The 113,126-nt window shown below is 70.7% G+C and carries 106 protein-coding genes, 1 tRNA gene and 1 pseudogene (1 of these 108 cut by a window edge); 71 read left to right on the forward strand and 37 right to left on the reverse strand.

What is annotated here, in order from left to right:
- On the forward strand, positions 1–841 hold an 841-nt coding region (locus ACFYPM_RS01000), incomplete at its 5' end, for an MFS transporter (RefSeq protein ID WP_387189842.1).
- A gap of 169 nt (positions 842–1,010) precedes the next feature.
- Entirely contained in the window at positions 1,011–1,862 is an 852-nt protein-coding gene (locus ACFYPM_RS01005; protein ID WP_357251468.1) for a menaquinone biosynthesis protein, read from the forward strand.
- A gap of 80 nt (positions 1,863–1,942) precedes the next feature.
- On the opposite strand, the gene ACFYPM_RS01010 is transcribed toward ACFYPM_RS01005, so the two are convergent.
- The gene (locus ACFYPM_RS01010) at positions 1,943–2,905 is read right to left on the reverse strand and encodes a hypothetical protein (protein WP_387189844.1); all 963 of its coding nucleotides are present in this window, start codon (positions 2,903–2,905) and stop codon (positions 1,943–1,945) included.
- Positions 2,905–3,897 carry a hypothetical protein gene (locus tag ACFYPM_RS01015; protein WP_387189847.1) on the reverse strand — a complete coding sequence of 331 codons (993 nt, stop codon included), beginning with the start codon at positions 3,895–3,897 and terminating at the stop codon, positions 2,905–2,907. Before ACFYPM_RS01015 ends, ACFYPM_RS01010 begins: the two co-directional genes overlap by 1 nt.
- 367 nt (positions 3,898–4,264) lie before the next feature.
- Between ACFYPM_RS01015 and paaA the strand changes: the two genes are divergently transcribed.
- The 26 genes from paaA (at position 4,265) to ACFYPM_RS01145 (ending at position 31,999) form a co-directional block, all read left to right on the forward strand.
- Positions 4,265–5,356, forward strand: coding sequence for a 1,2-phenylacetyl-CoA epoxidase subunit PaaA (paaA, locus tag ACFYPM_RS01020; RefSeq protein WP_387189849.1), 1,092 nt, complete (start codon positions 4,265–4,267; stop codon positions 5,354–5,356).
- Positions 5,353–5,640 (forward strand): 1,2-phenylacetyl-CoA epoxidase subunit PaaB, encoded by a 288-nt coding sequence (gene paaB / locus ACFYPM_RS01025; RefSeq protein WP_357805152.1) that lies wholly within the window; start codon positions 5,353–5,355, stop codon positions 5,638–5,640. Before paaA ends, paaB begins: the two co-directional genes overlap by 4 nt.
- A complete protein-coding gene (locus ACFYPM_RS01030) occupies positions 5,637–5,801 on the forward strand; it encodes a hypothetical protein (RefSeq protein ID WP_387189851.1) in 165 nt (54 codons plus the stop codon). Before paaB ends, ACFYPM_RS01030 begins: the two co-directional genes overlap by 4 nt.
- The gene (gene paaC, locus ACFYPM_RS01035; protein ID WP_387189854.1) at positions 5,798–6,523 is read left to right on the forward strand and encodes a 1,2-phenylacetyl-CoA epoxidase subunit PaaC; all 726 of its coding nucleotides are present in this window, start codon (positions 5,798–5,800) and stop codon (positions 6,521–6,523) included. Before ACFYPM_RS01030 ends, paaC begins: the two co-directional genes overlap by 4 nt.
- Positions 6,524–6,651: 128 nt before the next feature.
- Positions 6,652–7,095 (forward strand): 1,2-phenylacetyl-CoA epoxidase subunit PaaD, encoded by a 444-nt coding sequence (paaD, locus tag ACFYPM_RS01040; RefSeq protein WP_387191404.1) that lies wholly within the window; start codon positions 6,652–6,654, stop codon positions 7,093–7,095.
- Positions 7,092–8,201 (forward strand): 1,2-phenylacetyl-CoA epoxidase subunit PaaE, encoded by a 1,110-nt coding sequence (gene paaE, locus ACFYPM_RS01045; protein ID WP_387189856.1) that lies wholly within the window; start codon positions 7,092–7,094, stop codon positions 8,199–8,201. Before paaD ends, paaE begins: the two co-directional genes overlap by 4 nt.
- Before the next feature lie 224 nt (positions 8,202–8,425).
- Positions 8,426–9,616: a cyclic dehypoxanthinyl futalosine synthase gene (gene mqnC / locus ACFYPM_RS01050; RefSeq protein ID WP_357251484.1), complete on the forward strand. Its 1,191-nt coding sequence runs from the start codon at positions 8,426–8,428 to the stop codon at positions 9,614–9,616.
- 424 nt (positions 9,617–10,040) lie between these two features.
- Positions 10,041–11,387 carry an LPXTG cell wall anchor domain-containing protein gene (locus tag ACFYPM_RS01055; RefSeq protein ID WP_387189859.1) on the forward strand — a complete coding sequence of 449 codons (1,347 nt, stop codon included), beginning with the start codon at positions 10,041–10,043 and terminating at the stop codon, positions 11,385–11,387.
- Between the two features lie 136 nt (positions 11,388–11,523).
- Positions 11,524–12,234, forward strand: coding sequence for a demethylmenaquinone methyltransferase (locus ACFYPM_RS01060; RefSeq protein ID WP_387189861.1), 711 nt, complete (start codon positions 11,524–11,526; stop codon positions 12,232–12,234).
- A gap of 126 nt (positions 12,235–12,360) precedes the next feature.
- Entirely contained in the window at positions 12,361–12,585 is a 225-nt protein-coding gene (locus ACFYPM_RS01065) for a hypothetical protein (RefSeq protein WP_387189863.1), read from the forward strand.
- Between the two features lie 139 nt (positions 12,586–12,724).
- On the forward strand, positions 12,725–14,002 hold the full coding sequence (locus ACFYPM_RS01070) for a geranylgeranyl reductase family protein (protein ID WP_387189866.1): 1,278 nt from the start codon (positions 12,725–12,727) through the stop codon (positions 14,000–14,002).
- 135 nt (positions 14,003–14,137) lie between these two features.
- Positions 14,138–14,503: an NADH-quinone oxidoreductase subunit A gene (locus ACFYPM_RS01075; protein ID WP_007454588.1), complete on the forward strand. Its 366-nt coding sequence runs from the start codon at positions 14,138–14,140 to the stop codon at positions 14,501–14,503.
- Positions 14,504–14,517: 14 nt separating this feature from the next.
- On the forward strand, positions 14,518–15,195 hold the full coding sequence (locus ACFYPM_RS01080) for an NADH-quinone oxidoreductase subunit B family protein (protein ID WP_030486262.1): 678 nt from the start codon (positions 14,518–14,520) through the stop codon (positions 15,193–15,195).
- A complete protein-coding gene (locus ACFYPM_RS01085) occupies positions 15,192–15,929 on the forward strand; it encodes an NADH-quinone oxidoreductase subunit C (RefSeq protein WP_387189868.1) in 738 nt (245 codons plus the stop codon). Before ACFYPM_RS01080 ends, ACFYPM_RS01085 begins: the two co-directional genes overlap by 4 nt.
- Complete coding sequence (locus ACFYPM_RS01090) at positions 15,926–17,251, forward strand: NADH-quinone oxidoreductase subunit D (protein ID WP_357251500.1); 1,326 nt, start codon at positions 15,926–15,928, stop codon at positions 17,249–17,251. Before ACFYPM_RS01085 ends, ACFYPM_RS01090 begins: the two co-directional genes overlap by 4 nt.
- Before the next feature lie 109 nt (positions 17,252–17,360).
- Entirely contained in the window at positions 17,361–18,545 is a 1,185-nt protein-coding gene (gene nuoE / locus ACFYPM_RS01095) for an NADH-quinone oxidoreductase subunit NuoE (RefSeq protein ID WP_387189872.1), read from the forward strand.
- Complete coding sequence (nuoF, locus tag ACFYPM_RS01100; RefSeq protein ID WP_387189874.1) at positions 18,542–19,858, forward strand: NADH-quinone oxidoreductase subunit NuoF; 1,317 nt, start codon at positions 18,542–18,544, stop codon at positions 19,856–19,858. Before nuoE ends, nuoF begins: the two co-directional genes overlap by 4 nt.
- A complete protein-coding gene (locus ACFYPM_RS01105) occupies positions 19,858–22,365 on the forward strand; it encodes an NADH-quinone oxidoreductase subunit G (RefSeq protein WP_387189876.1) in 2,508 nt (835 codons plus the stop codon). The genes nuoF and ACFYPM_RS01105 overlap by 1 nt, the downstream gene beginning before the upstream one ends.
- Positions 22,366–22,483: 118 nt before the next feature.
- Positions 22,484–23,833 carry an NADH-quinone oxidoreductase subunit NuoH gene (gene nuoH / locus ACFYPM_RS01110; RefSeq protein WP_387189878.1) on the forward strand — a complete coding sequence of 450 codons (1,350 nt, stop codon included), beginning with the start codon at positions 22,484–22,486 and terminating at the stop codon, positions 23,831–23,833.
- Position 23,834: 1 nt separating this feature from the next.
- A complete protein-coding gene (gene nuoI, locus ACFYPM_RS01115; RefSeq protein ID WP_387189880.1) occupies positions 23,835–24,476 on the forward strand; it encodes an NADH-quinone oxidoreductase subunit NuoI in 642 nt (213 codons plus the stop codon).
- On the forward strand, positions 24,473–25,243 hold the full coding sequence (locus ACFYPM_RS01120) for an NADH-quinone oxidoreductase subunit J (RefSeq protein WP_357372897.1): 771 nt from the start codon (positions 24,473–24,475) through the stop codon (positions 25,241–25,243). Before nuoI ends, ACFYPM_RS01120 begins: the two co-directional genes overlap by 4 nt.
- A 118-nt stretch (positions 25,244–25,361) precedes the next feature.
- Positions 25,362–25,679 carry an NADH-quinone oxidoreductase subunit NuoK gene (nuoK, locus tag ACFYPM_RS01125; protein ID WP_357251518.1) on the forward strand — a complete coding sequence of 106 codons (318 nt, stop codon included), beginning with the start codon at positions 25,362–25,364 and terminating at the stop codon, positions 25,677–25,679.
- Positions 25,680–25,691: 12 nt separating this feature from the next.
- A complete protein-coding gene (gene nuoL / locus ACFYPM_RS01130; RefSeq protein ID WP_387189882.1) occupies positions 25,692–27,617 on the forward strand; it encodes an NADH-quinone oxidoreductase subunit L in 1,926 nt (641 codons plus the stop codon).
- A 64-nt stretch (positions 27,618–27,681) separates the two neighbouring features.
- Positions 27,682–29,214: an NADH-quinone oxidoreductase subunit M gene (locus ACFYPM_RS01135; RefSeq protein WP_387189885.1), complete on the forward strand. Its 1,533-nt coding sequence runs from the start codon at positions 27,682–27,684 to the stop codon at positions 29,212–29,214.
- Between the two features lie 55 nt (positions 29,215–29,269).
- A complete protein-coding gene (gene nuoN, locus ACFYPM_RS01140; RefSeq protein ID WP_387189887.1) occupies positions 29,270–30,823 on the forward strand; it encodes an NADH-quinone oxidoreductase subunit NuoN in 1,554 nt (517 codons plus the stop codon).
- A gap of 90 nt (positions 30,824–30,913) precedes the next feature.
- On the forward strand, positions 30,914–31,999 hold the full coding sequence (locus ACFYPM_RS01145; protein WP_387189890.1) for a polyprenyl synthetase family protein: 1,086 nt from the start codon (positions 30,914–30,916) through the stop codon (positions 31,997–31,999).
- 81 nt (positions 32,000–32,080) lie between these two features.
- Here ACFYPM_RS01145 and ACFYPM_RS01150 read toward each other — a convergent pair whose 3' ends face one another.
- Positions 32,081–33,295 carry an MFS transporter gene (locus ACFYPM_RS01150; RefSeq protein ID WP_387189893.1) on the reverse strand — a complete coding sequence of 405 codons (1,215 nt, stop codon included), beginning with the start codon at positions 33,293–33,295 and terminating at the stop codon, positions 32,081–32,083.
- Positions 33,296–33,449: 154 nt separating this feature from the next.
- On the opposite strand from ACFYPM_RS01150, the gene ACFYPM_RS01155 reads away from it, so the two are divergent.
- Positions 33,450–34,232 (forward strand): IclR family transcriptional regulator, encoded by a 783-nt coding sequence (locus ACFYPM_RS01155; RefSeq protein ID WP_387189895.1) that lies wholly within the window; start codon positions 33,450–33,452, stop codon positions 34,230–34,232.
- A 114-nt stretch (positions 34,233–34,346) separates the two neighbouring features.
- Here ACFYPM_RS01155 and ACFYPM_RS01160 read toward each other — a convergent pair whose 3' ends face one another.
- Positions 34,347–36,461, reverse strand: a complete 2,115-nt coding sequence (locus tag ACFYPM_RS01160) for a PhoX family protein (protein WP_387189897.1) — start codon at positions 36,459–36,461, stop codon at positions 34,347–34,349.
- A 248-nt stretch (positions 36,462–36,709) separates the two neighbouring features.
- Here ACFYPM_RS01160 and ACFYPM_RS01165 point away from each other — a divergent pair, with 248 nt between their 5' ends.
- The gene (locus tag ACFYPM_RS01165; RefSeq protein ID WP_387191406.1) at positions 36,710–37,204 is read left to right on the forward strand and encodes a sigma-70 family RNA polymerase sigma factor; all 495 of its coding nucleotides are present in this window, start codon (positions 36,710–36,712) and stop codon (positions 37,202–37,204) included.
- A complete protein-coding gene (locus ACFYPM_RS01170; protein ID WP_387189900.1) occupies positions 37,201–37,920 on the forward strand; it encodes an anti-sigma factor family protein in 720 nt (239 codons plus the stop codon). Before ACFYPM_RS01165 ends, ACFYPM_RS01170 begins: the two co-directional genes overlap by 4 nt.
- Before the next feature lie 25 nt (positions 37,921–37,945).
- Here ACFYPM_RS01170 and rarD read toward each other — a convergent pair whose 3' ends face one another.
- The 4 genes from rarD to eccE all read right to left on the reverse strand — a co-directional run bounded on the left by rarD (position 37,946) and on the right by eccE (position 41,844).
- The gene (gene rarD / locus ACFYPM_RS01175; protein ID WP_387189903.1) at positions 37,946–38,866 is read right to left on the reverse strand and encodes an EamA family transporter RarD; all 921 of its coding nucleotides are present in this window, start codon (positions 38,864–38,866) and stop codon (positions 37,946–37,948) included.
- Positions 38,863–39,360: a GNAT family N-acetyltransferase gene (locus ACFYPM_RS01180; protein WP_387189906.1), complete on the reverse strand. Its 498-nt coding sequence runs from the start codon at positions 39,358–39,360 to the stop codon at positions 38,863–38,865. The genes rarD and ACFYPM_RS01180 overlap by 4 nt, the downstream gene beginning before the upstream one ends.
- A 116-nt stretch (positions 39,361–39,476) precedes the next feature.
- Entirely contained in the window at positions 39,477–39,863 is a 387-nt protein-coding gene (locus ACFYPM_RS01185) for a phage holin family protein (protein ID WP_357251549.1), read from the reverse strand.
- 61 nt (positions 39,864–39,924) lie between these two features.
- Entirely contained in the window at positions 39,925–41,844 is a 1,920-nt protein-coding gene (gene eccE, locus ACFYPM_RS01190; RefSeq protein WP_387189909.1) for a type VII secretion protein EccE, read from the reverse strand.
- Between the two features lie 291 nt (positions 41,845–42,135).
- Between eccE and ACFYPM_RS01195 the strand changes: the two genes are divergently transcribed.
- Both ACFYPM_RS01195 and ACFYPM_RS01200 read left to right on the forward strand, forming a co-directional pair.
- Positions 42,136–42,456: a WXG100 family type VII secretion target gene (locus ACFYPM_RS01195; RefSeq protein ID WP_357251555.1), complete on the forward strand. Its 321-nt coding sequence runs from the start codon at positions 42,136–42,138 to the stop codon at positions 42,454–42,456.
- Between the two features lie 23 nt (positions 42,457–42,479).
- Complete coding sequence (locus tag ACFYPM_RS01200; RefSeq protein ID WP_387189912.1) at positions 42,480–42,773, forward strand: WXG100 family type VII secretion target; 294 nt, start codon at positions 42,480–42,482, stop codon at positions 42,771–42,773.
- 85 nt (positions 42,774–42,858) lie between these two features.
- Here ACFYPM_RS01200 and mycP read toward each other — a convergent pair whose 3' ends face one another.
- Complete coding sequence (gene mycP, locus ACFYPM_RS01205; RefSeq protein ID WP_387189914.1) at positions 42,859–44,082, reverse strand: type VII secretion-associated serine protease mycosin; 1,224 nt, start codon at positions 44,080–44,082, stop codon at positions 42,859–42,861.
- Positions 44,083–44,234: 152 nt separating this feature from the next.
- On the opposite strand from mycP, the gene ACFYPM_RS01210 reads away from it, so the two are divergent.
- Both ACFYPM_RS01210 and ACFYPM_RS01215 read left to right on the forward strand, forming a co-directional pair.
- Entirely contained in the window at positions 44,235–47,192 is a 2,958-nt protein-coding gene (locus tag ACFYPM_RS01210) for an SseB family protein (RefSeq protein ID WP_387189917.1), read from the forward strand.
- Positions 47,189–47,554 (forward strand): hypothetical protein, encoded by a 366-nt coding sequence (locus ACFYPM_RS01215; protein WP_387189919.1) that lies wholly within the window; start codon positions 47,189–47,191, stop codon positions 47,552–47,554. The genes ACFYPM_RS01210 and ACFYPM_RS01215 overlap by 4 nt, the downstream gene beginning before the upstream one ends.
- Positions 47,555–47,558: 4 nt before the next feature.
- Here ACFYPM_RS01215 and ACFYPM_RS01220 read toward each other — a convergent pair whose 3' ends face one another.
- The 4 genes from ACFYPM_RS01220 to acs all read right to left on the reverse strand — a co-directional run bounded on the left by ACFYPM_RS01220 (position 47,559) and on the right by acs (position 56,491).
- The gene (locus ACFYPM_RS01220) at positions 47,559–48,491 is read right to left on the reverse strand and encodes an alpha/beta fold hydrolase (protein ID WP_387189921.1); all 933 of its coding nucleotides are present in this window, start codon (positions 48,489–48,491) and stop codon (positions 47,559–47,561) included.
- Between the two features lie 180 nt (positions 48,492–48,671).
- Positions 48,672–51,119 carry an immune inhibitor A domain-containing protein gene (locus ACFYPM_RS01225; RefSeq protein ID WP_387191408.1) on the reverse strand — a complete coding sequence of 816 codons (2,448 nt, stop codon included), beginning with the start codon at positions 51,117–51,119 and terminating at the stop codon, positions 48,672–48,674.
- 343 nt (positions 51,120–51,462) lie between these two features.
- Positions 51,463–54,258 (reverse strand): immune inhibitor A domain-containing protein, encoded by a 2,796-nt coding sequence (locus ACFYPM_RS01230; protein WP_387189923.1) that lies wholly within the window; start codon positions 54,256–54,258, stop codon positions 51,463–51,465.
- 268 nt (positions 54,259–54,526) lie between these two features.
- The gene (acs, locus tag ACFYPM_RS01235) at positions 54,527–56,491 is read right to left on the reverse strand and encodes an acetate--CoA ligase (RefSeq protein WP_387189925.1); all 1,965 of its coding nucleotides are present in this window, start codon (positions 56,489–56,491) and stop codon (positions 54,527–54,529) included.
- Between the two features lie 327 nt (positions 56,492–56,818).
- Between acs and ACFYPM_RS01240 the strand changes: the two genes are divergently transcribed.
- On the forward strand, positions 56,819–57,565 hold the full coding sequence (locus ACFYPM_RS01240) for an oxidoreductase (RefSeq protein WP_387189927.1): 747 nt from the start codon (positions 56,819–56,821) through the stop codon (positions 57,563–57,565).
- A gap of 7 nt (positions 57,566–57,572) precedes the next feature.
- Here ACFYPM_RS01240 and ACFYPM_RS01245 read toward each other — a convergent pair whose 3' ends face one another.
- From ACFYPM_RS01245 to ACFYPM_RS01265, 5 genes are all read right to left on the reverse strand, one after another.
- Positions 57,573–58,205: a TetR/AcrR family transcriptional regulator gene (locus ACFYPM_RS01245; RefSeq protein WP_387189929.1), complete on the reverse strand. Its 633-nt coding sequence runs from the start codon at positions 58,203–58,205 to the stop codon at positions 57,573–57,575.
- A complete protein-coding gene (locus ACFYPM_RS01250) occupies positions 58,100–59,464 on the reverse strand; it encodes a methyltransferase (protein ID WP_387189931.1) in 1,365 nt (454 codons plus the stop codon). The genes ACFYPM_RS01245 and ACFYPM_RS01250 overlap by 106 nt, the downstream gene beginning before the upstream one ends.
- Complete coding sequence (locus ACFYPM_RS01255; RefSeq protein ID WP_387189933.1) at positions 59,461–60,360, reverse strand: hypothetical protein; 900 nt, start codon at positions 60,358–60,360, stop codon at positions 59,461–59,463. The genes ACFYPM_RS01250 and ACFYPM_RS01255 overlap by 4 nt, the downstream gene beginning before the upstream one ends.
- A 182-nt stretch (positions 60,361–60,542) precedes the next feature.
- A complete protein-coding gene (locus ACFYPM_RS01260; RefSeq protein WP_387189935.1) occupies positions 60,543–61,346 on the reverse strand; it encodes an HAD family hydrolase in 804 nt (267 codons plus the stop codon).
- Between the two features lie 397 nt (positions 61,347–61,743).
- The gene (locus ACFYPM_RS01265) at positions 61,744–62,208 is read right to left on the reverse strand and encodes a hypothetical protein (RefSeq protein WP_387189937.1); all 465 of its coding nucleotides are present in this window, start codon (positions 62,206–62,208) and stop codon (positions 61,744–61,746) included.
- A 360-nt stretch (positions 62,209–62,568) separates the two neighbouring features.
- Here ACFYPM_RS01265 and ACFYPM_RS01270 point away from each other — a divergent pair, with 360 nt between their 5' ends.
- The 4 genes from ACFYPM_RS01270 (at position 62,569) to ACFYPM_RS01285 (ending at position 66,222) form a co-directional block, all read left to right on the forward strand.
- Positions 62,569–63,879, forward strand: coding sequence for a hypothetical protein (locus ACFYPM_RS01270; protein WP_387189939.1), 1,311 nt, complete (start codon positions 62,569–62,571; stop codon positions 63,877–63,879).
- A gap of 14 nt (positions 63,880–63,893) precedes the next feature.
- Positions 63,894–64,439, forward strand: a complete 546-nt coding sequence (locus tag ACFYPM_RS01275; protein ID WP_387189941.1) for a GNAT family N-acetyltransferase — start codon at positions 63,894–63,896, stop codon at positions 64,437–64,439.
- A gap of 64 nt (positions 64,440–64,503) precedes the next feature.
- Positions 64,504–64,785, forward strand: a complete 282-nt coding sequence (locus tag ACFYPM_RS01280) for a hypothetical protein (protein WP_387189942.1) — start codon at positions 64,504–64,506, stop codon at positions 64,783–64,785.
- A gap of 519 nt (positions 64,786–65,304) precedes the next feature.
- The gene (locus ACFYPM_RS01285) at positions 65,305–66,222 is read left to right on the forward strand and encodes a hypothetical protein (RefSeq protein WP_387189944.1); all 918 of its coding nucleotides are present in this window, start codon (positions 65,305–65,307) and stop codon (positions 66,220–66,222) included.
- On the opposite strand, the gene ACFYPM_RS01290 is transcribed toward ACFYPM_RS01285, so the two are convergent.
- The 4 genes from ACFYPM_RS01290 to ACFYPM_RS01305 form a co-directional block, all read right to left on the reverse strand.
- Positions 66,223–67,284: a DNA methyltransferase gene (locus ACFYPM_RS01290; protein WP_387189947.1), complete on the reverse strand. Its 1,062-nt coding sequence runs from the start codon at positions 67,282–67,284 to the stop codon at positions 66,223–66,225.
- A gap of 168 nt (positions 67,285–67,452) precedes the next feature.
- Complete coding sequence (locus tag ACFYPM_RS01295) at positions 67,453–67,719, reverse strand: hypothetical protein (RefSeq protein ID WP_387189949.1); 267 nt, start codon at positions 67,717–67,719, stop codon at positions 67,453–67,455.
- Positions 67,720–68,265: 546 nt separating this feature from the next.
- Positions 68,266–68,508 (reverse strand): hypothetical protein, encoded by a 243-nt coding sequence (locus ACFYPM_RS01300; RefSeq protein WP_387189951.1) that lies wholly within the window; start codon positions 68,506–68,508, stop codon positions 68,266–68,268.
- Complete coding sequence (locus tag ACFYPM_RS01305; protein WP_387189954.1) at positions 68,501–68,758, reverse strand: hypothetical protein; 258 nt, start codon at positions 68,756–68,758, stop codon at positions 68,501–68,503. Before ACFYPM_RS01305 ends, ACFYPM_RS01300 begins: the two co-directional genes overlap by 8 nt.
- Before the next feature lie 516 nt (positions 68,759–69,274).
- Between ACFYPM_RS01305 and ssd the strand changes: the two genes are divergently transcribed.
- The 7 genes from ssd to ACFYPM_RS01340 all read left to right on the forward strand — a co-directional run bounded on the left by ssd (position 69,275) and on the right by ACFYPM_RS01340 (position 74,529).
- Positions 69,275–70,378, forward strand: coding sequence for a septum site-determining protein Ssd (ssd, locus tag ACFYPM_RS01310; protein ID WP_387189957.1), 1,104 nt, complete (start codon positions 69,275–69,277; stop codon positions 70,376–70,378).
- Complete coding sequence (locus ACFYPM_RS01315; protein ID WP_387189960.1) at positions 70,375–71,586, forward strand: TadA family conjugal transfer-associated ATPase; 1,212 nt, start codon at positions 70,375–70,377, stop codon at positions 71,584–71,586. Before ssd ends, ACFYPM_RS01315 begins: the two co-directional genes overlap by 4 nt.
- A complete protein-coding gene (locus tag ACFYPM_RS01320; protein ID WP_387189963.1) occupies positions 71,583–72,866 on the forward strand; it encodes a hypothetical protein in 1,284 nt (427 codons plus the stop codon). Before ACFYPM_RS01315 ends, ACFYPM_RS01320 begins: the two co-directional genes overlap by 4 nt.
- Positions 72,863–73,504, forward strand: coding sequence for a type II secretion system F family protein (locus ACFYPM_RS01325; RefSeq protein WP_387189966.1), 642 nt, complete (start codon positions 72,863–72,865; stop codon positions 73,502–73,504). Before ACFYPM_RS01320 ends, ACFYPM_RS01325 begins: the two co-directional genes overlap by 4 nt.
- Positions 73,505–73,526: 22 nt before the next feature.
- Positions 73,527–73,694: a DUF4244 domain-containing protein gene (locus ACFYPM_RS01330; RefSeq protein WP_081883916.1), complete on the forward strand. Its 168-nt coding sequence runs from the start codon at positions 73,527–73,529 to the stop codon at positions 73,692–73,694.
- 68 nt (positions 73,695–73,762) lie between these two features.
- Positions 73,763–74,131, forward strand: coding sequence for a TadE family type IV pilus minor pilin (locus tag ACFYPM_RS01335; RefSeq protein ID WP_387189969.1), 369 nt, complete (start codon positions 73,763–73,765; stop codon positions 74,129–74,131).
- Complete coding sequence (locus ACFYPM_RS01340) at positions 74,131–74,529, forward strand: Rv3654c family TadE-like protein (RefSeq protein WP_387189972.1); 399 nt, start codon at positions 74,131–74,133, stop codon at positions 74,527–74,529. Before ACFYPM_RS01335 ends, ACFYPM_RS01340 begins: the two co-directional genes overlap by 1 nt.
- Positions 74,530–74,609: 80 nt before the next feature.
- On the opposite strand, the gene ACFYPM_RS01345 is transcribed toward ACFYPM_RS01340, so the two are convergent.
- The 3 genes from ACFYPM_RS01345 to ACFYPM_RS01355 form a co-directional block, all read right to left on the reverse strand.
- Positions 74,610–75,188: a hypothetical protein gene (locus tag ACFYPM_RS01345; protein ID WP_357372828.1), complete on the reverse strand. Its 579-nt coding sequence runs from the start codon at positions 75,186–75,188 to the stop codon at positions 74,610–74,612.
- A 154-nt stretch (positions 75,189–75,342) separates the two neighbouring features.
- A complete protein-coding gene (locus tag ACFYPM_RS01350; RefSeq protein ID WP_387189975.1) occupies positions 75,343–75,552 on the reverse strand; it encodes a hypothetical protein in 210 nt (69 codons plus the stop codon).
- A 100-nt stretch (positions 75,553–75,652) separates the two neighbouring features.
- Complete coding sequence (locus ACFYPM_RS01355) at positions 75,653–78,025, reverse strand: DEAD/DEAH box helicase (RefSeq protein ID WP_387191410.1); 2,373 nt, start codon at positions 78,023–78,025, stop codon at positions 75,653–75,655.
- Positions 78,026–78,213: 188 nt separating this feature from the next.
- On the opposite strand from ACFYPM_RS01355, the gene ACFYPM_RS01360 reads away from it, so the two are divergent.
- The 9 genes from ACFYPM_RS01360 (at position 78,214) to ACFYPM_RS01400 (ending at position 88,530) form a co-directional block, all read left to right on the forward strand.
- Complete coding sequence (locus ACFYPM_RS01360; RefSeq protein WP_387189978.1) at positions 78,214–78,570, forward strand: STAS domain-containing protein; 357 nt, start codon at positions 78,214–78,216, stop codon at positions 78,568–78,570.
- A complete protein-coding gene (locus ACFYPM_RS01365) occupies positions 78,567–79,004 on the forward strand; it encodes an ATP-binding protein (RefSeq protein WP_387189981.1) in 438 nt (145 codons plus the stop codon). The genes ACFYPM_RS01360 and ACFYPM_RS01365 overlap by 4 nt, the downstream gene beginning before the upstream one ends.
- A gap of 316 nt (positions 79,005–79,320) precedes the next feature.
- Positions 79,321–81,681: a sodium-translocating pyrophosphatase gene (locus ACFYPM_RS01370; protein ID WP_387189984.1), complete on the forward strand. Its 2,361-nt coding sequence runs from the start codon at positions 79,321–79,323 to the stop codon at positions 81,679–81,681.
- 103 nt (positions 81,682–81,784) lie between these two features.
- Complete coding sequence (locus ACFYPM_RS01375) at positions 81,785–82,324, forward strand: hypothetical protein (RefSeq protein ID WP_387189987.1); 540 nt, start codon at positions 81,785–81,787, stop codon at positions 82,322–82,324.
- Positions 82,315–83,052 (forward strand): hypothetical protein, encoded by a 738-nt coding sequence (locus ACFYPM_RS01380; protein WP_387189989.1) that lies wholly within the window; start codon positions 82,315–82,317, stop codon positions 83,050–83,052. Before ACFYPM_RS01375 ends, ACFYPM_RS01380 begins: the two co-directional genes overlap by 10 nt.
- Before the next feature lie 428 nt (positions 83,053–83,480).
- Complete coding sequence (topA, locus tag ACFYPM_RS01385; RefSeq protein ID WP_387189992.1) at positions 83,481–86,342, forward strand: type I DNA topoisomerase; 2,862 nt, start codon at positions 83,481–83,483, stop codon at positions 86,340–86,342.
- Positions 86,343–86,516: 174 nt separating this feature from the next.
- Complete coding sequence (locus ACFYPM_RS01390; protein ID WP_387189993.1) at positions 86,517–87,137, forward strand: TetR/AcrR family transcriptional regulator; 621 nt, start codon at positions 86,517–86,519, stop codon at positions 87,135–87,137.
- On the forward strand, positions 87,134–87,433 hold the full coding sequence (locus tag ACFYPM_RS01395) for a hypothetical protein (RefSeq protein ID WP_387189995.1): 300 nt from the start codon (positions 87,134–87,136) through the stop codon (positions 87,431–87,433). Before ACFYPM_RS01390 ends, ACFYPM_RS01395 begins: the two co-directional genes overlap by 4 nt.
- Complete coding sequence (locus ACFYPM_RS01400) at positions 87,430–88,530, forward strand: GDSL-type esterase/lipase family protein (RefSeq protein WP_387189998.1); 1,101 nt, start codon at positions 87,430–87,432, stop codon at positions 88,528–88,530. The genes ACFYPM_RS01395 and ACFYPM_RS01400 overlap by 4 nt, the downstream gene beginning before the upstream one ends.
- 37 nt (positions 88,531–88,567) lie before the next feature.
- Here ACFYPM_RS01400 and ACFYPM_RS01405 read toward each other — a convergent pair whose 3' ends face one another.
- Positions 88,568–89,884, reverse strand: a complete 1,317-nt coding sequence (locus tag ACFYPM_RS01405; protein ID WP_387190000.1) for a D-arabinono-1,4-lactone oxidase — start codon at positions 89,882–89,884, stop codon at positions 88,568–88,570.
- A 226-nt stretch (positions 89,885–90,110) separates the two neighbouring features.
- Here ACFYPM_RS01405 and ACFYPM_RS01410 point away from each other — a divergent pair, with 226 nt between their 5' ends.
- The gene (locus ACFYPM_RS01410; protein WP_387191412.1) at positions 90,111–90,713 is read left to right on the forward strand and encodes a TetR family transcriptional regulator; all 603 of its coding nucleotides are present in this window, start codon (positions 90,111–90,113) and stop codon (positions 90,711–90,713) included.
- Between the two features lie 13 nt (positions 90,714–90,726).
- On the opposite strand, the gene ACFYPM_RS01415 is transcribed toward ACFYPM_RS01410, so the two are convergent.
- A complete protein-coding gene (locus ACFYPM_RS01415; protein ID WP_387190003.1) occupies positions 90,727–91,932 on the reverse strand; it encodes an amino acid deaminase/aldolase in 1,206 nt (401 codons plus the stop codon).
- A 344-nt stretch (positions 91,933–92,276) separates the two neighbouring features.
- Here ACFYPM_RS01415 and tmk point away from each other — a divergent pair, with 344 nt between their 5' ends.
- The 6 genes from tmk (at position 92,277) to ACFYPM_RS01445 (ending at position 98,173) form a co-directional block, all read left to right on the forward strand.
- Positions 92,277–94,340, forward strand: a complete 2,064-nt coding sequence (gene tmk, locus ACFYPM_RS01420) for a dTMP kinase (protein WP_387191414.1) — start codon at positions 92,277–92,279, stop codon at positions 94,338–94,340.
- A complete protein-coding gene (locus ACFYPM_RS01425) occupies positions 94,340–95,620 on the forward strand; it encodes a DNA polymerase III subunit delta' (protein ID WP_387190005.1) in 1,281 nt (426 codons plus the stop codon). The genes tmk and ACFYPM_RS01425 overlap by 1 nt, the downstream gene beginning before the upstream one ends.
- A 122-nt stretch (positions 95,621–95,742) precedes the next feature.
- Entirely contained in the window at positions 95,743–96,072 is a 330-nt protein-coding gene (locus ACFYPM_RS01430; RefSeq protein WP_355027350.1) for a YbaB/EbfC family nucleoid-associated protein, read from the forward strand.
- Position 96,073: 1 nt separating this feature from the next.
- Positions 96,074–96,379, forward strand: a complete 306-nt coding sequence (locus tag ACFYPM_RS01435) for a hypothetical protein (protein WP_387190008.1) — start codon at positions 96,074–96,076, stop codon at positions 96,377–96,379.
- Positions 96,379–97,059, forward strand: a complete 681-nt coding sequence (locus tag ACFYPM_RS01440) for a hypothetical protein (protein WP_387190011.1) — start codon at positions 96,379–96,381, stop codon at positions 97,057–97,059. The genes ACFYPM_RS01435 and ACFYPM_RS01440 overlap by 1 nt, the downstream gene beginning before the upstream one ends.
- A 274-nt stretch (positions 97,060–97,333) precedes the next feature.
- The gene (locus tag ACFYPM_RS01445) at positions 97,334–98,173 is read left to right on the forward strand and encodes a stage 0 sporulation family protein (protein ID WP_387190014.1); all 840 of its coding nucleotides are present in this window, start codon (positions 97,334–97,336) and stop codon (positions 98,171–98,173) included.
- A 13-nt stretch (positions 98,174–98,186) separates the two neighbouring features.
- Here ACFYPM_RS01445 and ACFYPM_RS01450 read toward each other — a convergent pair whose 3' ends face one another.
- Entirely contained in the window at positions 98,187–99,923 is a 1,737-nt protein-coding gene (locus ACFYPM_RS01450; RefSeq protein ID WP_387190017.1) for a metallophosphoesterase family protein, read from the reverse strand.
- 143 nt (positions 99,924–100,066) lie between these two features.
- Between ACFYPM_RS01450 and ACFYPM_RS01455 the strand changes: the two genes are divergently transcribed.
- Positions 100,067–100,140 (forward strand) — tRNA-Thr (locus ACFYPM_RS01455).
- 113 nt (positions 100,141–100,253) lie between these two features.
- Here ACFYPM_RS01455 and ACFYPM_RS01460 read toward each other — a convergent pair.
- From ACFYPM_RS01460 to ACFYPM_RS01470, 3 genes and pseudogenes are all read right to left on the reverse strand, one after another.
- A complete protein-coding gene (locus tag ACFYPM_RS01460; RefSeq protein ID WP_387190019.1) occupies positions 100,254–100,598 on the reverse strand; it encodes a hypothetical protein in 345 nt (114 codons plus the stop codon).
- Between the two features lie 75 nt (positions 100,599–100,673).
- Positions 100,674–100,925: pseudogene (locus tag ACFYPM_RS01465) on the reverse strand (XRE family transcriptional regulator); the annotation flags it as partial.
- 49 nt (positions 100,926–100,974) lie between these two features.
- Positions 100,975–101,520 carry a GNAT family N-acetyltransferase gene (locus tag ACFYPM_RS01470; protein WP_387190021.1) on the reverse strand — a complete coding sequence of 182 codons (546 nt, stop codon included), beginning with the start codon at positions 101,518–101,520 and terminating at the stop codon, positions 100,975–100,977.
- A gap of 146 nt (positions 101,521–101,666) precedes the next feature.
- Here ACFYPM_RS01470 and ACFYPM_RS01475 point away from each other — a divergent pair, with 146 nt between their 5' ends.
- The gene (locus ACFYPM_RS01475; protein WP_387190023.1) at positions 101,667–102,299 is read left to right on the forward strand and encodes a hypothetical protein; all 633 of its coding nucleotides are present in this window, start codon (positions 101,667–101,669) and stop codon (positions 102,297–102,299) included.
- A gap of 77 nt (positions 102,300–102,376) precedes the next feature.
- Here ACFYPM_RS01475 and ACFYPM_RS01480 read toward each other — a convergent pair whose 3' ends face one another.
- The 3 genes from ACFYPM_RS01480 to ACFYPM_RS01490 form a co-directional block, all read right to left on the reverse strand.
- A complete protein-coding gene (locus tag ACFYPM_RS01480; RefSeq protein ID WP_387190025.1) occupies positions 102,377–103,105 on the reverse strand; it encodes an ALF repeat-containing protein in 729 nt (242 codons plus the stop codon).
- A gap of 461 nt (positions 103,106–103,566) precedes the next feature.
- Positions 103,567–104,463 carry an aminopeptidase gene (locus ACFYPM_RS01485; RefSeq protein WP_387190028.1) on the reverse strand — a complete coding sequence of 299 codons (897 nt, stop codon included), beginning with the start codon at positions 104,461–104,463 and terminating at the stop codon, positions 103,567–103,569.
- Between the two features lie 66 nt (positions 104,464–104,529).
- Entirely contained in the window at positions 104,530–104,925 is a 396-nt protein-coding gene (locus ACFYPM_RS01490; protein WP_355027340.1) for a helix-turn-helix transcriptional regulator, read from the reverse strand.
- A 288-nt stretch (positions 104,926–105,213) separates the two neighbouring features.
- Here ACFYPM_RS01490 and ACFYPM_RS01495 point away from each other — a divergent pair, with 288 nt between their 5' ends.
- On the forward strand, positions 105,214–106,059 hold the full coding sequence (locus tag ACFYPM_RS01495) for an SGNH/GDSL hydrolase family protein (protein WP_387190031.1): 846 nt from the start codon (positions 105,214–105,216) through the stop codon (positions 106,057–106,059).
- Positions 106,060–106,722: 663 nt separating this feature from the next.
- On the forward strand, positions 106,723–107,052 hold the full coding sequence (locus ACFYPM_RS01500) for a hypothetical protein (RefSeq protein ID WP_387190034.1): 330 nt from the start codon (positions 106,723–106,725) through the stop codon (positions 107,050–107,052).
- Between the two features lie 122 nt (positions 107,053–107,174).
- Here ACFYPM_RS01500 and ACFYPM_RS01505 read toward each other — a convergent pair whose 3' ends face one another.
- Positions 107,175–107,792 carry a pyridoxamine 5'-phosphate oxidase family protein gene (locus tag ACFYPM_RS01505; protein WP_387190037.1) on the reverse strand — a complete coding sequence of 206 codons (618 nt, stop codon included), beginning with the start codon at positions 107,790–107,792 and terminating at the stop codon, positions 107,175–107,177.
- Between the two features lie 168 nt (positions 107,793–107,960).
- On the opposite strand from ACFYPM_RS01505, the gene ACFYPM_RS01510 reads away from it, so the two are divergent.
- From ACFYPM_RS01510 to ACFYPM_RS01520, 3 genes are read left to right on the forward strand one after another with little or no spacing between them, the layout of a single operon-like run.
- The gene (locus ACFYPM_RS01510; protein ID WP_357251767.1) at positions 107,961–108,464 is read left to right on the forward strand and encodes a DUF2231 domain-containing protein; all 504 of its coding nucleotides are present in this window, start codon (positions 107,961–107,963) and stop codon (positions 108,462–108,464) included.
- On the forward strand, positions 108,464–109,015 hold the full coding sequence (locus ACFYPM_RS01515) for an Hsp20/alpha crystallin family protein (RefSeq protein ID WP_387190040.1): 552 nt from the start codon (positions 108,464–108,466) through the stop codon (positions 109,013–109,015). The genes ACFYPM_RS01510 and ACFYPM_RS01515 overlap by 1 nt, the downstream gene beginning before the upstream one ends.
- Positions 109,016–109,022: 7 nt before the next feature.
- Positions 109,023–110,123, forward strand: coding sequence for a glycosyltransferase family 9 protein (locus tag ACFYPM_RS01520; protein ID WP_387190043.1), 1,101 nt, complete (start codon positions 109,023–109,025; stop codon positions 110,121–110,123).
- A 1-nt stretch (position 110,124) separates the two neighbouring features.
- On the opposite strand, the gene ACFYPM_RS01525 is transcribed toward ACFYPM_RS01520, so the two are convergent.
- The gene (locus ACFYPM_RS01525) at positions 110,125–111,003 is read right to left on the reverse strand and encodes a glycosyltransferase family 2 protein (RefSeq protein WP_387190046.1); all 879 of its coding nucleotides are present in this window, start codon (positions 111,001–111,003) and stop codon (positions 110,125–110,127) included.
- Positions 111,000–112,853, reverse strand: a complete 1,854-nt coding sequence (rfaE2, locus tag ACFYPM_RS01530) for a D-glycero-beta-D-manno-heptose 1-phosphate adenylyltransferase (RefSeq protein ID WP_387190049.1) — start codon at positions 112,851–112,853, stop codon at positions 111,000–111,002. The genes ACFYPM_RS01525 and rfaE2 overlap by 4 nt, the downstream gene beginning before the upstream one ends.
- Positions 112,854–113,008: 155 nt before the next feature.
- Here rfaE2 and ACFYPM_RS01535 point away from each other — a divergent pair, with 155 nt between their 5' ends.
- Positions 113,009–113,126, forward strand: partial view of a type 1 glutamine amidotransferase domain-containing protein gene (locus ACFYPM_RS01535; RefSeq protein WP_387190052.1) — the 5' portion only. The gene runs 419 nt beyond the window's last position; the window shows 118 of its 537 coding nt (coding positions 1–118); its start codon is at positions 113,009–113,011; the stop codon falls past the right edge of the window.

The raw sequence follows: 113,126 nt of genomic DNA on the forward strand, positions 1-113,126 counted from the left end.
CGCCGCCGCGCCGCCGAGCGCCGCCGCGCCGCCGAGCGCCGCCGCGCCGCCGAGCGCCGCCGCGCCGCCGAGCGCCGCCGCGCCGCCGAGCGCCGCCGCGCCGCCGAGCGCCGCCGGGCCGGCAGCGCCGACCGCCGGCCCGCAGACCGAGGCCGCACCGACCGAGGCCGCACCGACCGAGGCCGCACCGACTGCGGCCGGGCCGAGCGTGGTTGAGCTGCGCACTGCCGGCGGTACGGCCGAGGGCTGGCGACTGGGGCGGGATCCGCTGATGCTCGTCATGGTGACGAGCACCGCCGTGGTGATCGCGGCGATCGGCGGCATCAACGTGATCGAGGTCTTCTTCATCCGGGAGACGCTCGGCGGTTCCGCCACCACGTACGGCCTCGTTGGTGCCGCCTGGATGGCCGGTATGTTGCCCGGCGGCTGGCTGGCGGCGCGGCTCGCCCGCCGGCTCGACGACGACGGCGCGCTGGTCTGCGGAGTGCTGGTCGCGCTCGGCGGGTGCAGCCTGATGGTGCTGCTGGCCGCGTGGGTGCCAACGGCCGGCGTGCTGGTGCCGCTCTGGCTGGTGGCGGGAGCGGCGAACGGCGCGGCGAACGTCTTCGCCAGCCTGCTCATTGCTCTCCGGGTGCCGGAGGCGATGCGCGCCCGTGCGTACGCCAGTTTTGGCGCGGCGGTGCAGGGCGGCTCGATGGCCGGTTATCTGCTCGGCGGCGCGCTGCTCACGCGAGCGTCGCCCCGGCCGCTGATCGCGGTGGCCGGCGCGGCCGGGATCCTGGTGGTGCTGGTGTTCGTGCCGGTCGTCGCCCGGGCGCTACGCGGGCCGGAGCGCGGGTAACCGGCCGGACCGGGGGGCGACAAGGCGGGCGGACCGGTGTGCGAGCAGCCGGTCCGGCGTTGACGCCCAGGGGTGGCAGGTGCCAGCGGGTCAGCAGGGCGAATGCGGGCTTGGCCACTCCGGGCCGACCCGCCGAGCCGGACCCGAGGGCCGGGGATACGGTCGGGTCATGGCTGAGCGCATCGCACGCCCGCGGGTCGGGCACATCCAGTTCCTGAACTGCCTGCCGATCTACTGGGGTCTGATGCGCTCCGGTGCCCTGCTCGACGTCGACCTGCAGAAGGATTCGCCGGATCGGTTGAGCGCGGCGCTTGTCGCCGGTGACCTCGACATCGGCCCGATCACCCTGTTGGAGTACCTGAAGCACGCCGACGAGCTGCTCCTCCTGCCGGACCTGGCGGTGGGCAGTGACGGACCGGTGCTCTCGGTCAACATGGTCTCCACCCGACCTCTCGACGAGCTGGACGGCGCCCGGGTGGCGCTCGGCTCGACCTCGCGGACCGGGGTGATGCTGGCCCAGTTGCTGCTTGCCGAGCGGTACCACGTGCGGCCCGAATACTTCCGCTGCCCGCCGGACCTGACGCAGATGCTGCTCGAGGCCGACGCCGGGGTGCTGATCGGGGACGTGGCGCTGCGGGCGTACTACGAGGCGCCGAAGCGCGGGCTCATCGTCACCGACCTCGGGCAGGCGTGGCGGGAGTGGAGCGGGCTGCCGATGGTCTTCGCCGTCTGGGCGGTCCGCCGCGACTTCGCCGCCGCCCACCCGGGTCTGGTCAAGGAGGTGCACGAGGCGTTCCTGCGCTCGCGGGACCTCTGCCTGGCCGAGCTGGACCAGGTCGCCGAGGCCGCAGCCCGCTGGGAGACGTTCGACGCGGAGACGCTCGCCACGTACTTCCGTACCCTGGATTTCTCGCTCGGTGACCGGCAGGTCGCCGGGTTACGCGAGTGGGCCCGGCGAGCCGCCGCGATCGGTGCGGCCCCGGAGTTGCCGGAGGGTGGCCCGGAGTTCTTCGCCGGCTGACCGGCGGGTCGGCCCCGCGGCGCGCGAGGCCACAGGGCACCAACGGCGGACCGGCCCCGCGCGGCGCGCGAGGCCGCGGCTCAGGTGCCGGGGCGCAGGAGCGCCTCGGTGATCTTCTCGCAGTTCTTCATGCCGTAGTCGTAGCCCATGTTGATCGGGTACCTGACCATCACGCCCATCGTCCAGGTGCCGCCGATGGCCAGGCAGTTGATGTGCATCTCCTGCTCCTTGGTCCGGTCGATCCACCCGTTCTTGATGGCGATCTGCTTCTGCTCGTCGGCCGGGAAGGCCTTACGGATTCCGAAGTCACCAGCGCCGCGGACCAACTTCATCTCGTTGAGCAGCCACTTGGTCCACTTCGGCCCGGCGGCGGTGCCGGTGGCGATGCAGTTGCCCAGGCGGGCGGTGTCCCGGGGGGAGAGCGCCGTCCGACTCCAACCGCCGTCGGGGGCCACCTTGCTGTCGGTCAGCTTGCACATGGAGATCAACCGCTTGATCGAGGCGTCCCGGTCGACCTGGTTGTAGAACTGTTCGGCCCGGGTGTTGTCGCTGTCCCGGATGATCCGCGTCGCGTCGGCGAGCTTCGCGGCGCTGGGCGTCTGGCCGGCGTCGGCCGCGCGACGCAGGTAGTCGGCCACGATCCAGGACTTGATCATCGAGGCGGTCGTGCTTGTCTCGTTCATGTTCTTGGAGCCGATGATCTGCCCGGTGCGCCGGTCCAGCACGCTCCAGGAGTACCAGCCCTCGATGTCCAGCTTGAGATCCTTGGCCACGAACGGCAGCGGCTCCAGCGACGGGCTGGGGCTCGGCGACGGCGCGGTCGGCTGGCGGGCACTCCGGTTGGTGCCTGCGCCGGTGGGGCGGTCGCTCGTGCCGGAGCCGGCGTCGCCCCACTTGGCGGCGGCCGCCGACTCGAACGGTGACCCCGGCAACAGCCGCAGCGACACCAGTACCAACCCGATCAGGATGACGGCGATGGCGACCAGCCGCAGCGGGGACGCTTCGCCGCCGCCACGCCGGTCGGCCCGCCGATTTCCGGCCATCAGAGCTTCCCGACCGGTTGCTGGGGCACCTTGAGCGCGGCGCCGGGCTGCGGGGTGACCAACTGGGTGGCCACACTGGCGCAGACCTTCGCGCCGTAGTCGAGACTGTTCTTGGCCGGGTAGCGCAGCATCACCGCGAGACTCCACTTGTCGGTGACGGCGAGGCAGTTGACGTGCCAGTTGGCGTCGTAGTAGATCCGCGTCCATCCATTCTTTATGCTGACCGGGCCCTGCGCGGTGATCGACTTTGGCAGGCCGTCGATGATCCCCCAGCGGCCACCGCCAGTCCTGGCCTTCTGGTCCTTCGCCGCGGTGGTGCCCCGGACCTTGCTCATCTGATCCAGCACCCACGGGGTCCACTTCCGGCCAGCGGCCTTACCGTCGGCGATGCAGTCGCCGAGCCGGACCGCGTCGCGCGGGGACATCTGGGTGAAGCTCCAGTAGCCGGAGAACGGCTTGATATTGCCGCGTTTGGTGTCGGTCAGTCCGCAGATCTTGATCGCCCGCTGGATCACCGCGTCGGGCGTGCTGCTCGTGGATGGCCTGTACGAGCCGCCCGCGGCAGCGTGGACCTGGTTGGCCGCGGTGTCGTTGCTGTCGATGATGGCGAGGCTGGCGGCCTTCTTCAGTGCCGGCGGCGGTTCCTTGTCGCCGAGCTGCCGCAGGTAGTCCGAGACGATCCACGCCTTGATCATCGACTCGGTGGAGCTGGTCTCGGCCATGTTCGGCGACCCGGAGATCGCGCCGGTCTGCCGATCCAGCAGAGCCCAGGAGAAGAAGTCGCCCTGGAAGTCCACCGACACCGGACCGGCCGCCAGCGTGGGCGGCGGCGGTGGCGCGGGTGCGGGCGCGGCGACCTGCGAGGCAGCGCCGCCTCCACCGCCTCCGCCGCTGTCGCCCCTGGAGAGTCGGGCGTACGCGGCGGGGACCAGGAGGACGCCGCCGAGCAGGATCGCCACGATGGCGAGCACCAGGGTCACGCGGGGACGCATGAGTGGGTGAACTCCAGGTGTCAGGGCCGGGGGACCGGCTTGTTGTCCGGACGAATCGGCCGATCGCCAAGGCCGGGGGAGGTGGCCTCTGTCTGGCGGCAATCATCTGAAGCCGATCGGTGTGCCGGCCGAAAGTCTACGTCCGGCTGGGCGACTTGCCAGGACCCGACACTAGGCGACCTGGGATAAAGGTGAGATATGCGACCGGTATGCGGCTCTTGCGGGGATTCACCTTTGTTTCGTGGCCCAAGTCACGCCGCCATCCGGACGGCCTGGTCACGCAAAGCGCTCATTCCGCTACGGATCGGTTGTCGGAATCCTGTTACACCCTATGGCTTCTTGGATTGCCAGCTGTAACACTTGTCCCATGTATGGCAACGACTTCCCGACCCCGACCGACACGTCGGACGCCGCTGCGGGCGACGCGCCCGCTGCCGGCCTGCTGGGCGAGGTCGAGGCCGCCGAGGCGGAGCTCCGCGTGGCGGCGGCGCGCGGCCGGCGCGGCGGACCCGCGCCAGACGAGGACCTCGCGGCGTACTTCGCCGAGGTGGTCGACGCCGAGCAGAAGATCGAGCCACGCGACTGGATGCCCGACGCGTACCGCCGGACGCTGATCCGGCAGATCGCCCAGCACGCCCACTCCGAGATCATCGGCATGCAGCCGGAGGGCAACTGGATCAGCCGGGCGCCCTCGCTCAAGCGCAAGGCGATCCTGCTGGCCAAGGTGCAGGACGAGGCGGGTCACGGCCTCTACCTCTATGCCGCCGCCGAGACCCTCGGCATCAGCCGCGACGAGCTGGTCCAACTGCTGCTCGACGGTCGCCAGAAGTACAGCTCGATCTTCAACTACCCCACCCTGAGCTGGGCCGACATGGGCGCGATCGGTTGGCTGGTGGACGGCGCGGCGATCGTCAACCAGGTGCCGTTGTGCCGCTGCTCGTACGGCCCGTACGCCCGCGCGATGATCCGGGTCTGCAAGGAGGAGTCGTTCCACCAGCGGCAGGGCTACGAGATCCTGCACACCCTCGCGCACGGCACCCCGGCGCAGCAGGCGATGGCCCAGGACGCGGTGGACCGGTGGTGGTACCCGTCACTGGCGATGTTCGGCCCGCCGGACGGCGACTCCACGCACTCCGCCCAGTCGATGGCCTGGAAGATCAAGCGCTTCTCCAACGACGATCTGCGCCAGCGTTTCGTCGACATGTGCGTCCAGCAGGCCGAGATCCTCGGCGTGCGCATCCCCGACCCGGACCTGCGCTGGAACGAGGAGCGGCAGGCTTACGACTACACCCAGCCGGACTACGACGAGCTGCTGCGGGTCATCTCCGGCGACGGTCCGTGCAACCGGGAGCGGATCGCCCACCGCCGGGCGGCACACGCCGAGGGTGCCTGGGTCCGCGAGGCCGCCACGGCGTACGCCGCGAAGCGGGCGCAACAGAAGGAGAAGGTGGCCGCGTGACTACCGAACACTCGCCGCTCTGGGAGGTCTTCGTGCGGGCGCGACGCGGGTTGTCGCACACCCACGTCGGCAGCCTGCACGCCCCCGACGCGGAGCTGGCCCTGCGCAACGCCCGGGACCTGTACACCCGCCGTCAGGAGGGTGTGTCGATCTGGGTGGTGCCGGCCGGCGCGATCACCGCGTCCAGCCCGGACGAGAAGGACTCCTTTTTCGACCCGGCCGCCGACAAGGTCTACCGCCACCCCACCTTCTACGAGGTGCCGGACGGGGTGGCCCACCTGTGAGCGAGCGGAGCGAGCGAACCAGCCGGCTCAGCAGCGGGGCGCTTCGCGCCGCCGCCGAGCGTAGCGAGGTGGTGGCGGGAAGCGAGCGGAGCGAGCGCACCAGCCGGCTCAGCAGCGGGGCGCTTCGCGCCGCCGCCGAGCGCAGCGAGGTGCTGGCGTGAACGGGCCGTACGACTTCACCCTCGCCCTCGCCGACGACGCGTTGGTCGCGGCGCAACGACTGGCCGAGTGGACGACCCGCGCGCCGGAGATGGAAGAGGACATCGCGCTTGCCAACATCGCCCTCGACCAGCTCGGGGCGGCGCGGCTGCTGCTGTCGTACGCGGGCGAGTTGGAGGGCGCGGGCCGGGACGAGGACGCGTTGGCGTTCCTGCGCGACGACCGCGAGTTCCGCAACGCGCTCCTGGTCGAGCTGCCCAACGGCGACTTCGCGGTGACCATGGCGAAGCTGTTCTTCCTGGCGGCCTACCAGCTGCCGCTGTACACGGCGCTGGCCGGTTGCGCCGACGAGCGGCTGGCCGCGATCGGCGCGAAGGCGCGCAAGGAGTCGGCGTACCACCTGGACCATGGCGCGTTGTGGGTGAAGCGGCTCGGTGACGGCACCGAGGAGTCGCACCGTCGGATGCAGGCGGCCGTCGACCAGGTGTGGCCGTACACCCACGAGTTGTTCGCCGCGGACCCGGCGGCGCCGGTCGACCCGGCCACCCTGCGGCCGGCGTTCGACGAGGCCGTCGGCGCGGTGCTGGCCGAGGCGACGCTCACCCGGCCGGAGAGCGGCTGGGCCCCGGCCGGCGGGCGGGACGGCGTGCACACCGAGCACCTGGCCTACCTGCTCGCCGAGATGCAGGTGCTGCACCGCGCCCATCCCGGGGCGCGCTGGTGAGCGCGAGGAGCGCGGCGCAGCGGAGCCCCGCTGTCGCGAGCGGCGGCGGTACGGTGAGCGCGCGGAGCGGGAACCCGCCAGCCACGACCGGCGGCACGCTTAGTGCGCGGGAGGCCGCCGCCGGTGTCGTGGACCCGGAGATCCGGGTGATCACCATTGACGAGCTGGGCATCCTGCGGGCGGTCGAGGAGGACCGGGCCAGCGGCCGGATCACCGTCACCATCACCCCGACCTACACCGGTTGCCCGGCGATGGACGTGATCCGCACCGACATCCGCCGCGCGCTGGCGGTCGCCGGCCACCCCGACGCCGAGGTCCGCACCGTCTACAACCCAGCGTGGAGCACCGACTGGATCTCCGAGGGTGGGCGGGCCAAGCTCGCCGCCGCCGGGATCGCCCCGCCGGCCCCGGTGCCCACCTCCGGCGTCGTCCCGCTGACGCTCACGGTCCGCTGCCCGCAGTGCGGGTCACCGGAGACCGAGCAGGTCAGCCGGTTCGGCTCCACCGCGTGCAAGGCGCTGTGGCGCTGCCGTTCGTGCTCCGAACCCTTCGACCACCTGAAGGCGCTGTGACTGTCACCATCACCCGTCCGGTCCGCCGCCGACCGGTCTTCCACCCGTTGTCGGTCGCTGCCGTCGACCGGCTCACCGACGATGCGGTCGCGGTGACCTTCGCCGTACCCGAGGATCTGCGGGAGACCTTCGCCTTCCGCGCGGGTCAGCACCTCACCGTGCGGCGAGCCGCGGAGGACGGCACGGATGTGCGCCGGTCGTACTCGATCTGCTCCACCCCCGACGACCTGGCCCGGCACGGCCGGTTGCGGATCGGGGTGCGGGAGATCCCCGGCGGCGCCTTCTCGGCGTTCGCGTGCGGGGCGCTGCGCGGTGGCGACACCGTCGAGGTGCTGCCGCCGTTGGGCACCTTCACCACGGCGTTCGCGCCGGACCGGGTGCGGCACTACGGCGCGGTCGTCGCCGGCTCCGGCATCACCCCGGTGCTCGCGCTCGTCGCGACCGCGCTGGCCGTCGAGCCGGCCAGCACCTTCACCCTGGTGTACGGCAACCGCACGGCGAACACGGTGATGTTCGCCGAGGAGCTGGCCGATCTGAAGGACCGTTATCCCACCCGGCTGCACCTGGTGCACGTGCTCTCCCGGGAGCAGGGCGAGTCGGCGCTGCTCTCCGGGCGGATCGACGTCGAGCGGCTGGGCCGGTTGCTGGGCACCATCGTGCCGGGCGACGTGATCGAGGAGTGGTTTCTCTGCGGCCCGTACGCCATGGTGGTCGACGTCCGGGACGTGCTGACCGCACGCGGGCTGCCCGAGTCGGCGGTGCACACCGAGCTGTTCCACGTCGACGCGCCACCGGAGCCGGTGCGCCGTCCGGTGGACCAGGCGGGTGCCGGGGCGGAGGTGACCATCGTGCTGGACGGCAGGTCGTCGAGCTTCACGATGGGTCGCGAGGAGCGGGTGCTGGACGCCGCGTTGAAGGTGCGCGGCGAGTTGCCGTACGCCTGCAAGGGCGGCGTCTGCTCGACCTGTAAGGCGAAGGTGGTCGACGGGTCGGTCACGATGGCCCGCAACTACTCCCTGGAGCCGGACGAGTTGGCCGCCGGCTACGTCCTCACCTGCCAGTCCAGCCCGACCACCGACCGGCTCACGGTCGACTACGACGCCTGACCTTCGCAGCGCGCCGACCCGACCCGGTCGGCCCGGTGCTGGCCTTCGCGCAACCGCCTCACCCGCGTCGATCTTGCACTTCCTGTCGCCTGTTTGCGTGGAATGCCCCTAATGCCGCGACAGAAAGTGCAAGATCGCGGAGACGGTGCTGCGCGAGATCCTGACATCACAGCCCTGAACCACCCCTCAGGGCCAACGCGCGTGACCGGCGTAGGCTCGGGGGCGTGACGGTGAGCCGGGAGATCGACGACATCCTGCAGCGTGGCGCGGACGGCGGGCGGATCACGCCCGAGGAGGCGTTGCTGCTCTACACCGAGGCGCCCTTCCACGCGTTGGGTGAGGCGGCGGACGCGGTGCGTCGGCGGCGCTACCCGGACAACGTCGTCACGTACCTGATCGATCGCAACATCAACTACACGAACGTCTGCGTGACGGCGTGCAAGTTCTGCGCGTTCTACCGCGCGCCGAAGCACACGGAGGGGTGGACCCACCCGACCGAGGAGATCCTGCGCCGGTGCGGCGAGGCGGTCGAGCTGGGCGCGACCCAGGTGATGCTCCAGGGCGGGCACCACCCGGACTACGGCGTGGAGTACTACGAGGAGTTGTTCTCCTCGGTCAAGCAGGCGTACCCGCAGCTGGTCATCCACTCGATCGGCCCCAGCGAGATCCTGCACATGGCGAAGGTCTCCGGGGTGAGCCTGGACGAGGCCATCGCCCGGATCAAGACCGCCGGTCTGGACTCGATCGCGGGCGCCGGCGCGGAGATGCTGCCGGAGCGTCCGCGCAAGGCCATCGCGCCGCTCAAGGAGTCGGGTGAGCGCTGGCTGGAGGTCATGGAGCTGGCGCACCGGCAGGGCATCGAGTCGACCGCCACCATGATGATGGGCACCGGCGAGACGCACGCCGAGCGGATCGAGCACCTGCGCATGATCCGGGACGTGCAGGACCGCACCCGCGGCTTCCGGTCCTTCATCCCGTGGACGTACCAGCCGGAGAACAACCACCTCAAGGGCCGCACCCAGGCCACCACCCTGGAATACCTGCGCCTCGTCGCGGTGGCCCGGCTCTTCTTCGAGACCGTGCCGCACCTCCAGGCGTCCTGGTTGACCACCGGCAAGGACGTCGGGCAGCTCTCGCTGCACATGGGCGTGGACGACCTCGGCTCGATCATGCTGGAGGAGAACGTGATCTCCTCCGCCGGTGCGCGGCACCGCTCCAACCTGCACGAGCTGATCGGCATGATCCGCTCGGCGGACCGGATCCCCGCGCAGCGCGACACCCTCTACCACCGGCTCGCGGTGCACCACACGCCTGCCGACGACCCGACCGACGAGCGGGTGGTGTCGCACTTCTCCTCGATCGCGCTTCCCGGCGGCGGCGCGGGCCGGTCCCTGCCGCTCGTCGAGGTCAACTGACGCGGCGCGTCGCCCGGCCGTTCGGCTGACCGAGGCTCATGCTCCCGCCGGATCGCTTCGGCGGTACGGGTGGTCCGGGCCGCCGCAGCGTCAGGCTGTCCGCCGCAGGGGTGGTGAAGGTGATCGTCGGCGGCTAGCGTCCCGGCTCATATCCGTCATCGTCGGCGACCGGTGGTTCAGCGCGATCGTGCTGGTGGCGGGTGTTCTGATGGTCGTTCGTGGGCTGTCCTCCATCGGCCCGTTGCGGGCCGTTCATATAACGCACGGCGGTACGGGCGGGATGGGTGACCATCCCGCCCGTACCGTCTGCGGACCCGGGGCCGGACGGACGAAAAGGGCCCCGCACGCTGGCGTGCGTGATCGACCTCCGATAACGTCCGCTCGTTCCGCAATCAATCTTTCTTCCCTACCCCCCGGGGGACCGATGACAGCGTTCCACCGCACGGCCCTGGCCCGCGCTGGCGTGGTGGCCCTGCTCGCGGCCGGTGGCCTGGCTACCGTGGCCGCCCCGGCGCAGGCCGCCGACCAGGCCGATCTGGCACTGGTGCCGCTCAGCACCGAGTTGGCCAAGGGTGTCAAGGCCGCCAAGGCGAAGCCGTTCAAGTTCCTGGTGGACAACACCCGGAGCGCGGTCGCCGCCAAGGGCGTCAGCTACACCGTGGACACCAGCAACCTGCTGAAGAGCGCGGTCGGGGTCGTCGTGCCCGACGGCTGCCAGGTGAAGGGCAAGACGTTCACCTGCCCGCTCGGCGACGTGCCGGCCGGCACCAGCGAGGACTTCGGCATCCCGCTCTTCTCCACGGGGGCGCGCGGCGAGGCCGGCACGCTTGTGGTCACCATCAAGTCGGCCACCGCCGACCCCAAGCTCAAGGACAACCGGGTCGAGCACGACATCACCGTCGGCAAGCCCGGCTACGACCTGACCAGTTGGGTGCAGGACGTCCACGCGAACGTCGTGGTGAACGGCGTCCAGGGCGATGATCCCGACCTCCGGCCGGTCAAGCGCGGCGAGACGGTGCCGCTGGACTGGGCGGTCTACAACGACGGCAGCCGCAAGGCCACCGGCCTGTCCTACGTGCTCACGCTCCCGGCCGGCGTCACCTTCGCCACCCTCCCGGACGCCTGCTCGTCGCAGACCTTGGGCGGTGTCGCCCAGGCGCTCTGCCAGGACGACGGCGCGGTGATCAAGCCTGGTGAGTACTACACGGCGGACGTCAAGGTGACGGTCGGCGCGAACGTCACCGAGCCGGTGCTGCGGGTCGGCGAGCTGGTCGCGCAGGGTCTCGACGCCGCGACGGGTCAGGCCGAGGAGCAGCCCGAGCCGGCGACCAGCGCCCAGCGCAAGGCCTTCACCGAGGTCGACGAGGGCGACAACCAGGCGGTCTTCGACGTCTTCGTCGACCTGACCGCGCAGCCGACCCCGACTCCCACGGCCACCCCGACGTCCACGGCCACCCCGACGCCCACCGCCACCCCGACGTCCACGGCCACCCCGACGCCGGGTGGGACCGCCACCCCGACGCCGGGCGGCACGACCAGCCCGGGTGGTACGACCAGCCCGGGTGGTACGCCGACGCCGGGCGCGAGCACGTCGCCGGCTGCCGGTGGTGGCGGCTCCGGTGGTGGTGGCCTGCCGGTGACGGGTGTGCAGGTCGGTCTGATCGGTGGCATCGGCGGCCTCATCCTGCTGGTGGGCGGTGCCCTGCTGGTGCTCTCCCGCCGGCGCAAGGTCGTCCTGGTCGCCCCGAGCGACGAGAAGCCCACCGACTGACAGCGGCACTGGCAGGCGGCGTCTGGACACCGGAACGACGCGAGGGCGGGGTGGGCGACCACCCCGCCCCTTCGCGTAACGGGGTGCCGCACCACCCCAGGGGCACCGCCTGGCGGGCGGCTGGCAGAGTGGAGGGGTGAGCCGTTCCCCACAGGGCCAGCGCGCCAGTCTGGACAAGCAGCCGCACGAGGTCGCCGCGATGTTCGACGGCGTGGCGGAGCGCTACGACCTGACCAACACGGTGATTTCCTTCGGCCAGGACCGGTTGTGGCGTCGGGCCACCCGGGCGGCGCTCGGGCTGCGGCCGGGCGAGCGGGTGCTGGACGTGGGCGCGGGCACCGGCGTCTCGACCCGGGAGTTGGCGCAGTCCGGGGCGTACGCGGTGGGGGCTGACCTGTCGTTGGGCATGCTGTACGCCGGTAAGCGGGTCCGTCCCGAGGTGCCGCTGCTGGCCGGCGACGCGCTGCGGCTGCCGTTCGCCGACGCCAGTTTCGACGCGGTGACCATCTCCTTCGCGTTGCGCAACGTCAACGACACCGACGCGGCCCTGCGCGAGTTGGCCCGGGTCACCCGGCCGGGTGGGCGGTTGGCGATCTGTGAGTTCAGTACCCCGGTCAACCCGGTCTTCCGAACGGTCTACCTGTCGTACCTGATGCGGTCGCTGCCGGTGGTCGCCCGAACGGTGTCGAGCAACCCCGACGCGTACGTCTATCTCGCCGAGTCGGTGCGGGCCTGGCCGGCGCAGGAGGCGCTTGCCAGCCGGGTCGCCGCGGCCGGGTGGGGCCGGGTGGCCTGGCGCAACCTGACCGGTGGTGTGGTGGCCCTGCACCGGGGGATCCGCGAGTAGTCGCCGCGACCGACGCGGGCCGCACGACGATCACCGAGCCGGCGGGCCGGACGCCATTCACGCGGACATTGCTCAGGTTTCGCGAATATCGGTCTTTAGTCCACTTTGCCCCGTACGCTCGTCCGCATGACCGGAGCAGACCCGGCGGACCCGGTGGCCGCCACCGACGACGACGCTGCCGAACTTGTCGCGCAACTGCGCGCGTTGGCCGGAGCCGATCCGGTGGAGGTCCGACAGGTGGTCGCCGAGGTGTTGGCGGCGCTGGACCGGGCGGCGGGCGGTGCGCTCCGGGAGCACCTGCCGGAGGCCATCCGGGTCGATGCGGGCCTGGAAGCCCCCAGCCCGGCCTGACACTCGACCGCTGTGGATGGTCGAGGGCTGTCACATCGGCGAGTTAGGCACCCCTGATCCTGCGCAGGTATGACGCCGGTCATACACTCGTCCCGTCTGGCTTGTGAAGCATTTCACGAGCGTGCGGGAGGAGGCGCGAATGACCGAGGTGGAACATGACGCCGACGTCATTGTCGTGGGCGCCGGTCCCGGTGGGTCAGCTACTGCGTACCACCTGGCTCGGCACGGCGTACGGGTGCTGGTGTTGGAGAAGACCGAGTTCCCGCGGGAGAAGGTCTGCGGCGACGGGTTGACCCCGCGCGCGGTGCGCCAGCTCGTCCGGATGGGTGTGGACACCTCGCCCGAGGCCGGCTGGCTGCACAACCGCGGCCTGCGGGTCATCGGCGGCGGGGTGCGCCTCGAGCTGGACTGGCCCGAGCTGGCCAGCTTCCCCAACTACGGTCTGGTGCGTACGCGTCTCGACTTCGACGACCTCCTCGCCCAGCGGGCGGTGGCCGCCGGCGCGAAGCTGCGCACCAGCGTCAACGTGCTGGGCCCGGTGCTCGACGGCGATGGCCGCGTCACCGGCGTCGAGGCGGAGGTCGGGCCGGGCAAGGAGCCGACCACGTTCCACGCCCCGCTCGTCGTCGCGGCGGACGGCGTCTCCGGCCGGTTCCCGCTCGCGCTCGGGCTGGCCAAGCGGGAGGACCGGCCGATCGGTGTGGCCGTCCGCCGCTACTACAACTCGCCGGCCAAGCACGAGGACAACTACCTGGAGTCCTGGCTGGAGCTGCGCAGCAAGGACAGCGGCGACAACCTGCTGCCCGGGTACGGCTGGATCTTCGGCCTGGGCGACGGTCGGGTCAACGTCGGTCTCGGCGTGCTCAACTCGTCCTCCGCGTTCGGCAAGACCAACTACCGCCGGCTGCTCACCGACTGGCTCGCCAACACCCCGGTTGACTGGGGGATGACCGACGAGACGAACGCCGACGGCCCGATCCTCGGCGCCGCGCTGCCGATGGGCTTCAACCGGGTGCCCCACTACACCCGAGGGGTGCTGCTGGTCGGCGACTCGGGCGGCATGGTCAACCCGTTCAACGGCGAGGGCATCGCGTACGCGATGGAGTCCGGCGAACTGGCCGCGGAGGTCATGGTCCAGGCCCTCGCCCGGCCGGCCGGCCCGGAGCGGGAGCGGGCGCTGCTGGCGTACCCGAACGAGCTGAAGGCCCGCCTCGGCGGCTACTACCGGCTGGGCGGCATCTTCGTGAAACTGATCGGCCGCCCGGAGATCATGCGGATCGCCACCAAACACGGCATGCCGCACCCGACGCTGATGCGTTTCGTGCTCAAGCTGTTGGCCAACCTGACCGACCCGCGTGGCGGGGACGCGATGGACCGGGTCATCAACGCGATGACGAAGGCCGCGCCAGCTGTCTGAGTAGGACAGCATCGGTGCTGGTCACGGCCCCGACGCTGACAAAGATCGACCCCCGCCGACTGCCACTGCGAGGGACGTGAATAGTGTGATTTTCGTCAAGCACCGAGGGCAGGGAAGGACGAGCAGGAGAAAACGATGTCGCTCTCGCCTTACGCACCGATCATCGGGCTGTTCGCCCTCGCCGCGGCGTTCTCGCTGTTTTCCGTTGGCGCCGCCCGCTTCGCCGGTCCCCGTCGCTACAACAAGGCCAAACTCGAGGCTTACGAGTGCGGCATCGAGCCCAGCCCGCAGCCGGTCGGCGGCGGCCGGTTCCCGATCAAGTTCTACCTGACGGCGATGCTCTTCATCGTCTTCGACATCGAGATCATCTTCCTCTACCCCTGGGCGGTCTCGTTCGACGCCCTGCCGATCTTCGGCTTCGTGGAGATGGTCCTGTTCATCGTCGCGGTCTTCGTTGCGTACGCCTACGTGTGGCGGCGCGGCGGCCTGGACTGGGACTGAGGAAGGAACGTCAGATGGGCATCGAGGAGAAGCTTCCCGCCGGCGTCCTGCTCACCTCGGTGGAGAAGCTGGTCAACTGGTCCCGGAAGTCGTCCGTGTGGGGCGCCACCTTCGGCCTGGCCTGCTGCGCCATCGAGATGATGGCAGCCGGTGGTCCGCACTACGACATGGGCCGCTGGGGCATGGAGGTCTTCCGGGCGTCCCCCCGGCAGGCCGACCTGATGATCGTGGCCGGCCGGGTGAGTCAGAAGATGGCTCCGGTGCTGCGCCAGATCTACGACCAGATGGCCGAGCCCCGTTGGGTGCTTTCCATGGGCGTCTGCGCCAGCAGCGGGGGCATGTTCAACAACTACGCGATCGTGCAGGGCGTCGACCACGTGGTGCCGGTCGACATGTACCTCCCCGGCTGCCCGCCCCGGCCGGAGATGCTCATCGACGCGATCCTCAAGCTCCGCGAGAAGATCATGTATGAGCCGCTGGGTCCGAACGGTCGCAAGATGCTGGCCGCCCGCCAGGAGCGCGGCGACGTACCGGTCGTGCCCTACGGCTCCATGCCCTCCTCGTACCGCAGCGACAAGGCCCGCCGTGCCGAGTGGACCCGGGCGGTCCGCGAGGGCCGCGAGGAGCAGTTGCGGATCGAGAACTGGATGAACGCTCAGAACCACCTCCACCCGCAGGCAGGCCCCAAATGACGTCACCCACGGACAAGCCCAACGACGGCCCGGTGCCGGTGCCGGTCACGCCGGCCGGCGCCACCAGCGGTGCCCCCGCCGAGCTTCCGCCGGCCAGCCCGGCCGGTCGCGGGATGTTCGGCAACCAGGGCACCGGCGACGTGTCCGGCTACGGCGGCCTGGTCCGCCAGCGCCAGCCCATCGAGGAGGCGTCCCGGCCGTACGGGGGCTACTTCGACGAGGTGCGCGACGCGTTGGAGGAGGCGTACCCGGCCTTCGCCGACGCGATCGAGAAGGTCGTGGTCGACCGGGGCGAGCTGACCCTGCACGTCCGCCCGGAGCGGATCGCCGAGGTCTGCCAGGTGCTGCGCGACGACCTGGCGCTGCGGTTCGAGCTGTGCTCCTCGGTGTCCGGCGTGGACTACCTGGGCGCCGACGAGCGCCGGCTGCACGTGGTCTACCTGCTCACCTCGATGACGTACCGGCGTCGGGTCCGGTTGGAGGCCGCGGTCTCCGTGGCGGCCCCGCACCTGCCCAGCGTGACAGCCATCTACCCGACGGCGGACTGGCAGGAGCGGGAGGCGTACGACATGTTCGGCATCGTCTTCGACGGCCACCCCAACCTGACCCGGATCCTCATGCCGGACGACTGGGAGGGCCACCCGCAGCGCAAGGACTACCCGCTCGGCGGCGTGCCCGTCGAGTACAAGGGCGCGGAGATCCAGCCGCCGAACGAGCGGAGGTCGTACCAGTGACGACGTCGAACTACGCCAGCGAGCGTGAGACCGACGAGGGTCGGGTCTTCACCGTCACCGGTGGGGACTGGGACACCATCGTCTCGGGCACCGACCCGATCAACGACGAGCGGATCGTCGTCAACATGGGTCCGCAGCACCCGTCCACGCACGGGGTGCTGCGGCTGATCCTGGAGCTGGAGGGCGAGACGGTCCGTGAGGCCCGATCCGTCATCGGCTACCTGCACACCGGCATCGAGAAGAACCTCGAATACCGCAACTGGGTTCAGGGCTCGACGTTCGTGACCCGGATGGACTACCTCGCCCCGATCTTCAACGAGACGGCGTACGCGCTCGCGGTCGAGAAGCTGCTCGGCATCACCGACGACATCACCGAGCGGGCCACCACCATCCGCGTGCTGATGATGGAGCTCAACCGGATCTCGTCGCACCTGGTCTGGCTGGCCACCACCGGCATGGAGCTGGGCGCGATCTCGATCATGCTGTACGGCTTCCGCGAGCGGGAGTACATCCTCGACATCTTCGAGACCATCACCGGCCTGCGGATGAACCACGCGTACGTCCGGCCGGGCGGCGTGGCGCAGGACGTGCCCGACGACGCGATCGTCAAGATCCGCGAGTTCCTCAAGATGATGCCGAAGAAGCTCAAGGAGTACGAGGACCTGCTCTCCGGCCAGCCGATCTGGACCGAGCGGACGAAGAACGTCGCGGTGCTGGACGTGACCGGCTGTGTCGCGCTCGGCATCACCGGTCCGGTGCTGCGCTCTGCCGGCCTCGCCTGGGACCTGCGCAAGACCATGCCGTACTGCGGTTACGAGAACTACGAGTTCGACGTGCCGACCCACCCCGACGGTGACGTGTGGGGCCGCTACCAGGTCCGGCTCGCCGAGATCCGGGAGTCGATGAAGCTTGTCGAGCAGGCCCTGGACCGGCTCCGTCCGGGACCGGTGATGGTCGCCGACCGCAAGATCGCCTGGCCGGCGCAGCTCGCCATCGGTGTGGACGGCATGGGCAACTCGCTGGAGCACGTCGCCAAGATCATGGGTCAGTCGATGGAGTCGCTGATCCACCACTTCAAGCTGGTGACCGAGGGTTTCCGGGTTCCGCCCGGCCAGGTGTACGTCGCCATCGAGGCGCCCCGCGGCGAGCTGGGCGTGCACGCGGTCTCCGACGGTGGCACCCGGCCGTACCGGGTGCACTACCGGGAGCCGAGCTTCGTCAACCTCCAGGCTCTCCCGGCGATGGCCGAGGGTGGCCTGATCGCCGACGTGATCGCCGGCGGCGCCTCGTTGGACCCGGTCATGGGGGGTTGTGACAGGTGAGTGCGAGGAGTGAGCTTGCGAGCCCCAGCCGCTCGCGCGAGGAGAGAGCGGAGCGAGCCCCGCAGTCGCGGGCAGACGCCAGCCCAGTCGCGAACGGAAGGCGGCTCTGATGACGACGACTTTCACTGACGAGACCCGGGAGCGGGCGCGCGAGATCATCGCCCGTTACCCGGCGGACCGGTCCCGCTCGGCGTTGCTGCCGCTGCTGCACCTGGTGCAGGCCGAGGAAGGGTACGTCTCCCCGGCCGGGGTCACGTTCTGCGCCGAGGTGCTGGGGTTGAACAAGGCCCAGGTCGGCGCGGTGGCCACCTTCTACACGATGTACAAGCGCAAGCCGACGGGTGACTTCCTGGTCAGCGTCTGCACCAACACGATGTGCAACGTGCTCGGTGGTCAGGAGGTCTACGACACCCTGTCCGAGCACCTGGGCGTCGGCCACGACGAGACCACCGGCGACGGCACGATCACGCTGGAGCACGCCGAGTGCCTGGCGGCGTGTGACTACGGCCCGGTGATGACCGTCAACTACGACTTCTTCGACGGCGTGGACCCGTCCACCGCGGTCGGCGTCGTCGACGAGCTGCGGGCGGGTGGGCGGCCGATGCCGACCCGGGGCGCCCGGCTGTGCACCCTCAAGGAGATGGCGGTGCAGCTCGCCGGTTTCGCCGACGAGCGGGACGGCGCGGTCGCCGACGGCGGGCCGGGCGAGCCGACCCTGCGCGGGCTGCGGCTGGCGCAGGAGCACGGCGTCTCGGTGCCGGGCTTCGACCCGAACACCCCGATCCGGAGCAAGGCGGAGGCGGACAAGGCCGCCGCCGAGGCGAAGGCGAAGGCGGAGGCCGCCAAGCCGGCGCCTGTCGAGGCCAGCGCGGCGCCGGTCAAGGGTGGCGACGGGGCTTCCGCCCCGACCGGGGCGGCCGGTGTCGCCGAGCCGGCGAAGCCGGCAGATGCCGTCGAGCCGGCGGATGCCACCGGCGGCACCACGCGGGACGTGAAGGCACCGGACGACAAGTCGCCGCAGGTGCGTACCGCCGAGACCCGGCAGCCGGACGCGGGCACTGCGGTGCCGGACGCCCCGGGCACCAAGGTCCCGACGGACAGCACCGCGTCCGAGCCGCGCGACGCGCGGGCGGCCGAGGCCGCCGGTGTGGCGGCCAACCCGCCGGCCGGCGACGGCAAGCCCGCCGGCGACGAGGCCGGGGCGCAGGAGCGCAACCTCACCGAAGCGAAGGCTGGTACGGACGCCGACGGCGCCGGATCTGCGGACGCGAACGAAACGGGGGCACAGAAGTGACCACTCCCCGCCCGGAGACCGTGGCCAAGCTGACGCCGGTGCTGACCAAGCGCTGGCTGTCGCCGGACGCCTGGCGCATCGGCACGTACGAGCAGCTCGACGGCTACGCCGCCCTGCGCAAGGCGCTCAAGGCCCACCCGGACGACCTGATCCAGCTGATCAAGGACTCCGGGCTGCGCGGGCGTGGCGGCGCCGGCTTCCCGACCGGCCTCAAGTGGGGCTTCATTCCCCAGGGCGACGGCAAGCCGCACTACCTGGTGGTCAACGCCGACGAGGGCGAGCCGGGCACCTGCAAGGACCTGCCGCTGATGACCCACGACCCGCACGCGCTGGTCGAGGGCGTGATCATCGCGTCGTACGCGATCCGGGCCAGCCGCGCCTACATCTACATCCGGGGCGAGGCGGTGCACGCCGCGCGCCGGCTGCGCAACGCCGTCCAGGAGGCGTACGACAAGGGCTACCTGGGCCGCAACATCCTGCGCAGCGGCTACGACCTGGAGCTGGTGGTGCACTCCGGTGCCGGGGCGTACATCTGCGGCGAGGAGACGGCGCTGCTGGACTCGCTTGAGGGTTTCCGGGGTCAGCCCCGGCTGCGTCCGCCGTTCCCGGCCACCCACGGCCTCTACGCGAGCCCGACGGTGGTGAACAACGTCGGCACCATCGCCAGCGTGCCGCCGATCGTGCTCGGTGGGGCCGAATGGTGGAAGTCCATGGGCACCGAGAAGTCCGCCGGGCCGATGATCTACTCGCTGTCCGGCCGGATCGTCAACCCGGGTCAGTACGAGTGCTCGATGGGCGTCACGCTGCGCGAACTGCTGGAACTGGCCGGTGGCATGCAGCCTGGCCACAACCTGCGGTTCTGGACCCCGGGCGGCTCGTCCACCCCGCTGCTCGCCGCCGAGCACCTGGACGTGCCACTCGACTTCGAGGGCGTGGCGGCGGCCGGCTCGATCCTCGGCACCACGGCCACCCAGATCTTCTCCGACCAGGACTGCCCGGTCTACGCGACGTACCGGTGGCTGGAGTTCTACCACCACGAGTCGTGCGGCAAGTGCACCCCGTGCCGGGAGGGCAACTACTGGATGGTCCGGGTCTACCGGCGGATCCTCGCCGGTCAGGGCACCCACGAGGACCTGGACACCCTGCTGGACACCTGCGACAACATCCTCGGCCGCTCGTTCTGCGGCCTGGGTGACGGCGCCACCAGCTCGGTGACCTCCTCACTGAAGTACTTCAAGCAGGACTACCTCGACTACATCGAGGGACGGACCGCACCGAAGCTGTCAGAGAAGACCCTGGTAGGGGCGCACTGATGACTGATGTAGCAAAGAAGACCGAGACCGTCACCCTCACCATCGACGGCGTCGAGGTCACCGCCCCCAAGGGGACGCTGCTGATCCGGGCCGCCGAGCAGATGGGCACCGAGATCCCCCGGTTCTGCGACCACCCGCTGCTGGCCCCGGCCGGCGCGTGCCGGCAGTGCCTGGTCGAGGTGGAGGGCCAGCGCAAGCCGGTGGCTTCCTGCACCCAGACCGTCGCCGACGGCATGGTCGTCCGGACCCAGCTCACCTCGCCGGTCGCCAAGAAGGCGCAGGAGGGGGTGATGGAGCTGCTGCTGCTCAACCACCCGCTGGACTGCCCGATGTGTGACAAGGGCGGCGAGTGCCCGCTCCAGAACCAGGCGATGTCCACCGGCCGCACCGACTCGCGCTTTCACGAGCACAAGCGGGAGTACGAGAAGCCGATGGCGATCAGCAGCCAGGTGCTGCTGGACCGCGAGCGTTGTGTCCTCTGTCAGCGGTGCACCCGGTTCTCCGAGGAGATCGCCGGCGACAAGTTCATCGACCTGATGGGCCGGTCGTCCGCCGAGGAAATCAACATCTACCGGGACGACGCGTACGGCGAAGAGGGCAACGAGGGGGACGTTCCGTTCAACTCCTACTTCTCCGGTAACACCGTGCAGATCTGCCCGGTGGGGGCGCTGACCGGTGCCCAGTACCGATTCCGGGCCCGCCCGTTCGACCTGGTCTCCAGCCCGAGCGTCTGCGAACACTGCTCGGCCGGCTGCGGGCAGCGCACCGACTGGCGACGCGGCAAGGTGCTGCGCCGGCTGGCCGGCGACGAGCCGCAGGTCAACGAGGAGTGGAACTGCGACAAGGGCCGGTGGGGCTTCCAGTACACCCGCGCCACCGATCGGCTGACGACCCCACTGGTTCGCGACGAGCGCACCGGTGAGCTGCGCGAGGCGTCCTGGAGCGAGGCGCTCACCGTGGCCGCCGAAGGGCTGCACTCCGCTCGGGAGGGCGGCCAGGGCACGGCGGTTCTCACCGGCGGCCGGCTGACCGTCGAGGACGCGTACGCGTACGCGAAGTTCGCCCGGGTCGCCCTGAACACCAACGACATCGACTTCCGGGCCCGGCCGGTCTCCCGCGAGGAGGCCGACTTCCTGGCCAGCTCGGTCGCCGGGGTCACCGACGTCACCTACACCGACGTGGAGAACGCGCCAGCGGTGGTGCTCGTCGGCCTGGAGCCGGAGGAGGAGTGCCCGATCCTCTTCCTGCGGCTGCGCAAGGCGTACCTGAAGAAGACCCTGACGGTGTACGCGCTGGCACCGTTCGCCACCCGCGGCCTGGAGAAGCTCGGCGCGAAGCTGGCCCGGGTCGTGCCGGGCGAGGAGGCCAGCGTGCTCGCCGAGCACGCCACGGTCGACGAGGCGCTGAGCGCACCGGGCGCGATCCTGATCGTCGGCGAGCGGCTGGCAAGTGTGCCGGGCGGGCTCTCCGCCGCGGCGGACGTGGCCCGGCGTACCGGTGCGAAGCTGGCCTGGGTGCCGCGGCGCGCGGGTGACCGCGGCGCCGTCGACGCGGGCTGCCTGCCCAACCTGCTCCCCGGTGGACGGCTCGTCAACGAACCGGCCGCCCGCGCCGAGCTGGGTGAGGCGTGGGACATCCCAGCCGGGGTGATCCCGAGCCAGCCCGGTCGGGACACCGACGGCATCCTCAACGCCGCCGCCAACGGGCAGCTCGGTGCGCTTGTCGTCGGCGGGGTCGACCCGGCCGATCTGGCCGACCCGCGACTGGCCGAGGCCGCTCTGGACGCGGTGCCGTTCCTGGTCAGCCTGGAGCTGCGCCCCACCGCGGTGACCCGGCGGGCGAACGTGGTGCTGCCGGTCGCCCCGGTGGCCGAGAAGGCCGGCAGCTTCCTGGACTGGGAGGGTCGGCTGCGCCCGTTCGAGGCGGTGCTGACCACTGCGGCGATGACCGACGGTCGGGTGCTCGACGCGCTGGCCGCGCTGCTCGACGTGCGGCTCGGCACCGCTGACGTGCCGAGCGTGCGTCGCGAGTTGGGCGCGCTGCCGGCGACGCGTACGTCGCGACCGTCCACGCCGTCGGTGGCACCGGGCCGGGTGCCGCACCCGGGCGACGGGGAGGCCGTGCTGGCCACCTGGCACCAACTGGTGGACCTCGGCAGCCTGACCGAGGGCGACGAGAACCTCGCCGGCACCGCTCGCCCGCCGGTGGTCCGGTTGGGCAAGGGCACCGCCGAGGCGCTCGGTGTCATCGACGGTGACGCGGTCACGGTCGGCACCGACCGGGGGGCGCTGACCCTGCCGGCCGAGCTCACCGAGATGCCGGACGGCGTGGTCTGGCTGCCGACCAACTCACCCGGCTCGACCGTGCGACGCAGCCTCGGGGCGACGTCCGGCGCGGTCGTCCGGATCTCCGTCCCCGCGATGGGAACGGCCATCCCGGCCGGACGCGTGGCGGCCGACGAGACCGGCCTCCCGGGTCCGCTCCTCAACTCCGGGGGTAACCAGTGAGCGCAAGGAGTGAACGAGCGCACGCGAGGGAGGCCCTCCGCGAGCGCGAGGAGCGAGCGAAGCGAGCCCCGCAGTCGCGAGCAGTCAGTCGCGCAGTCGCGAACGAAAGGTGGGCACTGTGAGTCCCCTCCTCGCCCAGGATCCGACGCTTGCCGATTTCGGCCGGGATCCGTGGTGGCTGGTTCTCGGCAAGATCGTCTTTGCGTTCGCCTTCGGTCTGCTGGCCACCCTGCTCGGTGTCTGGTTCGAGCGGCGCGTCGTCGGCTACATGCAGGTGCGGCCCGGCCCCAACCAGGTCGGTCCGTTCGGCCTGCTGCAGACCCTCGCCGACGGCCTGAAGATGGCCTTCAAGGAGGACATCCTGCCGAAGGCGGCCGACAAGGTCGTCTACTTCTTCGCCCCGACCATCTCGGTGATCTGCGCGGTCACCGCCCTGTCGGTGGTGCCGTTCGGCCCGATGGTGAGCATCTTCGGCCACCACACGCCGTTGCAGGTCACCGACGTGCCGGTGGCGGTGCTGCTGCTGCTGGCCTGCTCGTCGATGGGCGTCTACGGCATCGTGCTCGGCGGCTGGGCCTCGGGTTCGACGTACCCGCTGCTCGGTGGTCTGCGATCGAGCGCTCAGATGATCTCCTATGAGGTCGCCATGGGCCTGAGCATCGTGGCGGTCTTCATGACCGCCGGCACGATGAGCACCAGCGGGATCGTCGCCGCACAGGGCGACGGCACCAAACTGAGCGTCTTCGGTCAGACGATCCCGGCACCGGGCTGGTACGCGATTCTCTTGCTGCCCAGCTTCGTCATCTTCTTCATCGCCACCGTGGGTGAGACCAACCGGGCGCCGTTCGACCTGCCCGAGGCCGAGTCCGAGCTGGTCGCGGGATTCATGACGGAGTACAGCTCGCTGAAGTTCGCGCTCTTCATGCTCAGTGAGTACGTCGCGATGGTGACCATGTCCGCGGTCACCACCACGCTGTTCCTCGGCGGTTGGCGGGCACCCTGGCCGATCACGCTGTGGGAGGGCGCCAACTCCGGTTGGTGGCCGATGCTCTGGTTCTTCGGCAAGGTGATCGCGCTGGTCTTCGTGTTCGTGTGGCTGCGCGGCACGCTGCCCCGGCTGCGCTACGACCAGTTCATGCGCCTCGGTTGGAAGGTACTGCTGCCGATCAACCTGGTCTGGATCCTGGTCCTGTCGGGCCTGCGGTCCATCGAGGACTGGGACTCGCGCGGCAAGGTGATCGCGGTCGGCATTCCGGCCGGCATCCTGCTGATCGTCACGATCTTCTGGCCCAACCGGCGTCCGAAGCCGAAGCCGACGACGCAGGAGCAGGTCGACAACCGGCCGTACGGGAGCTTCCCGCTGCCACCGATGGATCTTCAGGTACCACCGAGCCCGCGCATCACGCGCGTGGTCGCCGAGCGGGAGCCGGCCAACATCGTTGCCGGCTCGGACTCCAGGGAGGTGTGACGTGGGCTCGATCACCGGAACGTTCAAGGGATTCGGTGTCACCTTCTCGCACATGTTCAGGAAGGTCGTCACGACCGACTACCCGTTCAAGCCGCCGGTGTCGGCGCCGCGCTACCACGGGCGGCACATCCTCAACCGGCACCCGGACGGCCTGGAGAAGTGCATCGGCTGCGAGCTGTGCGCGTGGGCCTGCCCGGCGGACGCGATCTACGTCGAGGGTGGCGACAACACCGACGAGCAGCGCTTCTCGCCGGGTGAGCGGTACGCCAGCATCTACCAGATCAACTACGCCCGGTGCATCTTCTGCGGGCTGTGCATCGAGGCCTGCCCGACCCGGTCGCTCACGATGAGCAACGAGTACGAGCTGGCCCGGGACAACCGGCAGGACCTGATCTTCACCAAGGAGCAGTTGCTCGCGCCGTTGCTGGAGGGCATGGAGCAGCCGCCGCACCCGATGCGCCTCGGTGACAGCGAGAAGGACTACTACGTCGGCGCGTTGGACAACCCGGGCACCTCCGCCGGTGCGGAGACGTCCCCGATGGGTCCGGGCCGCTACCAGGTCGAGGAGCACCCCGGCGTGACCTTCCCGGGCGCCGAGCAGGCCGCCCAGCGCGTCGCGGCCGGCAAGGGAGAGGAAGCATGACCACGTCTACGGTGCTCGCCGCCGCCGGTACGGTGTCCGGCGGCGAGGCGGTCACCTTCTGGATCCTCGCCCCGCTCGCGCTGATCGGCGCGATCGGGATGGTAGCCGCGCGCAACGCCGTGCACTCGGCGTTGTGGCTGGTGCTGACCATGCTCTGTCTGGGCGTGTTCTACGTGCTCCAGGCCGGTCCGTTCATCGGCATGGTGCAGATCATCGTCTACACCGGCGCGATCATGATGCTGTTCCTCTTCGTGCTGATGCTTGTTGGTCGGGACTCGACGGACTCGCTGATCGAGACGCTGCGGGGCCAGCGGGTCGCCGCGATCGTGCTCGGCCTGGGCTTCGCCGGCCTGGTCGCCACCGGCCTCTACCAGGCGCTGGACGGAACCACCGCGGTCGGCCTGGAGCAGGCCAACACGGAGGGGAACGTGCAGGGCATCGCCCGACTGCTGTTCACCAAGTACGTCTTCGCGTTCGAGCTGACCTCGGCACTGCTGATCACCGCGGCGGTCGGTGCGATGGTGCTGGCCCACGTCGAGCGGCGCAAGCAGGACAAGGTCGACCAGGTGTCGACCATGCGGGCGCGCTTCGCCCCGGGCAACTACCCCGGTCCGAAGCCCGGCCCCGGCGTCTTCGCGACCTCCTCGTCGGTGGCCACCCCGGCCCGGCTCCCCGACGGCCGCCTGACCGACCGCAGCACCCCGGCGATCCTTCCGCAGCGTGAGCTGACCGCCGAGGAGACGGCCCTGAAGGGGACGGACCGGTGAGCGTGAGGAGTGCAGCGAAGCGGAGCCCCGCAGTCGCGAACGGAAGGCAGGCTCCGGTGAGCGCGAGGAGTGCAGCGAGGCGGAGCCCCGCAGTCGCGAACGGAAGGCAAACCACGTAATGGGATCGTTCTTCTCGGTCGAGCCGACCTACTACCTCGTCCTCGCCGCGGTGTTGTTCACCATCGGCGCCTCCGGGGTGCTGATCCGGCGCAACGCGATCGTGCTGTTCATGTGCGTGGAGCTGATGCTCAACGCGGCCAACCTGACGCTGGTCACCTTCAGCCGGATCAACGGTGATCTCAACGGTCAGATCATGGCGTTCTTCGTGATGGTGGTGGCGGCGGCCGAGGTCGTGGTCGGGCTCGCGATCATCATGTCTATCTTCCGGACGCGACGCTCGGCGAGTGTCGACGACGCCAACCTGCTCAAGTACTAGAGGGGTCCACCGGTGGAAGAGACTGTGGAATACGCCCAGGCCACGGGCCTGCTCGGGGGCGTCTGGCTGCTGGTGGCGATCCCGCTGCTCAGCGCGGCCATCCTGCTGCTGCTCGGCCGCCGGGCCGACCGCTGGGGGCACTGGTTGGGCGTCACCGCCATCGGTGCCGCGTTCGTGCTCGGCCTGACGTTCTTCGTCCAGCTTCGCGGCCTGGAAAACAAGTCGGTCGAGCTGAGCCTCTGGGACTTCATCGCGGTCGGTGATCTGCGGGTCGACTTCGGCCTGCTGTTCGACCCGCTGGCCGCGGTCTTCGTGCTGCTGATCACCGGGGTGGGCTTCCTGATCCACCTGTACGCGGTGGAGTACATGGCACACGACGCGGGCCGTCGCCGGTTCTTCGCGTACTTCAACCTGTTCGTCGCGGCGATGCTGCTGCTGGTGCTCGGCAACAACTACGTGATGCTGTACTTCGGCTGGGAGGGCGTCGGTCTGGCGTCGTACCTGCTGATCTCCTTCTGGACCGAGCGGCCGAGCGCGGCCACCGCCGGCAAGAAGGCGTTCCTGATGAACCGGGTCGGCGACGCCGGCCTGGCCATCGGCATCTTCATCATGTTCGCCACGCTGGGCACCACCCAGTACGACGAGGTGTTCAACGGTGTCGGCGCGCTGACCGGCGCCACCGTGCTGGTCCTCGGTCTGCTGCTGCTGCTCGGTGCGGCCGGTAAGTCCGGTCAGTTCCCGCTCCAGGCGTGGTTGCCGGACGCGATGGAGGGCCCCACTCCGGTGTCGGCGCTCATCCACGCCGCCACCATGGTCACCGCGGGCGTCTACCTGATCGCCCGGTCCAACCCGATTTTCTCCGCCAACTCGACGCTCCAGCTCGTGGTGGTCAGCGTCGGCGCACTCACCCTGCTGATGGGCTGCATCATCGGCGCGGCCAAGGACGACATCAAGCGGGTGCTCGCCTGGTCGACGGTGAGCCAGATCGGCTACATGTTCCTCGGCGTCGGCCTGGGTGGTGGCGCGTACGCGCTGGCCATCGTGCACCTGCTGGCGCACGGGTTCTTCAAGGCCAACATGTTCCTGGGCGCCGGCTCGGTCATGCACGGGATGAAGGATCAGGTCGACATCCGCCGCTTCGGCGGGTTGTCGACGTACATGAAGGTCACCTGGTTGACGTTCATGATGGGCTGGCTGGCCATCATCGGCATGTTCCCCTTCTCCGGCTTCTTCTCCAAGGAGCCGATCATCGTGGCCGCCTTCGAGCGGGAGGACTGGACCGCCTGGCTCTTCGGTGGGGCGGCGCTGCTCGGCGCCGGGCTTACCGCGTTCTACATGACCCGGCTGTTCGTGCTCACGTTCCACGGCCCGAAGCGCTGGACCGACGACATCGAGCACCCGCACGAGTCGCCGAAGCTGATGACCATTCCGCTGATCCTGCTGGCGGCCGGTTCGGTCGGCGCTGGTTTCCTGCTGTCCACGTCGGTGCCGGACTGGCTGACGGCGACCGCCGGCCTGGGCGGCGAGCACGCGGAGCACGAGGCGGTCCTCTCGCACGCCGTGATCACCACGCTGTCGCTGCTGGTGACCGTGCTCGGCGCGGGACTGGCCTGGTTCCTGTTCCGGGCCGGTACGGCCACCGCACCGCAGTCGGCCGGGGTGCTGGTCACCGCCGCCCGGCGCAACCTGTACGCGGACGCGGTGAACGAGGCGGTCTTCGAGAAGCCGGGCATCTTCCTCACCCGGGCGCTCGTCTACCTCGACAACCGGGGTATCGACGGGCTGGTCAACGGGCTCGCCGCCGCGGTCGGCGGTGGCTCGGGTCGGCTCCGGCGGATGCAGACCGGCTTCGTCCGCTCGTACGCCACCTCGATCCTGGCCGGTGCGCTGCTGGTGATGGCGGCGTTCCTGGCGGTGCAGGCGGGGTGGCTGGCGTGATCGACCTGTTCCCGGCCGCCCCCGCCGGCGGACCACGCAGTGACGACGGAGGTAAGGCCGCATAATGTCCAACTTCCCGTTCCTCTCGGTGCTCACCGTGGCGCCACTGGTGGGCGCCCTGGTGGTGGCCTTCCTGCCGCGCCATCGGCCGGAGCTGGCCAAGCAGGTGGCGTTCGTCTGGTCGCTGCTGGTGCTGGTGCTCTCGGTGGTGATGTGGGTCAGCTTCAAGGCCGACGGTCAGCGGTTCCAGTTCCGCGAGTCGTACTCGTGGATCCCGGACTGGGGCGTCAGCTTCACGTTCGCCGCCGACGGCATCGCGTTGGTGATGCTGATGCTGATCGCGGTGCTGGTGCCGCTGGTGATCCTGGCCTCCTGGCACGACGCGGAGTCGTCGAAGCGGTCGGTGCCTGTCTACTTCGCGTTGCTGCTGGTCCTCGAGTGCACGATGATCGGTGTCTTCGCGGCCGCCGACGTCTTCCTGTTCTACGTGTTCTTCGAGGTCATGCTGGTGCCGATGTACTTCCTGATCGGCAGCTACGGCGGCCACCAGCGGCAGTACGCGGCGGTGAAGTTCTTCCTCTACTCGCTCGTCGGCGGTCTGTTCATGCTGGCCGCCGTGATCGGCTTGTGGGTGGCCGGTGGCAAGACCTTCGACTGGCAGAAGCTGTCGGAGATCGACATCAGCACCGGCACCGGGCGGTGGCTGTTCCTCGGCTTCTTCCTCGCGTTCGCCATCAAGGCGCCGTTCTTCCCGTTCCACACGTGGTTGCCGGACGCCGGTGGCGCGGCCCCGGCCGGTGCCGCGGCCCTGCTCGTCGGTGTGCTGGACAAGGTCGGCACGTTCGGCATCCTGCGCTACTGCCTGCCGCTGTTCCCGGAGGCGTCGAAGTGGTTCGCGCCGTGGGCGCTTGCGCTGGGCGTGATCGGCATCGTCTACGCCGCGCTGCTGGCGGTCGGTCAGAACGACCTCAAGCGGCTGGTGTCGTACACCTCGATCGCGCACTTCGGTTTCATCGGGGTGGGTATCTTCGCCTTCACCACCCAGGCCGGCACCGGCGCGGTGCTCTACATGCTCAACCACGGCCTGGCCACCGGCCTGCTGTTCCTGGTGGTGGGCATGTTGATTTCCCGGCGGGGTTCCGCGCTGATCAGTGACTTCGGTGGTGCCGGCAAGTTGGTCCCGGTGCTCGCCGGGGTGCTCTTCTTCGCCGGTCTCGCCTCGCTCGCGCTGCCCGGCACGGCGCCGTTCATCTCCGAGTTCCTGGTGCTGATCGGCACCTTCACGGTGAACAAGCCGGTCGCGATCATCGCCACGCTCGGCATCATCCTGGCCGCCGCGTACGTGCTGTGGATGGTGCAGCGCACCACCCAGGGCACTCTCAACCCGAAGCTCACCGAGGTCGACGGCATGCGCCGGGACCTCAACCTGCGCGAGAAGGTCGTGGTCGCTCCACTGATCGCCCTGATCCTGCTGCTCGGCTTCTTCCCCAAGCCGGTCACTGACGTGATCAACCCGGCCGTCCAGGCGACCATGGACGACATCGGCAGAACCGACCCGGCCCCGTCGGTCGGCACCGTCCAGGAGGCGCGCCGGTGAGCGCGAGGAGTGCAGCGCAGCGGAGCCCCGCAGTCGCGAACGAAAGGTCGGCACAGTGACCGATTTCAAACTGCCGTCGATCGACTACGCGGCGCTCTCCCCGATCCTGATCATGTTGGGCACGGCCCTGCTCGGCGTGCTCGTCGAGGCCTTCGTGCCCCGGCGTTGGCGGCACGTCGTGCAGTTGACGGTGGCGCTGGTGGCGGTCCTCGCGGCGTTGACCATGGTGGTGCTCAACGCCGACGAGCGGATCATCACCGCCGGCCAGGCCCTCGCGATCGACGGTCCGACGCTGTTCCTCCAGGGCGCGATCCTGGTGCTGGCCGCGATGGCGCTGCTGCTGATCGGTGACCGCTCGGTCGAGCTGGGTGGGGCGTTCGTCGCCCAGGCCGCGGTGACCGCCGAGTCGGCCGACGACCGGCGGCAGGCCGAGGGGCGCAACGGCCTCACCGAGGTCTACCCGCTGACCACGTTCGCGATCGGCGGCATGCTGATCTTCGTGGCGGCGAACGACCTGCTGACCATGTTCATCGCGCTGGAGGTCTTCTCCCTGCCGCTCTACCTGCTCTGCGCGCTGGCCCGTCGCCGCCGCCTGCTGAGCCAGGAGGCCGCGATGAAGTACTTCCTGCTCGGCGCGTACGCCTCCGCCTTCTTCCTGTTCGGGGTGGCCCTGATCTACGGCTTCACCGCCGGTATGCCGAACCGGGTGGCAGGCGTCGACTTCGCCACCATCAACGCGGCGGTGAGCGAGTCGCCGGCCAGCCGGGTGCTGCTCTTCGCCGGCATGGCGCTGCTCGCCATCGGCCTGCTCTTCAAGGCCGCGGCGGCACCGTTCCACGTCTGGACCCCGGACGTCTACCAGGGCGCCCCGACGCCGGTCACCGGTTTCATGGCGGCCTGCACCAAGGTCGCCGCGTTCGGTGCCCTGCTGCGTGTCTTCCACGTAGCGTTCGCCGACGCCAACTGGGACTTCACCCCGATCCTCGGTGCGGTGGCGGTGCTGACCATGCTGATCGGCGCGGTCCTCGCGGTCACCCAGACCGACATCAAGCGGCTGCTCGCGTACTCCTCGATCGCCAACGCCGGCTACCTGCTGGTCGGTGTGTTGGCGCCGAGCCGCGACGGGTTGGCCGGCACGATGTTCTACCTGGTCGCGTACGGCTTCTCGGTGCTTGCCGCGTTCGCGGTGGTGACCCTGGTGCGCGACGCCGACGGGGAGGCCACCCACCTGTCCCGGTGGGCCGGGCTGGGCCGCCGCTCGCCGTTCTTCGCCGCCCTGTTCACCTTCATCCTGCTGGCCTTCGCGGGTATCCCGCTGACCAGCGGCTTCATGAGCAAGTTCGCGGTCTTCGGGCCGGCGCTGGAGGGTGGTCAGACCTGGCTGGTGATCGCCGGTGTGCTGACCAGCATGGTGCTGGCGTTCCCGTACCTGCGGGTCGTGGTGATGATGTGGCTGTCCGAGCCGGGCGAGTCCACCCCGACCGTCACCGTGCCCGGTGGGCTGACCTCCGCCGCATTGATGATCGGTGTGCTGGCGACCCTGGTGCTGGGTGTCGCACCGGCGCCGCTGCTCGATCTGGCGACCGGAGCTGCCGAATTCGTTCGATGACCGAGGGATCGATCACCGGGGGTTGGCGCGTGTTCACGCGTCGGCCCCCGGTGCGTATCCCCGGCCCGGAGCAGGTAGAACGGGTGTGGCATGGTTGATGGCGTGGTGAATCCGGCGGGCGAGCGTTCAGGTTCCACCGGCTCCGGCGGTCGGCGGGGTCGGGCGAGCACGAGTCAGTTCGGCGCGCTCGGCCTTCATCTCGCCGATCCCCGCGTCGAGGCGTCGGTGCTGGGTTTGCTGGACACGGTCGAGGTCGAGTTGCGGGCCAGTGTGGCAAGCGCCGACCCGTTCGTCACCGAGGCTGCCCGGCACCTGTTGGAGGCCGGCGGGAAGCGCTTCCGGCCGCTGCTGGTGGCCCTCGGCGCCCAGTTCGGTGACCCCAATGGCGCACAGGTGGTCCCGGCCGCCGTGGTGATGGAGCTCACGCACCTCGCCACTCTCTACCACGACGACGTGATGGACGAGGCCGCCGTCCGCCGGGGTGCGCCGAGTGCGAACTCCCGCTGGACCAACTCGGTCGCCATCCTGGTCGGCGACTACCTCTTCGCCCGGGCGGCGGACATCGCCGCCGATCTGGGCCCGGAGGCGGTCCGGTTGCAGGCGCGCACCTTCGCCCGGCTGGTGCACGGTCAGATCGCGGAGACCGTCGGTCCGCGCGTCGACGACGATCCGGTGACCCACTACCTGCACGTGATCGCCGAGAAGACCGGCTCGCTCATCGCCACGTCGGCCCGGTTCGGTGGGATGTTCGGTGGCGCCCCCGCGGAGCACGTGGAGGCGCTCGCCGGGTACGGCGAGACGATCGGCGTTGCCTTCCAGCTCTCCGACGACCTGCTGGACATCGCCTCCGAGTCGGGTCAGTCGGGCAAGACGCCCGGCACGGACCTGCGCGAGGGCGTCCCGACGTTGCCGGTGCTCTACGCGCGCGCAGCGGACGACGCCGACGCGTCCTCGGTGCGGCTGCGGGAGATCCTGGCGACCGGCCCGCTGACCGACGACGCGCTGCACGCGGAGGCGTTGGGGCTCCTGCGCGAGAGCCCGGCGCTCAAGCGCGCCCGGGAGACCGTTCGCAGCTACGCCGAGGACGCCCGCGCGCGCCTGGACCCACTTCCGCAGGGTCCGTCCCGGCAGGCCCTCGAATCGCTCTGCGACTACATCGCCGACCGCACCAGCTGACGCCCGCACCCCCGCACCTCGGCGGTGATCATGAGGTCATTGCCACGACACTCCGGGTGTGATCCGACGGTAACGTCATGATCACCGGGGGGCGGCTGGGGCGGGGCGGGCAGGGGTGGGGCGGGCCAACAGGCGACCGCCGACGAGCATGAGAGCGGCGGCGAGCAGCATCGCCACGGCAGCCGTCGTCCACATCGTGGAGTAGCCGAGGTGGGCGGCGAGTGGGCCGAGGCTCAGCGGGCCGAGACAGCCGCCCGCATACACCCCGGTCTGGGTGATCGAGGTGGCGGTGGCCGGTGACTGCGGGTGTAGCCGGACCACCGCGAAGTTCATCAGGCCGGGCCAGGCCCAACCCAGGCCGAAGCCGAGCACCACGCCGGCCACCAGCGGCACCGAGCCGGTCGCCGCGAGCAGGGCCAACCCGGCCGCGCCGACGACGAGCATCGCGGCGATGAGCGCGACGTGACCGGTGTCGCGCCGATCCGCAAACCAGCCGGCACCCACCCGGGCCACCATGCAGACCGTGCCGCCCAGGGTCAGGGTGAGGCCGGCGATGGCGGGCGAGAGGCCCCGAGCCGCGGCGGAGTCCACCAGGAAGGTGCCCAGTGTGTTGGCGGCGGCCGCGGCCAACGTCGCCGCCGCGCCGATCACCACGAGCGCCACCGTCGCCCGACCCGCGCGTGCCGCGCCGGCCCGCCGCGCCGGGCCGGGCAACGGCCGGGGTACGGCGGGCAGCGTCGTCAGCGCGGCCACGGCGGCAGCCACGAACGCCCAGCGCCAGCCCACGGTGAGCGCGAAGGCGGGCACCGCCGCCCCGGCCAGCAGGGTGGAGGCGGGGATGGCGGCCTGTTTGACGCCGAACGACAACCCTTGTCGTCGGGCCGGCACGTGCTGGGCCAACGCCGCGTTGCTGGCCAACTGACCGAGCGCGTTCGCGGCGGCGCTGAGCGCCAGCAGACCGACGAGCGTCGGGTACGACCGGGCGAGGGCGGCCACGGCCAGCATCGACCCGGCGGCCAGCACGATGCCGCAGCGGGCCACCAGGGCCGGCCCGTACCGCTCGACCAGCCGGCCGGAGGGTACCGAGGTCAGCGCGCTGACCCCGAAGTAGACGGCCACGGCCAGGCCGAGGCCGGCCGGGGAGAAGCCGAGGTCCGCGCCCATCTGCACGGCGAGACCACCGAGCAGGAAGACGGGCAGTACACAGGCCACGGTGGTGACGACTGCGCCGGCACTGGCCCGGACCGGGCGGGGTCGGGCGATGGTCGGGTCGGAGGTGGAGACGGTGTCGGTCATCGTCCGGCAAAGCTACGTGAACCCTACTCAAGCAACTCTTGGTGACCACCGGGGTACACGCTGTTGGTGATGATCTGGCATCCTCCACCCGAACAGGCATTTCGCAGTGGGCCTGTTTTTCATATGGTGTAAGTCCCCGGCGGCGGAGGTGGTTGTGCGCGACCCCTTGGCAGAACCTTCGGATCTGATTCGCAGCGTGTCCCGCGCGCTGCGGGTGTTGGAGTCGGTAGGTCGTGCCCCGAAAGGCCTGACCGTCAAGCAGATCGCCCGGCGGTGTGAGCTCACGGTGGCCACCACCTACCACCTGGTCCGCACGCTCGCCTACGAGGGCTATGTGATTCGTCGCGAGGACGGCACGTACATCGTGGGGTTGGAGGTGGCCGACCGCTACCGGGAGTTGGTGACGGCGTTCCGCGGCCCACCGGTGGTCGGTGAGACGCTGCGGCGAGCCGCTCTGGACACCGGCTACAGCCACTTCCTGGGTCGCTTCGTCGGCGGACAGGTGGCCCTCACGGCGGTTGCCGAGGGGCACCGCTCGCCCTACCTGGAGGATCTGGTCCCCGGCTTCGACGAGGGGGCGCACGCGACGGCTCTCGGCAAGTCTCTGCTCGCGACCCTGACCGTCGATCAGCGCTACCGCTATCTGCGCGAGTACGGCATGCGCCCGTTCACCAGTTCCACGCTGACCACCACGGAGGCGATCGAGGCCGACCTGGCCGCCGGCGACCGGCGCGGCATGCAACTGGAGATGGGGCAGTTCCGCCAGGGGGTGGCGTGTGCGGCGGTGCTCGTCGCGCCGGACAAGGACATGGAACGCCGGGTCGTGCTGGCCTGCGCGCTGCCGGCCAGCGAGATGATGACCTCCGCCCGGGTGGTCCGCGCCAAACTGCTCACCGTCGCCCGCAGCGTCGCCGACGGCATCGCCGGCGACACCTGACCCCCAGTGACGGCGAGAGGCCCTCTCCCGGGCTGGGAGAGGGCCTCTCGTGGCGGTCCAGCGTCGGACCCGCCGTGAGTGACGTTCAGCGATCCACCGGCCGTGGCGGCACCGTCAGCTGCCCACCGGGCCGCCGTCGAGACGCCAGGTGACCACCACGCCCGGCTTGGCGTAGTCGCCGTCGGGCCAGTTCGAGGCCGGGTTCTCCACCGAGGCGCCGGTGATCTCACCCGGGTGCTGCACGGCGACGAAGACCGAGCGGTTGTCGCCGGTGATGAACGGGCCGCAGGTCTCCGCGCCGAGCGGCACGGTCAGGAACTGCTTGAGGTGACCCCGCTCCGGACCCTCGACGGCGGTGGCGAAGAGGCCGTCGTTGCTGCCCAGCGCGTTGCCGTCGGTGGAAATCCACAGATTGCCGGTGGCGTCGAAGGCGACGTTGTCCGGGCAGGAGATCGGGGAGACCCTGGTCTTGTCGTATCCGGCGAAGAAGGTCGACGGGTCGGTCGGGTCGCCGCAGACGATCGGCAGCGACCAGGCGAACGTCTCCGCGGTGTTGTCGTTGCGGTCCTCGACCAGCTCCAGGATCTGCCCGTGCTTGTTGGCGTTGCGCGGGTTGGCCTCGTCCGCCGCGGCCTTGCCGGCCTTGCCGCGATCGGTGTTGTTGGTGAGCGCCACGTACACCTTGCCGGTGAGCTGACTCGGCTCCACGTCCTCGGGGCGGTCCATCTTGGTCGCGCCGACCTTGTCGCCGGCCAGTCGGGTGAAGGTGAGCACGTCCGCGGCGGTCATCCCGTCGACGAACGACCGGTTGCCGCTGACCAGCTTGATCCAGCGCCCCCGGCCGTTGAACGCGCCGTCGGTGGGGAGCTGGCCCGAGCCGTCGATCTCGGCGGCGCTGGTCTGGTCGAGCTTCGCCACGTAGAGCGTGCCGGACTCCAGCAGGGTCAGGTTGTGCTTACGGGCGGCCCAGGAGTTGCCCTTGAGGAACTTCTGGTCCGAGACGAACTTGTAGAGGTAGTCGAACCGCTCGTCGTCGCCCATGTACGCGACCACGTGGCCGTCCTTCGCGACGATCACGTTCGCGCCCTCGTGCTTGAACCGGCCCATCGCGGTGTGCTTGCGGGGGCGGCTCTCCGGGTCGAACGGGTCGATCTCCACGATCCAGCCGAACCGGTGCGCCTCGTTGGGGTGCTTGGCCAGGTCGAAGCGCTCGTCGGCGCGCTCCCACTTGCGGCTGCCGCTGGGGTAGCGGCTCGCGGTGCCGATGCCGTAGCGGTCCAGCTTCGGCTTCAGCTCGGCCGGCGCGGCGTCGGCGCCCACGAAGTACTGGTTGAAGTTCTCCTCACCGGAGAGGACCGTGCCCCACGGGGTCACGCCACCGGCGCAGTTGTTGAGCGTGCCGACGACCGTACGACCCTTGGGGTCGGCGGCGGTCCTCAGCCAGGCCGAACCGGCGGCCGGGCCGGTCAGGTCGAACCTGGTGGCCAGCGCGGTGACCCGCCGGTTGTACGGCCGGCGGCCGGCGTCGACAGGCTTCCACTGCCCGGTGCCCGCGACCCGCTCCAACTCCACCACCGACATACCGTGCGCGGCCATGGCGGTGCGGAGCTGCTCGACGGAGAGCCCGTCCAGACCGGGGAAGCCCGGGAACATCAGGTCCTCGTTGGTGTACTCGTGGTTGACCACGAGCAGCGCCCGCCGGCCCTGCTTGTCCAGCGGCAGCACGCCCACGAAGTCGTTGTTGTAACCGAACTGCTTGGACTGCGCCGCCGCGGTCTGGTGGTGCAGGTCGAACTCGGGCGCACCCGGCAGCACCGGGTCACCCCACCTGATCACCACGGCGTGGTCGTAGCCGTTCGGGACGACCAGGGTGTCCAGCTTGTTCGGTGGGATCGGCTTGAAGGTCAGCGCGCCGGTGCCGACCCCGGTGCTGGGCCGGCCGAAACCGAAGGACTCCGGGACGTCCGGGGTGGCGGGGGCAGCCAGAGCCGGGGCCGCACCGGCAGCCGCGCCGCCGAAGCCGAGGACCAGCGCGCCGACCGCGCCGGCCCGGACCACGCCGCGCCGCGAGACCTCCGCGTTCACCACGTCTCCGAAGTACGCGTTGTCGGAGGTGTTCGGTACCGGGTGGTCACAGGCGTTTCCGCAGCGGTACAGACAGGTCATGGCGTCACGGGTGCCATGGCGGGTGCCGGTCAACAGGGGGAGCAGCCGGGGGCGGTCGCTCATGGGGGAAGCCTCCAGAGAAGTTGGTGGCACGGCAGGCGGCGTACCAGGCGGACGCTTCCAGGACGTGGTGAGCACCCGTCGGCCACGATGTGAACCGGCCGTGAACACCTGTGCGGGCGGCTACCGCACGTAACCGGTCTGACCTCGGGCTGAACCGATCGGCGTGACCGCACGTATTCCCGAGCGAACGCAACGCCGGACGCGCGCCGGAAGCGAGGGAGACCGCCATCAGCGACCACGACGCCCAACTGCTGCGCGCGCTGCACGACGAGCACGCGGAGGCGCTGTACGCGCACGCCCTGCGGCTGGTCAACGGCGACCGGCAGCGAGCCGAGGACCTGGTGCAGGAGACGCTGCTGCGGGCCTGGCGACATCCGGAGTCACTCGACCCTCGGCGCGGTTCGGTGCGGTCCTGGCTCTTCACCACCGCCCGGAACCTGGCCATCGACGCCTGGCGGCGGCGTTCCACCCGGGTCGGGGAGGTCTTCACCGACGACCTTCCCGAACCGTCCGAGGTGATCGACGAGGCCGAGCGGGCGGTGGAGGCGTGGACCGTCGCCGAGGCGCTCAACCGGCTCAGCCCGACCCACCGGGAAGTGCTCGTCGAGTGCTTCTACCAGGGACGGTCGGTGGCCGAGGCGGCGTCCCGCCTGGGCGTGCCACCGGGGACCGTGAAGTCCCGCACCCACTACGCGCTGCGGTCCCTACGGTTGGTCCTGGCTGAGATGGGAGTGACGGGATGACCCGGTGCGAGTTCGCGCACGACGACGGCGCGTACGTGCTGGGTGCCCTGGCCCCCGCCGAGCGGGCGGCCTACGAGCGGCACCTTGGCGGCTGCGCGTCCTGCCGGGAGGCGGTCGCCGAGATCGCCGTCCTGCCCGGGTTGCTCGGCCGGCTCGACCCGGTGGGGTTGGAGCAGATCCTGCCGCCACCGGCCCCACCCCGGGTGCCCGCGCTGCTGGAGGAGGCCCGGCGTCGTCGGCGTCGGGAACGCGCCACGGACCGGCGACGGTACGCGCTGACCACCCTGGCCGCCGCCGGGCTGGCCGTGCTCGTCGGTGTGGGCACTGCCGTGGTGCTGCCCCGGCCCGCCAGCACGCCCGGCCCGCCGGTCACCCAGGGCAGCACACCGGCACCGCAGGTGTCGATGGTCGCCATGCGTCCGGTGGCCAGCACCGGACCGGTGCACGCCGACATCGGGCTGATCGGCACCAAGTGGGGCACCCGGGTGACCATGCACTGCGGGTACGCCGCGCGGACGAGCTACGGCAAGGCGTACCCGTTCCGGCTGGTGGCGCATGGTCCGAACGGCAGCAGCGAGCAGATCGGCTCCTGGCTCGCTGCCCCCGGCGACGATCTCAGCTTCTCCGGCCTCACCCGCTTCACCGACGCCGAGCTGGTCAGCGTGGAACTCCAACGATCCGACGGCACACCCCTGCTGACGTACGCGGTCCCCTGACCAGCCCAGGCCCTCGATGGGTGGGTCAGAGGGCCGGGACGGGGGTTTCGGCTGCGGCACGGGTGCGGTGGGACCGGCGGGAGCTTCGGACGGCGTCGGCGGTGAAGACGATCAGGGCCAGCCACACCAGCGCGAACCCGGCGAGGCGGGCTGGCGGCATCGGCTCATGGAAGATCAGCACGCCGCAGCCGAGCTGAAGGATCGGCGCCAGATACTGGATCATGCCGAGGCCGCTCAGGGGCAGCCGGTTGGTCGCCCCGGCGAACAGGAGCAGCGGGATCGCCGTGGCCGCGCCGGCGAGCACCAGCAGCGCGGTGTGCCCGGCCGAGACGTGGCCGAAAGTGGACTGCCCGCGGCTGGTGAGCCAGGCCAGGTAGCCCAACGCCGGCAGTGCCAGCACCGCCGACTCGACGAAGAGACCCTCCGCCGGCGGCAGCCCGAGCCGCTTCTTGGCCAGGCCGTAGCCGGCGAAACTGAACGCCAGCGTCAACGCCAACCAGGGCACCCGGCCGTAGTCCACGGTGAGCACCACGACCGCCGACGCGCCGATTCCCAGCGCCAGCCACTGCGCCGGGCGTAGTCGCTCTCGCAGCACGGTCACCCCGAGCAGCACCACGACCAGCGGATTGATGAAGTAGCCGAGCGCCGTCTCGACCACCCGGTTGGAGTTGACCCCGTAGATGTAGGTGCCCCAGTTGACGGCGATCAGCATGGCGGCGACGACGATCCCGGCCATCGCCCAGGGCCGTCGTGCCAGCGCCCGCAGGAAGCCGATGTTGCGCAGCGCCGCCAGCAGCAGGGCCACGAAGACCACCGACCAGACGATCCGGTGGGCCAGCACCTCCAGCGGTCCGGCAGGCCGCAACAGCCTGAGATACAACGGAAAGAAGCCCCAGAGCAGGTACGCGCCGAAGCCGTAGAGGTATCCCAGGCGGAGTGGCGTCACCCCTCTACCGTAAGGGGCGTACTGTCGTTTTGCTCCTTTCTGGTGACTGGGGTCACCGGGGTACGCCGGTCGAGCTGCATCCACCGCTCCGGCACGTCCAACGGCGTGAAGCCCGCCCGCGCGTACACCTCGTGCGCGTCGTACGTGGTCAGCAGGATCCGGCGTACGCCGAGGTCGTCCAGGTGGTCGCGGATCGCGCCGGCCAGCCAGCCGCCCAACCCGCGGCCCCGGGCGGCGCGGTCGACGTACACGTCGCAGAGCCACGCGAAGGTGGCGCCGTCGGTGACCACCCGGGCCACCGCCACCTGCCGGCCGTCCTCGGGTCGGTAGACGCCGATCGGCAGCGAGCCGGCGAACGCCCGTGCCGTGGTCTCCCGGTCCCGCCCGAGCGCCCAGTACGCGTCGGTGGACAACCAGAGATGCACGAGGGCCAGATCGAGTCGGGCGGGGTCGGTGCTGAGCAGGTAACCGTCGGTGCGAGTCAACGAGAACACGCTCCGACGCTAGCCGCCGGGGTGGGCGGCCAGACCGGCCAATTCCCAGATCCTGGTCATTGGCCGGCCGTGGTCACAGCCCTCGGTGGGCCGGGCCGATGCCGGCCCGTGGACGGTCAGTCCCGGTCGAGGACCGCGCCGAGGATCCAGGTCACGATGCTCACGAACAGGGCACCGAGCACCGCGGCCGGCCAGAATCCGTCCACCGTGAACGGCAGCCCGGCCTGGTCGGCGATCCAACTGGTGAGCAGGAACAGCAGCCCGTTCACCACAAGCGCGATGAGACCCAGGGTCAACAGGTAGAAGCCACAGCCGACGGTCTTGATGACCGGCTGGAGGACCGCGTTGACCACGCCGAAGATCACCGCCACCAGGAGCAGCGCGGTGACCGTCTCGACGGCGGAGTCCGACTCCAGCGAGATGCCGGGAATGAGGAGTGTGGCCAGCCAGAATGCCAGCGCTGTGCTGGCCAGCCGAATCAGCAGACCTTTCAGAAAACCCATGGCGGGGATCGTGCCACGGACCTCGCACCGGCGTAACCCGCCAGTTGACCATGCCGGTGGGTCAGCCGCGGCCCGGCCGACCGATCAGTTGTGCCTCGATCGGCGTGGGGGAGAGCAACGCCCAGCGCAGCGCCCGCCGGTTGACCACGGCGACCATGTCGTCCCGGATCCGGGTCAGCCACTCGGCCGAGCCGCCCAGCCCCAGGGCGGCGCCGGCCAGCGCCGCCTCGCTGTCGTCAAGCGGTTGCAGCAACGCGAGGTCGGCCCGGCTCAACGCGTCGAAGTCGGCGGGGGTCAACTCGTCCCGTACGACAAGCGTGGCCCGCCACGGCGGATCCGGCTCGGCCTCGGCCGGAACCGGCCCGGCGTCGACGACCAGCAGCAACGGACGCAGGGCGGTGCCCACCCCGTCGGCGACCCGTCGACCGGGCGGGAGCAGCGGGATCGTCCCGCCCGGTGCGCCCACCCCCCGGACGAACGGCTCCCAGGTGCGTGGCCGTGCGGTCTGCACCACCACCAGCGCACCGAGTGCCAGTGCGCGCAGGGTCACCAACTGGGCCGCGCGCACCCCGCCGACCAGCAGTACGCGGGTGCTCTCCGGCCGGAAGAGTCGCACGGTGACGGCCCTGCCATGCCGATTCGTGCCGAGCATCAAGCCCGCGTCGCCCAGGGTCAGCTCCCAGTCGTCCATCGCGATGCGTGGCGACGCTCCGGGTGTGGTCAGCGCCAGCGGCAGCGTGGCGGCCAACCCGGGCAGGTGTGCACCGTCGAGGCGTCGCAGCTCCCCGCCCAGGTCGGTCACCAGCCGGTGCAGCGCCTCGGTGGCGGCGGTCAGTTCGGTCGCCGTCGTGGCGGTCAGCCGTACGGTCAGCTCGGTCGGCGCCGGGCCGGCACCGGTGCCCGGCGACGGGCCCGCGGTGATCGACACGGTCGTCGCGGTCGCCGGCAGCGCGAGCATCCGGGGCACCAGCCGCGGCCCACCCGGAGCGCCCGACTCCGGCCACCGGACCATTCGGAAGGTGGCCTGCACCAGGGCGCCGGTGCGCAGGGCCGGCCAGGACTCCCGTACCGGCTGGCCGTCGTGGTGGGCCAGCTCGGCCAGGACGCGCAGGGCCGCGGGTACGCCGAGTGGCCGCGCGGTCAGCGGTCCGAGCCGGCGGACGACGCGACGTACCGTGCCGGCGAGCACCCCGCGCAGGTCGTCCTCCGACCACCCGTCCACCCGCGGCACCCGGATCGCCACCACCGCCCGCTCCCGCCCGGCGAGCCGCCCGTCGGTGAGCTGCCGGTACGACGTGCCGGCCGTGCCACCCACGGCCGGCGTCGGCGCGGGTGACCCGGCGAGCAGCAGTTGGACCCGCAGCGGAGGAACGTCCGGACCGGCCGGGGGCAGCAACGCGGCCGGCGCGGGGATCGCCCGGGACACGTCGCCGAGCAGATCACCGGCGTCGCCGAGCTCCAGTAGCGCCACCAGGCCCGCGGTGTCCACCAGGACGGCAGCCGGACCGCCGGTCAGCTCCGTCGAGCGGACGACGGTGCCGGGAGCGACCAGGTCGAGTAGTTCGGCCGCTCCGGTCGGCCCGGCGAGCGCCCGGCGGCGGGTCAGGTGCCCGACCGCGGTGCCCAGCCACTCGAAGAGCCACCGACCCCGGAGCCGGACCCCGGCGACCGCCAGCAGCAGCGCGGCCACCAGTGCGGCAGTGACGACGACCGGCGCGGGCCGGCCCACGGCGGTGAGGACGAGCGCTGCCGCGACCTGCGCGGTGACCAGTTGACCGGCCCGTACCCCGGCGCCGGCCCGCCGCCCGGACCAGGCCCAGCGGTCCAGGGGTGACCGGCGGCGGGCAGTGTGCGGACCGGTGGGGTGCAGGCTGACCTCGGCGCTGGCGGGCTCACTCGGCCCGATCGCTCGCGGGCTGGCGCTCGGCCCGGACCCGACCGGGGTCGCCGGGTGCGACCCTCCGGTGGTGATCGCCGGCACCGTGCCTCCTCGACCAGTGGGACCGGAGTCCCGGCGACCGGCCCGCCCTCCGACGGCCCGTCACTCGCCGCGACGTGGCTGCGGCACATCGTAAGCGACCGATGGCTCATGTGGTTGTCCACAGGGGAGAGGGCAGGGGTAGCAGAACCGCAACGAGGCCGCTACCGTCAGCCACGAAGTCATCGCTGACCCGCGTCTCAGTGCTCGACGACCGGGCCAAGCGAACGACGCGTTCACAGGGCGGGCGCGTCGACGGCCAAGGTGCGATCAGGGAGACGAGGTGACGTCCGGGTGTCCCAGACCCAGGCAGAAGCCGCGGTGATGCAGCAGACCGCCGCGAAGTTCGAGCAGATCGACCAGTCGTTGCAGTCCATGCTGACCGGCCTGCTGGCCGAGCTGCAGGTGTTGCAGCAGGCCTGGCGTGGTGCTGGCGGCCGGTCGTTCGAGCAGGTCAAACAGCAGTGGTCCCAGGACCAGGTGGCGCTGCACCGGGCGCTGCGGGAGACCGCCGGGGCGATCCGCACCGCCGGCCGGCAGTACGACGTCTCCGACGACGAGGTGGCCAGCCGGGTTGCCGGCACCAATCGCGGCGGCATCCAGCTGCCGCTCTGATCCCGCTCGGGAGGGGAAATCCGATGGACCATGGTGTGCTGGTCGTCAACTTCGCCGCGCTCCAGCAGGCCGGCGCGGACATTCAAAAGGCGCTGAACACGCTCGACTCGCAGCTCGGTCAACTCGAACGAGACGCTGCCCCGCTGGTGGCGAGTTGGACGGGTGAGGCCCGTCAGGCCTACGAGCAGCGGCAGGCACGGTGTCGGTCCGCCTCGCAGGATCTCCAGGCGATGTTGCGGGACATCAAGGTGGCGGTGCACGACTCGGCCACCGACTACCTGGACACCGAGAAGAAGAACACCGGGCTGTTCCAGTGAACGCGGTGGGTCGGGAGCGCTGACCGTGTCCCGGTCAGCCACCCGCCCGCCGGAGGTCGTCGGTCCGGGCGGTCGGCTGTCGGAGTCAGGCCGGGTCGGCCGGCCGCCAGCGTCGCCGGGCACCGCGGGGCACCACCAGAGCGAGCAGCGCCACGCTGGCCACCACCGTGCCGACCACGGCGGCGACCAGCAGGGCGCGCTTCTGCGCGCTCGCCCGGCGGGCCTGGCGGGCCAGCAGTGCCGGGTCGGCCCGGTCGTCGGCGAGCACGGCGACCGGTCGAGGATCGGCAGCGCGACTGCCACTGGTCTCGGTGACCGCCCGGTACGGGTTCAGCACGCCGGCGCCGTACCCACCGCCGTGGCCCGCGTCGGGAGCCGGATCGGCGGTGGCGATGATCCGTTCGGCGACCTGGGCGGCGGTCAACTCGGGCCGGTACTCGCGCAGCAACGCGGCGGTGGCGGCCACGAACGGCGCGGCATAGCTGGTGCCCTCGACCTGATGATGGCCCGACCCGGGGGCGGCGGTCAGCACGTCGCCGCCCGGCGCGACCAGGTCGACGTACGAACCGGTCTGCGAGAAGGCCGCCCGTCCACCGTCCGCGCCGATCGCTCCCACGCCGAGCACCCCGTCGTAGCCGGCGGGAAACGGTCGGGGATCCCCGCCGTCGTGCAGGTTGCCGGCGGCGGCCACCAGGACCACGTTCCGGTCGACGGCGTACCGCACGGCCGAACGGACTTCCGGGTCGTCCGCGTACAACACGACCGACAGGTTCACCACGTCGGCGTCGTGGTCGACGGCCCACCGGATGGCCTGGGCGAACTCGTCGGCGCTGACCGTGCGCCCCGACTCGCGCCCCTGTACCACCTGCTGCTCACTCACCCGCACCGGCATGATCCGGGCATCCGGTGCCAGGCCGCGGAAGGCGATTCCGGGCTGGGGCACGGCCGCGATGATGCTCGCCACACCGGTGCCGTGCCCGGCGCAGTCCCGACTGCCGTCACCGCCGGGGTCGAGCAGATCGGTGCCGGCCAGCACGCGCCCGGCCAGCTGGGGGTGCACCCGGTCCACCCCCGAGTCGACCACCGCGACGGTCACCCCGGCGCCGGTGGCCAGCGGCGCGAGCCGGGTCGGGTCGTACCGCTGCTGTGGCCACGGCGTGGCCGTGACCGGCTGGACGGGGGCGAGTGGGGTCGCGCACGCCGGTGCCGTCCGGAGCCTGGCGGTGGCGGCGACGGTCGGGAGGACCGCTACGGTCAGCACGCTGACGGCCAGACCTGCGAGGACCGGGCGCGTGATCGATCGGGACATCGACAGCCTCCGTATCGTGTCGGCTCCGGAACGGGATGTTATCGGCTCGCCCGTGCCCCGGCGGACCGCCGACGGCCAGCCATTGTGATCTTGGTACCACCTTGTAGGTTGTACGCGATACCTGTGGCCTGTTCTCGGAAGGGGAGGTGGCCGTGACCGCATGGGAGCCGGCCACGGAGGCCGAGGTGGCGATGCGCGACGCGCTGAGCGCCAACGACCAGGAGCTCTACTTCCGACTCCTGTCCCGCACCGACCTGTTGCTGCCGGTCTCCGCGCCGGCGCAGCCCGGCCAGGCACCACCCGGGTGGGGCACCTGGACCACCGGTGGCCGGACGCACGTGCTGGCCTTCACATCCGCCGCCGCGCTGCGGGTCTGCCTCGGTGAGCACCCCGGCACCAACCGACGAGTTCCCTTCGCCGACCTCGCGGTCGGCTGGCCCAACCAGGAGTGGTGGCTCGCCGTCAACCCGGGTCTGCCGGTCGAGGGCTACCTGCCGGCGTGGTTCGTGTCTCAGCTCTCCCGGGGCGACGTGCGCCTGCCCGGCCGTGCCATGGGTGCCCGCGCTCGGTTGGAGCGGGCCGAGACCCTGGCCCGTACCCGCACCGGCACCCCCGGTCGGGAGGCCGCGCCGGCTGCTGGATCGCCTCCCACGACGGGTGCGACACCGTCCGGCCCCACCCCGGTGCCGCCTGCTCCGGTGCCGCCTGCTCCGGTTCCGGCTGCTCCGGTTCCGGCTGCTCCGGTTCCGGCTGCTCCGGTTCCCCCTGCCGCGGTTCCGCCGGCTCCGGTTCCGCCGGCTCCGGTTCCGCCGGCTCCGGTTCCGCCTGCTCCGGTGCCGCCTCGGAGGGCCGCGTGGGGTTCGGTGTCCCGGGCGGCCGGCGCCCCGCCGGTGCCCGGCCCGGCGTCGCGGACGCCCGGCCCCGTCGAGCCGCCGCGCCGACCCTACGAGGCGGACCTGCCCGCCGCCGGTCAGCGGCACCCGAGCGACCCGCCCCAACCCGGAGCGCCGGGCATCGGCGCACTGCCCCGCAGCGGACGGCCATCCCGGTTCACGCCGTTGGCGCCCGCCGACCGTCCCGGTGCCGGTCCGGCCGACGCCCCCGGGCCGGGCGTGGGCTGGCCGGCTGCGAACCGGCCCAGCGACGCCGACGGCCGGGCAGCGGCCAACGGCAACGGCGGCACCCAGGCCGCTCGGCGCTCCTTCTTCGAACCCACCACGGCCCGGGAACGGGCGTCCGAACCGCCGCTGGGCGGTGGGCGCCCCGCTGACCGGGCGGCTCCGCCGACCCGCTTCGGGCGGGGCAGCCAACCGTTCCCACGCCGCCGTCCGGCCGACGCACCGGCCGAGGAGGCCGCTACCCGGGCCTTCCCGATGACGGACCCGGACGCCACCAGGCCGGTGCGACCGCCGACCGGCGACCTCGGTGCGTTCCGAGGGGTACGCCCACCCGCGCCCGGCGAGGAGATCACCCAGCCCCTGCCACCGCGCCGACCCGCCCCGCTGGCCGAGGAGCCGACCCGCGCCTTCCGGATGACAGGTGAGCAGCCACTGAGCCGGGTGCCGGAGCGGCCCAGCCCGTCGGCGGACGAGACCCAGGCGCTCCCGCACGACCGGCCGAGCCGATTCGGGCCGGTGGAGGAGTTGTCGGCGTCCGTCGCGGAACCGGTCTCCAGCCCGCCCGCGCCGCGCCGCGGCTTCACGCCCATCGTCATCGAGGGCACCGTCATCGAGTCCCGCGACCTCACCGAGCCGGTCGAGACAGGCGGTCTGTTCGACGCGGCCCGGCCGTCCCGCCCCGCCCCGCCGCCGTACGAGCCGGCGCCGTCCGGTCCGGACCTGTTCCGGCCGTCGTCCTTGCGCCCCAGCCCGTCCGGTCCCGCGTCGTTCAACCCCGGTCCGAGTCCGTCGGCGCAGCCCTCCAGCGGCCCGCCGGACGGGGGACACACCCCGGATGACCTCGGCGGCGTCGGCACGGGCGGCGGGCCCACCGACGACCGCGGCGTCCCGGTCAGTGGCGATCGCACCGACGTCGACGGCTCGTCGGTCGGCGTGACCGGCGCGGATCGGGTCGGCGGCGAGAGCGTGACCGTGCACGGCGCCGGGCAGCCGCCGCCCGTCGACGAGCCGGCCCCGGTCGAGTTCGAGCCGGCCAACACCGTCGAGGAGGACCTCCTCGGTGCCGCAGGTGCCGGCAGCACCGACACGTTCCTGTCCACCCTGCTGCTGGCCCGGGTGCTGCTACCGGCCGCCCCGGATTCGCTGCCGGGCAGCCGTCCCGGTGATTCGGGCTTCGTCTGGCGGACGGCGCAGCTCGACGGCGAGACGTACGTGGTGGTCTACACGTCACCGGAGCGCCTCGCCGATCACGTCGAGGGCGACGTGGTCACCGTCCGCGTGAAGTTCGCCCAACTGATCCGGCGCTGGCCCGACGAGGACTGGTCGTTCGCCGTCAACCCGGGCACCCCGGTCGGTGCCAAGCTGCCCGGTGAGCAGATCGTCGCGTTGGCCAACTGGGCCGCCGAGGTGGGGCTCGGTGACGACCTGGAGGTGGACCCGGAGGAACCGCCGGCCGTGGCGGAGCCCACCGCCCGCCCCCGGTACGCGCCAACGGCGGTCGACCCGACCCGACCGACGGTCATGCAGAAGGCGGTCGCACCCAGCCAACTCGCCTACTACCTGGATCGCGGGTATGACCGGGTCTCCGGCTTCGTGCACCGGGCCGGTGAGCTGGCCCACCTGACCACGCCCGCGCAGGTGCACGACGCGCTCGGCCTCAGCTACCCCGGTTCGCCGTTCGCCCGGGACGCCGACGAGATCTACGTGCTGCGCTGGCCGGCGCACCGGCCGAGCCTCTACCGGATCCCCTACGGCGGTCAGAGCGAGCCGGCGATGCGGGCCATGGAGGGGTGGGTCATCGAGCGTCCCCCCTTCCGGGGCAACGGCTTCGCCCCGGGGGAGAGCAGCGACGTGGTGGCGGAGTTCAAGGTGGACAGCGCCCGCCTTCCGCACGGCGCCCAGCTCTGGCGGGTCGGCGCGGACGGCACCGAGCGGGTGATCGCCGAGTTGGACACCGACACGGTGGTCTGGCGACGGGTCGGTGAGGCGTGATGCGCGACGGTTACGTGGCCCGCTGGCAGGGCCAGGAATACCAGGCCAGCCCGGATGGCGACAACATCCGCCTCTACCAGCGAGAGCCGGGCGAGGGCTTCGAGGAGGTCCGCGCCGGCCGCTACGTCCGGGTGCTGCCGACGAGCGAGATCGAGGACCTGGCGTACGTGCGGACCACCTGCACCTGGCAGGGGCAGCCGTTCATCGTGCTCGGTGAGCACGACGCCTGGTTGCGGGTGGAATACACGGGTGGCCGCTGGCCGGTGGCCGAGGCGATGCGGCTGGAGGTCTTCGACTTCGGCGTCTACCAGGGTTGGGCGCCGGCCTCCGAGGTCACCAACCTCCGGGAGCAGCGGGTCTGAGCGGTCAGCTCTTGGCCCAGCGCAGGATTTCGCCGAGCACCAGCTCCGGTGCCTCGAGGTGCGGAAAGTGCCCTACCCCGTCGAGCAGCCGCCACTCGTAGGGGGCGACGACATAGCGACCGGAGCCCAGGGCGGTACGCGGCAGGGAGGCGCTGTCCAGCGCGCCGTGCAGTTGCAGGGTCGGGGTGGCCAGCGGCTTCTGCATGAGGCGGACGAACCGGTAGCCGTGCAGCCGCAGCAGCGAGCGGAACGCCCAGCGGTAACCCTCGAGCGCGCAGAACGCGGCCTGCGGGATGCACATCGCCTCCCGGCACCGCTCGGCGTACGCCTCGAAGTCCGGTCCGGCAACCCAACGTGGCCCACCCCAGCGGCGCAGGATCTCCGCGACGGCCGCCGCGCCGTCCCGGGTCAGTACGTGCTCGTAGCGGGGTAGCTGGAACTTCAACGCGGGGGTGGACGCGGCGAACTGCCCGCGTGGGTCGGCGAAGATGCCGGCACGCAGTCGCAACGGATGTGGTGCCCCCAACACCACGAGGCGGCGAACCAGAGACGGGTGGAAGGAGGCCACCGTCCAGCCCACCATGCCGCCGACACCGCTGCCGACGATCGTCGCCGACCGTTCACCGAGCGCACGGATCAAGCCGGCGATGTCGGCCGCGAGGGTGTAGCCGTCGTACCCCCGGGGTGGTTTGTCGCTGGCGCCGTAGCCACGCAGGTCGACGGCGACCGCCCGGAAGCCGGCGTCGGCGACCGCCGGCAGCATCTGGTGCCACGCCCACCAGTGCTCCGGGAAGCCGTGCAGGAAGAGCACCATCGGCCCGGTGCCGGCCTCGACCACGTGGAACCGGGTGCCGTTTGCGCCGACGAAACGGTGCGTCCACGGCCCCTCGGTGAGGACACAGGACTCGTCGACGACTCCGCCGCGCTGGTCGGTCATGGCAGACAGCCTAGGACCCGGTAGCCGCAGGCGGCCCCGGCGGTCGCGTTGAACAGGGAGAAGCCCGGGTTGTCCCCTACCGGTCCGCCGTCGCGCGCAGCGAGACGGGCCGGCTGGACAAAGGGCGGCGCCCGGGCAGTCAACCTGCCCGGGCGCCGCTGGGTGGTGCGGGATCGTCGGTCAGAAGATCCGGATCTTCATCGAGGTGCCGTCCTGCTCCAGAACCTTGATCTTGACACCGGTCGCGGGGAGCTTGACGCCGTGGTTCGGCAGCTCCTCGTAGAAGTACTTCTTGGTGTCGTCGAACAGGGGCTGCGCAGCCTCACCGCGGATGTACTGCGGCTGGCTGTTGAGGCGCAGGGTGAACGAGTCGGCCTTCTTGAGGCTGAACGGCGCGTCGTAGACCTGGATCCGGGCCCGCCACGGAGCGCCGGTCAGGTTGTAGATCGGCTCCGGGTGCGCGTCGATGTACAGGTTGCGACCCTCACCGGGGTGACCACCCGGGTTGGCCTCGGACACCGGCGCGGTGTTGTTGTCGGAGAACCGGGTGTTCCAGTACGAGATGAGCAGGCCCTCCTGGTACGCGTAGTGGTCCACCCAGTCCGGGCGGGTGTTCGCGTAGCCGAAGAAGTACGGGCCGGTCTTCAGGTACTTGTCGTACGAGACGTACGACCGGTTGCCGGCGATGTAGTAGTTGTCGAACAGCCGGGTGTAGGTCGCACCGACCACCTGGAAGTCCTCCAGGGCCCAGCCGGCGTCGGTCTCGGCGCCGTCGCTGAACACGGTCTGACCGTCGGCGGTCACGGTGATCGCATCACCGAAGAAACCACCCTCGGAGACACCACCGTCGGTGACGTAGTGCAGGCGAACCTGCGCTGCCTTGCCGGCGACCGCGGTCAGCGGGATGTTGATGTCGGCCCAGGCGCCGTTGCTGCTGCCGGAGAGGGCCGGACGGCCGGCGCCGTCGACGCCGATCGGCTGACCGTTGACCGTGCCGTTCAGGTCGATCCAGTTCTGGCCGCCATCGGTCGACGCCTCGAAGTAGAGGTAGTCGTAGTTGGATTCGATGCTGTACTTGCCCTTGAGCGACAGTGCCGCGGAGGACTTGCCGGTGAGGTCGAACGTCCTCGTCATCGAGCTGTCGAGGTCGTCCTCGTTACCGGAGAAGTACTGCTTGGCGCCTTCGGCCGGTGCTCCGTAGTTGAAGGTGTACTCCCGCTTGGGCAGCACCACCACGGCGGCCTGTGCCTTCTCCGAGTTGTACTCCTGTGGACCGAGCTCCACCTTCTTGTCCTGGCCCGCCACGAACACCTTGTAGTCGAGCCAGCCGAGCTGGAGCTTGTTCCACGCGCCGAGGTCGCCGCCCCGGTCGCCGATGCCGACGTCGTTCTTGGCGCCGAGCCGGCTCTGGGCCATCAGGGTCCAGTGCTCGTTGTTGTTGTCCGCGGGTCCGTAGTCGTCCGGCAGGCCCAGGTCGTGGCCGTACTCGTGGTAGAAGACGCTGCGGCCGCCGTTTTCCGGCTGGATCGTGTAGTCGCGGATCCAGACGCCGGTGGTGCCGATCTGGGTGCCGCCGATCCGGTTGTTGGCCGGGCCGACGGGCGAGCTGTTGAACGCCGACCAGCGGTGACTCCAGATCGCGTCCTCACCCTGCTGCGGGTCACCGTCGGCCTGGTCGCCGCCGGAGTGGACGATCTGGAAGTGGTCGATGTAGCCGTCCGACTCGTTGAAGTTGCCGTCGTGGTCGAAGTCGAATCGGTCCCACTGGTCGAACGACTTCATGTCGGCGGCGATCTGCGCGTCCGTCCGGCCCTTGGCCTTCTGGTCGACGACCCACTGGTTGGCGGCGTCGGCGATCAGGTTCCAGGTGTTCGAGCAGACGTTGTCGGCGCAGACGGCCCGGTCGTCGCGCGGGTCGATCGGCTGGCCGGGCAGCGGGTCCGGGATCGGGTCGTCGGAGCGCCCGTAGCGGGCCTCGTTGTACCGGACCTTGACCCAGTCGGTCACCTCACCCTCGACGGTGTAGCGACCCGAGGACTGCGCCTCGTAGTACTGCTTGAGCGACTCGTCGCCCGGGTTGGTGCCGAAGTAGATCTGGCGGAAGTGCTCCGGGCTGAAGTCCGGCTGCCAGATGGTGGAGTTGTCCAGGGCCCGGTTGGGCTCGGGGATCTTGTTGTGCAGCGGCCCCGCGAAGGTCGCCGGCCCGGCGATGTCCGGGTTCATGTCCTTGTCCGGGTAGGACGGGTGCCGCTCGTCACCGAACTCGGCAAGGATCACGAAGATCTTGTCGGTCCGCTCACGCTCAAGCTCGACGTACTGATCCTGGGTGGCCTGAGCGCCGGCGGCGGAGCGGGCGTTGCCATTGGTGGCCGCCTTGCCGATCTCGCCGACCTTGACGACAGTGCTGCCGTTGCGCTCGATCGGCTTGCTACGACCGCTCAGCACGTCGCTGAGACCCTGCTGACGCAGCGCGCGGCGCTTGTCCTCGAGCTTGTCGGGGAGTTCGTCCTTCAGCGCCTGCGGCTCCGCAGCGGCCGGTGCTGCCGGCAGTTTGGGCTGCGGCGCCGCCGAGGCGGACGGACCGTAGAACAGGCCCGTCGCCGTCAGTGAGAGCCCGAGCAGACCCACTGCGACTTTGCGCACGTGGTACCTCCGGTGTGAGGGAACCGGCCCCACGGGGGTACGGGCCGGTGGGAGATCGATCCCACGAGTGGGACCAAGGGTGAACATAGTTACTGCTGGGACACCTGGGAAGACGAACGCGTCGATTTGTTGCAAGATTTTGTTGGGAATGCGTTCCACCGTCACACCCCCAACGCTTCACCAGCCACATTGACCTGCGGCGGGCTGACCGAGCCGGTCCGCAACGACATATCTCGATCAATGTGATCAATGTACGACAGTGGGGCCGGAGGCGTCTCCGCCACCGGCCCCACCAAACCGCTGTTATCGGTTACCGCTCAGCAGATCGTCACTTCTTCGCCGGGGTGACGAAGATCGTCGCGGACGAGTTGTCCTTCGCGGCCTTCTTGATGGTGAGCGACACGCCGTAGTTCACGCCCGCGTCGCCGGGGTTGCCGGTGCCCAGCACGATGGCGCCGCCGCCCAGGGTGACGCCGTAGAACTCCGGCGCCGGGCTGCCGTCCGGGTGGGTGACCCGGGTGGTGTACGGCGCGTTGTTCCGCGACGGAACGACAACCGACGCGTCGTTGTCCCGGGCGTACGCGGCCCCGTCGCGCATCTCGATGCCCGGGTACCAGGTCTTGGCGTCGGTGAAGGACTTCACCGGCGCCTGCGCCTTGAACTTGGTGCAGTACTCGCTGTACGGCTCGTCCGCCGCCTCCAGGCACTCCGTGAAGGGGTACGTCTTCTGGAGCGTGAAGGCCGCGTTGGCCGACTGCGGGCGGCTGGGCAGGTTGTCCGTCACCGACGGGTCCTTCTCGGCCGCCACGCCGGTGCGGCGCAACGGGTCGAAGTGCGAGTCGACGATGAGCAACCCGCCCTTCGCGCCGTAGCTGGGCAGCGCGGTCATCTGCCCGGTGACGTGGTTGACGTCGCCGAGCGCGCTGTCCCGGTACCACACCAGCATGCCCGGCGCGTTGTACGAGATCCGGTCGACCTTCCACGCCTCGTGCGAGTAGATCGTGTCGTACGCGTACTTCAGGCCCTTGTCGAAGCCGTCGAAGTTGCGCCACTCGGCGAGGTAGAACTGCGCGTGGACCTCGGTGCCGCTGGAGACCTTCCAGCCCCCGCCGGTGGTGTCGACGAAGGTGCCGACGGTGGCCGTCCAGCCGTTGGCGCCGCCCTCGACGTCGTCACTCCAGGTGGTGGCGCCGCCGCCGGTGACCGAGAAGTCGTCGACGAACCAGTTGCGCTCCTGGAACGCCTCGTCGGTGGCCTGGCGCAGCCGCAGCTGCACGGTCGTGCCGGCGTACGCCGACAGGTCGACGTAGTCGTGCCGCCAGCCGTCGGTGCTGCCGGTCAGGCCGTACTTCTTGCCGCCGAAGTCGTTCATCCGGCCGTTCGGGTCGGCGTAGCCGTCCGGCGTGGTGACCGCCGTGCCGGCCTCGTCGTACACCTTCTGCTCGGTCCAGGTCGTACCGCCGTCGGTGGAGAGCTCGACGAAGCCGTAGTCCCAGTCCTCCTCGATGATGTAGTTGTTCCACATCCAGAACTTCGAGTCGGCTGCCGCCGGCACGTCGACCGAGCGGCTCAGCTTGACGTCGGCCCACTCCTGGTCGTTGTTGCTGTGCCACATCTTGGTGCCGCTGTGCGGGGTGGCCAGCGTCGTCACCTTGTCCGGCAGGTCGACCTTGATGCCGTCCTCGGAGTCGATCGGCGTACGTGAGGTCTGGCCGAGCTTCACCTCACGTGGGTTCGACCCGGGGCGGATGGTCAGCGGGTCGGCCCAACCGAGCACCCACTTGTCCCAGATGCCCATGTGCGTGGGCAGCGCCTGGAAGATCTCACCCGAGTGCGAGCCCGAGGCCATCAGGTCCCAGAAGTCCACGTCGGAGTCGGCGTTGCCGGACGTGTCGTAGAGGTCCGGCAGGCCCAGGTCGTGGCCGAACTCGTGGGCGAAGACGCCGACGCCGGCGTCCTCCGGCTGCACGATGTAGTTCGACGCCTTCAGGTTGGTGCCCGGGATGGTGTAACCACCGGCGACCGTGGAGGAGTGCGCCCACACGGCGTACACGCCCTGGTCGCCGCCACCGCGGGACTTGCCCTGTCCGGCGTGCACCAGCACGAGGTGGTCGATCACGCCGTCCGGTTCGTAGACGTTGCCGTCACCGTCGCGGTCGGCCTGGTCCTCGATGTCGTAGTCGGCCCACGGGAAGTTCGGGTCCTTCGCGACGAGCGCGTCGATCGCGTCGGTCGCCAGGCGGCCCGCGCCGGCCGGGTTGTCCGGGTGGCCGTTCATCGACTGCTCACGGCCGGGAACCCAGGCGCCGGTCTCGTCCTGGAAGCAGCGGTTGGCCGCGTACCAGCCCTCCGAGTGCGGCACGGTGATCCACGGGCTGGACTGCCCGTCCACCGTGTACGCGTTCTTGGACATCTCCAGGTACATGTTGTGCATGGTGCGTCCGGACAGGTCGATGCCCTTCTTGCCGTCCGGGCCCCGCAGGTCCGTGCGGACCCGCTCGGTGATGCCCTTCTTGCTGTAGAGCATCTTGTTGTAGTGCGACGGCGAGAAGTCCGGCACCCACATCGAGTTGTTGTCCTCGTGCGGGAGCCGCGACGGGTCCGGGATCTTGTTGTGCTTCGGCCCGTTCTGCACGGTGCCGGGCACGCAGGTGCGGTCCTCGAACACCGTCTTTGGCACCATCACGTCGGTGAAGTCGTCGTTGGCCTTGTCGTTGAACTCGACAAGCAGCGTCAACAGCTTCGCCGTCTGCGTGGTCGGCGCCTTCTTGAACTTGCGGGGGTTCTGGCCGGTCTTCAGCGACTTGGCCTCGTCCTTGGCCAGCTGCCGCGCGGTCACCGGGTTGCCCCGAGCGTGCTTCTGGTCGAACTCGCGCGCGGACTGCAGGGCAGGGGTGTAGATGCCACCCTTGCCCTTCACCTCGCGGCCGGTGGTGTCCGGCTGCACCTCGGGCTCGGCGTAGTTGATGTAGTGCTCATCCGCGCCGATCACCGCCCGGGGCGTCGGGGACGCCGACTGGGCTGCCGCGCTGCCGGTCACGGTCAGTGACGTGGCCGCGAGGGCGATGGCGGGCAGCGCGACGAGCAGTCGTCGGCGCGACCCGGTTTGCGGTTTGTGGTTCATACCGCTCCGTTTCTCGGGCATGGGGAGGAGGACGTGGGATTGCCCGACCGTCGATGTGACGAGTGTCGAACTCTTACAACCTGCGTGAACCTAAGTCACAACTGGCCGAAAGGACAGAGGTGGCCGACCGTCTGTAGCCGTTTAGCCGCTATCGGGTCAGCCGACCGACCGATGTGACAGTCGCGCGCCGGTGTGAGTCGTACCCGTAAGAAATGACGGAGGGTGGCGGTCCGCACGGACCGCCACCCTCCGGTGTGTACGCCTGCCGTCAGTCCTCGTCGGACTTCGCCCCGCTCATTCCCGAGGAGATCAGATCCATGACTGAGGAGTCCTGCAACGTGGTCACGTCACCGAGCGACCGGTTCTCCGCGACATCGCGCAGCAACCGGCGCATGATCTTGCCGGAGCGGGTCTTCGGCAGCTCCGCCACCAGCAGGATCTGCCGCGGCTTGGCGATCGGCCCGAGCGTCTTCGACACGTGGTTGCGCAGCTCGGCGATGAGCTGTTCACCGGCGTCGCCGGCGATGTCGGTGCTGCCGCGCGGAATGGCGAACGCGACGATGGCCTGCCCGGTGGTCGGGTCGGTCGCGCCCACCACCGCTGCCTCGGCCACCGCCGGGTGCGACACCAGCGCCGACTCCACCTCGGTGGTGGAGATGTTGTGCCCGGACACCAGCATCACGTCGTCGACCCGGCCGAGCAGCCAGATGTGCCCGTCGTCGTCCTTCTTGGCCCCGTCACCGGCGAAGTACATGCCCTCGAACCGGCTCCAGTAGGTCTCGATGAACCGGTTGTCGTCACCCCAGATGGTGCGCAGCATCGACGGCCACGGCTCGCGCAGCACCAGGTAACCGCCGCCACCGTTCGGCACCGACTGGCCCTGGTCGTCGACCACGTCGGCCACGATGCCCGGCAGCGGGGCCATCGCCGATCCCGGCTTGGTCGCGGTCACCCCCGGCAACGGGGAGATCATGATGGCGCCCGTCTCGGTCTGCCACCAGGTGTCGACGATGGGCAGCGCTCCGCCGCCGATGAACTCCCTGTACCACATCCAGGCCTCGGGGTTGATCGGCTCGCCGACGCTGCCGAGCAGCCGCAGCGACGACAGGTCGTGGCCGGCCGGGATGTCCTCGCCCCACTTCATCATCGTGCGGATCAGCGTCGGAGCGGTGTAGAGGATGCTGACCTTGTACTTCTCGACGATGTCCCAGAACCGGCCCTTGTGCGGGGTGTCCGGGGTGCCCTCGTACATCACCTGCGTGGCACCGTTCGAGAGCGGGCCGTACACGATGTAGGAGTGGCCGGTGACCCAGCCGATGTCGGCGGTGCACCAGTAGACGTCCGTCTCCGGCTTGAGGTCGAAGACCGCGTGCGTCGTGTACGACGCCTGGGTCAGGTAGCCGCCGGTGGTGTGCAGGATGCCCTTCGGGCGGGCCGTGGTGCCGCTGGTGTAGAGGATGAACAGCGGGTGCTCGGCGTCGAACGGCTGCGCGGTGTGCTCGGCCGACGCGGTCTCCACCGTCTCGTGCCACCAGTGGTCCCGCTCCGACCAGGCCACGTCCTCGCCGGTACGGCGGATGACCAGCACGGCCTCCACCGACGGGCAGCTCGCCACCGCCTCGTCCACGGTCGGCTTCAACGCCGACGGCTTCCCCCGCCGGTAGCCGCCATCCGCGGTGATCACCACCTTGGCGCTGGCGTCCTGGATCCGGTTGCTCAGCGAGTCGGCGGAGAAGCCGCCGAAGACCACACTGTGTGCCGCGCCGATCCGGGCGCAGGCCAGCATCGCGACCGCCGCCTCCGGGATCATCGGCAGGTAGATCGCCACCCGGTCGCCGGCCGTCACACCCAGCTCGGTAAGCGTGTTTGCCGCCCGGCAGGTCAGCTCGTGCAGGTCGGCATACGTGAGGGTCCGGGTGTCACCCGGCTCGCCCTCCCAGTGGATGGCGACCTTGTCGCCCCGACCCGCCTCGACGTGCCGGTCCAGGCAGTTGTACGCCACGTTGAGCTGCCCACCGACGAACCACTTCGCGAACGGCGGGTTCGACCAGTCGAGCACCTCGTCCCACTTCTTCGACCAGGCCAGCCGGTCGGCCTGCTTCGCCCAGAAGGCGAGGCGGTCGGTGTCGGCCTCCGCGTACGCGTCGATGGTGACGTTGGCGTGCGCGGCGAGTTCGGCCGGCGGGGGGAACTGGCGCGTCTCGTTCAGCAGATTTGCCAATGCCTCGCTCATGCCGTGACTCCTTCGTCCTCGGGTGACCTGCGTCTCGCTGGGCACGAGGGTAGTCGCGGCTCCTCCGGGCGGCGACCGCTGCCCGCCCCGGTCGCGCCGAGCGGCTCCCGCCGCGCGCCCGACGGCCCGTCGGCATGCGGCGCTTGATCGACACGGGTTTCTTGACGTCGCGGTGTCCAGGCCAGGCGAACCCCCGACGTCAACGAACCCGTGTTGACCTTGCCCGCATCGGGTGTCGGCCTGGCCGGGGCGCCGGGGCGGGTGGTCCGGGTCGCCCTGCGGCCGGGTGCGCCCCGCCGTGCCGGCCCGGGTCGCTAGCGTGGCGGAGTGACCACCGACCCGCTCGCACCCCTGCTCGCGCTCGCCGACATCGCCGCCGCCGTCGAGCGTGCCCGCGAGCGGTTCGACCAGGCGCTCGGGCATCGCGCGCTGCGCCGGCACGGCGGGCAGGTCGCCGCCGAGGTGAGCCTCCGCTCGGCGGTGGCCAGCGCCGCCCTGGAGGGGGCCGGGCACGAACGCGAGGCGGTCCGCGCCGGCACCGTCACCGACCCGGTGCTCCAGGGGGCGCTGCGGGTCGCCGGGGCGCTGCCCGGCCTGAGTGAGCTCTGGCCGAAGGCCCCGCGGCAGGCTCTCGCGAAACTGCACGTGCTCGCCGCCCGGGACATCGTGCCGGAGGCCGAGCTGGGCCGGCCGGTGGCCGACCCCGTGGTCGCCGCCCGGCTGGACGGGCTGGCCGGGCTGGTCGTCGGCGGCAGCACCGTCTCACCGCTGGTGCTCGCCGCCGTGGTCCACGGCGAGTTGCTGAACCTGCGCCCGTTCGCCGGGCCGTCCGGCGTGGTGGCCCGGGGCGCCGCCCGACTGGTGCTGCTCGCCAGCGGGCTCGACCCACGTGGGCTGCTCGCCGTCGACGTCGGTCACCTGGAGCGGGAGCCCGAGTACGTCGGTTCGGCCGGCGCCTTCGCCACCGGCACCCCGGACGGGCTGCGCTCGTGGCTGCGCCACTACCTGGCGGCGATCGAGGTCGGCGCCGACCAGCTCACCGTCATCGGCGACGAGATCCTCGCCGCCGCCTGAGTGGCGGTCACTCCCGCCGTACCGCGCGGTTGACCTTGGCTTGCAGCGCTCGCCGGGCGATCGGCCCCAGGTCGTCGACGATCTCCAGTAGCAGCGCGAGCTGGTCGAGCGCGGCCAACGCCTGGTCGGCGCCCGCCCGGTCCACCCCCTCGTAGAGCTCCAGCCCGATGAACGCGGCCGACACCGCGCGGGCCAGGCCGGGCACGTCGGCCACCTCGACGAACGGTGACCCGGCGAGCAGCCTGCGCAGGACCGCCTCGATCTCGTCCACCCAGAGCTGGAGCGCCGCGGCCGTCGGAGCGGCCATCCGCTGGTCCGCCTGCGCCCCGGCCAGCATCTGGGCCAGAACGGTGACGTTGCCGAGCTGGCGTTCCTCGTCGTGCAGCGCCCGCCCGACGGCGAGCAGCTCGCGCAGCGACCCGGCCGAGGCCAACCGTGGCGACCAGTGCTGGACCCGCGCGGCCGTGCTGGTCCGGCAGGCCGCCGCGAGCAGGTCGTCGACAGTGCCGAAGTGGTAGAAGACGAGCGCCTGGTTCACCCCGGCGGCGGCGGCGATGGTACGGGCGGAGACGCCGGCGATGCCGTGCTCCCGGATGGCGGCGATGGTGCCGTCGAGGAGGCGTTGTTTGGTGTCGGACATGGCTCTCCTCGCGGGCGGGCCGGGTGCGGCGGTGCGATCATCGCATCGGTGACCAGTTGGGCGAGCCAGGCGAGGCCGGGCAGTCGTAGGGTCCAGCCCAGCACCGCCCAGCCGAGATGGACGTGTTCGAGTCCGCGGGCGACGGCGGCCACCCCCCGTTCCACGTGACCGTCGCCGCCCACGTACTCCGCCCGCCACAGCACGTGCTCGTGCTCCCGAGCGGGCCGGATCCGCAGCCCGACCGGGTGCCGGCGGGCCAGCATCCGCCAGGTGGCCGCGCAGGGCCCGCAGTCGTCGTCCAGCCAGAGCGCCGCCGGTGGCCCGACCGAGTACGGCCGCCAGCGAGGCCACCAGTCGCGCACCTGCTCCCGGTACGACCGCCAGGAGTCGCCGTGGCGCACCCGTAGATCGTGCTGCTCGTGCGGCCCGGCCACCGCCGCCCCGAATGCTCCCGTCGACAGTGCCGTCAGGGCCAGGGTGACGCTCCGGGTGGCCACGGCGGTGCACAGCAGCACCACCACCGCGCTGAGCTGCATCGGGTTGGCCAGGTAGGCGTACGGGCCGGTGGTGACCAGGCGACGCGGCGGGTCCCACGGGTACGGCGTGCCACCGCCCCGGACGGCGAACTCGGCGACGGCAGCCAACGCCGGCGTGGCCGCCAGCAGGGTCAGTTGCGCCACCACCAGCAGCCCGGTGCGGTTCAGCCCGGTCAGCCCCGCCCACGACCCGTCGCCGAACTCGAAGGCCAGGGTGGGCACGAACCAGAGCAGCAGGGCGGCGAACACGCCGACCTGCAGGAGCGTCCGCGTGCCGAGGTGCCGGCGATCGGCGCAGAATCGACCGAGCAGTTGGGCGGGTAGGGCCACCACGAGCAGCCCGATCACCTCCCCGACGAGCCAGTGCGGCCCGAGGTGGACCAGCGGGTGCAGCGCCGGCATCGCGACCGCGTCGACCCAGAGCAGCAGACCCAGCGCGACCGGCAGCGGCAGCACCCGGCGCAGCAGCACCGGCAACGGACCCCAGAGGACGGCCCAGCCGATCCACAGGTCCACCGGCATCCCCCGGAACGCGCCGTCGACCGGCGCGAACGCGTACCAGCCGGTCCGGCGGGCGACCTCGTGCAGCGCGGCGATGCCGATCCCGGCGGCGACGAACGCCAACAGCCCCGCGGCCCGCGAGGCCCGGTCCCGCACCCGGCCACCGACGGCGAGCACGGCGACAAGCGGCAGCGCCAGGCTCAGCCAGCGGGCGACTGTCACTCCAACGCCAGCATGTCGAGCAGGTGCCCGGCCCCGGCGCCGAGCAGCACCTGCTGCACCGGCCCGAAGTACCAGGACGGGTCCAGGCCCCGGGCGTAGTCGACCCGGACCCGCACCTCGGTGTGCCCCGGATCGATCGCCCGCCAACGCAGCTCCGCGTGCCGCCAGGTGAACCAGCGCGCGGTGATGGAGCTGTCCTCGACGAAGCGGAAGCCGATCCGCCCCGGTGCGACGTCGTCCACCTCGGCGAGCAGGTGGCCCCCGGGGCCGTGCGCGCTGCCGTGGTAGCCGAACATCCACCTGTCGCCGAGGTTGAGCCCGTCGCCACTGACCTGCCCCGGAGTGGGTACGCCCAGCAGCCGCAGCGGCGCGGAACGGACGGCGGTCGGGCGGGGGCCGGCGGCGAGGTGCTCGGCCACCCGGTCGATGGGGAGCCCGACGACCCTGGTCACCTCCACCGTCTGCTCGGGGTCGACCCGGCCGGCGATGCCGCTGCCTTCCAGACCCGGCAGGAGCAGCAGCGGCACGGCCGCGAACACGTACGGCCGGTTGGCCTTCCGGAGAGCGTGGATCAGCGCGGTGGTGCCGTGCGCCACGGCGTAGACGAGCGGGGCGGCGAGGAGGACGCAGATCGCACCCTCGTGCAGCATCACCGCCGCCAGCAGCAGGGCCATCGTGGTGGCCGTGAAGACCCTGCCGTGGGTCGTCTGGCGGGGGGTGAGCGCGAGGGCGGCGGCCAGCAGCACCGGGAGCGCCACGAAGAGTGCGGCGCTGTCGGCCCGGCCCTGATTGACCACCCCGATGAAGACGACCAGCCCGAAGAGCGTGATCAAGCCGGCCAGGACCCAGTTGGCGGCCGTCCGCTCGGCCGGCTCTTCCTCGTCGTCGTGGATCATGTGTGACCTCCCCGTTTGAGCGTTCGCTCAAACGGAGCATACGACTGTTTGAGCGAACGCTCAAACAGGTTGTCGGGCAGAGGCGGGCACGGTGCGGGTGACGACGACGGCGCTCACCGTCACGTCGGCGACACGTGCCGACGCGAGGGAAACCGCGGGAAGGGTCGCGCAGCCGGGACCGGTCAGGCGGTCGCGGCGGCGCGGGTCCGGCGATGCCGGCCGTACCAGGCGATACCGATGGCCACGCCAACCCCGACCCCCAGGGCCGCGGCGGCCACCGGGACGGCGGGTCGTTCCCGCAGGCGGCGGCCCAGCGGGATCGGGTGCCGGAACTCCAGCACCGGCCAGGCGTTCTCCGCGGCCAGCTTGCGCAACTGCCGGTCCGGGTTGACCACACTCGGGTGACCGACACACTCCAACAGCGGACGATCGCTGTACGAGTCGGAGTAGGCGTACGAGTCGGCCAGGTCGTAACCCCGGGCGGCGGCCAACTCGCCGACCGCCTCGACCTTGCTCGGACCGGCCGCGTAGAACTCGACCTCGCCGCTGTACCGGCCGTCCCGAACCGTCATCCGGGTGGCGATCACGTCGGTGACCCCGAGCAGCTCGCCGATCGGCCGGACCATCTCCTCGCCCGACGCCGACACCAGCACCACGTCCCGCCCGGCGGCCTGGTGCTCCGCGATCAGGACAGCGGCTTCGGCGTACACGTAGGGGTTGATCAGCTCATGCAGCGTCTCCGCGACGATCTGGCGGACCTGCTCCACCTGCCAGCCCTTGCAGAGCGCAGCCAGGTAGTCCCGTGTTCGGGCCATGGTCTGCTCGTCGGTGCCGCCCAGCCGGAACATCAGCTGCGCGTACGCCGACTTGACCACGTCCCGCCGGGTGATCAGCCCGTCCCGGTAGAACGGCCGACCGAACGCCAGGGCGCTCGACTTGGCGATGACGGTCTTGTCCAGATCGAAGAAAGCGGCACTTCGGCCCACGGCGCGAAAGTCTAGCCGGATGGTCTATCGTCGGCGGGTGCCCGGGGTCAGGCCACCCGTCAGACCTGCGGGCTGACACCACAAATCCCGCTCTGCGTGATCACGCTCACACTCCGCAAGGAGATTTTCGCACTGAGTGGGGTCGGCACCACTCGACGTGACGGGTCCGCTCAGGCAGACTTGTCCGTACGACGAGCTTTCACATCCCCGAAACAGGCAAAGACCCTCAGCGGTTGCACCCCCCGTGGCCGCTGAGTGGTTCGGCTCGACCCCCCCGGAGCCGAACCTTCGACGACCCCCGTCTCCCCCCGACGGGGGTCGTCCCTTTCTGGGGAGCGCTCCCGGCCAGGTGATGGTGTGTCTCCCGGGTCAGCCGGGCGAGGCGACGGGCGGAAAGTCAGCGAATAGGCAGCGAAGGCCGGCCGGAACCGTCGGCGTGGGCCGGTCCAGCGCCGTCGACGCCTTCTCGCGCCCAACCACCTGCTGCACTACGTTGACCGGCACTCCGTCCGTCACCAGTTGCTGAAATTCTGTCCACCGCTCTGCGTTGGCCATCTGGCTCGATCGCGGGCAGCGTTGCCCCCCTCCGCCCGGCGTGGCCTGGGGGCGCGGGGAGTGTGCGCGCGGCGGCGGGAGCAGTAGCCGGAGTGATCAATCGCAGCCCGGTGCGCTGCACGAAGATCTCTCGCCGTTCGACGGCGTTGCCCGCGCGGTCGATCGAGTAGCCGGTGAGCCAGACCCAGCCGTCGTACGTCGGCCGGTCGCAGACTTTGATGACTCGAAAGATCAGCGAGCGATCCCCGCCGAACTGCACCGACGCACCGCTGCCGATGTGCAGAACGTCGCCCGGCTTCGGATCCATCACCGCCCGCCCTCGATCAGTGGATGGGCACCGGAGCAGGCGGGCTGTGGCCACGGCCGACACCGCGAATCGCCTGCCTGCACCTGCTCCGGTGCCCTGTTCAGGACGCAGCCGCTACAGATCGGCGCAGGCACGAGCGACGTGGTGTCGTTTTTGACGCATGCATCTCAACGGTCAGTACATGCACAATTGCGGTGGGTGAGGCATCCATGGTGGAGATAGAACACCCGGTTGTGGAGACCGATCGAGGACCGAATCAGCACCTCTGGCGGACCTCGGGCGGACACCATGAGGACCTGCGTTGTGTTCAGGACCTCGCGCAGGTGAGCGTGGAGATAGCCCATCAGGAAGGCGTCGACGATGGCCCGAGACCGCCACGATCCCCGCACCGTCCTGGAGTACCTGATCCAGTGCAGCGACCGTACGTACGAGGAACTGGCCGACGAGTTCAGCCGCATGGACTCCCGCGCGGCGATCAGCGCGCGGCACCTCGGGCGGTTGGCCCGTGGCGAGCGGGACCTGGCCTCATCAAACCCCGCCACCCGGCGGGCGTTACAGGCCATGTTCGGCAGGCCGGTCGATGAGTTGCAGCGCCCCTGGGCATCCCACCAGTTCACCCCTGCGCCGGCCCGACACGTCATCGTCGAGCCCACCGGCGCCGGCCCGGAAAGGAACCTCCTCGCCATGGCCGCACAACGTGCCCGCCAGTACGCAATGCTCGCCGCCGAAGCCACTTCCCCGGCAGCCATCGACCAGCTCACCGAGGACGTTCAGCGCCTCGCCCTGGCCTACCCGCAGCGACCGGTCAGCCAGATCCTGCCGGACCTGGCCGAAACTCAGGACACCCTGTTCACGCTGCTCGAACGTCGCCAACAGCCGACCCAGTCGCGTGACCTGCACTTCCTCGCCGGCATCACGAGCGGCCTACTCGCCAAGGTCTCGCACGACATGGCCGACCCCCACTCGGCCATGCTGCAAGCCCGAACCGCCGTCCTCTGCGCCGACCAGTCCGGTCACTCCGGGCTGCAAGCCTGGCTCCGCGGACTTCAATCGCTGGTCGCCTACTGGGCCGGCCGGTATGCCGAGGCCGTCCGTTACGCCGAGGCGGGACGCGAGTATGCGACCCAAGCAGGCGGCACTTCCGCCGTCTGGTTGCCCGTCAGCGCTGCACGCGCCTACGCCGCACTCGGGAACGCGGAACAGGCCAAGGCCGCCATCACGGAGGCGGAGAGCACCTGGTCCCGGGTGCGCCCCGACGAGATGGACGAGATCGGCGGCATCTGCACCTTCAACCAGCCCCGCACGCTCTACTACGCCAGCGACGCCCTCGCCTGGCTGCCCGGGGAAGCCCAGGCCACCGAGCGCTACGCCCTGCGTGCCGTCCAGGCATACTCCGACCGCTACGACCCGGCGTGGGCCTTCGGCGACCAGGCCGGCTCCCACACGAACCTCGCCATTGCCCGCGTCGCCAGCGGAGAGCTCGACGCCGCCACTGATGCCCTCGTCCCTGTGCTCGATCTTCCCGCCGATCAGCGCATCAATGGCGTCATCCACTCGGTCCGTCGTGTCCACCAGGCCATCACGCGTGCCGGCCACGCCAATGACGCCCGTGACCTCATCGATGGCATCGAGCACTTCACGCACACGCCTGCCAACGCCCTTCCTCGATAAGGCACCATCAGCACATGTACCCGATTGCCATCTCCGGCCGCGTCATCACTCTTCGCGAACTGCGACCCGATGACGCGGCCGACGCTTTGGCGATCGTTGGAGACGACCGGGTCACGCAGTGGCTCTCGTTCGACAGCCGCGACCAGGCCGCCACTGTCGCCATGGTTGAGGGAGCGGTAAGCCGTGCGCAGCTCCACCCGCGCACTGAGTACTACCTAGCCGTCGCTGACAACTCAGATCGGATGATCGGCTTCGCCCGCCTCGGACTCACTGGGCACCAGGCCGCCAAGCTCGGTTACGCCATCGGAGCGGAACACTGGGGCCACGGCTACGCCACCGATGCAGGCCGCACCATCGTCGACTACGGCTTTCGAGAGCTGAAGCTTCACCGCGTCACCGCAGCCATCGGCCCCGACAACGCCGCATCCATCGCCATTGCCCAGCAGCTCGGCATGCAGTACGAAGGCCGGCTACGCGACCACGTCTTCACCAACGGCGCCTGGCGCGACTCCCAGCTCTACTCGATCCTCGCCCCAGAGTGGAACGACACCGCCGGCTGAGTGGACCAGGTCGCTCAGTACGAGCGCGAGCAGTTCTGATCATCGCGGCGGTACGATCGCCGCCATGCGCGAGGCCGACACGCCGCCGCAGGAACCCGCCGACCATCTTCGCGCCCGCGCCGAACTCACACCTCGCCAGCAGGCGGCTGCAATCCGAGCCGCGGCCGCCGAGGTGCGCTGGCGTGTGCAGGAGTGGCGCCACTCGCCCGGCTGGCAAGACACACCGACGAACGCATACCGGTATCAGGTGACCGTGGTCGCAGTGGCGGCGTTTGACGCACTGCCCGAGCCGGCAACTGACCAGGAACTCCGGGCTGGTCGATGCCGTCCGACCCCTACTTGCTGAGTGGCGATCGAGTCGGCCTGGCCCTGAACAGCAGATCTTTGTCGCGTCGAACGACTCCACAAAGCGTGCGGTTAGCACCGAACGCGCTGAGTTTCTGTAGGTCTTCAAGGCGGCCCGAGGCGGGCCGCACGCGCCGCCGCCTGGGCGCCCGTCCGTCGCTCCGCTGGCGCTCCGACTCCGCCACGCAACACGCCCGGCGGCTGGCGCGGAAAGCGGGAAGCCCAAGGGGCCGCCGCAGAACGACAGGCCGTTGACCGGAGGGATGGTGGGCCGGCAGCCGGCGGGGCCGCGCGGCGATGAGCCCGCGCGGTGTAGGGGAGCGCGCGCCGGCCGCGTCGGCGAGCCGGCGGAGGTTGCGGGGTCGCGGTTAGAGCGCCTCCGGCGGGGGCGCTCCGGCTCCAGGATGACCGGGGCTTCGCCGGCAGGTCACGGTCCGTGGGTGGTTGCGGAAGGGCATCGGGAGAATGCCCGATGCCTGCGGGGCTCGATAGGGTGGCATGATCCATTACGCTGGCCGCCATGGTAGATCCATTGACTGTAGCCACGGAGATGATCCGCGCAAACAAGGTCCTCCGCTCTCTGGCTGGCCAAGAAATTGACACCATCACGATCAATTCGCTCGATGCAGAAGACGCGCCCTTCTTGGCGCTGGTAATCTCGAAGCTCTCCCCCATGATCGGCAACCTGCTAGAGCGCAAGATCATCCACATTCTCGATCGGGAGGTGGATCATGGCATGCGTTGGGTGCGGCAGGATCCTGGATTTCCCGATGCCTTGCTAGTCGACGGCCTAGGAAACAGCGCCGAAGCTGGGTACGAGGTTAAGGCCTGGTATGCGCTGTCCACTGAATTAACCGGTCGTTTCAGGGAGTCGCTAAATCTACTGGCCCCTCGAAATGTTCGGGTAGTTATTGTTGCATGGTGCATGAGTCACGTTGTCTACGGGGTTCCGCAGATTATCGACGTAATGACCGTCGGTGGTGCAGAGGTGGCCTCCAGTCGAGATGTCCACTACTGGAATCCGCCGTCCTACCTCACTGTCGAGCCGGGTGATACCACTCTTCGCACGCGTAACCTGCAGCAAACCAATGTTAACGGGTATCGGCTCCAAGACGTGACGGACACCCAGGAAATAGAGGCGCTTGCACTCGTAGCGGAAAGGGGTGGACGCAGGCTCCTACCCTCGTCGCCAGACGCGCAACTATTGGCGCAGCAACTAATGGCCAACTACCCGTACCGCCTGGATACCAACTTCGCCAAGATTGACCGCGTTGACAATCCAAATATCGAACAATTTAAAGCCGACGTGCTTAATCGGCGCATGCGGGACAAGACGATGAAACAATGGGTGCAACTATTGAAGGGTCTGAGCTCCGAAAGAGCAAGCGTGCGCGAGCACTGCGAAGAAGTCATGAAGGCTATCTACGACGGGCTCTGATCAAACCTCGATAGGCGGAAAAAGGGCCTCCTCGCCGCTGGCGAGACGAACGGCCGCTTCGAGGCGCTCTGCGGCTAGCTCCCCGAAGTGCGGATCGATCTCTGCAGCATATCCATGCCGCCCGAGTTCGGCAGCAGCGACAGTCGCTGAGCAGAGGCCGCCGAAAGGTTCCCAAACTACGTCTTCAGGGCTAGTGCAGGCGTTGATGATTCTCCTCATGAAGGCGAGCGGCTTCTGATTTAGGTGGGAGCTAGCGAGCTTCGTCGGCTTGTAGACGCGGGGAGCTGCGCGCTTCATTGATCCCTTGAATCGCTCGGCTCCTCGCAACGCCGGCAGGTCCCAAACGTTGGTCACGCCATGCTCGTGGTTCCAGACGGAACGCAGCTGGCTCCACTCCTTGGCAGTCACTGGATCTACTCCGTTCAAGGAGTAGTAGGGGCGACCTTCGGGGCGGCCGTACTCGTTCGCGTAGACGACCAGCTTCTCCATAATCTCGGCGGGGGGCCAGTACCACAACCACCCTTGATCGAAGTACTTGCGAGTCGCTGCATCCTTTACGCCGCAGGCCTCGTTTGCCCTCTTTGCCGGAAGGCCGCTTCGCTTCCACTCAGCCACGAGCCACTTCTTGGCGTGGACCAGGTCGTCGCCGCCGGGCGTTAGGGGGAACCTCGGCTCTCGGGTATAGAAGACGCAGACCTCGGTGACTACGGGGAACCGCCGGATCGTCTTTCCGTTCACATTGCCGGCAACGTGCCCAACGCCCTTGTTCCAGATGTTAACGAACTCGTACTTCCAGCCATTTTCGATTAGGACGGGGTGGACGTGCGCCCAGCCCACCTCAGTATTCCAAAACCACAGCGTCGTGGCCATCGATGCCCTGCGACTCCACGCCTCGATATGCGGTCGATACCAGTCGGCCAGCGAGGCAGGCGTGCGAGGGTCACCCGGGAATCCGCCAACCCCATACGCGCCATCGCTAACGATGGTGGAGGGCGTCGGCCACTGCTCGTAGATTGAAAGAACATCTCCCGTATTGAGCGTGTACCTGCCCGGTTCTGTCACGCTGACCTCCTCGCGGCATGTTGGTTGTAGCGGCTGACGGTACCTGCCGGGTCCCTAGTGGCTGAGAGGGCCAGCAGGTGACACGAAGAGTGAACTAGCGACTTCGCTAGGTTGCAGGGCTTGCGAACTTGCTGGCTCCGCGGCTGCGTTGGTGGCATCGATGACACGCTACTTAGCAAGTCCTCTCAGCGTGTTCACCACGCCGCGTTCGACCGTCACTAGGTCGCTCGGTCGGCTGGCCACCGCAGTGGGCTCGGGCTTCGTCTCCGTTACCCGCACGAAGATGTGACCCGTGCTGCTGCGGTTGAGCACCTCCGTTACCTCAAGCCGTCGGTCGTAGCCCGCGATCTTGAGGGAGCCGTCCTCGTAGAGCAGCACCCACATGCCGTTAGGTAGCACGACGCGTTGGGCCGGACGATGTGCACCCTTCGCCATGTCAGCTCCTTGTACATAGCCACAGCAGCTATGGACAAAAATATTGGATTGAGCGGTCACGGGCAAGTCTGCGTTGAGGTCGACGCCCTGGCCTGCGGCTTGCTCAACGGCATGCGGCCGGTGCAGCGAAAGGGGGAGCGGGTCCGCCGGCTGTCAACCGGATGAGGTCGCGAAGCTGCGTGACGACGCCAGACGAGGCCACAGGGCATTGGGCGAGGCGTCAGGTGTCGAGGCAGCGAGAAGGCAGCACCAGAGTTGGTGCGGGCTGGACCTGGGCGTCAACCAACGAGGCCCGGCACCTGCTCGTCGACGCGGGTTGCCATCAGCTGGCAGCAGTCAACAAGCCGAAACCGCATCCCTCCGACGGGGGTCGTCCCTTTCCGGTGAGCGCTCCCGGCCAGGTGAATGCGGGTGTCCCGGGTCGGCCGAGCGAGGCGGCGGGGAAAATCAGCGAGGATTGGCCGGACCCGCCCATCTGGTCCGGCCACGCCGCCATCCATCGGCCCGGCGCTACCTCGGTGACCCACTAACCAGAGAGGTAGATGGTCACGGGACCGCACCGTCGGGCGGGAACTTGCTCGCGCGTACCAAAATTTGCGCCTGCGGACCACGGCGGCCGGACGGATCAAGCCGAATTCCCTCGACCCAGATCCACTCAACCTCTGGGGGACGGTGAGCCACCAGCCGAATACCGGTCACCCACAGCGTCACCGACCCGTCCGATGGCAGAAGTCGATCGGCCGTGTCGATCTCCAGTACCGCGCCGAGTCGTATCCGAACGTCAAACACCGCGTCTCCTCATCACCGGCGCCACGTTGCGAGGCGGTGCGCTGTCGGTCTTGCCCGGCTGGATCTGAAGGCCGGCGATCTGCACGAAGACCTCCCGCCGGGCCAGCGCCTTGCCGCTCGATGGATTGATGGAGTAACCGGTGAGCCATACCCAGCCGTGATACGTCGGCTTGTCGCAGACCGAGGTCACCCGCAGCCACAGCGCTCGATCGCCGCCGAACTGCACCGACGTCCGGCCGTCGATCAGCACCAGGTCGCCCGGAACGGGGACACCCGGCCGGCGCGGCGTCGGTGTGCGAAGCGCCGAGGCGGGCGGGCCATCCACGAGCCGTCGATCGTGGCGCGGCCCCACACCACTTCGACCCGCCTCCGAAGAACGATGACCGCTGATATGCACGTTCCCGATCGTCTGGCTGCCCCTCGCCGTCGCCAGCGCCGCAAACGGCACACCGTTCGCGGCGGCGAAGGTGGCAGGCGTAGGCCGCGACACCGAGCGCCGCGGCCCCACTGATCCTCGACGTCGGCTGGACCGACCAGCTCGGCCGACCGGCGACCGCGGGGCCGCTCCCGAACGGAGCGTCCCCGTCGCCGTCTCGAGCAGATTCGTGCGGTGGCGGACAGGCCGCGCGCGTAGCAGATCAACTGTCGCGGCGGGCGTTGTCCACAGCCCCCGAGGTTGTCCACAGATGGGCGCGGTCGGGCGGCCTGCCGTGCGGTTTCCGAGCAAGGTCGGCGACATACCAGAGCCCGACCGCTGGAGGCCGCGATGCCATCCCGTACCTCGGTTCCGCCGATCCGCCCGCTCCCGCTGGTGGTCACCGGCGACGACGATCTGCTCGATGATCTGCTCCGGCTCGCCGCCGCTGGCGGGACCGAGGTGGAGTTGGCCCGCGACCCGGCCGCCGCCCGTACTCGTTGGCAGCCCGCTCCGTTGGTGTTGCTCGGCGCCGATCAGGCGCAGTCGTGTCTGCGTGCCCGGTTGCCGCAGCGGTCCCGGCTGGTGCTGGTCGGCCGGGTCGGTCAGCTCGACCCCGGCTGGCAGACCGCCGAACTGATCGGGGCCGAGCACGTCGCCATCCTGCCCACCGCGGAGCCGTGGCTGGTGGATCGGTTCGCCGAACAAGGTCCGGACCGCCCGAACGGTGTCGGCGCCCGGATCGTCGCGGTGTTCGGCGGCCGGGGCGGCGCCGGGGCGAGCGTGCTCGCTGGTGGCCTCGCCGTGACTGCCGCTCGAGCCCGGTTGCGCACGCTGCTTGTCGACGCTGACCCGCTCGGGGGTGGCCTCGACCTCGTGCTGGGCTGGGAGCAGTTGGAGGGGCTGCGCTGGCCGTCACTCACCAGCGCCGACGGGCGCGTGGACGCCCCGGCGTTGGTGCAGGCCCTGCCCAACCGGGGTGACCTGGTGGTGCTCTCCTGGGACCGCGGCGAGATGCTGGCGCTGCCGGCGGCGGCGATGGCGGCGACCATCGACGCCGCCCGGCGCGGTCGGGACTTCGTGGTGGCCGATGTCCCCCGACAGTTGGACGACGCCGCGGTGGTGGCGTTGCAGGCGGCTGACCAAGCGTTCGTCGTCGTCCCCGCCGAGTTGCGTGCCACCGCCGCGGCCGCTCGGGTGGTGGCCGCGGCTGCCCCGCACTGCGCCGCGCTCTCGGTGGTGGTGCGCGGACCCGCTCCCGGCCGACTTCGTGCCACCGAGGTGGCACGGGCTCTGGGCCTGCCGTTGGCTGGCGCGCTGCGCCCCGAGCCGGGGCTGTGCCGCGGACTGGAACGAGGCGAGGCGCCGGCCGCTGCGGGGAAAGGCCCGCTGGCCGCACTCTGCCAGCGGATCGTCACCGACCTCACCGGTGTCCCGGCGACGGGTGCGGCATGACCGGCCGGTCGCAGGACGGCACCCTGGCCGCCCGGGTGCGGCAACGGATCGCCGCTGCCACCACCCCGGTGACGGCGGCGGCGATCGTCTCCGCGGTACGGGCCGAGCCAACCGCTGCGGTGCTCGGCGACAACGCCGTGCTGCGGATCGCCGACCGGGTGCACGACGATCTCGTGGGTGCCGGGCCGTTGGCCCCACTGCTCGCCGACCCGGAGGTCACCGACGTCCTCGTCAACGGGACCCGGGTCTGGGTCGATCGTGGTTCGGGGTTGCAGCAGGTCGCGGTCCCGTTCGGCTCGATCGAGGACGTCCGCCGGTTGGCGCAGCGCCTGATCGCCAGCGCCGGCCGTCGGCTCGATGACGGCTCCCCGTACGCCGACGCCCGGCTCCCCGACGGCACCCGACTGCACGCCGTGCTGCCACCCGTCGCGACCGAGGGTCCCTACCTGTCCCTGCGGACCTTCCGGCACCGGCCGTTCAGTCTCGACGAACTGGTCCGCCACGGGACCGTGCCTCGACCGGTGGCGCCGCTGCTCGCGGCCATCGTGGCTGCCCGTCTGGCGTACCTGGTCAGCGGGGGAACCGGGTCGGGCAAGACGACCCTGCTCAACACGCTGTTGGGGATGGTGCCAGCCACCGAGCGGATCGTGCTTGTGGAAGACGCCGCCGAGCTGCGTCCGGGGCACCCACACGTGGTCGGGCTTCAGGCGCGTACCGCCAATGTGGAGGGATCGGGCACCGTCAGCCTCGGGGACCTGGTCCGGCAGGCGTTGCGGATGCGTCCGGACCGCCTGGTGGTCGGGGAGTGCCGCGGCGGGGAGGTGGTCGACCTGCTTGCGGCGCTCAACACCGGCCACGACGGGGGAGCTGGCACCTTGCACGCCAACTCCCCGTCCGACGTACCCGCCCGGCTGGAGGCGCTGGGCATGCTGGGTGGCCTGCCGCGCGCCGCGCTGCACGCCCAGGTGGCCGCCGCGTTGCAGGTGCTGTTCCAGGTGCGGCGCGGCGACCGGGGACGCGTTCTGGAGTCGATCTGCCTGCTCCTGCCCGACGGACCGGAACGGTTGGTCACCGTGGTGCCCGCCTGGGTACGCGGCAGTGGTCTCGGGTTGGCTGCCCGCGCGCTGGGGGCGCTGCTCCGCGAACGCGGGGTAGCGGTGCCGCCGATCCTCAGCGAGCCGTGGCCGGGTTCGGCAGGCCCGGCATGACCGGCGCGACGGTGCTGGTGGGGACGTTGCTGCTGGTCGCCGCGGTCCTGGTGGCATGGCCCGTGCACAGCATCCGGGCCCGCCGACGTCGGGTGTTGACGACGGGACGGCGAAGCGGCGGCACCGATCCCAACGACGCGCTCGTGGAGTGGATCCGGGAACTCGGCCGCACGCCGGACGGCCCGGTCGACGGGCCGGGCGACCCGCTGACCCCGGGTGGCCCGGTCAGCGTTCCGTGCCGGCCGAGGACCAGTGCGAGTCGGGGCGGGAGGCCTACCGCGCTCGGCTGGCCCAGCCGGGACGTCACCGGCAGCGCGGTCCGGCCCGGGGCGACGGGCGGGTCGTTGGGCAGCGCCCGTCCCGTCGGCCCGACACGTCCCCCAACCCGTCGGGATCCCCGACGTCCGGCCGGCGCAACTGGGCACGAGGCCAGGATTCCGGACGCCGAAGGGCGGGGTGGCACATCCGTGGCCGAGATGACGATCGGCGGCGGCGAGGCGGGGTTAAGCCGTCCGGACGGCGGTTCCGACGCGGCGACGACAGGTGGGTGTGGCGACCTGGCGGACATTCCGGGCGCTGCGTTGGCCAAGAAAGGCGGGGGTGTCGTCCGCCGGGCCGACCGGTTCGTCGGGTCGGCCGATGTCTCGACCGTGGCGGCGCGGGGACGGGTTCGGTGGTCGTCGAGGCGGATGTTGCCGCTGTTCGGGCTGCTGGTTGGTGGTGTCGGTGCCGTGGTCGGCGGCCCGGTCGCAGCGGTCGCGTTGGGTGGGTACGCCGCGCTGACCGGGCGGGCGGTGCTGCGCTGGCGAGTGAACCGGGGTGCCGAGCGACGGCGGCGACGTGGGCTGGACCAACTGTGTGGCCTCGCGGCGGACCTCCGGGCCGGTCTGCCCGTGCAGCATGCGATCGAGGCCGCCACCGATGGGTGGGACGGGTCCGAGCGGCTGCGTCAGCTGACGGCGGCTGCGGTGCGGCTGGCCGACCGAACCGGCGCGCCGCTGGCGGACCTCGTCGAGCGGATCGAGGCCGACGCTCGGGCGACCGACCGAGGGCTGGCTGCCGCGGCGGCCCAGGCGGCCGGTGCCCGGGCCACAGCCTGGTTGTTGGCCGCGTTGCCGGTGGGCGGGATTCTGCTCGGGTACGGGATCGGCGTCGACCCGGTGGCGGTGCTGCTGCACAGCAGGGTCGGCGGCGTCTGTGCGGTTGTCGCGGTTGCCCTGCAGGTCGTGGGCCTCCTCTGGACGGAACGGCTGGGCGCGACGCCGGGGCGGGCCGGATGATGTCGCGAGGTCTGACAAGCCGGCGCGGCCCCGGCGGTGGGTGGCGGCCGGACGCGATCCGCCTCGCCGCGGCGCTGGGTGGGCTGGCCGTCGCCGTGGTCGCCGAGGGCTGGCTGGGGCTGCTCGGTGCGGTCCCGACCGCGTGGCTGTTGGACTCTCTGCTGCGGCGGATCGAGTCACCGGGCGTGCGCACGCGGCGGCTTCAGGAGGCCGCTGACCTACCGCTCGCGGTCGACCTGCTGGCAGCCGCGATGCGGGCGGGCGCTCCGGTGGATCGCTCGGTGCTGGCCGTCGCCGAGGCTCTGGACGGACCGCTCGCGGCGCGCCTGGCCCGGGTCGGCCGCACGTTGCTGCTCGGCGGTGGCCCGGCGGAGGCGTGGTCCGCGCTGGACGGAGTGCCCGGCGCGGAGCGGTTGACCGCAGCGGCGTTGCGCTCGGCCAACAGCGGCGCGGCCCTGGCCGGCGCACTGACCCGGCTCGCCGACGACCTTCGTGCCGACCGGGCGACCGCTGCCGAGGCGTCAGCCCGTCGGGCGGGCGTGCTCATCGTCCTGCCGCTGGGGCTCTGCTTCCTGCCGGCGTTCATTCTCGCCGGCCTGGTGCCGGTGATCGTCGCCGTTCTCGGCGACGTGCTCTGACCCATCGAGAAGGGAAACAGCCATGCGCAAACTCATCGCCCGCCTGCGCGGCGACGCCGGAATGAACACGGCCGAGTACGCCGTCGGCACGCTCGCCGCGGTCGCCTTCGCCGGGATCCTGTTGAAGGTGCTGACGTCCGGCAACGTCCAGTCGGCGCTGACCGCCGTCATCGACCGGGCGCTGAAGTGATCGGGCGCCGGCAGGCTGGCCGCGATCGGAGGCCGGGCAGTCCCGAGCGAGCGCTCGGCGGGCGGCGAGTGCGTGTCGTCGAGTGGGTCGCCGACGGGGATCGAGGGTCCTTCACCGCCGAACTGGCGGCCGGCCTGCCGGCGCTGTTGCTGTTCCTGCTGACCGGCCTCACCGCCGTCAATGCGGTAAGCGCCCAGGCCGGCTGCCTGCACGCGGCCCGGGAAGCGGCGCTGGCCGCCGCCCGCGGCGCGGACGGCAGCGCCGAAGGTGAGCGTGCCGCACCGCCGGGGGCGGAGGTGTCGGTGTCCGTCGACGGTGACCGAGTTCGGGCGACGGTACGCGCGCCCGTCCGGGCGCTGGGCGGCCGGCTCCCCCGGATCACCGTGGTCGCCACCGCTGTCGCCGCCGTGGAGCCCGGCGCTGCCGAGAGGAGTTGATGGTGCGACGGACTCACGGCCCGGACTCCGAGCGACTCGAGGACGACCCGCCGGACGCGCAGCGCGGTGGTGCGACCGTCCTGGTGCTGGCGATCGGACTGGTCTTCCTGGTGGTCGGCACCTTCGGCGCCGCCGTTGCCGCAGCTCAGCTAGCGGATCAGCGGGCGGCGGTGGCAGCCGATCTTGGCGCGCTGGCGGGAGCCGCCCACCCCCTCGACGGCGAGGTGATGGCCTGCGCGTTCGCGGGCGACGTCGCCAGTCGCAACGCGGGTCGGATGGTCGGCTGTCGCCTTGACGGACTCGACGTACTGGTGACCGTCGAGGTGGCGTTCACGCCACTCCCTGGGCTGACCCGGGCCGCCACATCGACGGCCCGCGCCGGCCTGGTGCGCGGTTGATCGGCAGCGGCCTGCTGGCCGGGATCAGGGCGGAGAGCCGTGTCCCGGTCAGCGGCCGAGCAGCGGGTGGGCCGAGGGTGTCAGCGAGCCTGGAGCGCGTCGAGGGCGACGGCCATGGCGATGACCAGGCGACGGTCGATCTGCGGGTGCTGCACCTCGACGATGTACTTGTCGCGCAGGCCCCACTTCTTGACCACGGTGAAGACCGGCTGGCCGCCGGCGGTGAAGTCGAAGTGGTACGGCAGCCACGACAGGGAGTCGACGAACCGGCGCAGCAGTGCCACGGGCAGGCTGCGCTCCTGGCCCGTCACCTGCGGCAGGCCGGCCTGCTCGACGTGCCACGTCGACCGGAGCAGGGACTGGGCGAAGTCCTTGCGGAACAGGCCGATCGCATTACCGGCGGCGTCGGTGACGTCGTACGTGGCACCGAGGTCGATGCGCTGGCGAGCCTTGAAACCGAGCAGAGGCTGCTGCTTCGAGTCGTCCGTGTAGATCGTCACCTGCTCCTTGAAGGCGAGCCGCTTCTGCTGCGCGAACGCGATCAGCTCACCCTCGGTGCCGTCGGGAGAGACCGAACGGACCTCGTACTGGTTGACCATCATGCGCAGCCGCTGCCGGACATGGAACTGGTGCTGACTCTGCAAGTTGTCGAACTGCATCTGAGCTCCTCAGGAGGTTGGTCCGCCGGAGTCTCGCACAGCCCGACAACTGTCTTGTTCCTCGCCATCGACGATCGCAGAATGCCGGGTAGTCGGCGGGGGTCGCCGAACGACGACCCCAACATCCCGGTGCCCGTGCGGTGAAAGGGGTGGGTCAGCGTGCGTCGGTGGTGGTCGCGGCGCGCACCGCCCAGGTGTTGAGGACCTGGTGGATGACGCGCAGGCGTTCGTTGATCTGGTCCAGGCGTTCGGCCTGAGCCAGGTTGGCCAGCGCGGACCCGAGCGCGATCTGCTGGTCGAGGGTGAGTTGATCCTGGTCGATGCTGTAGAGCAGGTCGACGGTCTCGGCGATGGTGTCGGCCACGGCTTCTCCTCGGGCACAGGGGGGGCGATCAGCAACAGAGAGATCGATGGAAGCGCTCCCACACATTGTGCCCAGCGTCATGCCGATTCATGCAAGTCGCTCATTCGGGCAGGTTCGCCAACACCACGTCGAGCACCCGGATCGCGTCCGGCTTGGAGAGCGGATTGTTGCCGTTGCCGCACTTCGGCGACTGCACGCAGGACGGGCAACCGGTCTCGCAACCGCACTCGGCGATCGCGTCCCGGGTGGCCCGCAACCACGCCGACGCCGTGCCGTACGCCCGCTCGGCGAACCCCGCGCCACCCGGGTGCCCGTCGTAGACGAAGACGGTTGGCGCCTCGGTGTCCGGGTGCACGGCGGTGGAGAGCCCGCCGATGTCCCACCTGTCGCAGGTGGCCATCAGCGGCAGCAGGCCGATCGCCGCGTGTTCGGCGGCGTGCAGCGCACCTGGCACGTCGGCGGGTTGCACCCCGGCGAGAGTCAACGACTGCGGCGACAGGGTGAACCAGACCGCCACCGTGCGCAGCTCCCGGGTGGGCAGGTCGAGTGGTCGGGTGTCGATCACCTCGCCGGTGGCGATCCGTCGCCGCTGGTACGACACGACCTGACTGGTCACGTCCACCTCGCCGAGGAACATGCCGACCGGCCCGGCGTCCACGTACGAGCGCACCGACACCACGGACACGTCGGTGACGTCGCGGGCGTGGGTGGACCAGTCCGGCTCCTCGGCGTGCACCAGTGCGCAACCGTCGGCGAGGTCGAGGTCGTCGACCACGTACGAGACGCCCTGGTGCAGATAGACCGCGCCGGAGTGCAGCAGGAAGTGCGAGGAGCCGCCGTCGACGGTCCCGAGCAGCCGACCGGTCGACGACTCCACCACGCACACCGGGGCGCCGCCCTCACCGCGCAGGTCCACCTCGGGCCGCTCCCGGTGCCGCCAGTACCAGCCGGTCGGCCGCTGCCGCAGCGCCCCGGCGGCCACCAGCTGGTCGACGGCCTCTTTAGCCCCGTCACCGAAGAGCACCAGGTCGGCGGGGGTGAGCGGCGCCTCGACCGCGGCGCAGGCGAGCTGCGGCGCCAGCACGTACGGATTGGCCGGGTCGAGCACTGTCGCCTCCACCGGGGCGCCGAAGATCGCCTCGGGGTGGTGCACCAGGTAGGTGTCCAGTGGGTCGTCCCGGGCCACCAGCACGGCGAGGGCCTCCTGCCCGGAGCGCCCGGCGCGGCCCGCCTGCTGCCACAGCGACGCCCGGGTGCCGGGGTAGCCGCAGATCAGCACCGCGTCCAGCCCGACCAGGTCCACGCCCAGCTCCAACGCGTTGGTGGAGGCCAGGCCGAGCAGGTCGCCGTGCAGCAGCGCCCGCTCCAGCTCGCGCCGCTCCTCGCGCAGGTAGCCACCCCGGTAGGCGGCCACCCGGTCGCCGAGCCCCGGCACCGCGTCGTCCAGTGCTCGACGCGCGTTGGCCGCCACCACCTCGGCGCCCTTGCGGGAGCGGACGAACGCGAGGGTGCGTACCCCCTCGGCGACCGTGTCGGCGAGCAGGTCCGCGGTCTCGCGCAGCGCCGACCGGCGGACCTGACGAAGGTCGTCGTGCTCGCCGGTCGCCTGTGGGGGCACCGGGCCGGAGGAGCCCGAGTCGGGTGGCAGCAGCGGCGGCTCCCAGAGCGCGAAGGTCACCCCACCGCGCGGCGACGCGTCCTCGGTGACCGCGGTCACCGGCAGGCCGATCAGCCGCCCGGCGGCGGTCGCCGGGTCGCCGGAGGTCGCCGAGGCGAGGACGAACACCGGGGTGGCCCCGAACCGGGCGCACTGCCGGCGGAGCCGACGCAGCACGTGCGCCACGTGTGAGCCGAACACCCCCCGGTAGGTGTGGCACTCGTCGATCACCACGTACGCGAGTCGGCGTAGGAAACCGGACCACTGGGCATGACCGGGCAGGATGCCGTGGTGCAGCATGTCGGGGTTGGTCAGCACGAACCGGGAGTGCCGGCGGATCCACTCCCGCTCGGCGCGCGGCGTGTCCCCGTCGTAGCAGGCCGGGCGTACCCCTTCCAGCTCCAGTGCCGCGACGGCCCGTAGCTGGTCGGCGGCGAGCGCCTTGGTCGGCGCGAGGTAGAGCACGGTGGCCCGAGGGTCGGCGAGCAGGGTGGCCAGCGCCGGGAGCTGGTACGCCAGTGACTTGCCCGACGCGGTGCCGGTGGCGACGATCACGTGCTGACCCTCGTACGCCAGGGTGGCCGCCTCGGCCTGGTGCTGCCAGGGCGCGGTCACGCCGCGCCCGGCGAACGCCGCCCGCAGTTCCTCCGGTGCCCACGACGGCCAGGGCGCGGGCACCCCGGCGCGGGCCGGCACCCGCTCGACGTGGGTGACCGGGTCGCCGGCGCCCCGGGCGCGGAGCCGGCGCAGCAGGTCGACCGGCGCTGGCCCGGGGCCGGGACCAGCGGATACGGTGGCCGCGGACGACGACTCCAGGTCGTGGCGCGGCGTGCCGCGCGCGGAGCTGAAGTCGTTGGAGGTCACGCCCTGCACTCTCGCACTGGTGTTCGGAGATGAAAAGTCGGACACCGGGGTAAGGGGAAGCCTCCGCTGGCGTCCGCAGGCCGCCCCGGCGGTAGTGGTTAGATGCCCACGAGAGTTTACGGCTCTGGCGAGGAGGACCGATGGAGCTGTCGCTGGCGACCCGCACCGAGGGCGAGCACACGGTGCTCGAGGTCGGTGGTGAGGTGGACGTCTACACCGCGCCCCGGCTCCGTGAACGACTCCTCGAGTTGATCGATGGTGGCGCCCGGCACGTGGTGGTCGATCTCGACCGGGTGGACTTCCTCGACTCCACCGGCCTGGGTGTGCTGGTCGGCGCGCTCAAGCGGCTCCGCGTGGCCGGCGGTTCGTTCGCCCTGGTCTGTGACAAGGAGCCCCTGCTCAAGATCTTCCGGATCACCGCACTGGACCAGGTGTTCCCGTTGCACCCGACGGTCGACGCGGCGATCAGCGCCGACTCGGCGGGCGCCGGCGCGTGATGGCGACCGTCAAGCTCTCGTTCTCCCCCGCCCCGGTGCACGTGCGCACCGCCCGGCTGGTCGGCGTGGCCGTCGCGCGCCGCGCCGGGGTCCGGGAGGACCTGCTGGACGAGGTACGCCTGGCCATCGGTGAGGCGTGCACCCGCGCGGTGGCCCTGCACCGGCAGTACGGTCTTGCCGACCCGGTGCTCGTGGAGATGTCCGACGGCGGTTCGTACGCGGTGCGGGTGGTGGACCGGGCGCCGATCGAGGCGGGCATCGGCCTGACCGCGCTGCCGCCGGACGCGTTGGCCAACGAGTCGCTCACCGATGAGGCGCTGACCACCGGCGTCGGGTTCGCGCTGCTCGCCGGTTTCGTCGAGGACCTGCAGGTGCGCCCGGTCGACGAGGGCATCGGCACCGAGGTGCGGATGGTGTGGCCGGTCGGCCGCTGACCCAGTTCCGCTGCGTAGGCCGTGTCCCCTGCTGGGGATGCGGCCTTCTTCGCATGGACCGGTTCCTATATCAGACTTCGTTTCATAACACAGCGACGAAGATCATCGCGACACGGTGGCACCTGCGTGTGACCTCCGACACTGCGGAGGGCTACAGTACCCGGGTTGTCAGCAAGTGATCCATCCCGCAGCCAGCGGGTATGGGTGGTCATCGCTGGTCCGCTGGGGTTGGCGCTCGCTTGCGAAGTCCGCATCCAGGCGTCGGTCAGTGCGTCTCCACTCACCGGCGCGATTGTTCGGTAACAGGAGGACACAGATGTCCGAGACCTTGGCCGCCGACGGCGGCGGGCTTTCCCTTACCGGAAGCAATGTCACCTACGTCGTCATCGCCGCGGTCGTCGCGCTGGTGGCACTCGGTTTCGCTGCCGCCCTGACGAAAACGGTGCTGGCCGCTGGTAGGGGCACCGAGAAAATGCAGGAGATCTCGGGGGCGGTCCAGGAGGGCGCCTCGGCCTACCTGCTCCGTCAATTCCGCACCCTGGCGATCTTCGTCGTCGTCGCCGTCGTGCTGCTCTTCCTGCTTCCGGTGCACGACACTGATGGCAGTGAGCTCGCGGTAAAGATCGGCCGCTCCCTCTTCTTCGTGGTGGGCGCCCTGTTCAGCGCGTTCATCGGCGGCGCCGGCATGTGGTTGGCCACCCGCGCCAACCTGCGCGTGGCCGCCGCCGCGAGGGAGCGAGCAGGTGGCCGCGAAGCCGCCATGAAGATCGCTTTCCGGACCGGTGGCGTCGTCGGCTTCCTCACCGTCGGCCTGGGACTCTTCGGCGCCGCGCTCGTCGTCCTCGTCTACCGGGGTGACGCGCCCACCGTGTTGGAGGGCTTCGGCTTCGGCGCCGCGCTGCTCGCGATGTTCATGCGGGTCGGCGGCGGCATCTTCACCAAGGCCGCCGACGTCGGCGCCGACCTGGTCGGCAAGGTCGAGCAGGGCATCCCCGAGGACGACCCGCGCAACGCCGCCACCATCGCCGACAACGTGGGCGACAACGTCGGTGACTGCGCCGGCATGGCCGCCGACCTGTTCGAGTCGTACGCGGTGACGCTCGTCGCCGCGCTGATCCTCGGCCGCGCCGCCTTCGGCGAGCAGGGCCTGGTCTTCCCGCTGATCATCTCCACCATCGGCGTGCTGATCGCGATCGTCGGCGTCTTCATCACCCGGCTGCGCGCGTCCGACCGCAACGCCCTGACCGCGATCAACCGGGCCTTCTACCTGTCGGCGGCGCTCTCCGCGGTGCTGGTGGCGATTGCCGCCTACGCGTACCTGCCGGCGACCTTCGGCGAGTTCGACAGCGGCCTCACCGACGCCCCGGGCAACCCGCGGCTGGTGGCCATCGGCGCGGTCGTGATCGGCATCGTGCTGGCCGGCGCGATCCAGGCGTTGACCGGCTATTTCACCGAGACCAACAGGCGGCCGGTGCAGGACATCGGCAAGAGCTCGCAGACCGGTGCGGCGACCGTGATCCTGGCCGGAATCAGCATCGGGCTGGAGTCGGCGGTCTACTCGGCGCTGCTGATCGGCGCCGGCGTCTTCGGCGCCTTCCTCCTCGGCGGCAGCTCCATCACGCTGTCGCTGTTCGCGGTGGCACTGGCCGGCACCGGCCTGCTCACCACGGTCGGCGTGATCGTCGCGATGGACACCTTCGGGCCGATCTCCGACAACGCCCAGGGCATCGCCGAGATGTCCGGCGACATCGACGAGCACGGCGCTCGCACGCTGACCGAGCTGGACGCGGTCGGCAACACCACCAAGGCGATCACCAAGGGCATCGCGATCGCCACGGCGGTGCTCGCCGCGACCGCGCTGTTCGGCTCGTACACCGACTCGCTCAGCAGCGCGTACGCGACGGCTGGCGTGGGCGACGTCGGCAACGAGATCCTCAACGCGCTGAACGTGGCGAACCCGCGCAACCTGGTCGGCCTGATCATCGGCGCGGCGGTGGTCTTCCTCTTCTCCGGGCTGGCCATCAACGCGGTGTCCCGCTCGGCCGGCGCCGTGGTGATGGAGGTCCGCCGGCAGTTCCGTGAGCTGCCCGGCATCATGGACGGCACCCAGCGCCCGGAGTACGGCAAGGTCGTCGACATCTGCACCCGGGACGCGCAGCGCGAGCTGATGACCCCCGGCCTGCTCGCCATCCTGGCGCCGATCGCGGTCGGCTTCGGCCTCGGGCCCGGTGCGCTCGCGGCGTACCTGGCCGGTGCGATCGGTGCCGGCACCCTGATGGCGGTGTTCCTGTCCAACTCCGGTGGGGCCTGGGACAACGCCAAGAAGCTGGTCGAGGACGGCGCGTACGGCGGCAAGGGCTCCGAGGCGCACGCCGCCACAGTCATCGGCGACACCGTCGGTGACCCGTTCAAGGACACCGCCGGCCCGGCGATCAACCCGCTGATCAAGGTGATGAACCTGGTCTCGCTGCTGATCGCGCCCGCCGTGGTGGCTTGGAGCGTCGGCGAAGACCGCAACGTCGGCCTGCGGGTCGGCATCGCCCTGGTCGCGACGCTGATCATCGTGGCGTCGGTGGTGTTCAGCAAGCGCAAGGGCATCGCGATGTCCGATTCGGACGCCGATGGCAACACCGGCGCGGGCAGCACCGATCACCGCCCGGAGACGGTCAACGCCTGACCCAGGACCGGTCCGGGGTCCCCGGTCGACGTAACCCGTCGACCGGGGACCCCGGCCGTCCGGCCCGATGCCACACCCGGCCAGAGGCCGTACGCTGCAACGCATGCGTACGTGCCGGGCGTCTGCCGCCGGAAAGTTCACGGTGGTCCTGGCCACGATCGTCGTCCTGGCCGGCTGCGGCGGTGGCCCCAGCCCACGGGCCTGGGCGGCCTCGGTCTGCGGCGCGCTCACCCCGTGGCGCTCCGAGATCAACAAGCTGACCAGCAGCACCGACGAGCAGATGACCGCGCAGACCACGCCGGCGCAGGCCAAGGAGAACCTGGTGCGGCTCTTCGATGGGGCGGAGCGGGCCAGCGAGGCCGCCCGCCGCAAGGTGGAGAGGGCGGGCGTGCCGGAGGCCGACAACGGCGAGACCATCTCCGCCGGTTTCCGCAGCTCACTGGGGATGATGCGGGACGCGTACGGCCGCGCCCGGGACACCATCGACGGGTTGGGCACCGGCGAGCCGACCGCCTTCTACGACGGCGTGCGGGCCGCCGTGGCGACCCTCAACACGGAGTACGACGCCAGCGCGCTGGACACCAGCAAGCTCAACTCCGAGGAGCTGAAAAAAGCCTTCGACGAGGTGCCGGAGTGTCACTGAGCGGGCTCGACGACACCGCGGCAGAGCCACCGGCGCTGTTCCCCGCCCCCGAGTCCGACGGGCCCGTACCCGCACCGGTGCGGCGACGCGGCGGCCCAGCCCAGTCCTCCCCGCTGCGGCAGGAGCCGATCCAGGGTGTCGAGGCGGATCGACAACTTGTCTTCTTCGGCGCGGAGGCGGCCGAGCCGACGATCGCCGACCTGGCCGGGCTGCTCGCCGGGCCGGGCGAGGTGGTCCGCATGGGCGGCACCGCCCGGCTCTCGGTGCAGGTGGACGCCGCGTGGCGGGTGCACGTGCTCGTCGCCGAGTTGGCGTCGCGGGGGCTGGCGGCGAGCTGGGAGCCGACTGAGGGCGAGCGACACGCCGTGCGGACGTCGTACACCCGGGTCCTGAAGCCACTCGCGGCCGCCTGGCTGCACGGTACGGCGAAACGCCCGCCGGCCACCTTCCACCTGACCGGCCGGCGGCTGCGGCTGTGGCTCGCCGCGGCCGGGACGCCGGAGCCGCCCGATGGCTTCCTGTTGCGGCTCGGCGCGGACGACCAGGAGTGCTGGGAGCCGATCGGGGTCGTGCTCGCCGCGGCCGGGCTCGCTGGCTCGCTGCTCAGCCCGGTTGCGGGCGGCCCGGCCTATCTGATCACCGGCCGGCGGCGGTTGGACCGGCTCGCCGAGTTGGTCGGTGGCCCGCCCCCGGCGGCACCCGCCACCGCCTGGCCGATCCGACCCTGAACCCTCACCCGGCCCGGGTCGACCATAAAGTCGTGGTGGTGGACGAATTGCCTTTTGGAGCTTATAACACCCACCACAGGTCCACGATCGGCGGGCCTTGGCGGCGAGGCGGGGTGTCCGGTGCCAGACAGCCGACCGGGTTCATCCAGGCGGAAAACGGGCGGGTCGACCCTCGGTCGTAGGCCCGCCATCGTCACAGTGACCCTCTTCGAGCCCTACCCACGGTGTACGGTGGCGCCGTCCGGCAGTGCCGAGCGCGGCGGGGCGAGAGTTGGCCGTCGCGCGGTGGCGGTTTGCCGCCCGCGAAACCCGAAACGCGGGCGGCGCGTTACGTTGGACATCCGGACCGCCGGTGTGACGGCGGGGTCGAAGGCGGTCGCTGTCCGGGCGCTGGCAGGCCACGAGCAGGAGTGAGGTCGGGGAGAGACGTGCCAAACGAAGCTGGAACCACCCGTCTGGTCATCGTCGAGTCACCGGCGAAGGCCAAGACGATCTCGGGCTACCTCGGCCCGGGGTACGTCGTGGAGGCCAGCTTCGGTCACGTCCGCGACCTGCCGCGCAACGCCGCCGACGTGCCGGCCAAGTACAAGGGCGAACCCTGGGCCCGGCTCGGGGTGGACGTGGACAACGGCTTCCACGCGCTCTACGTCGTCTCCGCCGACCGCAAGCAGCAGATCAGCAAGCTGATAAAGCTGGCCAAGGAAGTCGACGAGATCTTCCTGGCGACGGATGAGGACCGCGAGGGCGAAGCCATCGCCTGGCACCTGGTCGAGACGCTCAAGCCCAAGGTCCCGGTCAAGCGGATGGTCTTCCACGAGATCACCAAGCCGGCGATCCAGGCGGCGGTGGCCAACCCCCGGGAGATCGACCGCGATCTGGTCGACGCCCAGGAGGCGCGCCGGATCCTCGACCGGCTGTACGGCTACGAGGTCTCCCCGGTGCTGTGGAAGAAGGTCATGCCGAGGCTCTCGGCCGGCCGGGTGCAGTCCGTGGCGACCCGCATCGTGGTCGAGCGGGAACGGCAGCGGATGGCCTTCCGCACCGCCGAGTACTGGGACATCCTGGCCACCCTCGCCGTGGCCAACGCCGGCCAGGGCCCGCGCGCGTTCAACGCCACCCTGATCGCCCTGAACGGCGACCGGATCGCCACCGGTAAGGACTTCGAGCCCACCACCGGCCGGGTGAAGCCCGGTGCCGGGGTCGTCCACCTGGACGAGAGTGGCGCCCGGGGTCTCGCGGCCCGCCTCGACGGGCGGCCGTTCACCGTCACCCGGGTCGAGGAGAAGCCCTACCGTCGCCGCCCCTACGCGCCGTTCATCACCTCGACCCTCCAGCAGGAGGCGGCCCGGAAGCTGCGCCTGTCCTCGCAGCAGACGATGCGCACCGCGCAGCGGCTCTACGAGAACGGCTACATCACCTATATGCGTACCGACTCGGTCAACCTGTCGGAGACCGCCATCTCGGCGGCTCGTCGGCAGATCGTCGAGCTGTACGGCGAGCGCAGCGTGCCGCCGGAGCCGCGTCGCTACACCGGCAAGGTGAAGAACGCGCAGGAGGCGCACGAGGCGATCCGCCCGGCGGGGGACAACTTCCGCACCCCGGGCGAGGTGGCCAAGGAGCTGTCCGCCGAGGAGTTCAAGCTCTACGAGCTGATCTGGCGGCGCACCATCGCCTCGCAGATGACCGACGCGGTCGGCTCCAGCGTGTCGGTGCGCATCCGGGCGGTCTCCACCTCGCAGGAGGAGGCCGACTTCGGCGCGACCGGCAAGACCATCACCGACCCGGGCTTCCTGCGGGCGTACGTGGAGTCCAGCGACGACGAGAACGCCGAGGCCGAGGACGCCGAGCGCCGGCTGCCCACCCTGGTCAAGGACCAGCCGCTGACCGCCGACGAGCTGGCCGCCCAGGGCCACCACACCCAGCCGCCGTCGCGCTACACCGAGGCGTCGCTGGTGAAGGCCCTGGAAGAGTTGGGCATCGGCCGCCCGTCCACCTACGCGTCGATCATGCAGACGATCCAGGACCGGGGGTACGTCACCAAGCGCGGGCAGGCGATGATCCCGACCTTCCTGGCGTTCGCGGTGATCGGGCTGCTGGAGCGGCACTACCCGCGCCTGATCGACTACGACTTCACCGCCACGATGGAAAACGAGCTGGACGAGATCGCCGGCGGTGACCACGCCGCTGTCGACTTCCTCACCGCGTTCTACTTCGGCAGCTCCAACGGTGCCGGTGACCAGGACATCGCCCGTTCCGGTGGGCTCAAGAAGCTGGTCACCGAAAACCTGAGCGACATCGACGCCCGCAGCGTCAACTCCATCCCGCTCTTCACCGACGACGAGGGCCGCGAGGTCGTGGTCCGGGTCGGCCGGTACGGGCCGTACCTGCAACGGGAGCTGCCCGGCGGCGAGCAGCCGGCACCGCCAGCCTCGGCTGAGGGCGAGGAGGGCGGCACCCAGGGCGGTGACCGTGCGCCGATCCCCGAGGGCCTGGCCCCGGACGAGCTGACCCCGGAAAAGGTGCACGAGCTGTTCCTCGGCGGCAGCGGCGAGCGCAAGCTCGGCGACGACCCCGGCACCGGCGAGCCGATCGTGCTCAAGTCCGGTCGGTTCGGCCCGTACGTGTCCAGCGGTGAGCGCAAGTCGTCGCTGCTGCGGACACAGACCCCGGACTCGCTCACCCTGGAAGAGGCGCTCAAGCTGCTCAGCCTGCCCCGGCTGATCGGTGTCGCGCCGGATGGCGTCGAGGTCTTCGCCAACAACGGCCGCTACGGCCCGTACGTGAAGCGGGGCGAGGAGTTCCGCTCGCTGGAGTCCGAGGACCAGATGTTCACGGTGGGCCTGGACGAGGCGCTGGCGCTGCTGGCCGCTCCGAAGGCCCGTGGACGGCGGGCGGCGGCGCCGCCCCTGCGGGAGATGGGCATCGACCCGGCGACCGAGAAGCCAATGGTGATCAAGGACGGTCGGTTCGGCCCGTACGTCACCGACGGTGAGTTCAACGCGTCGCTGCGGCGCGGGCAGACTCCGGAGGCGCTGACCATCGAGGAAGCGTCCGAGATGTTGGCCGAGAAGCGGGCGAAGGGTCCGGCGCCGCGGAAGAAGGCGGCGGCGAAGAAGGCGCCCGCCAAGAAAGCCACGGCCACGAAGAAGGCCACGGCCACCAAGAAGACGGCTGCCGCCAGCAAGTCCACGGCCGCGAAGAAGACCACCACGGCCAAGGCGACCACCACGGCGAAGAAGGCTCCGGCGAAGAAGGCCGCCCCGCGCAGGGCCGCTTCCAGCACCGAGTAACTCCCCGCGCCGTCTGATCTGTCGGGTGGCGCTGTTCCGACGCTCCAGATCTTGGACAGTTTCGTCTTTTCTGAACGGAAGCTGTCCAAGATCTATTTTGTGGTGTTTCGGGTCACGCGAGAGGCGGAGGCCTTCGCGGTTTCGCCGGTACCGTCATACCGTATGGTCATGCCGGTGAGAAAGAGGCGTGCGGGCGGAGAGAAGCGGGACGCGGTTCTCGACGCCGTGGCCGGCGTCCTGGCAACCCGTGGGTACGAGAACACCCGCTTCGCGGACGTGTCAGTGGCCGGAGGGGTCGCGATCAGCACCCTCCAGACCTACTTCGGCTCCCGCGAAGACATGATCATCGAGGCGATGCAGGTGTTCACCGACCGGGAGGTGGAGGCCCTGCGGGCCGTCTCCAGCGCCGAGGACGATCCGTGGCGACGACTCGTCGCGTTGGTCGACCGGAGCCTGCACAACTCGGAGCAGACCCGGCAGGTGCTCGTGGAGTTCTGGCGTTCCGCCATGCGCGACGACGAGCTGCGCGACTACAGCGCCAACGTGCAGGAGCGGTACCGGGAGCCCTTCCTGGCCACCGTCCGGGAAGGCGCCGCCCGAGGCGCGTTCACGCTGGCCCACGACGCCGAGGCGGTGACGGACCTCCTGCTCTCGGCACTGGCCGGTCTGATCATCTCTCGCGCCCAGCACCACCCCACGCCGGCACCCGCGCACTTCCGCGATGTCCTCCTGGCCCAGCTCCGGCTGATGCTGGGCGACAACGGCTCCCAACCCAAACGGATCGAGGCACGGTGACCACCGTCGAAATCACCCGTTTCCGCGTCCCCGCCGAGCGCGCGGATGCCCTGCTGGCCGCGCGGCCGGCGATGCTGCGTGACTTCCAGGCCGATCGTGGTGGCTTCCTCGGCGCGCGACTGATCCGGCTGGCGGCCGACGAGTGGCTGGACATCGTCTACTGGGGCTCGTCCGACGACTACGCCGAATCCCGTCGCCGGGGCGCCAACCTGCCCGGCATCCAGACGTTCTTCTCGCTGATCGAATCGGTGATCAGCATGGAGGAGGGCACCACTACCGACCTGGACCAGCCATGATCTGGACCGCCGGTTTCCGTACCGGGTTGCTCAGCCCGTACGAGCAGCTCCAGTTCAGCGAACCCCGTGGCTTCGTCGACCAGACCGTTCGTCAGGTTCTGCACCTGGCCGGCGGTGGGGAGGCCTTCCGGGTACGGCTGACGAACCGCTTCGGTCGCACCCCGTTGACCATCGGGGCTGCCACCGTCGCCGTCGGTGGTCAGTGGGTCGCCCTCACCGTCGACGGCGCGGAGCGCCATGTCATCCCGGCGGGTGAGGAGGTGGTCGCCGACCCGGTGGGCATCCCCGTCGCGGCCGGCACGGATCTGGTGCTGAGCCTCTACCTTCCGGAGCGGACCGGTCTGGCCACCCATTCGCACAAGCCGGCCGAAGTCGCCCGGATAGCCGACGGCAATCACGTCACCTCTCCCACCCTCGTGGGGGCCGAGCAGGTCGAGGCCAGGTACTACCTCGCGGGCGTCGATGTGCTCGCCCCCCGGGACACCGCCGTCGCCGTGGCCTTCGGCGACTCCTGGTTCGAAGGCGTCGGCACCACGACGAGCGCGAATCGTCGCTCGGTCGACGTCCTCAACCGGCGTCTGAAGCGCGGGTGGGTGGTCAACCAGGGCATCGCCGGGAACCGTCTCCTGCTCGACGGCGTCGGTGAACACGCGCTGGCGCGCTTCGACCGTGACGTTCTCTCCATTCCCGCCGTGACCCACGTCCTGGTCCACTTCGGTATCAACGACCTCGGTCTTCCGGTCATGTTGGGCGAGCCGGCCGTCACCGCCGACGCCCTCGTCGGGGGCTTCCGTGCGCTGGCCGACCGCGCCCACGGCGCCGGTCTGCGGATCGTCGTCGCCACCATCGGCCCCTTCGCGGGCGCCGGCCCGGGGATCAGCACGCCGGCGGGCCTCGCCACCCGACGCGAGGTGAACGACTGGATCCGTACGACGGACGCCTTCGACGCCGTCTTCGATGTGGCGAGCGCTGTCGCGGACCCGCGCGCCCCCGACCACATCCACCCGGCGTTGGACAGCGGCGACGGCATGCACCTGAACGACAGGGGTGCGGAGGTCATGGCCGACGCGGTGAACCTGGACGACCTGGCGCTCTAGCGCTGGTCACCGCGACGGCGCGTACCGACGTGAGCCGTCAGGCCCCGAGGACGTGGTTCAGGTGGGGGTTGGTGAAGACACGGTGGGGGTCGAGCCGGTCGCGGACGGCCTGGAAGTCCGCGAAGCGGGGGTACGCCGCAGCCAGTGCGGCGGCGTCGCGGTAGTGCAGCTTGCCCCAGTGCGGGCGGCCACCCAGCCCGGCGGCGACCCTCTCGAAGGCCCGGAAGTACGGCTCGTACGGCATGCCGACGTACTGGTGCACGGCGATGTAGGCGTTGTCGCGCCCGTAGCCGTGCGACAGCCAGATGTCGTCGGCGGCGGTGAATCGCACCTCCACCGGAAAGAGCACCTTGAACGGCAGCCCGTCCACGATCCGCTGGAGCGCGGCGAGCGCCTCGGGCAGCGCCTCGCGGGGCAGGCCGTACTCCATCTCCACGAAGCGGACCCGGCGCGGGGTGCAGAAGACCCGGTCGGAGCGGCCGGTGTACCGGCGTTCGGTGAGGGCGCGGGCGGAGACCGCGCTGATCCCCGGGGCCAGCGCGGGCACGGCCCGGCCGAGTCGGCAGGCGCCGGCGAAGACCCGGTTGGCCAGGAAGTCGTCGTCCACCCAACCGCGCCAGCGGGACAGCGGCCGGTCGTTGGCCGGCACCCGGTCGTTGGCCTTGACCTGGACCCGGGACGTGTACGGGAACCAGTAGAACTCGACGTGGTCGTGCCGGCCGACCAGCTCGGGCAGTTCGCCGAGCACGTCGGCCAGTTCGGCCGGTCGTTCGTGGGCGCGCAGGACGAAGGCGTCCACGCAGCGCAGGGTCACCTCGACCAGGACGCCGAGCGCGCCGAGTGACACCCGGGCGGCGGCGAGCACGTCGGGATGCTCGTCGGCGGAGCAGCGCAGCACCTCACCCGTGCCGGTGACCAGGGTGATCGCCTCGACGAAGGTGGACAGGCACCCGTAGCCGGCTCCGGTGCCGTGGGTGCCCGTGGAGATCGCCCCGGCCACCGTCTGCGCGTCGATGTCGCCGAGGTTGGGCAGCGCGAGGCCGTGCCGGGCGAGCAGGCTGTTGAGTGCGTGCAGGGTCATTCCCGCCGGTACCGTGACCAGTCGGTGCGCGACGTCGACGCTGACGATGCTGTCCAGCTCGGACAGTTCCATCCGGCGGTCGTCGGCGAGCGCGACGGCGGTGAACGAGTGGCCGCTGCCGGTAACGCGGATCCGGGCATCGTCGGCTGCGGCCGATCGGACGGCTGCTACGACGTCTGTCGGCGAGCCGGGGCGCAGGATCGCGGTGGCGCTGCCACGCTGGTTGCCGGCCCAGTTGGACCATTCAGCGGCGAGCGGTGCGGTGACGACCATGCGCACTCCTCATTCATGAATATGAAGTGACTTCATATCAGGAACGTTGTGCCTGGTAAATACCGCAATTGCGATCCGCTCGTTGTACCGGTAGTCACGGACTCGTGACGTGGAGATATGTTCATCCGTCGAAGGGGGGTGGCGCCGAGTGTCCACACCAGCCGCCACGACCGGGCCGCTGCGCCGCGTTCCGGTGCAGGGTCGAAGTGTCGCGCGGGTCCAGCGCATGTTGGATGCCTGCGCCGAGCTCGTCGACGAGGTGGGGTACGAGGGGCTGACCACGACCCTGCTCGCCGAGCGTGCCGAAGTGGCGATCGGGTCGGTCTACCAGTTCTTCCCGGACAAACGGGCGATCGTGCAGGCGCTTACCCTGCGGACGATGGAGTCCTACCTCCAACGCCTCGACGAGCGGTTCGCCTCCGACAAGATGACCCACTGGTGGGATGGCGTCGACGCGGGGATCGACGAATACATCACGATGCACCGCACCGTCCCCGGCTTCCGCACCCTACACTTCGGCGACGTGGTCGACCTGCACCTGCTCGACGAGCAGCGGGACAACAACGGCGTGATCGCCGACCAGTTGGCGCAGGTGCTCACCGAGCGGTTCGGGCTCACCGACGTACCGAAGCTCCGTTTCGTCCTGGAGATCGCGGTCGAGGCGGCGGACGCGCTGATCAAGCTCGCGTTCCGACGCAAGTCCGACGGTGACGAGCGGGTGCTGCTGGAGGCGAAGGCGCTGATCCGGGAATACCTGCACCGCCAGGTCGACGGCCCGGACAGCGACCGGTCCACCGTTGCGCAGACCGAGGCGGCCCAGCCGGCCTGAGCCGGCGCGGGCCTCAGAGGAAGGCCTGCCCCTCACCCCGGTAGGTGGGGATGGTCGCCGCGACCACGTCCCCCTCGACCAGGTGCAGCTCGTTGACCCGTTCGCACAGCTCACCAGCCTTGGCGTGCCGGAACCACACCCGGTCGCCGACCCGCAGGGTGGCCGCCGCCGCGCCGGACAGCGGAGTCTGCACCTCTCCGGCACCCTCGGTGCCGACCAGCTTGAGCCCGGCCGGCAGCCACGGCCGGGGCAGTCGGCTGTCGGCCGCCGGGCCGGAGGCGATCCAACCGCCGCCGAGCACGGTGGCCAGCTCCGGCGTCGGCCGGCGGACCACCGCACAGGCGAAGAAGGCCGCCGGGGTGGGTCGCCAGGCGCGGTACGCGTCGAACAGCGTCGGCCCGTACAGGCCCGATCCCGCGGTGACCTCGGTGACCGCGGGATCGGCGCTGGTCGCGGCCACGCTGCCGGTGCCGCCGCCGTTGACGAATTCCAGGTCGGCGTGCTCGCGTACCGCGGCCACCGCCGCGCCCCGGCGGGCCAGCAACTCGCGGTACGACCCGCGCTGGGCCAGCCTGATCGCGCCGGCCAGCAGCGTCTTCCCCGGCGGCGCGTCGCCCAGGCCGGCGATTTGCGCCTCGTACGACATCAGCCCGACCAGCCGGAAGCCGGCCCGGTCGGCGACGGTGGCGGCGAGCGCGCCGGCCGCCCGGGCGCTGTGCACGGGAGAGCGGCGGACGCCGACGTGCACCCCGCGCAGCGGTCGCCAGGAGGCGTCCAGGTCCAGACAGAGCCGCAGCTCGGCGCGTTGCGCCGGGGCGCGGACGTCGTCGATGAGGTCGAGCTGCCCGGTGCCGTCGATCATGAGGGTGATCGCGGTGGCGAGAGTCGGGTCGGCGGCCAGCTCGGCGAGTGCGGCCCGGTCCACGCTCGGGTACGCGACAAGCACGTCGTCGCTCACTCCGGCCCGGACCAGCCAGATCGCCTCGGGCAGGGTGAACGCCATCACGCCCTGCCAACCCGGTCGGGCGAGGGCTCGGCTGATCAACTCGCGGGCGCGGACCGACTTGCTCGCCAGTCGGACCGGTTTGCCGGCGGCGCGATCGGCCAGGGCGACCGAGTTGGCGTCGAAGGCGGTGATGTCGACCACGGCGTAGGGCGGGTCGAGGTGGGCGGTCGCCCGATCCAGGCGCTCGCGAAGTTTGTCGCTTTCGATGGCCACGTGTGCACGCTAACTGTCCGGCGGTAAATGCGAAATACCCTCGCGTACGTCCGGGCTGCGGCCGGTGCCTCCGGCGGCCTAGGCTCAGCGAGCAGGAGAATGTCATCGGTGGGGCCGCCCCCCACCCGGTCTAGAGTGTTCCACCGGAGGCGCCCAGCGATGGGCCGGCACGTGGAGGTACGGCCATCGAAAGCCAGAACGGCGGCGAGTCGCACGGCGTGTCGCGCTCGGGAGAGCAGTCGGGGAACGCCGCCAACCAGTCCAGCTCCGGCCAGGTCGATCCGTCCGGTTATGCCGCGATCCGCTCGGTCCTGCGGATCAGGCCGTTCCGGCGGCTCTGGATCGTGCTCGGCGCCGCCTCCTTCGGCGACTGGCTCGGCCTGCTGGCCACCGCCCTCTTCGCCGCCTCTCAGGTGCAGGGCAGCACCGCCCAGGGCGCCGCGTTCGGTGGGGTCACCGCGATCCGGCTGCTGCCCGCGCTGGTGCTCGGCCCGGTGGCCGGCGTCTTCGCCGACCGGTTCGACAGGCGCTGGACGATGGTCATCTGTGACCTGCTGCGCTTCGTGCTCTTCGCCTCCATTCCGCTCTACGCTCTCTCCGGCGCCGCAGGCGGCCTGGTGGTCGGGTGGGCGCTGATCGCCACTTTCCTGATCGAGTCGCTCACCCTGCTCTGGATCCCGGCCAAGGAGGCCGCGGTCCCCAACCTGATCCCGCGCGCCCGGCTGGAGGCGGCCAACCAGCTCACCCTGATCACCACGTACGGCCTCACCCCGATCGCCGCCGCCGTCGGCCTGGCCGTGCTCGACCGGGGCGTCCGTGGAGCCGTCGGCGGCGACCTGCCGAACTGGGCGGAGCCCGCTCAGCTCGCGCTCTGGATCAACTCCCTGTCCCGGCTCGCCACCGCACTTGTGGTGGCGTTCGGGATCAAGGAGATCAGCGAGGCGCAACGCGGCGAGGTCGCGCGTGCCGAGCAGAGCATGTTCCGGCAGTTTGCCGAGGGCTGGAAGTACATCGGCAAGACCCCGCTGGTGCGTGGTCTGGTGTTGGGCATCTTCGGCGCGTTCGCCGGTGGCGGCATCGTGGTCGGCACGGCCAAGTTCTTCGCCAACTCGCTCGGCGCTGGCGACGCCGCGTTCTCGCTGCTCTTCGGTGCCATGTTCGCCGGTCTGGCCCTCGGCATCGGGCTCGGTCCGATGGTCGTCAAGGACATGTCCCGGCGGCGGTGGTTCGGGATGAGCATCGTGCTGGCCAGCGCTGCGGTGATGACTCTCGCCTTCGCCATCCACCTGTCCATGGCGATCGTCGGTGCGGTCCTGGTCGGCGCTGGCGCCGGCATGGCGTTCCTGGCCGGCACCACGCTGCTGGGCGGCGAGGTGGCCGACGAGGTACGCGGCCGGGTGTTCGCGGTGGTGCAGATCGGCACCCGGTTGGTGCTGATCCTGGCCATCGGGCTGAGCAGCGTGTTGGTCGGTGTCGGCGGCTCCCGCGAGCTGACAATCGCCGACCTGGGCATCTCCATCTCGTCGACCCGGTTGCTGCTGCTCGCCGCCGGTGCCGCCGGCATCTTCGCCGGAATCAGCGCCTTCGGCCAGATGGACGACAAGAAGGGCGTGCCGGTCCTCGCCGACCTCTGGGGATCCATCCGGGGTCGTCCGCTGATGCCGGCCGAGCCGTTCGTCTCCGCCGGGCTCTTCGTGGTCTTCGAGGGCGGCGAGGGCGCGGGCAAGTCCACCCAGCTCACCGCGCTCGCCGAGCGGCTGCGCGGCCACGGATGTGAGGTCGTGGTCACCCGCGAGCCGGGGGCGACAGGTGTCGGTCGACGGATCCGGTCGCTCGTGCTGGACACCTCCGGCGACGACGCGCCGTCACCGCGCGCCGAGGCGCTGCTCTACGCCGCCGACCGGGCACACCACGTGGCCACCGTCGTCCGGCCCGCGCTGGTCCGCGGCGGCGTGGTGATCAGCGACAGGTACGTCGACTCGTCGCTGGCGTACCAGGGCGCCGGCCGGACACTCCCGGTCGACGAGGTGTCCTGGCTCTCCTCGTGGGCCACCGGCGGGCTCAAGCCCGACCTGGTGGTGCTGCTGGACGTCGAGCCGAAGACCGGTCTGTCCCGGGTGGCCTCGCGCAACACCGGCACCGACCGGCTGGAGGCCGAGTCGGTCGCCTTCCACGAGCGGGTCCGGTACGCGTTCCTCGACCTCGCCGCCGCCGACCCGAAGCGCTACTTGGTGCTCGACGCGTCCCGGTCGGTCGAGGAGATCAACCGGCAGGTGGTCCGCCGGGTCGAGGAGATGCTCGGCAAGCCGGGCGGCGTCGTGCACCCCCGGCCGGCGCAGGGCCCGGACACGTCGGTGCAGCCCGAGTTATCCGACGCGGAGTTGGTGACGATGGAGCACAAGACCTGATGCCGGACGTCTTCGCCGACCTGGTCGGTCAGGACGAGGCGGTCGTCGACCTGCGCCGGGCCGCCGCCGCCGCGGCTGCCGTGCTGCGCGCCGGTGCGGCCGACCGGGCCCCCGCGCTGCTCACCGCCGGTGCCGCCGAGACGACCGGGGCCGCCGGCCCGGCCGGCGCTGCCGCCCCAGGCGGGATGGACCCGTCCGCCGGGATGACGCACGCCTGGATCTTCACCGGCCCGCCCGGCTCCGGTCGCTCGGTCGCCGCGCGGGCGTTCGCCGCCGCACTCCAGTGCGTGCACGGCACCGGCTGCGGCGAGTGCCCGGGCTGCCACACCACGATGGGCGGCACCCACGCCGACGTCCGGCTCGTGGTGCCGGAAGGGCTGTCCATCAGCGTCAACGAGATGCGCGCACTGGTGCTCCGGGCGGCCAGCACCCCGTCCGGGGGGCGCTGGCAGGTGGTTGTCATCGAGGATGCCGACCGGCTCACCGAGGCCGCCGGCAACGCGCTGCTCAAGGCGATCGAGGAGCCTCCGCCGCGGACGGTCTTCCTGCTCTGCGCCCCGTCCACCCACCCGGACGACATCTCCGTGACCATCCGGTCCCGCTGTCGGGTCGTACCCCTGCGGCAGCCGCCGGCCGACGCGGTGGCCGAGGTGCTGGTCCGTCGGGACGGGATCGCGCCCGACGTGGCGCGGTGGGCGGCGGCGGCCGCGCAGGGGCACGTGGGTCGGGCGCGCAGGCTGGCCCGCGACCCGGAGGCCCGCAAGCGGCGCGAGGCGGTGCTCGCGGTGCCGCGCCGGTTGACAGGCGTCGGCGCGGCGTTCGACGCGGCGTCGGCGCTGATCGAGGCGGCCGAAGCGGAAGCCGAGGCGTCGGTCACCGCGGCCGATGCGACCGAGCGGGCGGCGCTGGAGACCGCGCTCGGCGCGGGCGGCACCGGTCGGGGTGCGGCCGGTGCGATCCGCGGCGCGGCCGGGCAGCTCAAGGAACTGGAGAAACGGCAGAAGTCTCGCGCCACCCGTGCCCAGCGGGACGCACTGGACCGGGCGCTCGTCGACCTGGCCGGCTTCTACCGGGACGCGCTCACCATGGCGTTGCGCGCGCCCGTCGCCCCGGTGCACACCGACACCGCCGCACTGGCCGGCGCCGGCGCGCAGAAGTGGGACGCCGAGGGGTCGCTGCGCCGGCTGGAGGCCGTGCTCGCCTGCCGGGCGGCGATCGAGACGAACGTCAAGCCGCGGATCGCGGTCGAGGCGATGATGCTCGCCCTCTGGAAGGGCTGAGCCGCAGCTTCCAGCGTTGTCCACAGGCATCGACAGGCCCGATTGTGGTGCGGTACGGTCCGGTGTGCCGAGGTGACGGCGGCGGCACGCTCAGTGATGGCTCATCCGGGAGGAGTCGGCCGATGCCACGGGGGGAGATCGACGAAGCCTGGATCGAGGAGGCGGTGCGGCGATACCGCCGGATCGAGCAGCTCCAGGCGGAGTTCGACCAGGCGGTGTCCACCGTCGAGGTGACCGTCAGGTCACCTGACGGTCTGGTCGAGGTCGTCGTCACCGCCGGCGGGCGGATCACCCACGTCCGATTCCTCGGCCCACTGCACACCCGCAACCCACGGGACGTCGCCGGCTCCGTGCAGGCGGCGGTCACCGCGGCCGCCGACGCCGCCGAGTGGGCGCGGGAGAAGCTACACAACGAGACGTTCGCCGCCTACCGACCGCTCGCGGGAGCCTGAGATGGACACACTGCGCGCGCTCTCCGCCCGACTGGACGAGGCGAGCGCCACGCTCACCACGATCGCGCAGACCGTCACCGCCAGCGACCCGGCTCAGGCCGCGTTCGGTGCCGACGCTCCGGGCCGCCCCGGCGAGATCGGTCGCGCGCTGCACCGGCAGTGGGTCACCGCCACCGACGACCGGGCCCGGGAGGCTCGCACCGCCGCCGGTCGGCTGGCCGCCGCCGCGTCGGCCGTGCGGGAGGCCGCCGACCGCTATGCCGAGGTCGACCGGGCAGCCCGCCGCCGGCTCGCCGGGGAGCCCTGATGGACGCGCTGGACCGGCTCGCCGACCCCGGCCTCGACCTGCTGCGCCGGGTGGACCGGCTGATCGCCGCCGGCGTCGGAGAGGGGCACCGGGTCTGGCCGCTGCTGCGCCGGATGCAGGTGCTGCCCGGCGACGCGGTCCGCGGCTTCCTCGACCTGCACCCCGCGCCGCTGGCCGGCGCCGGGCACGCGGTGCGCCGGCTGGTCCGGGGGTACGACGACGTCTCCGCCGCGCTCAGCGACTCGGTGCTCTGGTCCGGCCCGGCAGCCACCGCGTACGGGCAACAGCGGGCCGCGCTGCTGCGCCACCTCGACGAGGGGCCGGACAGCCTGGTCGGGCGACTCGAATCCACAGCCGGTTACGCGGACGCGCTCGCCGACTGGGTGGAGGGCAGTCGTCTCGCGTTGGCCCGGACGTTGGCCGACGTGCTGCGCTCGGCCGAGGCGGTGGCCGTGGTCGCCGCCACCGCCCCGGGTCCGTCGACTCGCCCCGGGCCGGTCGGGCCGGGTGTGGCCGACGCGGCGGAGATCGCCGCGCGGGTGCTGGCGGTGCTCTGCGTCGCGTACGACGGTGCGGAGACACTACTGCGTCAGTGGGCACCGAGCCTCGCCGAGACCGCGTGGCGTCCGCCGGTGGCCGGCCGGCCGCACTACGACCAGCCCACCCGCGTCGGCTGGTAGTCACTCGCACGGGCCACGGCGTCGCTCGCGGGCGTCGGACCGGAGCCGGCGCTCACGGCGACGCCGTGGTCTTCCCCTGCACCCCCCGCAGGTCTGCCTTTCACTCAACGCCGCCGGGGCGTGCTTGTCTGCTGTCCGGGTCCGGAATCAACCGTCCGGGCGAGGTGCAACGGCACGACGGGCCGCCCGGCAATCCGTCGAGTCGACGCTGATGGATGGCAGTTGGGAAATTGGCTGGTGCGTTCTTTGCGGTGATCCGTCGTAGGGTGGGGGGATGGGGATGCTCTGCGCGGTCAGCTTCAACAGGTACGGGCGCCTCTACTACCTCGATCCCGGCGAGTTTCGTCCGCAGGTGGGCGACAAGGTGCTGGTGCCCACCGACGACGGGCCCGAGGTGGCGGAGTGCGTGTGGGCCGCGCAGTGGGTCACCGAGGAGACCGACGGCTTTCCCCGGCTGGTGGGGGTCGCCGGCGACGACGACCTGCGCCGGGACGAGGAGTTACGGCGTCGTAAGGCCGAGGCGAAGGTGGCCGCGAAACGGCTGATCCGCTCGCACGGCCTGCCGATGAAGGTGGTGGCGGTCGACCACGTGCTCGGCTCCGCCGAGAGTGGCGGCGAGCGCAGCACCGTCTACTTCACCGCCCCGCACCGGGTGGACTTCCGTTCCCTGGTCCGTGATCTGGGCGCCACCCTGCACTGCCGGGTCGAGCTACGTCAGCTCTCCGCGCGCGACTCGGCGCGGGTGCAGGGCGGCATCGGCTCCTGCGGTCGGGACCTGTGCTGCGCGACGTTCCTCACCGACTTCGAGCCGGTGACCATCCGGATGGCCAAGGACCAGGACCTGCCCCTCAACCCGCTGCGCATCTCCGGCGCGTGTGGCCGGTTGATGTGCTGCCTCAAGTACGAGCACCCCCTGTACTCCAGGTTTCAGGAGACCGCCCCGGCGGTCGGCAGCCGGGTCTCGACGCCGGAGGGCGACGGCCGGGTCGTCGGCCACAGCGTCCCCCGGGACGCGGTGACGGTCCGCCTCGACGCGGACGGCTCCCGCTGCTCCTGCTCCCGCGCCTCCGTCTGCGCCCCCCGCCAAGCCCACGACCAGCACTACACCCCCTGACACAACCTCCCCGTCAGGGCAGGACTATGGGAGGTTCGGCCAGGTGGGCGGTCAGGCGTGACTTCGGGGTCAGCCAGCTCGCCGTGGGGGACTGGTCGGGGTTCACCTGCCAGTCGCGGGAAACCCGGTCCACCGCGACCGGGTAGATGGTCAGCGTGCCGTCCGGATCGATGCGTAACCGCAGGAACGCCTTGGCGTCCTCGATGCCCTGCCCGGCGAACAGTTCGTTGACGTTCACCCCGCACGAGCCCGCCACCAGCAGGTACGCCGCCACCAACTGGCTGGCGACCAGGCCGATCACCGGCCCGTAGACCACCGTCGCGGCGACTGCCGGCAGCGGCCACGGCCAAACGTAGAACGGCAGCGCCAACCAGACCCAGGTGCCGCCGGCGGCCATCGCCACCTGAGCCACCCCGTGGCCGACGCCGAGAAGCCAGTGCCGGGCGTGCCGCTTACCGCTGGCGTTGGGCGGCTTGGCGAACAGCACCGCCGCTGACACCGTCACGAGCACCATCAGCACCAGCGGGACGCTGAACAGTCGCTGATCGGTGCTGTCGGCCCAGTTCGCCGTCGCACCCGCCATGGCCAGCATCAGCAGCGTGTGCAGGATGCCGAGGAGCGTGGTGAAGCCAGGGTTGCGGAACGGTAGCCGCGCGAAGATGCCCCAGCCGTAGCGGCGGGAGCGGGCCGCGTCGGGATAGCGGGCCACCAGGTCGTACGGCTGCGTGCGGCTGGCCCGGCGGGCCAGCGTGTCGCGTGGCGGCACCTCGATACGCTCCGGCAGCTTGTGGGTGGGGTACAGGTACGCCCCGCCGCCACCACAGGTGATCAACTGTCGGTCCGGGCTGGCGTAGCGGGCGTAGTGGTGCAGGTCGCCGGAGAGCAACAGCCGCACCCGCGCCCCGGTCGGGTCGACGATCGTCCGGACGAAGTAGTCGATCGAGTCGTACGCCGCGGGGCTGTCGGCGGCCTTGACCCAGGTCGGCGATGGCGCGGCCAGGATCACCTTCGACTCCGGGCCGAGTCGTCGGGCCACCTCGTCGAAGTAGGCCAACTGCGGGTCGTCCAGGTACGAGCCGGACTGGTCGTCCACGCCGAGCAGCCACCAGCCGGCCGGCAACTCCACGGCGAAGTACGACCGCGACTGCCCGGTACGCCAGCCGGCGAAGTTGCGGTCCCGGGAGCGGACGAACAGCCGCAGGAAGGCGGTCAGTCCGTCGTACCAGTCGTGGTTGCCCGGCACCGCGAACAGCGTGGGGCGTTCGGGCGGGGTCAGCGGCAGGGCGGCCTGGTAGGGCCCCTTGCACCGGTTCTCGTACTCCGCGTAGGCCGCCGACGGATACACCTGGTCGCCGCCCATCACCAGGGTCTGCGCCCGGGGCAGCCGGTGTCCGTCCACGGTCAGCTCCGGCTGCGCCAGCAGGTACGCGACCGAGTACGTGGCGTGGAAGCCGTCACCGAGGTCGGCCACGTAGTCGAGCCACAGCCCGCCGTCCGGTCCCGCCTGGCGGAAGATGTCGTCGCCGAAGGCGTTCTGCAACTCGCGCTTGTCGAGGTAGGCGCCGAAGAGGATCGCCAGCAGCGTCCGGATGCCGGTGCTGATCAGCAGGAACGGTGCCAGCCACGGCACCGGCTTGCGCGGGGTGAAGCCCAGCTCCAGTGGATCGGTGGAGCGTGGCCGAGGCCGGACACGCTCGCCGTCGGGATGATCGTCGGCCGTCGGAGCCCGGTCGTCGCGTTCGTCGCTCACCCGCCGCAGCGTAGTACCGGATCCGGCAGGGCGCTGTCCGGTAACGGCTCAGTTGGCAGTCGTTGTCCGGTTGACGATGCGCGGAGCGCGGGGGGATCCCGTTCGGTGCGGGTCAACCGGGTGCCGTACACTTGCTGATCGTTGCCGCCTTAGCTCAGTCGGCTAGAGCGACGCACTCGTAATGCGTAGGTCGACGGTTCGATTCCGTCAGGCGGCTCGGTGAAGAAAGGGCCTCTGGCCTCGGGTGGAAGCCCGGGAGTCAGAGGCCTTTTTCGATGCCTTCACGATCAACAGTGTAGATCGAGGTGCCGCCGCGTCAGCTACTCACACTCATCGTGGCCGGTCTCGCCGAAACCGCGCCTTGAGCTGCTCGCGCTGCAGGTGGTCAGCCATCCGCCACGCCGCCATGTCGGTTTCCGACCGCCGGTTTACCTCCGCCTGTGCGTCGAAGCCCTGTGCCAACTCCTCGACGTGGTGTGCCGCTTGCTCTATCGGCATCCCGTTGGCAAGCAGGTGCAGCAGCACGTCCCCAGGATGGCGAAGGCCGCCAGGGACATCGGCCCCGTGTTTCACGGTCAGCTCACCGTCGGGCCGACGCAGGTAGACGCTGTATTGATCGCCCACTCGCTCGATGCGCACGTCAACGATCGGTATGTCGGCGCCTGGGTGTGTCACCCGGCCAGTCTAGTGATGCTCGCGGGAACGTCGCTGCTAGACGCTATCGGGTGCCGAGTCACTGGCGGTGACGGTGGCGCGCTGCACGGCGGCGGCGACGCTATCCGCAGCCGGGTGCTCGGCTCGGGTCACCGACGCGACCGGCAGCGACTGGTCGCCGGTCAGCTCGGCCAGGCGCACGATGTCGAAGACTCCGGCCAGGCGCAGCAGCATCGGCAGCCGCGCAGTGAGCAGCCGGCCGGATTCCAGGGCCTTGATCCAGTCGGCGCTACGGCCGGCCATACCACCGAGGACGGCGGGTAGCTGAGGCCGGGTGACCGCTTGCCGTCCGAAAGGGACCCACGCGAGCGGCGCCGTTGACCGTGCTCAGAACACGTCACAGCGGCGCGAGGATCATCAGGATCTCGTCCCGGTCATCACCCTCGCCAAACCGCAGCGCCCCGGGCCACCGGCCGATCTCCTTCCAGCCGAGTCGACCGTAGAAGTCTTCCAGGCCGGCCCCGCCTCGCGCGCACAGGCGCAGTTGTTCAAGCCCTATCTCGTCGCGGCCGATCTGCCGGACCCGGTGCATCATCGCTGCGCCGATCCCGCGACCTCGGTGGTCGGGATGTGTCTGGACGCGGTTGACGGTGCCCCAGTGAGCCACGAGCGGGTCCTCGTGACGGGACAGGTGCAGCCAGCCTGCCAGTGTCCCGTCGACCACCGCCAGCAGGAGCCTGCTGCGCTGAGGCTCAAGGTCGGCGATGAGGCGCTCAGCCACGGGAGCCACCTGTTCCGATCCGACGGGTGGGAACGCGAAACCGACGGCACCGCCCAGGTTCGCCACCGCGATCCAGCATCCGACCAGCTCGCGTATCTGGCGGGCACTGATCTCGGACGGGTGGGAGATCTGCCGGATCTCCACAAGGTCATGGCGGATCATGACGGGAAGTATCGCGTATCGCACCATCGGAAACATCAGCGTGCGAGAGTCACCGCGCTCTGGGCGCAGTAGCCCCGCCGCAGACCAGCACACGGACCGGCGCCGATCCGTCGTGCGGACCACCGCGGCTGCGGCGTGCTGCCAATATGGCCCTCATGCAGCCTGCGCCGCGGGACGCCGCCACCACTGGGTCACCTGACGGCTCCACCATCCTGACGTACGGCGAGCCACCCCGCAGCGGGCGAAGCACCCTGCTGATGGTCGGTGCTGCCGTCGCGGTCCTCCTGGGCTTCGATGCCGCGCCGTCGAATCGTCCGCCGGAGTCACGGCCGCCGCCCCAGCCAGCGGCCCCCACGGCTGCGTCGACGACGCCTGGACCGGCGGCCTCCACCGCCGCGACTTTAATCGCAACCCTGGAGCCTGCGAAGCGCTTCGTCAAGAGCCGCGAGAAGCCATTCAACGGGGCATATCAGTCGGACATCAAAGACACGTTACTAGCTTCCACCTACCGCGGCGGTCGCTCCCTGAGTCTCTTCCGGGATCCCGCAATCACGACGTTGCCGGATCGCGTGGACGATGTCGCGCCGGATTATCTGCGTATCAAGGGCGTTGAGGTTCGCGTCTACCGAACGGTCAGCGGCGAGGGCGTTCAGCAGGCGGAGTGGATCCGCAACAGGATGTACTTCGTCCTGCTGTGGTGGCCTCCGCCAGCTCCATACCAGATCTCCGAATCGGACGTCCGGTGGATTATCGCGGCCTCCATCAGCGGGCGTTTCTGAACACTTTCCGGCCTTGGCGCGACCGGCGCCGATCGCGCCCGGCTCGACGAATCGTCGAGCCGGGCGCGATGAACTAGTTATGCCACGAAGCGGGCACGGCGTCGGCGTCCGATCAGGTAGCCCGCGCCGCCGAGGAGCAGAAGGGCAGCGCCAATGCTGGCCACGATCATGGTGTTGGCGCCCGTCACGGGCAGCCCGCCGCCGTCACCGCCGGCAGCGGCCCCACTGGCGGAGGACGTCGGGGTCGCTGCAACGCTGGTCGTCGCGCTGGTCGTCGCGCTCGGCGTGGCACTGGACGTGGCACCGGGCGTCGGCGTGGGCTGAGACGCGCAGTCAGCCGTACGTGCGGTGTACAGGTCGTTGTTCAGGTAAGCCAGGTAGGTGTCGACGGAATCGGTGGCGAGCGTCTTCTGCGCGGCCTCCCGCGCGTTGGTGCCAGCGCCCGTCAGCGTCTGGTTCACCGCGATCCGCAGAGCCACTGACCAGGCCGTGTAAACGTCCGACTTGAGGAAGGCCCGCAGCTCTGCCGAGGTGCCATCCAGCGGCTTCTGGAGTGCGTCCTGCAGCGTGGGCAGATTGTCTTTGCCTGCCGCTGCCAGGATCTGAGAGGCCAGCACCCGCACCTGGACAACGGTGGCGGTGTCCAGATCGATTTTGACAAGCTCGCGGATGTCCTTGTACACCTTGCGCTCGACTGTCTGGCAGGCCGCGTTCAGCCAGGGCGATGGTGGTTGAGCCGCCGCCGGTGCGGCCGGAATCAGCAGCGCCAGCGCTATGAGGGCGCCGGCCGGATACTTCAATCGCATGTTGGCTCTCTCCCCGTAATAGATCAAAACATGGAGATGTTACCGACGGCGAGCAGGAGCGCAAGAAGCGGTGGCTGCTGTGGACCATGCAATGAGGAAGGCCGCCCCGCAAAAAGGACGGACCATGGTTACGCTTCGCAGTCATGGGTTGACCCAATGGGACCAAGGGTTCGGTAGGAAGAGCCAGAGGCTGATGTCCATACCAACGGCGTTGCGTTAGGGCTGTGGCCGACGGCTCAACCCGCTGCTGACTGTCAGAGCTTGTAAATCAAGACACGTCGAGCAGGAGAATCGCGCCGATCTTGCACTCCCTGTCGCCGATTTAAGCAGTAATGCACCCTAATGTCGGGGCAGAAAGTGCAAGATCGCGATGCAGGATCGGTTGACGAACGAGTCATTCCGCCTGACGCGACGGCGCTGATGTCCGTACCCTCGTGATCAACAGCGTTGGTCGAGGTGCCTTATGCCGGGGGGGTTTTGTCCGGGTCTTCGTGGCCGGTCAGCGGGACGTCCGGCCGATCCGTGGCTTCGCGGGAACTGCGCAGCGCGCCGACGGCCGCCAACCCCGCCCCGGCGAGCGCGACCGCCGTCTCCACGGCCGACGACACCTCAAGGGAGTCGTCCCGTGACGTGCTCACCGCCATCCCCAATACCAGGAAGGCGCTCTGGTCAGGGTGGGCCATCTCCCACCACCCGGACCACACGCCGGCGAGATCCGAGTACGCGTCCGCCGTTGTGAGGGACAGCAGGAACAACCCCACCGGGAGCAGCCAACGGCGGTCGGCCCGCCCTCCGGACAGCGCGAGTGCCCCGATGGACACGAGGGTGGCGAGCAGCGCCGGCCAGACCGTCCCGAGCAGGTCCGGCAGCGGATAGTCGACGAACTCCCGGGTCGAGTCCAGCCCGAACCAGGCGAGCAGCAGCAGCGCGACGGCCGCCGTCGCCACACCCCGCCGTCTGCCGCGGGACGGTAGTGCCACCACGCCGACCGCGAGACAGACAACGCCGAGCGCCACGCCAAGCGCGGCGAGCCATTGCCTGTCGATCGACTCGCGCCACGGCCCCAGGTTGGACGTCTCTGCCGCCGCTGGCCCGTAGGTCACCCAGCCCACGTCGACGACCTGCTCCTGATGCCAGAGCAGTCTCCTGGCCGCCACCACGGCGAGGAGCACGACACCGGCGGCGACGGCCCACCGCATCCGGCGCGGGCCGCGATCCAGCAGGACGTAGCCGAGCAGTGCGAGCAGCATGACCAGGCCGAATTGCATCGACGCGGCTGGCATGGCGAGCAGCGCCGCCGCAGCCGAGAGTAGGCCGCCCGCGACGGATGCGACGAGCAGGCCGATCGGAAGGCGCATGGCCGAGATCCTGACACGTAAGTCGGACGTGCGTAGTCCGGCGGCAGACCCACCCGTTGACCGGGGCTACCTTCGGCGGGCCAGGTGTTGCAGCGTCGCTCGGATGACGGTCTTCTCCTCCGCCGAGACGTTTGGATCCATCAGGATGCGTGCGACCGCCCGCAGGTCCGGGTCAGTGCTCGGGTCGGGCGTGGGTGATGGCGGCGCGCCGTCCCAGCCCAGTATCTGCGAGGCCACCGAGCGCGGGATGCCGAGGCCGTCGCAGAACTGCTGGACCTGGGTGCGCTGCGGGTTGGCTATCTCGGCCCGGCGCCATCGGTAGATCGTCGATCGGCCGATGCCGGTCCGCTGCTCGACGTCCTCGATGGACATGGCGCGTTCTCGGACGGCCTCGTCGAGGGCGCGTTTGATGAACCGCGCGAACGCGATGACGCGGGGATCTTGGCTGGCACTCGCTGACACAGGGTGATCGTAAGTGCCGCATGTGGGACTCCGTTGCCGGACCCGAGCGCAGTGCCAGATTCGGCTCCGGCTGCTGGCCGGCGAGGTGGCTTGAAGGGCCGCTTCCTGCTGCGATTACGGAGAGCAGCGCTGTCAACAAAGATCGAACACCATGAACCGAAAGTACGTGCCATTGCCGCACTTGGCACTGAGTGGTGGACGCGGTACCGTCAGTGCCATGAATGGCACTGGCAGTGCCAGACCTGGTTGTGGCGAGCGGGTCGCCGCGTGCGTGACGGGGGAGAATTGATGAAACTACGTCCGGTGTTGGTGAGCGCCACCGCCCTTGTCCTCGTGGCGATCGGCCTGTCCATTCCGTCGGGGACACCGGTCGCCGCCCAGGCCGCGGCTGCCGCCGCCTGCCCGGAGCCGGCGCGACCCACGGTGAAGATCATGACCGTGGGTGATTCGATCACCGCGGGCGCGACGATGACCGCATCGACGACCGTCGGCTACCGCGAGGAGTTGGGGTGGCTGTTCGGTCAGTTCTGCCAACCGTACGAGTTTGTCGTCGCCGCCGCCGGAGGCACCACCTGCAACTACTGGTCGTCGCGGATGGCGGGTCTGGTCACCACGCACCAGCCCGACGTGATCCTGCTGAACTGCGGGACCAACGACAACCTGTCGAACGCCACCTCGGCGCAGATCGCCGCCTTCGAGAGCACCTACCGCGCGCTCTTCGACACCGCGCTGGATCTGGACCCGGACGTGCTCATGTACCCGTCCTGGGTGCAGTACAGCTCCGGGCACGGCACCGACGGCTGCACGACCCCACCCGGTCCAAGTCCCGCCTGGCTCCCGACGAGCGAAGCCAAGGTCAACGACGCGATCTACCGCAGCATCAAGGTGATCGACGAGTACGGCCGCCGCGTACCAAACTTCGTCGACTACCAGCCCATCCCGGAAGGCTATCTGGACCAGTGCGGCGTGCACCCCACGCCGGGCGGTTACACCGTGATGGGTCGGCTGGCATTCAACACCATCGCACCCCGGCTGGGCCTCCCGACGGCACCGCTGCCGTGCGGGTTGGTGGGCCGGCGGCCGGGCTACCCGGTCGGCAACTGGGTTCCCTGCGCCAGGATGAACCTCAACTGATGAGGCGGGTCCGGTCACCGCGGTGACCCGACGCGCCACCGGGCAGCGACCACCTTCTGCCGGCTCTGCCCATCCTGGGTAGGGCCGGCTTCGTCGTTGGTCGATGAGCGCAACCAGCCCGCTGACGAAAGCGTGTGTCCGTGCAGTGGGCTCGCTTCGGCTGGACGGGTGCGAGATCATGTTTATCTGCCGAGCTTTCCTCCGGCCCAATCCCGGCAGGTCAGTGCGGCAGCTCCGTACCTCACGTGGATCGGGACGACGCCTACCGGGGGGAGGCTGCATGTGGCTCGACCAGGGTGGCATCGCCCCTGCCGGTGTGGCATCGCCGCCGCGGCCTGGTGTGACCCCAGCCCTCGCGGTGCGCCGTCGTTCCGATGCCCGGGCGCCGGGGGTGGGCGGCACGGTGACCGCGCCGCGCGCCCGCCGAGCATCCTGGTCGCTGCGTTCGTTCCGTCCCTCGCGCAGCGTCTCTGCCGACTGCTGCCCCGCTCCGATGTCCCGTAGGTGGCAGGACCGGACCTGGCCCCCGCCCGGCCTGATGTGGCGCACCCGCCGTGTGACGGGTGGCGTGACCGATGCCAGCCGCCCGGTGTGCGCCCGGCTGGAGGTGACCCGACCTCAGATCCCCTCGTACCGCCGCCCCAGCGCAGATCGGAGCCCTTCGTGGATACTCGCACTCAGTCAAAGGCCGCGAATGTCGTCATCGCCGTCGCCGGACTCTGCTGGCTGGCCACCGTGCTGCTCGCCGCGATCGACTGGGACGGCGCGGTGTCCGGCCGAGCCTTCGCCGTTGGGGCCATTGCCGCCGCCGCTTCGGTCGCCGCCGTCATCGTCAACAGCCGACAGTTGGCCGGCGGCATCAAGGTCGTGGTCATCTCGGTGGCCCGGGCACCCCAGCAGGCGTACTGGCGTGGTTATCAGGACCGGGGCACCGACACGCCGCCCGGTGGTGGTGACGACGACACTCCCGACCTGATGAGCATCGGCTGCTGACCCGGGCCTGACCGAAGCTCAGGTCTTCCTCAAGCACGATCAGGCGATACTCCAGCCAACGCCGTGCCAATCCAGCCTGCAACGCGGCCACCGTGACCCCCGGTGATCGTAGGCTGACGGCATCAGGTGTAGATGTTCTTGGCGTACTCCGGGCCGTAGTGCCGTTCCAGGTCCCGCAGGCTCTCCACCGGCGCCTCGACCTCCTTGATCAGGCGGGCGCGGGACGGCAGCAGGTCGGGCTGCCAGGTCTCCGGCTGCCACAGCGCGGACCGGAGGAACGCCTTCGCGCAGTGATAGAAGATCTGCTCGATCTCCACCACCACGGCGAGCACCGGCCGGTGCCCCTTGACCATCATGTCGTCGAACCAGGGAGCGTCGCTCACCAGGCGGGCGCGCCCGTTGATCCGCAGTGTGTCGGTGCGGCCCGGGATCAGGAAGAGCATCCCGACGTGCGGGTTGTCCAGGATGTTGCGGTAACCGTCGGCGCGCCTGTTGCCCGGCCGCTCGGGCACGGCGATCGTCGTGTCGTCCAGCACCAGGGCGAAGCCGGCCGGGTCGCCCTTGGGTGAGACGTCGCAGCTGCCGTCCGCGCCAGCGGTGGCCAGCAGGCAGAACGGCGAGGCGGCAAGCCACTCGCGGTCCCGCTCGTGCAGGCGACGGCGATCCTTGTTGGCGGCCCGTGCGCTCGGCACCCCGAGCAGGTCGCGAAGCTCCTCGTGCGAAGTGATCTCCACCGTCACGTGATCCTCCCTCAGGCGTTGACCCGTTGGCGGGCACCGCCGCTTGTCAGCCTAGGCCGCCGTGACCAGGGTGAGGTTTGTGCCCGGTCGCCGGGGGTAGGGCCTCACCCGACGCGCCCGCCGCACGAGAACCGTTCCGCAGGACGCCGACACGTGGAGGGCCCGGAGATGGAGAGCCGACTCAAGGTACTGGGTCACCCAGTCCATCCGATGCTCGTCATGTTCCCGGTCGCGCTGCTGGCCACGGCGGTGCTGTTCGACGTGGTCGACACCGTCGGTGGCCCCGACCTGCTCGGCGAGGTCGCGTACTGGAACATCACCGTCGGCCTGATCGGTGGTCTCCTCGCGGCGGCGGCCGGCTCGTTCGACCTGCTGGCCATCCCGACCGGCACCCGGGCCAAGCGGGTGGGTCTGCTGCACGCCGCCGCCAACGTCGCGGTGATCCTGCTCTTCGCCGCTGTGTGGGCCGTCCGGCTCAACGCCGACTCCCGGGCCGCGGGCGGTGCGCTTGTCGCCATCGAGGTGGTCGCGGTGGGGATCCTCGGCATCAGCGCCTGGCTGGGCGGCGAGTTGGTCGACCGGCTCGGTGTGGGCGTCGACCGGGACGCCGGCCTGGATGCGCCCAGCTCACTACGGCCGCCCACGGCCACGCAGCGGATCGGAGAGGTGTGATGGACGAGCAGCAGAACGGCGGATTCGGTCGGGGCTGGCGGGGTGGTCGGCAGCAGGGCTGGGATCCGATGGGGGAGTTGCAGTCCCTGCGCGCCGAGCTGAGCCGCCTGGTCGGTGGCCGGGCCGGGGCGTCCGACGTCGAGCTGACCGAGACCGCCGACGGCTGGGAGGCCGTCGTCCGGCTGCCCGGGGTGGCGCCGGAGGAGGTGGCGGTGGAACTGGACGACCTCGAACTGTGCGTACGGGCCCGCTCCGAGGCGGAGGTCAACGCCGACCAGGGCATTCCCGGCGGCTTCGAGACGCGAGGCTTCGAATACCGCATCAACCTGCCCTCGCGCGCCGACCCGGAGGCCATCGACGCGGTCATGGACCACGGCCTGCTCCGGGTCCGCCTGCCCCGGGCGACCCGACCCGCGCCGCGCACCATCACCGTCGGCCGCACCGGGCCGCGCTCCGGCGACCTCTCCGCTGGTACGCCGATGCCGGCCGACCCCGCCGCGGACCGGGAGCTGCACCGCCCGGACACCGCCGGCGAGGTCGACCGAACGTAGCTGCTGCGTGGTCACTCAGTCCCTGCTCGGCCCGACGGCCGGGCGCGTCGAAGACGTGCACCGCATCGCGGTGTTGCGCGCCAACGCCCTCGGCGACTTGATCTTCGCCCTGCCGGCGTTGGACGCGTTGCGTGCCGCGTACCCCGGGGCGGAGATCGTGTTGCTCGGAGCGCCGTGGCACGCGAAGCTCCTGCGCGACCGGCCGGGCCCGGTGGACCGGGTGCTCGTGGTGCCGCCCGCGCCCGGCATCCGTGCTGCCGAGCCCGGCGAGTCGGAGTCGTCGATCGACGACTTCCTGGCCGCCGCGACCGGGTTCGACCTGGCGGTGCAGATCCACGGCGGTGGCGCCAACTCCAACCCGCTGATCAGTCGCCTCGGCGCCCGGGTGACCGTCGGCCTGCGCGCCGACGACGCGCCGCCGCTGGACCGGTGGCTCCGCTACGTCTACTACCAGCACGAGGTGATCCGCTATCTGGAGGTGGTGGGGCTGGTGGGAGCGCCGGCCACCACCATCACGCCGACGCTCGCGGTGACCGACGCCGATCGGGCCGAGGCCGCCCGGGTGCTCGGCTCGGCGGACCGGCGCCGGGTGGCGCTGCACCCGGGCGCCACCGACAACCGCCGCCGCTGGCCCGCCGAGCACTTCGCCGAGGTGGCGCGTGCGCTGCACGAGGACGGCTACGAGGTGCTGGTCACCGGCACGCCCGCCGAGCAGGAGGTGGTGGACCGGGTCGTCGTCGCGGCTCGGGTGCCGGTGCGCCCACAGGTGGGCACGCTCAGCCTGGGTGGGCTGGTCGGTTGCTACGCCGACTGCGCGTTGGTCATCTCGAACGACACCGGCCCGCTGCACGTGGCCGCCGCGGTGGGCGCGCCCACGGTGGGCATCTTCTGGGTGGGCAACCTGATCAACGGGGCCAGCCCGCTGCGGGGCCGGCACCGGCCGATCAGCTCGTGGACGGTGCACTGCCCGGTCTGCGGGGTCGACTGCACACCGGGCATCTATCCGCACCGGCCCGGCGACGGTGAGTGCCCGCATCGGGACTCGTTCGTCGCCGACGTTCCGGTGATCGAGGTGTTGGAAGCCGCCCGGGAGTTGCTCACCCCGTAGTTCAGGCCGGCTGCGGGCTGTCCTCGTCGGCGAGGACGACCTCCCACGCCTCCACGTCCCGGTCGGTGACGGTGGTGGGGGACTCCAGGTGGTACGCGCCGCTGGGCAGGATGCCCGCACCGCCGTGGCGGGCCAGCACCGCGAGCTGCGCGGCCACGTCCTCACCCTGGTGCTTCTCCTGCACCCGACGCCAGAAGTCGAAGCCGCCGGCGTCGACGAGCTTGGCCCGGTCGTAGAGCACGCACCCGCCGATCCAAGAGACCTTGTACGCCCGCCACGCCCCCGGCGGCAGCGCCAGTCGATCGGTGATGTGCAGCAGGTTCGCCGCCGAGTGGATCCGTGCTCGGTTCCACTCCGGGGTGTCGGGTCGGATCCGCTCCGGCGTGGGCGGGCCGGCCCACTCCTCGTAGTGCCCGTGGGAGTCCGGCCGCACGTCATCGGTGTACGAGAGCCCGTGCACTCCGTTGCCGACGAATCCGCAGCCCAGCTCCCCGATCGCCGTCACCAACCGGTGCAGCGTCCCCGGTTCCAACCAGACATCGTCGTCGAGGCTGAGGACGTACCGGGCGGTCGAGGCGGCGAGCAGGTACGCCCGGTGTTCGGCCAACCCCCGGCGGGGCAGCCGGCGGGTCAGCAGCACCGGGTGACCCCGGTGCCGCAGCGCCCGGACCATGGTGGCCGCGGCGGGATGCGCGTACGCCGGATCCCCGTCGGACTGGTCGCTGACCACCACCCCGAAGCCGGGTACCCCGTCCTGGGCGGCGAGTCCGCCCAGGGTGACCGCCAACTCGGCGGGCCGGTTCCGGGTCGGAATCAACACGTCGACCAGCCGGTCGGTGCGGAACTCCGCCGGGGTGCCGAGGTCGAGGGGGCGGTTCACGACGCCTGGGTACGGGAGCTGAGCGACGGGTCGGGTTCCCGCCTGCCTGTGGTCGGCGACGGGTCGGGTTTCCGCTCACCTGTGGTCGGCGACGGGTCCTGGCTGTGTGACCGGATCCGCTCGATGATCGCCGAGGTGGACCGGTCCGGCACGTACCCCAGGGTGTGCACCTGACCGCCCAGCCGGCGCACCAGCGGCGCCTCCGGCACCAGCTCCGGCGGGTAGTCCCCGCCCTTGACGTAGATGTCCGGCCGGACCGCCTCGATCAACGCGGCGGGTGAGTCCTCCTCGAACACCACCACATGGTCCACACAGGCGAGCGCGGCGAGCAGGGCGCCCCGGTCCTCGACCGGGTTGACCGGCCGGTCCGGACCCTTCAGCCGGCGTACGCTGCCGTCCGAGTTGACCGCCACGATCAGCAGGTCACCCAGTGCGCGGGCCTGTTCCAGGTAGCGCACGTGCCCCCGGTGCAGCACGTCGAAGCAGCCGTTGGTGAAGACCACCGACCGTCCCGCCTCGCGGTGCTCGGTGACGATCGCGTCCAACTCGTCGGTGCCGACCAGCGCGGGATGGCTCATCGTCTCGGTCGGTTGGCCGAGCGCGGTGAGCAGATCCTCCCGCCGGCACACGCAGGTGCCGGTGTCGGAGACGGTGATGGTGGCCGCCAACTGGGCGAGCTGGGCGGCGGTGGTCAGCGGTGCGTCGGCGGCCAGGGCCAACGTCATCGCCGCCAGGTACGCGTCGCCGGCGCCCACGGCGTGACTCGCCGGGACCGGCGTGCTGTGACTGCGCCGCGGCTCCCCGTCGGCGCCACCCACCACCGCCCCCTCGGTGTCCAGGGTCACCGCGACCACGTCGGCGCCGGTGTGCGCGCGCAGCTCCGCGAGGCGCGACTCCGCCAGGACGGCCCGGTCGACGCCCTCACCGGCCCGGGTGTTCACGGTGACGCCGGTGCCGGTGACGCTGAGCCCGTCGCCGGTGAGAGCCACCCGGTCCTCACCCGGGGTGGGCTCACCGACCGGTCCCGGGTGGTTCTCGGTGACGTCGTCGGCGCGTACGCCGCCCGGGGCCGCGCCCACGCTCAGTTCGGACGGGCCGTCGGACGGGTCGCCGTGCGGGTGTTCCAAATGCAGGTCGATGCCGGTGGTCGGTCGGGTCGCCGCGCCGGCTCGGGCCAGCAGCCGGGTCGCCTCGGCGAAGCTGGGCGTGACGACTGTCGGCGCGAGGCCCCGCCAGTCGGCCAGGTCGTGGGCGTCCAACGCGACGGTGGCGTACCGCTCGCGTTGCTCGACCAGCCACGCGCGGACCGGCGCGGGCAGCGCCCCCAGGCCGTAGTCGCAGACCACCAGGGTCGGCGCCTGCCCGCCGGCGGCGGCGCGCAGCTCCTCGGTGGCGCAGCTCAGGGCGGTGAGCAGCCGGGTCACGCCCTCCGGGTCGAGCGCGTCGTCCGGGTCGCCGGAGTCCTCGCGGAGCAGGATCTGGTTGCCGGCCAGCATCCGCCGCTTGACCGGGGTGGGCCGTCCGGGCTGGTTGACCGTGCGGTCCCAGACGCCCGCGCGGTCCAGACAGTCGTGCAACTCGTCGCCGGCCACGTCTGCGCCGACCGGTGCCACCAGCACCGCCCGGCCGCCGAGGGCGGCGACGTTCACCGCGGTGTTCGCGGCCCCACCGGCGGCGGAGATCCGTCGGCGCAGGGTGAGGACCGGTGCGGGCGCCTCTCGGCAGAGTCGGTCGGAGTCGGCGAACCGCCACTCGTCCAACATGGCGTCACCGACGATCAGGACCGGGCGTTCGAGCCAGCTCTCCACGACGGTGGCGAGCCGGCGCTGTTCCGCTGCTGCTCCTGCCATGCCTCCCCGGGTCCCCAGCGCCCTCCGGGCCAAACCTGACCCGCCCCCGACCTGCGGCTGTGTCCCCACCGTGCCCTTAGCGGCCGGCTGGGTCGTTTCGGACGTCCGGAGGCGGGAAGGGAATTGAGGTAACCCCGGAAAGGAGATGTACCGAGATGGCAGCGCAACTACAGGGCAAGCGGGTCGCCTTCCTGGCCGCCGACGGCGTCGAGGAGGCCGAGTACGTCCAGCCGCGCGAGGCGGTCGAGAACGCCGGCGCGATCGTCGAGTTGG

The organism is Micromonospora sp. NPDC005203, from assembly GCF_042872705.1.
In the GTDB taxonomy this organism is placed as follows: Bacteria; Actinomycetota; Actinomycetes; order Mycobacteriales; family Micromonosporaceae; genus Micromonospora.

What these genes read in the sequence shown, in the direction of transcription:
- ACFYPM_RS01005 (WP_357251468.1), top strand. Translation starts at nt 1,011, where the DNA reads ATGGCTGAGCGCATCGCACGCCCGCGGGTCGGGCACATCCAGTTCCTG.
- ACFYPM_RS01010 (WP_387189844.1), bottom strand. Translation starts at nt 2,905, where the DNA reads ATGGCCGGAAATCGGCGGGCCGACCGGCGTGGCGGCGGCGAAGCGTCC.
- ACFYPM_RS01015 (WP_387189847.1), bottom strand. Translation starts at nt 3,897, where the DNA reads ATGCGTCCCCGCGTGACCCTGGTGCTCGCCATCGTGGCGATCCTGCTC.
- paaA (WP_387189849.1), top strand. Translation starts at nt 4,265, where the DNA reads ATGTATGGCAACGACTTCCCGACCCCGACCGACACGTCGGACGCCGCT.
- ACFYPM_RS01055 (WP_387189859.1), top strand. Translation starts at nt 10,041, where the DNA reads ATGACAGCGTTCCACCGCACGGCCCTGGCCCGCGCTGGCGTGGTGGCC.
- ACFYPM_RS01065 (WP_387189863.1), top strand. Translation starts at nt 12,361, where the DNA reads ATGACCGGAGCAGACCCGGCGGACCCGGTGGCCGCCACCGACGACGAC.
- ACFYPM_RS01070 (WP_387189866.1), top strand. Translation starts at nt 12,725, where the DNA reads ATGACCGAGGTGGAACATGACGCCGACGTCATTGTCGTGGGCGCCGGT.
- ACFYPM_RS01075 (WP_007454588.1), top strand. Translation starts at nt 14,138, where the DNA reads ATGTCGCTCTCGCCTTACGCACCGATCATCGGGCTGTTCGCCCTCGCC.
- ACFYPM_RS01080 (WP_030486262.1), top strand. Translation starts at nt 14,518, where the DNA reads ATGGGCATCGAGGAGAAGCTTCCCGCCGGCGTCCTGCTCACCTCGGTG.
- ACFYPM_RS01085 (WP_387189868.1), top strand. Translation starts at nt 15,192, where the DNA reads ATGACGTCACCCACGGACAAGCCCAACGACGGCCCGGTGCCGGTGCCG.
- nuoE (WP_387189872.1), top strand. Translation starts at nt 17,361, where the DNA reads ATGACGACGACTTTCACTGACGAGACCCGGGAGCGGGCGCGCGAGATC.
- ACFYPM_RS01105 (WP_387189876.1), top strand. Translation starts at nt 19,858, where the DNA reads ATGACTGATGTAGCAAAGAAGACCGAGACCGTCACCCTCACCATCGAC.
- ACFYPM_RS01120 (WP_357372897.1), top strand. Translation starts at nt 24,473, where the DNA reads ATGACCACGTCTACGGTGCTCGCCGCCGCCGGTACGGTGTCCGGCGGC.
- nuoK (WP_357251518.1), top strand. Translation starts at nt 25,362, where the DNA reads ATGGGATCGTTCTTCTCGGTCGAGCCGACCTACTACCTCGTCCTCGCC.
- ACFYPM_RS01135 (WP_387189885.1), top strand. Translation starts at nt 27,682, where the DNA reads ATGTCCAACTTCCCGTTCCTCTCGGTGCTCACCGTGGCGCCACTGGTG.
- ACFYPM_RS01145 (WP_387189890.1), top strand. Translation starts at nt 30,914, where the DNA reads ATGGTTGATGGCGTGGTGAATCCGGCGGGCGAGCGTTCAGGTTCCACC.
- ACFYPM_RS01150 (WP_387189893.1), bottom strand. Translation starts at nt 33,295, where the DNA reads ATGACCGACACCGTCTCCACCTCCGACCCGACCATCGCCCGACCCCGC.
- ACFYPM_RS01160 (WP_387189897.1), bottom strand. Translation starts at nt 36,461, where the DNA reads ATGAGCGACCGCCCCCGGCTGCTCCCCCTGTTGACCGGCACCCGCCAT.
- ACFYPM_RS01170 (WP_387189900.1), top strand. Translation starts at nt 37,201, where the DNA reads ATGACCCGGTGCGAGTTCGCGCACGACGACGGCGCGTACGTGCTGGGT.
- ACFYPM_RS01185 (WP_357251549.1), bottom strand. Translation starts at nt 39,863, where the DNA reads ATGGGTTTTCTGAAAGGTCTGCTGATTCGGCTGGCCAGCACAGCGCTG.
- ACFYPM_RS01200 (WP_387189912.1), top strand. Translation starts at nt 42,480, where the DNA reads ATGGACCATGGTGTGCTGGTCGTCAACTTCGCCGCGCTCCAGCAGGCC.
- mycP (WP_387189914.1), bottom strand. Translation starts at nt 44,082, where the DNA reads ATGTCCCGATCGATCACGCGCCCGGTCCTCGCAGGTCTGGCCGTCAGC.
- ACFYPM_RS01220 (WP_387189921.1), bottom strand. Translation starts at nt 48,491, where the DNA reads ATGACCGACCAGCGCGGCGGAGTCGTCGACGAGTCCTGTGTCCTCACC.
- ACFYPM_RS01230 (WP_387189923.1), bottom strand. Translation starts at nt 54,258, where the DNA reads ATGAACCACAAACCGCAAACCGGGTCGCGCCGACGACTGCTCGTCGCG.
- acs (WP_387189925.1), bottom strand. Translation starts at nt 56,491, where the DNA reads ATGAGCGAGGCATTGGCAAATCTGCTGAACGAGACGCGCCAGTTCCCC.
- ACFYPM_RS01245 (WP_387189929.1), bottom strand. Translation starts at nt 58,205, where the DNA reads ATGTCCGACACCAAACAACGCCTCCTCGACGGCACCATCGCCGCCATC.
- ACFYPM_RS01255 (WP_387189933.1), bottom strand. Translation starts at nt 60,360, where the DNA reads ATGATCCACGACGACGAGGAAGAGCCGGCCGAGCGGACGGCCGCCAAC.
- ACFYPM_RS01265 (WP_387189937.1), bottom strand. Translation starts at nt 62,208, where the DNA reads ATGGATCCGAAGCCGGGCGACGTTCTGCACATCGGCAGCGGTGCGTCG.
- ACFYPM_RS01270 (WP_387189939.1), top strand. Translation starts at nt 62,569, where the DNA reads ATGGCCCGAGACCGCCACGATCCCCGCACCGTCCTGGAGTACCTGATC.
- ACFYPM_RS01275 (WP_387189941.1), top strand. Translation starts at nt 63,894, where the DNA reads ATGTACCCGATTGCCATCTCCGGCCGCGTCATCACTCTTCGCGAACTG.
- ACFYPM_RS01280 (WP_387189942.1), top strand. Translation starts at nt 64,504, where the DNA reads ATGCGCGAGGCCGACACGCCGCCGCAGGAACCCGCCGACCATCTTCGC.
- ACFYPM_RS01285 (WP_387189944.1), top strand. Translation starts at nt 65,305, where the DNA reads ATGGTAGATCCATTGACTGTAGCCACGGAGATGATCCGCGCAAACAAG.
- ACFYPM_RS01295 (WP_387189949.1), bottom strand. Translation starts at nt 67,719, where the DNA reads ATGGCGAAGGGTGCACATCGTCCGGCCCAACGCGTCGTGCTACCTAAC.
- ssd (WP_387189957.1), top strand. Translation starts at nt 69,275, where the DNA reads ATGCCATCCCGTACCTCGGTTCCGCCGATCCGCCCGCTCCCGCTGGTG.
- ACFYPM_RS01315 (WP_387189960.1), top strand. Translation starts at nt 70,375, where the DNA reads ATGACCGGCCGGTCGCAGGACGGCACCCTGGCCGCCCGGGTGCGGCAA.
- ACFYPM_RS01320 (WP_387189963.1), top strand. Translation starts at nt 71,583, where the DNA reads ATGACCGGCGCGACGGTGCTGGTGGGGACGTTGCTGCTGGTCGCCGCG.
- ACFYPM_RS01325 (WP_387189966.1), top strand. Translation starts at nt 72,863, where the DNA reads ATGATGTCGCGAGGTCTGACAAGCCGGCGCGGCCCCGGCGGTGGGTGG.
- ACFYPM_RS01330 (WP_081883916.1), top strand. Translation starts at nt 73,527, where the DNA reads ATGCGCAAACTCATCGCCCGCCTGCGCGGCGACGCCGGAATGAACACG.
- ACFYPM_RS01340 (WP_387189972.1), top strand. Translation starts at nt 74,131, where the DNA reads ATGGTGCGACGGACTCACGGCCCGGACTCCGAGCGACTCGAGGACGAC.
- ACFYPM_RS01345 (WP_357372828.1), bottom strand. Translation starts at nt 75,188, where the DNA reads ATGCAGTTCGACAACTTGCAGAGTCAGCACCAGTTCCATGTCCGGCAG.
- ACFYPM_RS01360 (WP_387189978.1), top strand. Translation starts at nt 78,214, where the DNA reads ATGGAGCTGTCGCTGGCGACCCGCACCGAGGGCGAGCACACGGTGCTC.
- ACFYPM_RS01370 (WP_387189984.1), top strand. Translation starts at nt 79,321, where the DNA reads ATGTCCGAGACCTTGGCCGCCGACGGCGGCGGGCTTTCCCTTACCGGA.
- ACFYPM_RS01375 (WP_387189987.1), top strand. Translation starts at nt 81,785, where the DNA reads ATGCGTACGTGCCGGGCGTCTGCCGCCGGAAAGTTCACGGTGGTCCTG.
- ACFYPM_RS01400 (WP_387189998.1), top strand. Translation starts at nt 87,430, where the DNA reads ATGATCTGGACCGCCGGTTTCCGTACCGGGTTGCTCAGCCCGTACGAG.
- ACFYPM_RS01405 (WP_387190000.1), bottom strand. Translation starts at nt 89,884, where the DNA reads ATGGTCGTCACCGCACCGCTCGCCGCTGAATGGTCCAACTGGGCCGGC.
- ACFYPM_RS01410 (WP_387191412.1), top strand. Translation starts at nt 90,111, where the DNA reads ATGTTGGATGCCTGCGCCGAGCTCGTCGACGAGGTGGGGTACGAGGGG.
- ACFYPM_RS01425 (WP_387190005.1), top strand. Translation starts at nt 94,340, where the DNA reads ATGCCGGACGTCTTCGCCGACCTGGTCGGTCAGGACGAGGCGGTCGTC.
- ACFYPM_RS01430 (WP_355027350.1), top strand. Translation starts at nt 95,743, where the DNA reads ATGCCACGGGGGGAGATCGACGAAGCCTGGATCGAGGAGGCGGTGCGG.
- ACFYPM_RS01435 (WP_387190008.1), top strand. Translation starts at nt 96,074, where the DNA reads ATGGACACACTGCGCGCGCTCTCCGCCCGACTGGACGAGGCGAGCGCC.
- ACFYPM_RS01440 (WP_387190011.1), top strand. Translation starts at nt 96,379, where the DNA reads ATGGACGCGCTGGACCGGCTCGCCGACCCCGGCCTCGACCTGCTGCGC.
- ACFYPM_RS01445 (WP_387190014.1), top strand. Translation starts at nt 97,334, where the DNA reads ATGGGGATGCTCTGCGCGGTCAGCTTCAACAGGTACGGGCGCCTCTAC.
- ACFYPM_RS01470 (WP_387190021.1), bottom strand. Translation starts at nt 101,520, where the DNA reads ATGATCCGCCATGACCTTGTGGAGATCCGGCAGATCTCCCACCCGTCC.
- ACFYPM_RS01475 (WP_387190023.1), top strand. Translation starts at nt 101,667, where the DNA reads ATGGCCCTCATGCAGCCTGCGCCGCGGGACGCCGCCACCACTGGGTCA.
- ACFYPM_RS01480 (WP_387190025.1), bottom strand. Translation starts at nt 103,105, where the DNA reads ATGCGATTGAAGTATCCGGCCGGCGCCCTCATAGCGCTGGCGCTGCTG.
- ACFYPM_RS01485 (WP_387190028.1), bottom strand. Translation starts at nt 104,463, where the DNA reads ATGCGCCTTCCGATCGGCCTGCTCGTCGCATCCGTCGCGGGCGGCCTA.
- ACFYPM_RS01495 (WP_387190031.1), top strand. Translation starts at nt 105,214, where the DNA reads ATGAAACTACGTCCGGTGTTGGTGAGCGCCACCGCCCTTGTCCTCGTG.
- ACFYPM_RS01510 (WP_357251767.1), top strand. Translation starts at nt 107,961, where the DNA reads ATGGAGAGCCGACTCAAGGTACTGGGTCACCCAGTCCATCCGATGCTC.
- ACFYPM_RS01515 (WP_387190040.1), top strand. Translation starts at nt 108,464, where the DNA reads ATGGACGAGCAGCAGAACGGCGGATTCGGTCGGGGCTGGCGGGGTGGT.
- rfaE2 (WP_387190049.1), bottom strand. Translation starts at nt 112,853, where the DNA reads ATGGCAGGAGCAGCAGCGGAACAGCGCCGGCTCGCCACCGTCGTGGAG.